105 protein-coding genes and 3 pseudogenes are annotated in these 110222 nt (G+C 70.3%); 52 read left to right on the forward strand and 56 right to left on the reverse strand.

Features of this window, described 5'->3' with window-relative positions; genetic code table 11:
* The 3 genes from EV671_RS05760 to EV671_RS05770 form a co-directional block, all read right to left on the reverse strand.
* Window positions 1–688 (reverse strand): branched-chain amino acid ABC transporter permease (locus EV671_RS05760; RefSeq protein WP_132570345.1); only part of this gene is annotated, 688 nt, incomplete at its 3' end.
* Window positions 689–821: 133 nt separating this feature from the next.
* Window positions 822–1607 carry an ABC transporter ATP-binding protein gene (locus EV671_RS05765; protein WP_132570346.1) on the reverse strand — a complete coding sequence of 262 codons (786 nt, stop codon included), beginning with the start codon at window positions 1605–1607 and terminating at the stop codon, window positions 822–824.
* Window positions 1604–3550: an AMP-dependent synthetase/ligase gene (locus tag EV671_RS05770; RefSeq protein WP_132570347.1), complete on the reverse strand. Its 1947-nt coding sequence runs from the start codon at window positions 3548–3550 to the stop codon at window positions 1604–1606. The genes EV671_RS05765 and EV671_RS05770 overlap by 4 nt, the downstream gene beginning before the upstream one ends.
* Before the next feature lie 124 nt (window positions 3551–3674).
* Here EV671_RS05770 and EV671_RS05775 point away from each other — a divergent pair, with 124 nt between their 5' ends.
* A complete protein-coding gene (locus tag EV671_RS05775) occupies window positions 3675–4385 on the forward strand; it encodes a Crp/Fnr family transcriptional regulator (RefSeq protein ID WP_132570348.1) in 711 nt (236 codons plus the stop codon).
* Here the strand turns inward: EV671_RS05775 and EV671_RS05780 are convergent, their stop codons facing one another.
* The 13 genes from EV671_RS05780 to EV671_RS05840 all read right to left on the reverse strand — a co-directional run bounded on the left by EV671_RS05780 (window position 4386) and on the right by EV671_RS05840 (window position 20891).
* Window positions 4386–4946, reverse strand: a complete 561-nt coding sequence (locus tag EV671_RS05780; RefSeq protein ID WP_165917480.1) for a GNAT family N-acetyltransferase — start codon at window positions 4944–4946, stop codon at window positions 4386–4388.
* Between the two features lie 162 nt (window positions 4947–5108).
* Entirely contained in the window at window positions 5109–5345 is a 237-nt protein-coding gene (locus tag EV671_RS05785) for a DUF167 domain-containing protein (RefSeq protein ID WP_132570350.1), read from the reverse strand.
* Window positions 5346–5418: 73 nt separating this feature from the next.
* On the reverse strand, window positions 5419–7299 hold the full coding sequence (gene htpG / locus EV671_RS05790; protein WP_132570351.1) for a molecular chaperone HtpG: 1881 nt from the start codon (window positions 7297–7299) through the stop codon (window positions 5419–5421).
* 64 nt (window positions 7300–7363) lie between these two features.
* Window positions 7364–7675 carry a hypothetical protein gene (locus EV671_RS05795; protein ID WP_132570352.1) on the reverse strand — a complete coding sequence of 104 codons (312 nt, stop codon included), beginning with the start codon at window positions 7673–7675 and terminating at the stop codon, window positions 7364–7366.
* 13 nt (window positions 7676–7688) lie between these two features.
* Window positions 7689–8819, reverse strand: coding sequence for a 3-deoxy-7-phosphoheptulonate synthase (locus EV671_RS05800; RefSeq protein WP_132570353.1), 1131 nt, complete (start codon window positions 8817–8819; stop codon window positions 7689–7691).
* Window positions 8820–9049: 230 nt separating this feature from the next.
* A complete protein-coding gene (locus EV671_RS05805; protein ID WP_243655596.1) occupies window positions 9050–10243 on the reverse strand; it encodes an acetate/propionate family kinase in 1194 nt (397 codons plus the stop codon).
* Window positions 10240–11649, reverse strand: coding sequence for a bifunctional enoyl-CoA hydratase/phosphate acetyltransferase (locus EV671_RS05810; RefSeq protein ID WP_132570354.1), 1410 nt, complete (start codon window positions 11647–11649; stop codon window positions 10240–10242). Before EV671_RS05810 ends, EV671_RS05805 begins: the two co-directional genes overlap by 4 nt.
* 19 nt (window positions 11650–11668) lie before the next feature.
* Entirely contained in the window at window positions 11669–12799 is a 1131-nt protein-coding gene (locus tag EV671_RS05815; RefSeq protein WP_132570355.1) for an ABC transporter permease, read from the reverse strand.
* Window positions 12800–13196: 397 nt separating this feature from the next.
* Window positions 13197–15905, reverse strand: coding sequence for a ribosome-associated ATPase/putative transporter RbbA (gene rbbA, locus EV671_RS05820; protein ID WP_132570356.1), 2709 nt, complete (start codon window positions 15903–15905; stop codon window positions 13197–13199).
* Window positions 15905–16978 carry an HlyD family secretion protein gene (locus EV671_RS05825; RefSeq protein WP_132570357.1) on the reverse strand — a complete coding sequence of 358 codons (1074 nt, stop codon included), beginning with the start codon at window positions 16976–16978 and terminating at the stop codon, window positions 15905–15907. The genes rbbA and EV671_RS05825 overlap by 1 nt, the downstream gene beginning before the upstream one ends.
* Window positions 16975–18375, reverse strand: a complete 1401-nt coding sequence (locus EV671_RS05830) for an efflux transporter outer membrane subunit (RefSeq protein WP_132570358.1) — start codon at window positions 18373–18375, stop codon at window positions 16975–16977. Before EV671_RS05830 ends, EV671_RS05825 begins: the two co-directional genes overlap by 4 nt.
* Before the next feature lie 4 nt (window positions 18376–18379).
* Window positions 18380–19147: an enoyl-ACP reductase FabI gene (gene fabI, locus EV671_RS05835; protein WP_132570359.1), complete on the reverse strand. Its 768-nt coding sequence runs from the start codon at window positions 19145–19147 to the stop codon at window positions 18380–18382.
* A 1-nt stretch (window position 19148) separates the two neighbouring features.
* On the reverse strand, window positions 19149–20891 hold the full coding sequence (locus EV671_RS05840) for a PHA/PHB synthase family protein (protein WP_132570360.1): 1743 nt from the start codon (window positions 20889–20891) through the stop codon (window positions 19149–19151).
* Between the two features lie 144 nt (window positions 20892–21035).
* Here EV671_RS05840 and EV671_RS05845 point away from each other — a divergent pair, with 144 nt between their 5' ends.
* Entirely contained in the window at window positions 21036–21677 is a 642-nt protein-coding gene (locus EV671_RS05845) for a TetR/AcrR family transcriptional regulator (RefSeq protein ID WP_132570361.1), read from the forward strand.
* A gap of 133 nt (window positions 21678–21810) precedes the next feature.
* On the opposite strand, the gene tldD is transcribed toward EV671_RS05845, so the two are convergent.
* Window positions 21811–23274 (reverse strand): metalloprotease TldD, encoded by a 1464-nt coding sequence (gene tldD, locus EV671_RS05850; RefSeq protein WP_132570362.1) that lies wholly within the window; start codon window positions 23272–23274, stop codon window positions 21811–21813.
* Window positions 23275–23288: 14 nt separating this feature from the next.
* Window positions 23289–24161, reverse strand: a complete 873-nt coding sequence (locus EV671_RS05855) for a LysR family transcriptional regulator (protein ID WP_132570363.1) — start codon at window positions 24159–24161, stop codon at window positions 23289–23291.
* A gap of 91 nt (window positions 24162–24252) precedes the next feature.
* Here EV671_RS05855 and EV671_RS05860 point away from each other — a divergent pair, with 91 nt between their 5' ends.
* Window positions 24253–25224: an NAD(P)H-binding protein gene (locus EV671_RS05860; protein ID WP_132570364.1), complete on the forward strand. Its 972-nt coding sequence runs from the start codon at window positions 24253–24255 to the stop codon at window positions 25222–25224.
* Here EV671_RS05860 and rsmI read toward each other — a convergent pair.
* Window positions 25188–26100: pseudogene (gene rsmI, locus EV671_RS05865) on the reverse strand (16S rRNA (cytidine(1402)-2'-O)-methyltransferase). The gene EV671_RS05860 and the pseudogene rsmI sit on opposite strands and share 37 nt — an antisense overlap.
* On the opposite strand from rsmI, the pseudogene EV671_RS05870 reads away from it, so the two are divergent.
* The 3 genes and pseudogenes from EV671_RS05870 to EV671_RS05880 all read left to right on the forward strand — a co-directional run bounded on the left by EV671_RS05870 (window position 26093) and on the right by EV671_RS05880 (window position 27726).
* Window positions 26093–26492 (forward strand): annotated as a pseudogene (locus EV671_RS05870) (YraN family protein). The pseudogenes rsmI and EV671_RS05870 overlap by 8 nt on opposite strands.
* An 18-nt stretch (window positions 26493–26510) precedes the next feature.
* Complete coding sequence (locus tag EV671_RS05875; protein WP_132570365.1) at window positions 26511–27089, forward strand: SIS domain-containing protein; 579 nt, start codon at window positions 26511–26513, stop codon at window positions 27087–27089.
* Window positions 27090–27108: 19 nt separating this feature from the next.
* Window positions 27109–27726 (forward strand): BON domain-containing protein, encoded by a 618-nt coding sequence (locus EV671_RS05880; protein WP_132570366.1) that lies wholly within the window; start codon window positions 27109–27111, stop codon window positions 27724–27726.
* A 107-nt stretch (window positions 27727–27833) separates the two neighbouring features.
* Here the strand turns inward: EV671_RS05880 and EV671_RS05885 are convergent, their stop codons facing one another.
* The 3 genes from EV671_RS05885 to EV671_RS05895 all read right to left on the reverse strand — a co-directional run bounded on the left by EV671_RS05885 (window position 27834) and on the right by EV671_RS05895 (window position 30985).
* The gene (locus EV671_RS05885) at window positions 27834–28724 is read right to left on the reverse strand and encodes an NAD(P)-dependent oxidoreductase (RefSeq protein ID WP_207911097.1); all 891 of its coding nucleotides are present in this window, start codon (window positions 28722–28724) and stop codon (window positions 27834–27836) included.
* A 5-nt stretch (window positions 28725–28729) separates the two neighbouring features.
* Window positions 28730–29866, reverse strand: a complete 1137-nt coding sequence (locus EV671_RS05890) for a PilT/PilU family type 4a pilus ATPase (RefSeq protein ID WP_132570368.1) — start codon at window positions 29864–29866, stop codon at window positions 28730–28732.
* Window positions 29867–29941: 75 nt separating this feature from the next.
* Window positions 29942–30985, reverse strand: a complete 1044-nt coding sequence (locus EV671_RS05895) for a type IV pilus twitching motility protein PilT (RefSeq protein ID WP_132570369.1) — start codon at window positions 30983–30985, stop codon at window positions 29942–29944.
* A 27-nt stretch (window positions 30986–31012) separates the two neighbouring features.
* On the opposite strand from EV671_RS05895, the gene EV671_RS05900 reads away from it, so the two are divergent.
* The 5 genes from EV671_RS05900 to EV671_RS05920 all read left to right on the forward strand — a co-directional run bounded on the left by EV671_RS05900 (window position 31013) and on the right by EV671_RS05920 (window position 35877).
* Entirely contained in the window at window positions 31013–31687 is a 675-nt protein-coding gene (locus tag EV671_RS05900) for a YggS family pyridoxal phosphate-dependent enzyme (protein WP_207911098.1), read from the forward strand.
* 84 nt (window positions 31688–31771) lie between these two features.
* Complete coding sequence (locus tag EV671_RS05905) at window positions 31772–32488, forward strand: c-type cytochrome (RefSeq protein ID WP_132570370.1); 717 nt, start codon at window positions 31772–31774, stop codon at window positions 32486–32488.
* A complete protein-coding gene (locus EV671_RS05910) occupies window positions 32485–33765 on the forward strand; it encodes a c-type cytochrome (protein ID WP_132570371.1) in 1281 nt (426 codons plus the stop codon). The genes EV671_RS05905 and EV671_RS05910 overlap by 4 nt, the downstream gene beginning before the upstream one ends.
* Before the next feature lie 217 nt (window positions 33766–33982).
* The gene (locus tag EV671_RS05915) at window positions 33983–35530 is read left to right on the forward strand and encodes a methyl-accepting chemotaxis protein (RefSeq protein WP_132570372.1); all 1548 of its coding nucleotides are present in this window, start codon (window positions 33983–33985) and stop codon (window positions 35528–35530) included.
* 29 nt (window positions 35531–35559) lie between these two features.
* The gene (locus EV671_RS05920) at window positions 35560–35877 is read left to right on the forward strand and encodes an energy transducer TonB (protein ID WP_132570373.1); all 318 of its coding nucleotides are present in this window, start codon (window positions 35560–35562) and stop codon (window positions 35875–35877) included.
* A 184-nt stretch (window positions 35878–36061) separates the two neighbouring features.
* On the opposite strand, the gene EV671_RS05925 is transcribed toward EV671_RS05920, so the two are convergent.
* Window positions 36062–36457, reverse strand: a complete 396-nt coding sequence (locus EV671_RS05925) for a cold-shock protein (protein ID WP_132570374.1) — start codon at window positions 36455–36457, stop codon at window positions 36062–36064.
* A 108-nt stretch (window positions 36458–36565) separates the two neighbouring features.
* Between EV671_RS05925 and ylqF the strand changes: the two genes are divergently transcribed.
* From ylqF to EV671_RS05940, 3 genes are all read left to right on the forward strand, one after another.
* Window positions 36566–37519, forward strand: coding sequence for a ribosome biogenesis GTPase YlqF (gene ylqF / locus EV671_RS05930; RefSeq protein WP_132570375.1), 954 nt, complete (start codon window positions 36566–36568; stop codon window positions 37517–37519).
* Between the two features lie 66 nt (window positions 37520–37585).
* Window positions 37586–38974, forward strand: coding sequence for a wax ester/triacylglycerol synthase domain-containing protein (locus EV671_RS05935; RefSeq protein WP_132570376.1), 1389 nt, complete (start codon window positions 37586–37588; stop codon window positions 38972–38974).
* Between the two features lie 4 nt (window positions 38975–38978).
* Window positions 38979–39530, forward strand: a complete 552-nt coding sequence (locus EV671_RS05940; RefSeq protein WP_132570377.1) for a HutD/Ves family protein — start codon at window positions 38979–38981, stop codon at window positions 39528–39530.
* On the opposite strand, the gene EV671_RS05945 is transcribed toward EV671_RS05940, so the two are convergent.
* Window positions 39517–39936 (reverse strand): DUF3592 domain-containing protein, encoded by a 420-nt coding sequence (locus tag EV671_RS05945; RefSeq protein WP_132570378.1) that lies wholly within the window; start codon window positions 39934–39936, stop codon window positions 39517–39519. The two genes, EV671_RS05940 and EV671_RS05945, sit on opposite strands and share 14 nt — an antisense overlap.
* A gap of 74 nt (window positions 39937–40010) precedes the next feature.
* On the opposite strand from EV671_RS05945, the gene EV671_RS05950 reads away from it, so the two are divergent.
* Together EV671_RS05950 and EV671_RS05955 are read left to right on the forward strand one after the other, a co-directional pair.
* Complete coding sequence (locus EV671_RS05950; RefSeq protein ID WP_132570379.1) at window positions 40011–41177, forward strand: acyl-CoA dehydrogenase family protein; 1167 nt, start codon at window positions 40011–40013, stop codon at window positions 41175–41177.
* A gap of 103 nt (window positions 41178–41280) precedes the next feature.
* Window positions 41281–42486: an acetyl-CoA C-acetyltransferase gene (locus EV671_RS05955; RefSeq protein WP_132570380.1), complete on the forward strand. Its 1206-nt coding sequence runs from the start codon at window positions 41281–41283 to the stop codon at window positions 42484–42486.
* 11 nt (window positions 42487–42497) lie between these two features.
* Here the strand turns inward: EV671_RS05955 and EV671_RS05960 are convergent, their stop codons facing one another.
* The 3 genes from EV671_RS05960 to EV671_RS05965 all read right to left on the reverse strand — a co-directional run bounded on the left by EV671_RS05960 (window position 42498) and on the right by EV671_RS05965 (window position 45188).
* Entirely contained in the window at window positions 42498–42839 is a 342-nt protein-coding gene (locus EV671_RS05960) for a YXWGXW repeat-containing protein (RefSeq protein ID WP_132570381.1), read from the reverse strand.
* Window positions 42840–42919: 80 nt separating this feature from the next.
* Window positions 42920–43069: a hypothetical protein gene (locus EV671_RS26675; RefSeq protein WP_165917481.1), complete on the reverse strand. Its 150-nt coding sequence runs from the start codon at window positions 43067–43069 to the stop codon at window positions 42920–42922.
* 82 nt (window positions 43070–43151) lie between these two features.
* Complete coding sequence (locus tag EV671_RS05965; RefSeq protein ID WP_165917482.1) at window positions 43152–45188, reverse strand: S9 family peptidase; 2037 nt, start codon at window positions 45186–45188, stop codon at window positions 43152–43154.
* Window positions 45189–45252: 64 nt separating this feature from the next.
* Here EV671_RS05965 and EV671_RS26680 point away from each other — a divergent pair, with 64 nt between their 5' ends.
* Complete coding sequence (locus EV671_RS26680; protein WP_165917483.1) at window positions 45253–45516, forward strand: hypothetical protein; 264 nt, start codon at window positions 45253–45255, stop codon at window positions 45514–45516.
* On the opposite strand, the gene EV671_RS05970 is transcribed toward EV671_RS26680, so the two are convergent.
* Entirely contained in the window at window positions 45517–46692 is a 1176-nt protein-coding gene (locus EV671_RS05970; RefSeq protein WP_132570383.1) for a YbfB/YjiJ family MFS transporter, read from the reverse strand.
* A 97-nt stretch (window positions 46693–46789) separates the two neighbouring features.
* On the opposite strand from EV671_RS05970, the gene EV671_RS05975 reads away from it, so the two are divergent.
* Complete coding sequence (locus EV671_RS05975) at window positions 46790–47611, forward strand: M90 family metallopeptidase (protein WP_132570384.1); 822 nt, start codon at window positions 46790–46792, stop codon at window positions 47609–47611.
* Window positions 47612–47665: 54 nt separating this feature from the next.
* Here EV671_RS05975 and EV671_RS05980 read toward each other — a convergent pair whose 3' ends face one another.
* The 7 genes from EV671_RS05980 to tyrS all read right to left on the reverse strand — a co-directional run bounded on the left by EV671_RS05980 (window position 47666) and on the right by tyrS (window position 54448).
* The gene (locus EV671_RS05980; RefSeq protein WP_132570385.1) at window positions 47666–48220 is read right to left on the reverse strand and encodes a protein phosphatase CheZ; all 555 of its coding nucleotides are present in this window, start codon (window positions 48218–48220) and stop codon (window positions 47666–47668) included.
* Window positions 48221–48347: 127 nt separating this feature from the next.
* A complete protein-coding gene (locus EV671_RS05985) occupies window positions 48348–49160 on the reverse strand; it encodes a DUF2520 domain-containing protein (protein WP_132570386.1) in 813 nt (270 codons plus the stop codon).
* Window positions 49160–49927, reverse strand: coding sequence for a class I SAM-dependent methyltransferase (locus EV671_RS05990; RefSeq protein ID WP_132570387.1), 768 nt, complete (start codon window positions 49925–49927; stop codon window positions 49160–49162). Before EV671_RS05990 ends, EV671_RS05985 begins: the two co-directional genes overlap by 1 nt.
* Before the next feature lie 69 nt (window positions 49928–49996).
* Window positions 49997–50542, reverse strand: a complete 546-nt coding sequence (locus EV671_RS05995) for a TVP38/TMEM64 family protein (protein WP_243655597.1) — start codon at window positions 50540–50542, stop codon at window positions 49997–49999.
* A 56-nt stretch (window positions 50543–50598) separates the two neighbouring features.
* Window positions 50599–52626, reverse strand: coding sequence for an alkaline phosphatase (locus EV671_RS06000; protein ID WP_132570389.1), 2028 nt, complete (start codon window positions 52624–52626; stop codon window positions 50599–50601).
* 10 nt (window positions 52627–52636) lie between these two features.
* Window positions 52637–53104, reverse strand: coding sequence for a hypothetical protein (locus EV671_RS06005; RefSeq protein WP_132570390.1), 468 nt, complete (start codon window positions 53102–53104; stop codon window positions 52637–52639).
* 117 nt (window positions 53105–53221) lie between these two features.
* A complete protein-coding gene (gene tyrS / locus EV671_RS06010) occupies window positions 53222–54448 on the reverse strand; it encodes a tyrosine--tRNA ligase (protein ID WP_132570391.1) in 1227 nt (408 codons plus the stop codon).
* A gap of 266 nt (window positions 54449–54714) precedes the next feature.
* Between tyrS and EV671_RS06015 the strand changes: the two genes are divergently transcribed.
* Window positions 54715–56061: a M23 family metallopeptidase gene (locus EV671_RS06015; RefSeq protein WP_243655598.1), complete on the forward strand. Its 1347-nt coding sequence runs from the start codon at window positions 54715–54717 to the stop codon at window positions 56059–56061.
* A 4-nt stretch (window positions 56062–56065) separates the two neighbouring features.
* Window positions 56066–57160, forward strand: a complete 1095-nt coding sequence (locus EV671_RS06020) for an anhydro-N-acetylmuramic acid kinase (RefSeq protein ID WP_277592437.1) — start codon at window positions 56066–56068, stop codon at window positions 57158–57160.
* Here EV671_RS06020 and mdtD read toward each other — a convergent pair.
* From mdtD to rplM, 4 genes are all read right to left on the reverse strand, one after another.
* Window positions 57157–58590, reverse strand: a complete 1434-nt coding sequence (mdtD, locus tag EV671_RS06025) for a multidrug transporter subunit MdtD (RefSeq protein ID WP_132570393.1) — start codon at window positions 58588–58590, stop codon at window positions 57157–57159. The genes EV671_RS06020 and mdtD overlap by 4 nt on opposite strands.
* A gap of 58 nt (window positions 58591–58648) precedes the next feature.
* Window positions 58649–59014 carry an iron-sulfur cluster insertion protein ErpA gene (gene erpA / locus EV671_RS06030; RefSeq protein ID WP_132570394.1) on the reverse strand — a complete coding sequence of 122 codons (366 nt, stop codon included), beginning with the start codon at window positions 59012–59014 and terminating at the stop codon, window positions 58649–58651.
* 91 nt (window positions 59015–59105) lie between these two features.
* A complete protein-coding gene (rpsI, locus tag EV671_RS06035; protein WP_132570395.1) occupies window positions 59106–59498 on the reverse strand; it encodes a 30S ribosomal protein S9 in 393 nt (130 codons plus the stop codon).
* Window positions 59499–59507: 9 nt separating this feature from the next.
* Complete coding sequence (gene rplM / locus EV671_RS06040) at window positions 59508–59936, reverse strand: 50S ribosomal protein L13 (protein WP_088482271.1); 429 nt, start codon at window positions 59934–59936, stop codon at window positions 59508–59510.
* Between the two features lie 206 nt (window positions 59937–60142).
* On the opposite strand from rplM, the gene EV671_RS06045 reads away from it, so the two are divergent.
* The 3 genes from EV671_RS06045 to EV671_RS06055 all read left to right on the forward strand — a co-directional run bounded on the left by EV671_RS06045 (window position 60143) and on the right by EV671_RS06055 (window position 63050).
* Window positions 60143–60937, forward strand: coding sequence for a GNAT family N-acetyltransferase (locus EV671_RS06045; RefSeq protein ID WP_132570396.1), 795 nt, complete (start codon window positions 60143–60145; stop codon window positions 60935–60937).
* A 164-nt stretch (window positions 60938–61101) separates the two neighbouring features.
* Window positions 61102–61968: a DUF2726 domain-containing protein gene (locus EV671_RS06050; RefSeq protein WP_132570397.1), complete on the forward strand. Its 867-nt coding sequence runs from the start codon at window positions 61102–61104 to the stop codon at window positions 61966–61968.
* 23 nt (window positions 61969–61991) lie between these two features.
* The gene (locus EV671_RS06055; RefSeq protein ID WP_132570398.1) at window positions 61992–63050 is read left to right on the forward strand and encodes a serine/threonine protein kinase; all 1059 of its coding nucleotides are present in this window, start codon (window positions 61992–61994) and stop codon (window positions 63048–63050) included.
* 24 nt (window positions 63051–63074) lie between these two features.
* On the opposite strand, the gene EV671_RS06060 is transcribed toward EV671_RS06055, so the two are convergent.
* Window positions 63075–63365, reverse strand: a complete 291-nt coding sequence (locus tag EV671_RS06060; protein WP_132570399.1) for a hypothetical protein — start codon at window positions 63363–63365, stop codon at window positions 63075–63077.
* Between the two features lie 223 nt (window positions 63366–63588).
* Between EV671_RS06060 and imuA the strand changes: the two genes are divergently transcribed.
* From imuA to EV671_RS06110, 11 genes and pseudogenes are all read left to right on the forward strand, one after another.
* Window positions 63589–64440 (forward strand): translesion DNA synthesis-associated protein ImuA, encoded by an 852-nt coding sequence (gene imuA, locus EV671_RS06065; RefSeq protein WP_132570400.1) that lies wholly within the window; start codon window positions 63589–63591, stop codon window positions 64438–64440.
* Window positions 64409–65713: a DNA polymerase Y subunit UmuC family protein gene (locus EV671_RS06070; protein WP_132570401.1), complete on the forward strand. Its 1305-nt coding sequence runs from the start codon at window positions 64409–64411 to the stop codon at window positions 65711–65713. The genes imuA and EV671_RS06070 overlap by 32 nt, the downstream gene beginning before the upstream one ends.
* Window positions 65710–68958, forward strand: a complete 3249-nt coding sequence (locus tag EV671_RS06075; protein WP_132570402.1) for an error-prone DNA polymerase — start codon at window positions 65710–65712, stop codon at window positions 68956–68958. The genes EV671_RS06070 and EV671_RS06075 overlap by 4 nt, the downstream gene beginning before the upstream one ends.
* Before the next feature lie 312 nt (window positions 68959–69270).
* Window positions 69271–70242, forward strand: coding sequence for a protein-methionine-sulfoxide reductase catalytic subunit MsrP (gene msrP, locus EV671_RS06080; RefSeq protein WP_132570403.1), 972 nt, complete (start codon window positions 69271–69273; stop codon window positions 70240–70242).
* A 2-nt stretch (window positions 70243–70244) separates the two neighbouring features.
* Window positions 70245–70937, forward strand: a complete 693-nt coding sequence (locus EV671_RS06085; protein ID WP_132570404.1) for a protein-methionine-sulfoxide reductase heme-binding subunit MsrQ — start codon at window positions 70245–70247, stop codon at window positions 70935–70937.
* A 41-nt stretch (window positions 70938–70978) separates the two neighbouring features.
* Window positions 70979–71530, forward strand: a pseudogene (locus tag EV671_RS27220) (FAD-dependent oxidoreductase); the annotation flags it as partial.
* A gap of 312 nt (window positions 71531–71842) precedes the next feature.
* Window positions 71843–72241: a dihydroneopterin aldolase gene (locus EV671_RS27225; RefSeq protein WP_243655610.1), complete on the forward strand. Its 399-nt coding sequence runs from the start codon at window positions 71843–71845 to the stop codon at window positions 72239–72241.
* A gap of 6 nt (window positions 72242–72247) precedes the next feature.
* The gene (gene ttcA / locus EV671_RS06095; protein ID WP_132570406.1) at window positions 72248–73165 is read left to right on the forward strand and encodes a tRNA 2-thiocytidine(32) synthetase TtcA; all 918 of its coding nucleotides are present in this window, start codon (window positions 72248–72250) and stop codon (window positions 73163–73165) included.
* Window positions 73166–73273: 108 nt separating this feature from the next.
* The gene (locus EV671_RS06100) at window positions 73274–73894 is read left to right on the forward strand and encodes a DUF4136 domain-containing protein (protein WP_243655599.1); all 621 of its coding nucleotides are present in this window, start codon (window positions 73274–73276) and stop codon (window positions 73892–73894) included.
* Window positions 73895–73955: 61 nt separating this feature from the next.
* Window positions 73956–75338: a bifunctional UDP-N-acetylglucosamine diphosphorylase/glucosamine-1-phosphate N-acetyltransferase GlmU gene (gene glmU, locus EV671_RS06105; RefSeq protein WP_132570407.1), complete on the forward strand. Its 1383-nt coding sequence runs from the start codon at window positions 73956–73958 to the stop codon at window positions 75336–75338.
* 115 nt (window positions 75339–75453) lie between these two features.
* The gene (locus EV671_RS06110; protein ID WP_132570408.1) at window positions 75454–75882 is read left to right on the forward strand and encodes a hypothetical protein; all 429 of its coding nucleotides are present in this window, start codon (window positions 75454–75456) and stop codon (window positions 75880–75882) included.
* A gap of 63 nt (window positions 75883–75945) precedes the next feature.
* Here the strand turns inward: EV671_RS06110 and EV671_RS06115 are convergent, their stop codons facing one another.
* Window positions 75946–76860, reverse strand: coding sequence for a BON domain-containing protein (locus EV671_RS06115; protein ID WP_132570409.1), 915 nt, complete (start codon window positions 76858–76860; stop codon window positions 75946–75948).
* Window positions 76861–77149: 289 nt separating this feature from the next.
* Between EV671_RS06115 and EV671_RS06120 the strand changes: the two genes are divergently transcribed.
* Entirely contained in the window at window positions 77150–79918 is a 2769-nt protein-coding gene (locus tag EV671_RS06120) for a TonB-dependent receptor plug domain-containing protein (RefSeq protein ID WP_165917484.1), read from the forward strand.
* The gene (locus tag EV671_RS06125; RefSeq protein WP_243655600.1) at window positions 79918–82065 is read left to right on the forward strand and encodes a prolyl oligopeptidase family serine peptidase; all 2148 of its coding nucleotides are present in this window, start codon (window positions 79918–79920) and stop codon (window positions 82063–82065) included. The genes EV671_RS06120 and EV671_RS06125 overlap by 1 nt, the downstream gene beginning before the upstream one ends.
* A 6-nt stretch (window positions 82066–82071) precedes the next feature.
* Here EV671_RS06125 and EV671_RS06130 read toward each other — a convergent pair whose 3' ends face one another.
* Window positions 82072–82926, reverse strand: a complete 855-nt coding sequence (locus EV671_RS06130) for a phytanoyl-CoA dioxygenase family protein (RefSeq protein ID WP_132570411.1) — start codon at window positions 82924–82926, stop codon at window positions 82072–82074.
* 16 nt (window positions 82927–82942) lie between these two features.
* Window positions 82943–83782, reverse strand: coding sequence for an SDR family oxidoreductase (locus EV671_RS06135; RefSeq protein WP_132570412.1), 840 nt, complete (start codon window positions 83780–83782; stop codon window positions 82943–82945).
* 102 nt (window positions 83783–83884) lie between these two features.
* Here EV671_RS06135 and EV671_RS06140 point away from each other — a divergent pair, with 102 nt between their 5' ends.
* Together EV671_RS06140 and EV671_RS06145 are read left to right on the forward strand one after the other, a co-directional pair.
* A complete protein-coding gene (locus tag EV671_RS06140) occupies window positions 83885–84823 on the forward strand; it encodes a LysR family transcriptional regulator (RefSeq protein ID WP_132570413.1) in 939 nt (312 codons plus the stop codon).
* Between the two features lie 63 nt (window positions 84824–84886).
* On the forward strand, window positions 84887–85417 hold the full coding sequence (locus EV671_RS06145; RefSeq protein ID WP_132570414.1) for an SRPBCC family protein: 531 nt from the start codon (window positions 84887–84889) through the stop codon (window positions 85415–85417).
* Here EV671_RS06145 and EV671_RS06150 read toward each other — a convergent pair whose 3' ends face one another.
* Window positions 85418–86095 carry a hypothetical protein gene (locus tag EV671_RS06150; RefSeq protein ID WP_132570415.1) on the reverse strand — a complete coding sequence of 226 codons (678 nt, stop codon included), beginning with the start codon at window positions 86093–86095 and terminating at the stop codon, window positions 85418–85420. It abuts the gene before it with no gap.
* Between the two features lie 226 nt (window positions 86096–86321).
* Here EV671_RS06150 and EV671_RS06155 point away from each other — a divergent pair, with 226 nt between their 5' ends.
* From EV671_RS06155 to EV671_RS06165, 3 genes are read left to right on the forward strand one after another with little or no spacing between them, the layout of a single operon-like run.
* On the forward strand, window positions 86322–86828 hold the full coding sequence (locus EV671_RS06155) for a hypothetical protein (RefSeq protein WP_132570416.1): 507 nt from the start codon (window positions 86322–86324) through the stop codon (window positions 86826–86828).
* A 49-nt stretch (window positions 86829–86877) separates the two neighbouring features.
* Window positions 86878–87243, forward strand: a complete 366-nt coding sequence (locus tag EV671_RS06160) for a VOC family protein (protein ID WP_132570417.1) — start codon at window positions 86878–86880, stop codon at window positions 87241–87243.
* Between the two features lie 58 nt (window positions 87244–87301).
* On the forward strand, window positions 87302–88573 hold the full coding sequence (locus tag EV671_RS06165) for a glutamate carboxypeptidase (protein WP_132570418.1): 1272 nt from the start codon (window positions 87302–87304) through the stop codon (window positions 88571–88573).
* On the opposite strand, the gene EV671_RS06170 is transcribed toward EV671_RS06165, so the two are convergent.
* A complete protein-coding gene (locus tag EV671_RS06170) occupies window positions 88570–90789 on the reverse strand; it encodes a penicillin-binding protein 1A (protein WP_165917485.1) in 2220 nt (739 codons plus the stop codon). The two genes, EV671_RS06165 and EV671_RS06170, sit on opposite strands and share 4 nt — an antisense overlap.
* Before the next feature lie 142 nt (window positions 90790–90931).
* Between EV671_RS06170 and EV671_RS06175 the strand changes: the two genes are divergently transcribed.
* The 6 genes from EV671_RS06175 (at window position 90932) to EV671_RS06200 (ending at window position 95675) form a co-directional block, all read left to right on the forward strand.
* Window positions 90932–91969: a M4 family metallopeptidase gene (locus tag EV671_RS06175; protein ID WP_207911099.1), complete on the forward strand. Its 1038-nt coding sequence runs from the start codon at window positions 90932–90934 to the stop codon at window positions 91967–91969.
* 6 nt (window positions 91970–91975) lie between these two features.
* Complete coding sequence (locus EV671_RS06180) at window positions 91976–92284, forward strand: protealysin inhibitor emfourin (RefSeq protein WP_132570420.1); 309 nt, start codon at window positions 91976–91978, stop codon at window positions 92282–92284.
* A gap of 168 nt (window positions 92285–92452) precedes the next feature.
* Entirely contained in the window at window positions 92453–92830 is a 378-nt protein-coding gene (locus tag EV671_RS06185) for a hypothetical protein (protein ID WP_132570421.1), read from the forward strand.
* Between the two features lie 9 nt (window positions 92831–92839).
* On the forward strand, window positions 92840–93931 hold the full coding sequence (locus tag EV671_RS06190) for a sensor histidine kinase (RefSeq protein WP_132570422.1): 1092 nt from the start codon (window positions 92840–92842) through the stop codon (window positions 93929–93931).
* Complete coding sequence (locus EV671_RS06195) at window positions 93928–94938, forward strand: hypothetical protein (protein ID WP_132570423.1); 1011 nt, start codon at window positions 93928–93930, stop codon at window positions 94936–94938. Before EV671_RS06190 ends, EV671_RS06195 begins: the two co-directional genes overlap by 4 nt.
* The gene (locus EV671_RS06200) at window positions 94935–95675 is read left to right on the forward strand and encodes a LytR/AlgR family response regulator transcription factor (RefSeq protein WP_132570424.1); all 741 of its coding nucleotides are present in this window, start codon (window positions 94935–94937) and stop codon (window positions 95673–95675) included. Before EV671_RS06195 ends, EV671_RS06200 begins: the two co-directional genes overlap by 4 nt.
* Here EV671_RS06200 and EV671_RS06205 read toward each other — a convergent pair whose 3' ends face one another.
* Window positions 95676–96521, reverse strand: a complete 846-nt coding sequence (locus tag EV671_RS06205; protein WP_132570425.1) for a transposase — start codon at window positions 96519–96521, stop codon at window positions 95676–95678.
* Window positions 96522–96586: 65 nt separating this feature from the next.
* On the opposite strand from EV671_RS06205, the gene EV671_RS06210 reads away from it, so the two are divergent.
* Genes EV671_RS06210 through EV671_RS06220 form a run of 3 tightly spaced genes read left to right on the forward strand, consistent with a single transcriptional unit; the run spans window position 96587 to window position 97831 of the window.
* Window positions 96587–96826, forward strand: coding sequence for a hypothetical protein (locus EV671_RS06210; protein ID WP_132570426.1), 240 nt, complete (start codon window positions 96587–96589; stop codon window positions 96824–96826).
* A 15-nt stretch (window positions 96827–96841) separates the two neighbouring features.
* Window positions 96842–97477: a UPF0149 family protein gene (locus EV671_RS06215; protein WP_132570427.1), complete on the forward strand. Its 636-nt coding sequence runs from the start codon at window positions 96842–96844 to the stop codon at window positions 97475–97477.
* A gap of 33 nt (window positions 97478–97510) precedes the next feature.
* Window positions 97511–97831 (forward strand): hypothetical protein, encoded by a 321-nt coding sequence (locus tag EV671_RS06220; RefSeq protein WP_132570428.1) that lies wholly within the window; start codon window positions 97511–97513, stop codon window positions 97829–97831.
* A 12-nt stretch (window positions 97832–97843) separates the two neighbouring features.
* Here EV671_RS06220 and EV671_RS06225 read toward each other — a convergent pair whose 3' ends face one another.
* A complete protein-coding gene (locus EV671_RS06225; RefSeq protein ID WP_132570429.1) occupies window positions 97844–99625 on the reverse strand; it encodes an ABCB family ABC transporter ATP-binding protein/permease in 1782 nt (593 codons plus the stop codon).
* 79 nt (window positions 99626–99704) lie between these two features.
* Between EV671_RS06225 and EV671_RS06230 the strand changes: the two genes are divergently transcribed.
* Window positions 99705–100109 (forward strand): acyl-CoA thioesterase, encoded by a 405-nt coding sequence (locus tag EV671_RS06230; RefSeq protein WP_132570430.1) that lies wholly within the window; start codon window positions 99705–99707, stop codon window positions 100107–100109.
* Here EV671_RS06230 and EV671_RS06235 read toward each other — a convergent pair.
* From EV671_RS06235 to EV671_RS06275, 9 genes are read right to left on the reverse strand one after another with little or no spacing between them, the layout of a single operon-like run.
* A complete protein-coding gene (locus EV671_RS06235; RefSeq protein WP_132570431.1) occupies window positions 100061–100786 on the reverse strand; it encodes an SGNH/GDSL hydrolase family protein in 726 nt (241 codons plus the stop codon). The genes EV671_RS06230 and EV671_RS06235 overlap by 49 nt on opposite strands.
* Complete coding sequence (locus EV671_RS06240; protein ID WP_132570432.1) at window positions 100783–101547, reverse strand: enoyl-CoA hydratase; 765 nt, start codon at window positions 101545–101547, stop codon at window positions 100783–100785. Before EV671_RS06240 ends, EV671_RS06235 begins: the two co-directional genes overlap by 4 nt.
* Before the next feature lie 13 nt (window positions 101548–101560).
* Window positions 101561–102091, reverse strand: a complete 531-nt coding sequence (locus tag EV671_RS06245; RefSeq protein ID WP_132570433.1) for a DUF1569 domain-containing protein — start codon at window positions 102089–102091, stop codon at window positions 101561–101563.
* A gap of 2 nt (window positions 102092–102093) precedes the next feature.
* The gene (locus EV671_RS06250) at window positions 102094–103308 is read right to left on the reverse strand and encodes an acetyl-CoA C-acyltransferase (protein WP_132570434.1); all 1215 of its coding nucleotides are present in this window, start codon (window positions 103306–103308) and stop codon (window positions 102094–102096) included.
* A 13-nt stretch (window positions 103309–103321) separates the two neighbouring features.
* Window positions 103322–103816 (reverse strand): DUF4442 domain-containing protein, encoded by a 495-nt coding sequence (locus tag EV671_RS06255; RefSeq protein WP_132570435.1) that lies wholly within the window; start codon window positions 103814–103816, stop codon window positions 103322–103324.
* Window positions 103817–103824: 8 nt separating this feature from the next.
* Window positions 103825–106221, reverse strand: a complete 2397-nt coding sequence (locus EV671_RS06260; protein ID WP_132570436.1) for a 3-hydroxyacyl-CoA dehydrogenase/enoyl-CoA hydratase family protein — start codon at window positions 106219–106221, stop codon at window positions 103825–103827.
* Window positions 106222–106254: 33 nt separating this feature from the next.
* On the reverse strand, window positions 106255–106686 hold the full coding sequence (locus EV671_RS06265) for a DUF2147 domain-containing protein (RefSeq protein ID WP_132570437.1): 432 nt from the start codon (window positions 106684–106686) through the stop codon (window positions 106255–106257).
* 32 nt (window positions 106687–106718) lie between these two features.
* On the reverse strand, window positions 106719–108509 hold the full coding sequence (locus EV671_RS06270) for an acyl-CoA dehydrogenase C-terminal domain-containing protein (protein WP_132570438.1): 1791 nt from the start codon (window positions 108507–108509) through the stop codon (window positions 106719–106721).
* Between the two features lie 37 nt (window positions 108510–108546).
* Window positions 108547–109260 carry a TetR/AcrR family transcriptional regulator gene (locus EV671_RS06275; protein WP_277592395.1) on the reverse strand — a complete coding sequence of 238 codons (714 nt, stop codon included), beginning with the start codon at window positions 109258–109260 and terminating at the stop codon, window positions 108547–108549.
* Window positions 109261–109476: 216 nt separating this feature from the next.
* Between EV671_RS06275 and EV671_RS06280 the strand changes: the two genes are divergently transcribed.
* Complete coding sequence (locus EV671_RS06280) at window positions 109477–110034, forward strand: HNH endonuclease (protein WP_132570440.1); 558 nt, start codon at window positions 109477–109479, stop codon at window positions 110032–110034.
* Window positions 110035–110222 lie beyond the last annotated feature (188 nt).

The following is a 110222-nucleotide window of genomic DNA, read 5'->3' on the forward strand; positions in this document are numbered from 1 at the left end:
CCTCAAGCGCCGTGCCGCTGCCCTGGGCTACCAGATCAATCCGATGGAGGCAGTCGCATGAACGACCGTCCTCAGTTCTGTTTCTTGTGAGCGGGATGCCGATGCTCTGCGCGGCCTGGTGGTCGTCGGCCACGGCGCGCAGCGCGCGGCCGGTGGCGGTCTTCTGGAAGAACAGGCTCAACCCGGCCACCAGGGCCGCCGCAATCAACGCCGCGTAGAGATCTTCCTTGCTGACGAGGATGCCGCCCTCGAAGGTCTGTTCGAACAGGAACATCGGGTCCTTGGGCAGGCCGATGTCGATCTTGTAGATGTCGTTGCCGAACAGCATCTGGCCCGCACCTTCGAGCAGATAGGCGATGCCGAGCGTCGCCATCAGCAGCGTGATGCCTTCCTGGTTGACGAGCTTGGATAGCGCCAGCCGCTCGACCAGCCAGGCGACAACGACCATCACGGCCAGCGCGCCGGCGAAGGCCAGCAGGTTGACGATCAGCCTGCCGTCCAGACCCGTGGTCTTCGGGATCCATTCGGCCAGGCGCGCCATCGCCAGCGCCGCGAACAGCACCATGGCACCCTGCGCGAAGTTGAAGACGCCGCTGGCCTTGAAGATCAGCACGAAGCCGAGAGCGATCAGCGAATACAGCATGCCCGACATCAGGCCGCCAATGAGGGTTTCGAGAAACGGTCCCATCACAGCGCCCCCCCGAAGCGCCTGCGGCGCCTCCCCCCAGGGGGCGCAACCAGCGGCCCGGCAAAGCCGGTTCCGCGGCTGCCACTGGGTCCAGGCACTATGCGGTTCGAGATTCGGTCAGTAGCCATGCTGTTCAGTGCCCCGCGCCCAGATAGGCCTTGATGACGTCTTCGTTGCTGCGGACTTCCTCCGGCGCGCCATCGCCGATCTTCTTGCCGTAGTCCAGCACGACGACGCGGTCCGAGATGTCCATGACGACGCCCATGTCGTGCTCGATCAGCACGATGGTCGTGCCGAACTCGTCGTTCACGTCGAGGATGAAGCGGCACATGTCCTGCTTCTCCTCGACGTTCATGCCGGCCATGGGCTCGTCCAGCAGCAGCAGGCTGGGCTCCATTGCCAGCGCGCGGCCGAGGTCGACGCGCTTTTGCAGGCCGTAGGGCAGGCGGCCGACCGGCGTCTTGCGGTGCGCCTGGATCTCGAGGAAGTCGATGATGCGCTCCACCACCTCGCGCTGTTCGGTCTCCTCGCGCCGCGCCGGGCCGAGGTGCAGGGCCTGCCAGAACAGGCCGCGCCGCATGCGCAGATTGCGGCCGGTCATGATGTTGTCCAGCACGCTCATGCCCTTGAACAGGGCCAGGTTCTGGAAGGTGCGCGCCACGCCCATCTCGGCGACCTGGCGCGGCTTCATGTGGTGGTAGTGGCGGCCGCGCAGCGTGATCTCGCCCTGCTGCGGCTGGTAGACGCCGTTGATGCAGTTCAGCATCGAACTCTTGCCCGCGCCATTGGGGCCGATGATGGCGCGGATCTCGTGCTCGCGGACGTTGAAGCTGATGTCGGTCAGCGCCTTCACGCCGCCGAAGGCCAGCGAGATGTTCTTCACGTCGAGGATGACGTCGCCGATCTTCTTGCTGCTCATGCTGCCGCACCCTTCACGGCCGGGAAGGTACGGGCTTCCATGATGCGCAGGTCTGCCGCGACCATGGACGTGCGGCCGTCCTCGAACTTCACCTGGGTCTCGATGTGCTGCACCACGCGGCCGTCATAGAGCGCGTCGATCAGCACGCCGTACTTCTCGGCGATGGCGCCGCGGCGCACCTTGCGCGTGCGGGTCAGCTCGCCGTCGTCCGCGTCCAGCTCCTTGTGCAGCACGAGGAAGCGGCTGATCTGGCTGCCGGCCAGCAACTCGTCCTGGGCGAGGTCGGCGTTGACCTTCTCGACGCAGTCGAGGATGAGCTCGTAGACCTCGGCACGGCCGGCCAGGTCGGTGTAGCCGGCATAGGGCAGGTTGCGGCGCTCGGCCCAGTTGCCGACAGCCTCGAAATCGATGTTGATGAAGGCGCAGACCTTCTCGCGCCGGTCGCCGAAGCAGACCGCCTCCTTGATGTGCGGGAAGAACTTCAGCTTGTTCTCGACGTATTTGGGCGCAAACATCGCGCCGTCGAAGGCACCGCCCGCAAGCCGCCCCACGTCCTTGGCGCGGTCGATGATCTTCAGATGGCCGCCGGGCGTCAGGAAGCCGGCGTCGCCGGTGTGGAACCAGCCGTCCGCCGTCAGCGCCTCGGCCGTCGCGGCGTCGTTCTTGTAATAGCCCTTGAGCAGGCCCGGCGAGCGCACCAGCAGCTCGCCGCTGTCGGCCAATCTGATCTCCACGCCCTCGATGGGCACGCCTACCGTGTCCGCACGGGCCTCGTGGTCGGGCTGCAGGCAGACGAAGACGGCGGTCTCGGTCGAGCCGTAGAGCTGCTTCAGGTTGATGCCGATGGCGCGGTAGAAGCTGAACAGGTCGGGCCCGATCGCCTCGCCGGCCGTGTAGGCGACGCGCACACACGAGAAGCCCAGCGTGTTGCGCAGCGGGCCGTAGATCAGCACGTCGCCCACGGCATAAGCCAGACGGTCCAGCAGGCTCACGGGCTGGCCGTCCATCAGCTTCGTGCCGACGCGCCGCGCCAGCCTCATGCAACGCTCGAACAGCCAGCGCTTGGGCGCGGCGGCATCCTCCATGCGGATCATCACCGTCGTCAGCAGGCCCTCGAAGACGCGCGGCGGCGCGAAGTAATAGGTCGGGCCGATCTCCTTCAGGTCGATGCTGACCGTGGAGGCCGACTCCGGGCAGTTGACGACATAGCCCACGGCCAGCCACTGCGCGAAGCTGAAGATGTTCTGGCCGATCCAGGCCGGCGGCAGATAGGCCAGCACCTCCTCGTCGGGCGTCAGCTTGTCGAAGCGCTGGCCCGCGCGGGCGCGGTCGATCAGCGTCGCATGGGTGTGGATGACCCCCTTGGGGTTGCCCGTCGTGCCGGACGTGAAGAACAGCGCCGCGACATCGCCCGCCTGGCCGGCGGCCACCTCGGCGGCGAAGAAGTCCGGCCGCTCGGCCTGCGCGGCGCGGCCCTGGGCGGCCAGTTCGTCCAGCGAGGCCAGACCGGCCTCGTCGTAGTTGCGCAGGCCGCGCGGGTCGTCGTACCAGATGCGCTTGAGCTGCGGGCACTGCTCGCGCAGCTCCAGTAGCTTGTCGACCTGCTCCTGGTCCTCGACGACGGCGAGCGCGATCTCGGCGTTGTTCAGCGGGAAGACGAACTCGGCCGCGACGGCGTCCTGGTAGAGCGGCACGGGCACGGCGCCGAGGGACTGGGCGGCCAGCATCGTCGCGTAAAGCCGCGGCCGGTTCTCGCCGACGACGACGAGGTGCTCGCCGCGGCGCAGGCCGGCCGCCGCCAGGCCCAGGGCCAGCTCCTGCGCCAGGGTCGCAAGCTGCGCCCAGGTCAGCGTCTGCCAGACGCCGAACGCCTTCTCGCGCAGCGCGGGTGCCTGGGGCCGCCGCGCAGCGTGGTCGAGCAAGAGCTGAGGGAAGGTGGTCAAGCCTGTCTCCAACGCGAGGGCTCAGGCCCCCGTCTGTGCAGGCATTCTGGACAGGACTTTGACGCCCATCTGTCGGTGCGACGACAATTTACGGGCTTTCACGGCCCAGACTTTCCCGCATGCCATGGCCGATCTGCCCCTGACCCTGCGCCAGCGCGCGCGCAAGCCCACTGCCGCCGAACTGGACGCCATCCCCTGGCTGAAGCTGCTGGACGGCAGCCAGCGCGCCCGCGCCATCGTCACGCTGGAGGTGGCCGATGCCGAGCCCGGCGAGAGGATGTGCCGCATCGGCCGGCCGGCCAATTTCTGGTTCGGCGTGGTGGACGGCCTCTTGAAAATGAACAACGACGACTCGCTCGGCCAGGCCGTCACCTTCACCGGCATCCCGCCCGGCGGCTGGTTCGGCGAGGGCACGCTGATCAAGCGCGAGGTCTACCGCTACAACGTGCAGGCGCTGCGGCCCAGCGTCGTGGCCGGCCTGCCCATCGACAGCTTCCATGCCCTGCTGGACGGCAGCATCGCCTTCAACCGCTTCGTCCTGAACCAGCTCAACGAGAGGCTGGGCCAGTTCATCGCCGCGCGCGAGACCGATCGCATCCACGACCCCGACGTGCGCGTCGCGCGCAATCTCGCCGCCCTCTTCCACCCGCAGCTCTACCCTGGCGTGGGCAACTGGCTGCGCATCACGCAGCAGGAACTCGGCTATCTGGTGGGGCTGTCGCGCCAGCGGGTGAACCAGGCGCTGCACCGGCTGGGCGGCGCCGGACTGATCCGCATCGAATACGGCGGCCTGAGGGTGCTGGACCTTGCCGGCCTGAAGGGCTTTGCGGCCTGATCAGGCCGCGAAGGCGACGGCCTCGGGCTCGCTGCGCGGCAGCGTGGCCCAACGGTCGGCACCCAGTTCGTAGAGCAGGGCCGTCGAGATGCCCGGGCCATCGGACAACGAACCCTTCAGGCGCAGGCCCAGGCTCTCCAGCGTCTTTCGGGTGGGTGCGTTGTTGGGCAGCACGGCGGCCACGACACTGGCCTCCTGGCGCTGCTCGAAGGCCTGCCCGAACGCGTACTGCGCCATCTCGGACGCCAGGCCGCGGCCCCAGGCCTGGGGCGTGATGCGGTAGTAGAGGAAGAGCCCGGCATGGCCGGCGACGCTGCGGTGCATCAGGCCGCCGAAACCGATCAGCTCGTCGGGTTGCTCGCGTTCGGCGATGGCCCAGTGGCCGAAGCCGCGGACCTGCCAATGATCCATCCAGGTCCGGAGCTGGTTGCGCGTCGCATCGCGGCCATGTGGCGTCGCGGCGGCGCAGAAGCGCGTGACGGCCGGGTCGGCATAGAGGGTCACCAGCGTGTCCAGATCGGCGTCGCGGGGCGGGCGCAGCTTCAGGCGGCGAGTGACCATGGCTGCCGGCACAGCGGCGAGGGACTCGCGGGACTCACTCAAGGCCATGGAACGACGCAAACTCGGTAAAAACCCTAGGTTAACGACGAGATGAGCCCAAGGGAAGCCCGCGGTGACGGGGATTGTCGCATTCCCGTCACAAATGCACACAATCGGCGCCGATCAGTCGCGCATTTCCACCCGCACCCGCTTGAACCGCGAGCCGCCGCCGCTGTGGATGCTGACCGAGGACTTGGCGCAGCCGAAGTGCTTGGCCACCAGCGCGATCAGCTCGGCATTGGCCTTGCCATCCACCGGAGGCGACTTCAGCCAGGCGGTCCAGGTGCCGTCGGCCTCCTGGACCAGCTCGGACCGCGACGATCCGGGCTTGGCCTTGAGCTGCAGCGTGGTGGTGCTCATTGCTACCCCCTTCGCGCTGCGCGCTGCCGCCCACAGCGGGAGCACGCTTGCTTGGGGCGGCCCGGCGCGGCGCTCAACCGATCAGCAGCGCGTTGACGCGCTTCACATAGGCGGCCGGGTCTTCCAGGTGACCGCCCTCGGCCAGCACGGCCTGGTCGAACAGCACCTGGGCCAGGTCGTCGAAATGCGCACTGCCGTCCAGCTTCTTGACCAGCGCGTGTTCGGCATTGATCTCCAGCGTCGGCTTGCTCTCGGGCGCGCTCTGGCCGGCCTGCTTCAGCAGGCGCGCCAGATGGCCGCTGACATCGCCTTCCTCGACGACGATGCAGGCCGGCGAGTCGACCAGGCGGGTCGTCACACGCACATCCCTGGCGCGGTCCTTGAGCGACTCCTTCAGCTTGTCCAGCAGGGGCTTCATGGCCTCGGACGTTGCCTCGGCCTTCTTCTTCTCGGCCTCGTCCTGCAGCTTGCCCAGATCGACGGAGCCCTTGGCGACGGACTGCAGCGGCTTGCCCTCGAACTCGTAGAGGTGGCTGAGCATCCACTCGTCGACGCGGTCCACCAGCAGCAGCACCTCGATGCCCTTCTTGCGGAAGATCTCCAGCTGCGGGCTGTGCTTGGCGGCGGCGAGGCTGTCGGCGGTGATGTAGTAGACGGCCTCCTGGCCTTCCTTCATGCGGGCCACATAGTCCGCCAGGCTGACGTTGGCGTCGGCCTGCGTGGACGCGAAGCGGAACAGCTTGGCCAGGCGCTCCTGGTTGGCATGGTCCTCGCCGATGCCTTCCTTCAGCACCTGGCCAAAGTCCTTCCAGAAGTCGGCGTACTTCTGCTTCTCGGCGGCGTCCTCGCTGTTGGCCAGCGACTCCAGCATGCCCAGCACGCGCTTGGTCGAGCCCTCGCGGATGGCCTTCACGTCGCGGCTTTCCTGCAGCAGCTCGCGGCTCACGTTCAGCGGCAGGTCGGCCGAGTCGATGACGCCCTTGACGAAGCGCAGGTAGACCGGCATCAGCGCCTCGGCGTCGTCCATGATGAAGACGCGCTTCACGTACAGCTTCACGCCGCCGCGCTTGTCGCGGTTCCACAGGTCGAAGGGCGCCTTGGCCGGGATATAGAGCAGCTGCGTGTACTCGCTGCGGCCCTCGACGCGGTTGTGCGTGTAGGCCAGCGGCGCCTCGCTGTCGTGGCTGATCTGCTTGTAGAACTCCTGGTACTGCTCGGGCGTGATCTCGCTCTTGCTGCGGCTCCACAGTGCCGAGGCCTTGTTGACCGGCTCCCACTCGTCGGTGACGACCTGCTTGGCCGCTTCGGCGTCCCAGGTCTCCTTCTTCATCAGGATGGGCAGGGAGATGTGGTCGCTGTACTTGGCGACCGTGGACTTGACGCGCCAGGTCTTCAGGAACTCATCCTCGCCCTCGCGCAGATGCAGGATGACGTCGGTGCCGCGGCCGGGCTTGTTGATGTTCTCGATCTCGTACTCGCCCGTGCCCTCGCTGCTCCAGCGCACGCCCTGGTCCGCGGCCAGGCCGGCGCGGCGGGTTTCGACGGTGATGCGGTCGGCGACGATGAAGCCGGAATAGAAGCCCACGCCGAACTGGCCGATCAGCTGGGCGTCCTTCTTCTGGTCGCCCTCCAGCCTGGCCATGAACTCGCGCGTGCCGCTCTTGGCAATAGTGCCCAGGTGGGCCGCCGCTTCCTCGGCGCTCATGCCGATGCCGTTGTCGCTGATGGTCAGCGTCCTGGCGGCCTCGTCGAAGCTGATGCGCACTTCCAGGTTGGGTGCGTCCTCGAACAGCGCCGCGTTGTCCAGCGCCTCGAAGCGCAGCTTGTCGCAGGCATCGCTGGCGTTGCTCACCAGCTCGCGCAGGAAGATCTCCTTGTTGGAGTACAGCGAGTGGGTGACGAGGTGCAGGATCTGCTTGACTTCGGCCTGGAAGGCGTGGGTTTGCTTGGTCATGGCGAATGGGTCTGGAAAGCGAAACGCGGCCCAGATGGGGCCGCGCGGGAGGGGTTTCAAGAGGTCAGTAGGACACGGCCTGGCGCGCCACATCGACCTTGATGAGCGCCTTGGACAGCGCCCCGGCCGCGGCGCGGGCGTAGTCCAGCGCCCAGGCCGCGTCGGCGAAGCCCGCGAGGCCGGCGCCGGCCGCCACCTGGACGAGCTTGTCGGCCAGCAGCACCTTGCCGGAACCGCGCAGCGGCTCGCACTCCAGCCGCACGTACTGCTCGTCCAGCCAGCGCCGGGCGGCCTCGAAGCTCAACACTTCGGCGCTGTCGAGGCTGAGCTCGACCGGTGCGCCGGTCTCGAAGATGACGGTGATGCGGGCGTCCATGCGTCGGATTGTGTCAGCCCCGGCGCGCCTTGACAGCCCCGGCGAGCACGTCCAGAACGGCCAGCGAGTCGTCCCAGCCCAGGCAGGCATCGGTGATGCTCTTGCCGTATTCCAGCTTGGAGGCATCGTCCTTGCCGGGCGTGAACTTTTGGGCGCCGTCGTGCAGATGGCTCTCGACCATCACGCCGAAGATGCTCTTGCTGCCTTCGCGCATCTGCCCGGAGATGTCCCGGGCCACGTCGAGCTGGCGCTGGTGCTGCTTGCTGGAGTTGGCGTGCGAGCAGTCCACCATCAGGCGCTGCGGCAGCTTGGCCTTCTCCAGGTCGGCACAGGCCGCGGCCACGCTTGCCGAATCGTAGTTGGGCGCCTTGCCGCCGCGCAGGATGACGTGGCAGTCCTCGTTGCCGCGCGTCTCGACGATGGCGACCTGGCCGTTCTTGTGCACCGACAGGAAATGGTGGCCGCGCGCCGCGGCCTGGATGGCGTCGGTGGCGATCTTGATGTTGCCGTCGGTGCCGTTCTTGAAGCCGATGGGCGCCGACAGGCCCGAGGCGAGTTCGCGGTGCACCTGGCTCTCGGTCGTGCGCGCGCCGATGGCGCCCCAGGCGATCAGGTCGCCGATGTACTGCGGCGAGATCACGTCCAGGAACTCGGAGCCGGCCGGCACGCCCAGGCGGTTGATCTCCAGCAGCAGCTGGCGCGCGATGCGCAGGCCCTCGTCGATGCGGTAGCTCTCGTCGAGGTAGGGGTCGTTGATCAGGCCCTTCCAGCCGACGGTGGTGCGCGGCTTCTCGAAGTAGACGCGCATGACGATCTCCAGCGTGTCGGCGTACTTCTCGCGCTGCTGCTTCAGCTTGCGGGCGTACTCGATGGCGGCCGTCGGGTCGTGGATGGAGCAGGGGCCGATGACGACGAGCAGGCGGTCGTCCTTGCCATTCATGATGCGGCGGATGCGCTGGCGGGTCTGGCTGATGAGGCCTTCCATCGCCGTGCCGCGGATCGGAAAGAAGCGGATCAGGTGCTCCGGCGGCGGCAGCGGCGTGATGTCGAGGATGCGCTCGTCATCGGTGGCGCTGGTCTTGTCGTCCTGGGAGTACCAGCGCTGGGCTTCGGGTTCGACGGACTGGAGCTTGGTCGCATTCATCTTTCGGGCACCTCAAAAACAAAAAACCGCCGGGCTTTGCGGGCCCGGCGGTTCGTAGGGAGTTCTCTGTTCAGCGCGCGCGCTCAGGACTCTCCACCGCCGGGGCGGGGATAGAACCAAAAGCTAAAAAACACAGCGCGGGACATGGGCGAAATCTAGCATGCCGGCCCGCGGGCCGCTTCGGCGGCTTGCAAATGAGCCGTCGCGCGGCGCGATGGCAATGCCGCGTTTCATGACAGCAGCTGCAGGGCCTGGCGCGCGGCGACCCATTCCTCGTTGGTCGGCTCCACCGCCACCCGCACCGCGCTGGCCGGCGCCGAGATGACGGCCTCGTTGCGCGCGTTCGCGCCCTCGTCCAGCGCCAGGCCAAGAAAGCCCAGGCCGGCGACGATGCGGCTGCGCACCTCGGCCTGGTGCTCGCCGATGCCGGCCGTGAAGACCAGCAGGTCAAGCCCGCCGAGCACGGCCACCAGCGCGCCGATCTCACGCACGATGCGCCGCACGAACAGGGCCAGCGCCGCCGCGCAGCGCGGGTCCTCGGCCTCGATGGCCAGCAGTTCGCGCGGCTCGGCCGAGCGGCCCGACACGCCGAGCAGGCCGCTCTGGTGGTAGAGCATCTGGCCGACCTCGTGCACGTCCAGGCCCTCGATCTCCATCAGGTAGAGCAGCGCGCCAGGGTCCAGCGCGCCGCAGCGCGTGCCCATCATCAGCCCGTCCAGCGCCGAGAAGCCCATCGTCGTCGCGACGCTGCGCCCGCCCTGCATGGCGCACAGGCTGGCACCGCTGCCCAGGTGGGCGACGAGGCAGCGGCCCCGCGCCAGCTCGCCATGCCGCTCCGGCAGCACGATGGACTGGTACTCGTAGGACAGGCCATGGAAGCCATAGCGGCGCAGGCCGCGCTCCCAGGCCGACCAGGGCAGCGGCAGCATTTGCTCGACCTGCGGCAGCGTGTGATGGAAGGCGGTGTCGAAGCAGGCCACCTGGGGCAGGTCGGGCCGCTGCTGCAGCAGCACTTCCATGGCTTCCAGCGCGAAGGGCTGGTGCAGCGGCGCGAGCGGGATGAAGCCGCGCAGCTCGGCCAGCGCCGCGGCGTCCACGCGCAGCGGCGCCGCGTGATGGGCGCCGCCGTGCACGACGCGGTGGGCCACAGCACGCACCGGCACCGCGCCGAGGCGGGCGGCTATGGCCTCGCGGATGACGGCGAGCGCGTCGTGATAGGGCTGGGCCTCGCCCAGCGTCAGCACGCGGTCCAGGCCGTCGGCGGTCTGCAGGCGCGGCCGGGCGCTGCCTATGCCCTCCACCTTGCCGCCCCACCAGGGCTGGCGCGGCAGCTCCGCGGCAGCGGCGTCGAAGAGGGCGAACTTGATGCTGGACGAGCCGCAGTTCAGCACGGCGATGACGGCTTGCGGTGCGGCGAGGCTCACGGCGGCGTGCTCCGGTAGTGGTGGGCCAGCAGCACGGCCAGCGCGCAGGAGGCGATGCGCGACTCGGCACCGTCGGCCCGGCTGGTCAGCACGATGGGCACGCGGGCGCCGAGCACGATGCCGGCACTGGCCGCGCCGCCGAGGTATTCGAGCTGCTTGGCCAGCATGTTGCCGCTCTCCAGGTCCGGCACGACCAGCACGTCGGCCTGGCCGGCCACGCCGGACTGGATGCCCTTGATGCGCGCGGCGGCGATGGAGACGGCGTTGTCGAAGGCCAGCGGTCCGTCCAACTCGGCGCCGGCGATCTGGCCGCGGTCGGCCATCTTGCACAGCGCGGCGGCGTCCAGCGTGGCGGGCATCTGCGCATTGACCGTCTCGACGGCGGCCAGGATGGCCACCTTGGGCCGCTCGACGCCGATGGCCTGGGCCAGCTCGATGGCATTGCGCACGATGTCGGCCTTCTGTTCGAGCGTGGGCGCGATGTTGAGGGCCGCGTCCGTGATGATGAAGGGCCGCGGGTAGGCCGGCGTCTGCATCAAAAAGCAGTGGCTGGCGCGGCGCTTGGTGCGCAGGCCGGCGCCGGCGTCCAGCACCGCGGCCATCAGCTCGTCGGTGTGCAGGCTGCCCTTCATCAGCGCCTGCACCTCGCCCTGGCCGGCCAGGGCCGCGGCGCGCGCGGCAGCGGCGTGGCTGTGCGGCACGTCGTCGATGGCGATGCCGGCGAGGTCCCAGCCCTGCTCGGCGGCGACGGCCAGCAGCCTGGCGCGCGGCGCGACCAGCACCGGCTCGATGAGGCCGGCGGCGCGAGCCTCCAGCGCGGCGCCCAGGCTGACCGCGTCGCAGGGGTGGGCGACGGCCACCTTGATCGCGCCCAGCGGCCGCACCGCCGCCAGCAGCCGCGCCAGCCCGGCGCCGCCCTCGCTCAGTCTCACCTCGGGCAGCTGGCCGGCCTGCCACTCGATGCGCTCCAGCGGCGCGATGACCTCGGCTTCGCCCTCGATGACGCGCTCGCCACGCTGGTTCAGGCACTGGCAGTCCAGCGTCAGCCGGCGGCTTTCGGCCTCCCTGGCCTTGACGCTCACACGCACCTGCAGCACGTCGCCGATGCGCACGGGGGCCAGGAACTTCAGCGTCTGGCCGAGGTAGATGGTGCCGGGGCCGGGCAGGCGGGTGCCGAGCACGGCCGAGATCAGCGCGCCGCCGAACATGCCGTGGGCGATGACGCCGTGAAAGCGCGTGGCCTCGGCGAAGCCGGCGTCCAGGTGCTGGGGGTTGATGTCGCCCGACAGCACGGCGAAGAGCTGCAGGTCGGCCGCCGTGACGGTGCGCTCCAGCGCAGCGCTGTCGCCGATGGCGATCTCGTCGAAGCTGCGGTTGTGCAGCTTGTGCAGGACGGGGGGATTCATGAAGCTCCTTGGACTGGGTTCAAGTCATCAAAGCGATGGTCTTGCGAAAGCGTGACAGGGCCGCGGCGAACAGCGCGCTACCGATGGCGGCCACCGTGAGCAGCTGGGGCCAGACGACGTCCAGGCCCGCGCCACGGTAGAGGATGGCCTGGCCGGCAGCCACGAAGTGTGTGGTCGGCGCGGCCGTCATGATCCAGCGCACGGCCTCGGGCAGGCTCTCGCGCGGCGTGACGCCGCCGGACAGCATCTGCAGCGGCAGCAGCACGAGGACGAGCAGCATGCCGAACTGCGGCATGGAGCGCGCCAGCGTCGCGAGGAAGATGCCCATGGATGTCGTCGCGAACAGGTGCAGGGCCGCGGCCAAGCCGAACAGGGCCACCGAACCCTGCACCGGCACATGCAGCGCGCCCTGCACGACCAAGGCCAGTGAGGCCATGGCCGCGACGAGCACCACGAGGCCCATGGACCAGACCTTGGCCAGCATGATCTCAGCCGGCGTGACCGGCATGACGAGCAGGTGCTCGACGGTGCCATGCTCGCGCTCGCGGATCAGCGCCGCGCCGGTGAGGATGATGGACAGCATGGTCACGTTGTTGATGATCTCCATCAGCGAGCCGAACCAGGCATGCTCGAGGTTGGGATTGAAGCGCATGCGCAGCGCCAGCTCCACCGGCATAGCCGCGCCACCGGCCTGGCGCTGCACGAAGGCATTGACCTCGCCGGCGACGATCTGCTGGATATAGCCGCCGCCGGTGAAGGCCTGGCTCATGCGCGTGGCGTCGATATTGAGCTGCAGGGCCGGCTGGCGGCCGGCCAGCACGTCGCGCTGGAAGCCGGGCGGGATGACGAGCACGAAGGTGTAGTCGCCGCGGTCCATGCCGGGGTCGATGTCGCGGGCCGGGATCAGGTCGGGGCTGCGGAACTGTGGCGGGTAGAAGCTCGCCGCCAGCCGCGCGGACAGCGGCGAGGCGTCCTCGTCGACGATGGCGATGGCCGCGTGGCGCAGGCTCTCGGGCATGGCGGTGGCGGCGACGTAGATGGAGATGCTGAAGGTGTAGACGATCAGCACCAGCATCATGGGGTCGCGCCACAGGCTCCAGAGTTCCTTGATGCCGAGGCGGTAGACATGGGCGAGGTTGAGGCGGTGCATCAGCGGGCTCCTCCTCTTGCTTGTTCGAAGGGTTGGTCAGTGGCCGGTGTGGTGCGGGGATTTCGCCCCCGCGGGCGACTCACTTTCTTGTGCGCACAAGAAAGTAAGCAAAGAAAGCGCCCCCGAACCGCCCGGCCCTTAGCTGCGCAGTGGGCTGCCCTGCGCTGCTCAGAGGGGGGAAGACAAATACCTCGTGCCAAACGGTTTTCGGGTTTGGCTGTTGGCTGTTTCCACCGACCCCTTCGGCCAGAACGTAGATCGCCCGCAGGGACTGAGCCCGGACACAGGGCAGCCCACTGCGGGCTGGCCTGTGCCTGGCGAAGGGCTTGGCGAATGCAAGCGCCAAGCCAGAACTCCCGGCTGGGCCTGGCCGGAAAACCGAAGCAGCGAACAAGCATCACCGCTCCTGCTTCCTCAACAACACCATCGCCGTGCCAAGGATCACCGGCACCGCAATGGCCAACGGCCACAAGCTGCTCCACAGATCCGGCAACGCCAGCGCCTTGCTGAACGCCCCCCGGCTGATGGTCAGGAAATGCGCCGCCGGATAGACCCGACCAACAACGGCCCCCACGCCCTCCAGCGACGACACCGGATCGATCAACCCAGCAAATTGCACGCAGGGAATCAGCGTGCCGATCATCGTGACGAACAGCGCCGCGATCTGGCTGCGCGTGAAGGTGGAGGCCAGCAGCCCCAGGCCCGTCGCGGCCACGACGTAGAGCAGCGCCGCCAACGACAGCGCCGCGAGGCTGCCCTTCAGCGGCACGCCGAACACCGTCACCGCCAGCGCCACCAGCAGGAAGAAATTCAGCATCGCCAGCAGCACATAGGGCAGCTGCTTGCCGAGCAGGAACTCGCTGCGCCGCACCGGCGTCACATAGAGGTTGAGGATGGAACCCAGCTCCTTCTCGCGCACCACGGACAGCGCCGTCAGCATCGCCGGGATCATCATCAGCAGCATCGGGATGACGGCCGGCACCATGGCCGGCAGGCTTTTCACGTCGGGGTTGTAGCGATAGCGCAGCTCGACATGGCTGGGCGCGGCCAGCGCCACGCCGAGGCGCTCGCGCGCCATCTCCACGAGCCAGAGCTGGTGCATGGCCTGCACATAGCCGCGCGAGGTTTCGCCGCGCGTCGGCATCGCGCCGTCCACCCAGACGCCGATCTGCGCAGCGTGGCCGCGCGCCACGTCGCGCGCGAAGCCGTGCGGAATCTCGATGGCCATGGCCAGCTCGCCGGCGCGCATGCGGCGGTCCAGGTCGGCGTGGTCGCGCAGCGGCGCCTGCTCCAGGAAATAGCGCGAACCGGCCAGGCGCTGGGCGTAGTTCTGGCTCAGGCCGGTCTGGTCCTGGTCCAGCACGGCGAAGCGCAGGTTCTCGACGTCCAGGCTGATGCCGTAGCCGATGATGAACATCAGGATGGCCGTGCCCAGCAGCGCCAGCGTCGCGCGCACCGGGTCGCGCCGCAGTTCCAGCGCCTCGCGCAGGCTGTAGCTCCAGGCCCGTGTGAGGCTGAAGCGCCGGCTCGGCGGCGGCGGCGTCGAGGCCGCGGGCGCCGCTTCGACGGCATCGGCCACCGCCGCTTCGCCGGTGGCCTCCTGCAGATAGGCGATGAAGGCCTGCTCCAGGCTGGCCGCACCGCGCGCGGCCTGGATGGCGGCCGGCGTGTCGCTGACCAGCACCTTGCCCGCATGCATCAGCGAGATGCGGTCGCAGCGCAGGGCCTCGTTCATGAAATGGGTGGAGATGAAGATGGTCACGCCGTCGCGCCGGGCCAGCTCCACCATCAGCTGCCAGAACATGTCGCGCGCAACCGGGTCCACGCCCGAGGTCGGCTCGTCGAGGATGAGCAGCTCGGGGCGGTGCACCATGGCCACGGCCAGCGACAGGCGCTGGCGCATGCCCAGCGGCAGGGCCTCGGGCAGGCTGTGCTGCACGGCCTCCAGCCCGAAGCGCTGCAGCATCTCGTCGACGCGCACCTCCAGCCCCGCCGCGGGCACGGCGAACAGGCGCGCATGCAGCACCAGGTTCTGGCGCACGCTGAGCTCGCCGTAGAGCGAGAAGGCCTGGGTCATGTAGCCGACGCGCTGGCGGGTCTGCAGGTCGCGCGGGTCCACCTCGCGGCCGAACAGCCAGGCCCGGCCCTCGCTGGCGCTGAGCAGGCCGGTCAGCATCTTCATCGTCGTCGACTTGCCGCAGCCGTTGGAGCCGAGGAAGCCGAAGATCTCGCCGCGGCGGATGCGGAAGTCGACATGGTCCACCGCCGTGAAATCGCCGAAGCGCATCGTCAGGCCCTGCGCCTCGATGGCGGGCGCCTCGTCCGCGCCCGCGGCCAGCAGCGGCACGATGACCTCGCGGTGGCCGCGCCGCTTCTCCTCGGGCAGCAGCGCGATGAAGGCCTGCTCCAGCGAGGCGTGGGCGCCGCGCAGCTCGGCCGGCGTGCCGGTGGCCAGCACGCGGCCGGCGTCCATCGCGACCAGCCAATCGAAAGCCTCGGCCTCCTCCATGTAGGCCGTCGCGACGATAACGCTCATGCCGGACCGCTGCGCGCGGATGCGGCCGATCAGCTGCCAGAACTGCGCGCGCGACAGCGGGTCCACGCCGGTGGTGGGTTCGTCGAGGATGAGGAGGTCGGGGTCGTGGATCAGCGCGCAGCACAGGCCGAGCTTCTGCTTCATGCCGCCCGACAGCTTGCCCGCCGGCCGCGCCAGGAAGGGCAGCAGGCCTGTGCTGCCGCAGAGCTCGTCGATGCGGCGCCGCCGCTCGGCCGCGCCATGGCCGAACAGGCGGCCGAAGAACTGGAGGTTCTCCTCCACCGACAGCGTCGGGTAGAGGTTGCGGCCCAGGCCCTGCGGCATGTAGGCGATGCGCGGGCAGACCCGCTCGCGGTGGGCGCGCGCGGCCATGTCGCCGCCCAGCACCTCCAGCCGCCCGTGCTGCAGCGCACGCGCGCCGGCGATCAGCGACAGCAGGCTGGACTTGCCCACGCCGTCCGGCCCGATCAGGCCCAGCATGCGGCCGGCCGGCAGCTCCAGCGTGACGTCGGCCAGCGCCTGCGTCGCGCCGTAGCGCAGGCTCAAGCCCTGCAGGCGTGCCAGCGTCATCAGTCGACCACCTTGGCCAGCGTGGCGGGCCAGGGCTGCTGAGCGTCCAGCCGCACCCAGGCCACGCCAGGCAGGCCGGTCTTGACCTGCTCGGCATGCTTGCGCAGCAGCTCGGGCGCGATCTGGGCGCGCACGCGGAACATCAGCTTCTGGCGCTCGCTGGCCGTCTCCACCGTCTTGGGCGTGAACTGGGCCGTGCTGGCGACGAAGGACACCTTGGCCGGGATGACCAGGCCGGGCGCAGCGTCCAGCACCAGACGCACCTCGCTGCCCAGGGCCAGCCGGCCGGCCACGGCCTCGGGCAGGAAGAAGCTCATGTAGACGTCGCTGAGGTCGACGAGGTTGAGCACCTTGCCGCCGGCGCCCAGCACCTCGCCGGCCTCGGCGATGCGGTATTGCACGCGGCCGGCGCGCGGCGCCGTCAGCACCGCGTCGTCGAGGTCGGCCTTGACGCGGTCCACCGTCGCGCTGCCGGCCTTGACCGTGGCCTGCATGCCGGTGGCCTGGGTGCGCGCAGCCTCCACCGCCGCCGTGGCTGCTGCCACCTGGGCCTTGGCCGCCGCCAGCGCGGCCTCCACGCTGCGCACGCGGGCGCGGTCGTCGTCCAGCTCCTGCTCGGACGACGCGCCCTCCTGGGCCAGCGCCTGCGAGCGCGCCAGGCGCCGGCTCGCCGCGTCCAGCTCGGCCTCGCGCTGGGCCACGACGGCCTGGGCGGCGCGGCGGTCGCTCTCGCGCACGGCGATCTGGGCCTGGGCGCTGTCGACGCCGGACTCGGCCTGCTTGAGCCGCGCCTGGGCCTCAGCGTACTGGGCCTCCAGGCTCTGCACCTGCAGGCGTGCCAACGGCTGGCCGGCGGCGACGAAGTCGCCCTCCCCCGCCATCACGGCCTGCAGGCGGCCGGGCAGCTTGGTGGCGATGTCGATCTCGGTGGCCTCGATGCGGCCATTGCCCTGCACGAAGGCCTCGCCCGGGCCCTGCGGGCGCAGCCGGGTCCAGCCCCAGCCGGCCAGGGCCAGCACGACCAGGCCGACCGCGGCAGGCAGCAGGAGCTTCTTCACGGAGGGGGCGGTCATGGCAGGTTTCCCTTGGGTTCTTCGTTGGCCGGGTTGACGAGATCGCCGCCGCCGAGGGCGGCATAGAGGCTGGCCTGGCTGGCCAGCAGTGCGCGCCTGGCCTGCACCTGCTGCTGCTCGGCGGCAAGCAGGTCGCGCTGCGCGTCCAGCACCTCGAGGAAGGCAGCGGCGCCGGTGTCATAGCGGCGCAGCGCCAGGCGGGCGCGCTCGGCCTGGGCGGCCAGGGTCTGGCCGGCGATGGCCAGTTGCTCGGCGTAGCGCTGGCGGGCCGACAGCGCATCGTTGACGTCGCGCAGTGCCTGCTGGGCTGTGCGTTCATAGGCCAGCAGGGCCTGGCGGCGGCGTGCCTGCTGCACGGCCAGGGCCTGCTCGCGGCGGCCGCCGTCGAGCAGCGGCAGGGCCACGTCGGGCGTCACGGTCCAGGCGCTGCTGCCGGCCTTGAGCAGGCCCGACAGCTCGGCGCTGGCGCTGCCGAAGGCGGCTGTCAGGCTGATGCGCGGCAGATAGGCGGCGCGGGCTGCTTCCACATTGGCGTCGGCCGCGCGCAGCTGGTGCTCGGCGGTGATCAGGTCGGGGCGCTGGCGCAGCAGCCCGGCCGGCAGGCCGGCACGCAGCGGCGGCAATTCGGCGAGGCGCGGCTCGCCCGGTGCGGGCGCGCCGCCGATCAGCAGGGTCAGGGCCTGCCACTGCGCCTCGCGCTGCTGCTGCAGCTGCGACACGAGGGCCGCCGCCTGGGTCTGCAACAGCTGCACTTGCGTGAGGGCCAGGCGCGAGGTGGCGCCGAGCTCGACGCGGCGCGTGAAGATGCGCAGGCTCTCCTCGCGGCTGTCCAGCGCGCGGCGGGCCAGGCGCAGGCGTTCGTCCAGCTCGGCCAGCTGCAGCCAGGTCTGCGCGACCTGGTGGATCAGCGACAGCGTGACGGCTTGCGCCGCCGCGTCGCTGGCCAGCCAGGCCTGGCGGGCGGCTGTGTCGAGGCTGGCCAAGCGGCCCCACAGGTCCAGCTCCCAGCTGGCCAGGCCAAGACCGAACTGGAACTGGTCGCCCAGCAGCGGCCGGCGCGTCAGATTGAGGTCGGCCGGCACACGGGCGCGCTGGCCCTGCAGGTCGAGGGCGATCTGCGGCGCGCGCTGGCTGGCCTGCAGGCCGGCGAGGGCACGGGCCTCATCCAGCCGCGCCAGCGCCAGCGCGCGGTCGCGGTTGTGGGCCAGGGCCTGCTCGATCTGGGCCTGCAGGGCCGGGTCGGCGAAGTAGTCGCGCCAGGCCGGCGGCGCGACGGCGGCGTCGCCCGCGTCGCTCGCGTAGCGCGCCGGCAGGCCGGGGTCCGCAGCGGGCTGCGGCGTCAGCGGCGCGCAGCCAGCAAGGAGCGCGGCCAGGGCGGCCGGAAGGATCAGTCGCATGGCTTCATCCAAGAATGTGCAGGCCACCGTCGACGTAGAGCACGTTGCCGGTCAGCGCCCGGCCCGGCGGGCTGACGAGGAAGCGGCACAGCGCGCCGACCTCGGCGGCATCGACCAGGCGGCGCAGCGGCGCGCGCTCGCGCGCGCTTTCCAGCAGCTCGTCGAAGCGCGGCAGGCCCGAGGCCGCGCGCGTGGCGATGGGGCCCGGCGACACCGCATTGACGCTGATGCCGCGCGGGCCCAGCTCGGCGGCCAGATAGCGCACGCTGGACTCCAGCGCGGCCTTGACCGGCCCCATCAGCCCGTAGTTGGCGACGACCTCCTCGGCGCCGAGGTAGCTCATCGTGACGATGCTGCCGCCACCCGCCATCAGCGGCTCGGCCAGCCGGGCCATGCGCAGCAGCGAGTGGCAGGACACATCCATCGCGCGTGCGAAGCCGGCGGCGCTGCTGTCGACGACGCGGCCTTGCAGATCGTCACGCGGCGCGAAGGCGATGGAATGGACGAGAAAGTCCAGCCCGCCCCAGTGCTGGGCGATGGCCTCGAAGACGGCCTCCAGCTGGCCGGGCTGCTCGACATCCAGCGGCAGGCGCAGCGGCGCGGCGATCCTTTCGGCCAGCGGCTCGACGAAGGGCCGGGCCTTGTCGTTCAGCCAGGTCAGGGCCAGCTCGGCGCCGGCCTCGTGGCAGGCCTGGGCGCAACCCCAGGCGATGCTGTGCTCGTTGGCCACGCCGACGACGAGGCCGCGCAGGCCCCTCAGCTCATCGGTCATGTCAGCGCTCCAGCACGTACTGACCGGGCGCGTCGCCGAGCACCGGCGCGGCCTTGGCGCCCATGCGCGGCGGCTTCACACGCGGCCCGCCGCGTTCGTCGGCCAGCCATTGGCCCCAGGCCGGCCACCAGGAGCCCTCGGTGACGGGCGTGCCGTCAAACCAGTCCTGCGGCGCGACATAGGGCTGGCCCGGCGCGGCCGTCGCGGCGCGGAAGTGGCGATGGCCCTGGCCCGGCGGGCTGACGATGCCGGCGTTGTGGCCGCCGCTGGTCAGCACGAAGCGGATCTCGGCCGGGCAGAGGTGGTGCAGCTTGTAGACCGAGCGCCAGGGCGCGACATGGTCGGTCTCGGTGCCGACGACGAACATCGGCAGCTGCAGGTCGCTCAATGCCACGGCACGGCCGCCGGCGAGGTAGCGGCCCTCGGCCAAGTCGTTGCGCAGGAAGAGCTGGCGCAGGTAGTCGCCGTGCATGCGCGCCGGCATGCGCGTGGCGTCGGCGTTCCAGGCCATCAGCGCGTTCAGCGCCGGGCGCTCGCCGAGCAGGTATTCCTGCACCATGCGCGACCACAGCAGGTCGTAGGAGCGCAGCATCTGGAAGGCGCCGGCCATCTGGTCGGCGCGCAGATAGCCGCGCTGCTGCATCTGCGCCTCCAGCAGGCTGAGCTGGCTCTCGTCGATGAAAAGGCCGAGCTCGCCGGGCTCGCTGAAGTCGGTCTGGGCCGCGAACAGGGTCAGCGAGGCCAGGCGCTCGTCGCCGTCGCGCGCCATCGCGGCAGCGGCGATGGAGAGCAGCGTGCCGCCCAGGCAATAGCCCACGCCATGCACCTTGCGGCCCGGCAGGATGGCGTTGACGGCGCGCAGCGCATCGGCGATGCCCAGGCGCAGATAGTCGTCCATGCCCAGCTCGCGCTGCTCGGCGCCGGGGTTCTTCCAGGAGATGGCGAACACCGTGTGGCCCTGCTGCACAAGGTATTCGATCAGCGAGCTGCCGGGCGCCAGGTCGAGGATGTAGTACTTCATGATCCAGGCCGGCACGATGAGCAGGGGTTCGGCCTGCACGCTGGCGGTCTGCGGTGCGTACTGGATCAGCTCCATCAGCTCGTTGCGCCAGACCACCTTGCCCGGCGTCAGGGCCAGGTTGCGGCCGACGGCGAAGTCCTCGCTGCCGGCCGGCGGCGCGCCTGTCAGCAGGCGCTGCACGTCGTCCACCCAGTCCTGGGCGCCGCGCAGGAAGTTCATGCCGCCCTCGGCCAGCGTGCGGCGCAACACCTCGGGGTTGCTCCAAGGCAGGTTGGCCGGCGAGCCCATGTCCAGCAGCTGGCGGGCCCAGAAGGCAACCAACTCGCCATGGTGCTTGTCGACGCCCCAGACATCGCGCGTGGCCTCGGCCCACCAGGCCTCCTGCAGCACGAAGGCCTGCTGCATCACGCTGAAGGGCCATTGCTGCCAGCCGGGCGCGGCGAAGCGGCGGTCGGGCAGCGGCGGCTGCGGCGTGCCGGCCAGGGCCAAGCCGCTGGCCTGCAGCCAGCCGTCGCGGGCATAGGCGGCCAGCTCCGCCGCCTGCTGCTGGGCCAGCGCGGCCAGCTCCTGGCGCCGGCCCGGCGACAGGCCCAGGTGCGCGGCCCAGTCCACCAGGGCCAGGGCCGGCGACACGACGGACAGCGAGCGCGTCCAGCGCGCCAGCGCGGCATGGAATTGCTCGTCCAGCCGCTGGCTCGGGCTGTCTGTTTCGGGGCTGCGCATCGGTCCTCCCTGGGTTCATCGGCCGGGTCGAAGCAACCCGCTCGACGGCCAATGTAGGCAGATGCGCACGACTCAAGCTTGACCCAGGTCAAGCTAACGACCGGCCAGTCGGTATCTACTGATCGTCATCAAGGAGACATCGACATGGACGCACAGATTGCCGCGCCGGCACGGCGCGAAGGCACGCGTCTGCGCCTGCCGCCGGCCGTGCGCAGCCAGCAGATCCTGGACGCGGCGCTGGCCGTGTTCGCCGAGCGCGGCTATGCGGCCGCGCGCATGGACGACATCGCGTTGCGCGCCGGCCTGTCCAAGGGCGGGCTGTACGCGCATTTCGCGAGCAAGGACGAGGTCTTCGAGGCGTTGCTGTCACGCGTGCTGGTGGCGCCCGAACTGGGCGAGCCGCCGGCCGCGGCCCTGGGCAGCGAGGCGCTGGTCGACTGGCTGCTCGACGAGCTCGACGCCAGCCTGGGCCGCCCCGAGCTGCGCGCCGTGCTGCGCCTGCTGGTGTCCGAGGCCGAGCGCGTGCCGGCCATGGTGGCGCGCTGGCGCAGCACCGTCATCGAGCCCTTTCTCAGCGCCGTGGGCGAGCTGCTGGCCCGGCATCTGGGCGGCCAGCGGCCGGGCGCAGCGCCGCCGCTGCTGGCGCGCGAGCCCTGGCTGGCACTGTCACCGGCCGTGCATGCGCTGCTGATGCAGCTGGTGCTGCCCCAGGACCTGCTCTACCCGCCGCAGCGCGTCCGGCAGGCGCACCGCGAGCTGTTGCTGCTCATGCTGGCGCAGGGTTGAGGATGTTTCCGGGCCGAGCGCCGGGCCGCCCCAAGCCGGCCCGCGTCGGCGATGTGCCTGGCGGTCGAACCGCCTGGCATCGCCGCCCCCTCATGGGGCGGACCAGCGTACCCGCTGGGCCGGGGGCTTCAGTTCAAGCCGTACCGCCGACGGTCAGGCCGTCGATGCGCAGCGTCGGCTGGCCGACGCCGACCGGCACGCTCTGGCCTTCCTTGCCGCAGACGCCGACGCCGGTGTCCAACTGCATGTCGTTGCCGATCATGCTGACGCGGGTCAGCGCGTCCGGGCCGTTGCCGATGATGGTGGCACCCTTGACGGGGTACTGGATCCTGCCGTTCTCGACCCAGTAGGCCTCGCTGGCAGAGAACACGAACTTGCCGCTCGTGATGTCGACCTGGCCGCCGCCGAAATTGGTCGCGTACAGGCCCTTCTTGATCGACGCGACGATTTCCTTGGGGTCGTCCTTGCCGCCGAGCATGTAGGTGTTGGTCATGCGTGGCATCGGCACATGGGCATAGCTCTCGCGGCGGCCGTTGCCGGTGGGGGCGACCTTCATCAGCCGCGCGTTCATCGCGTCCTGGATATAGCCCTTCAGGATGCCGTCCTCGATCAGCACATTGCGCTGGCTGGCACAGCCCTCGTCGTCGACGTTCAGCGAGCCGCGGCGGTCGGGGAGGGTGCCGTCGTCCAGCACCGTGACGCCCCTGGCGGCCACGCGCTGGCCGATGCGGCCGGCGAAGGCACTGGAGCCCTTGCGGTTGAAATCACCTTCCAGGCCGTGGCCGACGGCCTCGTGCAGCAGCACGCCGGGCCAGCCGGGACCGACGACGACGGTCATCTCGCCGGCCGGCGCGGGGCGGCTGTCGAGGTTGGTCAGCGCGGCATGCACGGCATGCTCGACATAGCTGGCGATCATCTCGTCGGTGAAATAGGCCAGGCCGAAGCGGCCGCCCCCGCCGCCCGAGCCGATCTCGCGGCGGCCGTTGCTCTCGGCGATGACGGTGATGGACAGGCGCACCAGCGGGCGCACGTCGGCGGCCAGTGTGCCGTCGGCGCGCGCGATCAGCACCACCTCGTGCTCGGCGGCCAGGCCGGCCATGACCTGCGCGACGCGCGGGTCCTTGGCACGGGCCATCTTCTCGGCGCGCTCCAGCAGGGCCACCTTGGCGGCGCTGTCCAGGCTGGCGATGGGGTCGGCCACGCCATACAGCTCGCGGCTGCCGGCCACGCGGCCCTGCGACGGCACCTTGACCTTGCGGCTCTGGCCGGCCGCGGCGATGGTGCGCACGGTGCGGGCAGCATCCAGCAGGGAGTCCAGCGAGATGTCGTCGGAGTAGGCGAAGGCGGTCTTTTCGCCGGCCACGGCGCGCACGCCCACGCCCTGGTCGATGCTGAAGCTGCCGCTCTTGACGATGCCCTCCTCCAGGCTCCAGCCCTCGGCGCGGGTGGTCTGGAAATAGAGGTCGGCGTCGTCGACCCGATGCTCGGTGATGAGGCGCAGCGCCTGCGCGAGCGAGGCCTCGGTCAGGCCGGAGGGCTCCAGCAGCGCGGTGCGGGCAGTGGCAAGACGGGCAAGGGTGGGTTCGACGGCGATCATGGGCGAATTCTGCGTCAAGGCGGGGCGAAGGCCGCCGCCAGGGCATCGAAGACCCGGCGCAGCCGCTGGGTGTCGCGCAGTTCGCGGTGCGCGGTCAGCCACATCGGCAGCGGCGGGATAGCCACCTCGGCGAGCACGCGCTCCAGGCCCGGGTCGCGCGCCGCCAGCGCCTCCATGCCGACGCAGATGCCGGCCCCGGCGCGGCAGGCCTCCCAGTTGACGAGGGGCTGGTCGCAGCGCCAGGCGAAGAAGCCCGCATCGACGGCGAAGCCCGCGGCCCGAAAGCCGTCCATCAGCTGGGTGCCGCGGTCCTGCCCGAGCCAGACATGCCCGGCCATCGTCTCGCGCGTGGGCCGCCCGCGGCGGGCCAGGTAGTCGCGGTGGGCGAACAGGCCGAGCGGCCAGTCGCGCAGGCGGCGCGCGATCAGCGTCCCACCCTCGGGGCGGGCCATGCGCAGCGCGATGTCGGCATTGCGGGCCACCAGGTCCTGCACGGAATCGGTCGCGACAAGCTCGATCTGCACCTCGGGATGCCGGGCCTGGAAGGCCGCCAGCACCGGTGGCAGGAAATGGGCGCTGATGACCTCGCTGGCCGTCAGGCGCACGGTGCCGGCGAGGGCCTCGTCCTGCGCGGCCAGCACGAGGCTCAACCCCTGGGCCGCATCGCGCATCTGGCGCGCCGCTGGCAGCAGGACCTCGCCGCGGGCGGTCAGGCGCAGGCCACGCGCATGACGTTCGAACAACGCCACGCCAACTGCGGCTTCCAGCGCCGCCAGCTGGCGCGAGAGCGTCGGCTGGGTCTGGCCCAGGCGGCGCGCGGCGGCCGCAGTCGAGCCGCCCTCGGCCAGCGCAAGAAACAGCTGCCATTGATCCCAGCTCGGCTCCATCGATGCAATTTTGCATTGCAACTATTCACGATAAAACATTTTCGAATTCGTTGCCGCTGGGCACAGTGAGCCCACACGACAGGAGAACCTCATGCCTACCGTCCTCATCCTCGGCGCCGCCGGCCGCATCGGGCGCAGCCTCGCTCTCGCCTTCGCCCGCGCCGGCTGGCGCACCCTCGCAGTGGCGCGCCGGCCGCTGCCGCAGGAGCTCGCAGGCGTCGAAGCGCTGCGGCTGGACGCCTTGCAGGTCGACGAACTGGTGGCCGCCGCAGCGGGGGCGAGCGTGGTCGTCAACGCGCTGAACGCGCCCTACCACCGCTGGGACGAGCTGGCCCTGCCCCTGGCCCGCGCGGCCCAGGCCGTGGCGCTGCGCCTGGGCGCGCTGCTGATGCTGCCGGGCAATGTCTACAGCTTCGGCCGCGAGCTGCCGGCCGTGCTGAAGCCCGACACGCCCGAAGCCGGTAACACGCCCAAGGCCCGGCTGCGCATCGAGATGGAGGCCGGGATGGCGGCCACGCCTGGGCTGGACTCGGTGGTGATCCGGGCCGGCGACTTCTTCGGCGGCAGCGGCACCGGGTCCTGGTTCGACCTTGCCGTCACCAGCCGCCTGCACCGTGGCCGCGTCGTCTACCCCGGCCGCACGGATGTGGCCCACGCCTGGGCCTATCTGCCCGACCTGGCCCAGGCCTTCGTCGCCGTCGCCGGGCGGCGCGCGCAGCTGAAAGGACACCGCCGCCTGCACTTCGAAGGCCACACGCTGACCGGCGCCCAGCTCACCGAAGCGCTCGCCACGGCCTGCCGGCGTCCGCTGCGTACGGCCGGCCTGCCCTGGGGTCTGATCCGCCTGGCCTCACCCCTGGTGCCCAGCTGGCGCGCCATCCTCGAGATGCGCTATCTGTGGGAGCGCCCGCACCGGCTCGACGGCCTGGCGCTCCAAGCCCTCGCCGGCCCCTTGCCCGCGACACCGCTGCACGAGGCGCTGGCCGCGGCTCTCGCCCCGGCGGGGCAGCCGCCCGGCGCCAAGGCTCAGCCTTCGCGCTTCAGCAGCAGGCCGGCGTCGTAAAGCGCATTGCGCGGTGCGCCGCTGATCTGCGCGGCCAGGGCCACGGCCTGCTTCAGCGGCAGCTCGGCCACCAGCAGGCCCAGCACGCGCAGCGCCTCGGCGGGCAGCCCGCCCTCGGCCGCGGCGGCCGGCGCGCGGGCATGCAGCACAAGGACGAACTCGCCGCGCTGGCGCTGAGCGTCCGCCGCCAGCCAGGCCGGCAGCGTGGCGGCCTCGGCCGTGTGGATGCTCTCGAACTGCTTAGTCAGCTCGCGGCAGACGCTGACGCGGCGCTCGGGCGCCAGCTCGGCCAGCAGCGCGATCAGGTCCAGGATGCGATGCGGCGCCTCGAAGACGACCTGGCTCTGGCCCTCGACGGCCAGCAGCGCCTGCAACGCCGTGCGGCGCTCGCCGGCCTTGGTCGGCAAAAAGCCCGCGAACGCTCAGCGTGGCCGCCGTGTCGCCCGCCACGCTGAGCGCCGTGACGGCGCTGCTCGGCCCCGGCAGCGGCAGCACGCGGTAGCCGGCCGCCACGGCCTGCTGGACCAGTACGGCGCCGGGGTCTGAGATGGCCGGTGTGCCGGCGTCCGACGCATAGGCCACGCGCTCGCCGGCGGCCAACCGCGCGAGCACCGCGGCGCTGGCCTCGCGCTCGTTGTGCTGGTGCAGCGCGATCAGCGGCTTGTGCAGGCCGAGGTGGCGCAGCAGCGCGCCACCCTGGCGGGTGTCCTCGCAGGCCAGCGCGTCGGCCAACCCGAGCAGGTGGATGGCGCGCAGGCTCAGGTCGGCCAGGTTGCCGATGGGCGTCGCGACGAGATAGAGGGTGGCGGCCGGATACTGCTGGCCGCCGGCCGCGGCCGCGGCGGCCTGGCGGATCAGGGAGGCGTCAATGTTCAACTGGGGCTCTCGTTCAAAACCGGCGACCAAGGTGTCAGGCGATGCGGCCGAGGACGCCGCGCTGGCCCATCTGCAGCGCGCGGGGCTGCGCCTGCTGGAGAGGAATTATCGAGTCGCCGCCGGCCCCAGCCGCCGCGCCGGCGAGGTGGACCTGATCCTGCGGGACCGCGACGGCACCCTGGTCTTCGTCGAGGTGCGCGCGCGGGGCCGATGCCACGCACGGCGGCGCCGCGGCCAGCGTGACGCCCGCCAAGCAGCAGCGCCTGATCTACGCGGCCCGGCACCATCTGCAGCGCCATGCCAGCCCGCCGCCCTGCCGCTTCGACGTGGTGGCCATAGACGGGGCCGAACTCACCTGGTTGCAAGCTGCCTTCGATGCGCCTACGGGCTGACCCTATGATTCCGCTCCAATGATCGAGCAACGCATCCAGCAACAGTTCTTCGAAAGCGCCGACCTGCTCTACCAGGCCGCCGAACAACTGGCCCGCCCCCTGGCAATGGCCGCGCAGATGGTGGTGGACGCCATCACCGGCGGCAACCGCATCCTCTGCGCCGCACATGGCCTCGCGGCGCTGGACGCCGACTACCTCGCCGCCCGCCTGGCCGGCCGCTTCGAGCAGGAGCGCCCCGGCCTGGCCGCCTGGAGTCTGGCCGCCCAGGCGCGCGAGGCTGCCGGCCTGGACATCGCCCGGCTGCTGCAGGCCCACGGCCACCCGGGCGACGTGCTCGTGATGATCGAGCCGCTGCGCGAGCAGCGCGACGCCTGGCAGCCGGCCCTGGCCGTGGCCCATGCGCAGGAGATGAGCATCATCGCCCTCACCGCCCAGCCGCCCGGGGCCGCCGACGAGTGGCGCGGCCTGCTGCAGGACACCGACATCCAGATCCGTGTCAGCCACGGCCGCGAGCCGCGCGTTGTAGAGGCCCAGCGCGTGCTGCTGCATGCATTGGCCGACGCCGTCGACCTGCAACTGCTCGGCAGCGACGAATAACCCCTTGCATGGAATCCAGATGAAGAAGCTCTCCCTGACCCTGACCGCCGCCGTCCTCGCCAGCACCCTGGCCACCGGCTGCGCCCCGCTGATCATCGGCGGCGCCATGGTGGGCGGCGTCTCCGTCGCCACTGACCGCCGCACCTCGGGTACCCAACTCGAGGACGAGACCATCGAGGTCAAGGCCGGGGCCCGCATCCGCGAGCGGCTGGGCGAGAAGGTCCACGCCACGGTCAACAGCTACAACCGCGTCGCCCTGGTCACCGGCGAGGCCACCACCGAGGAAGCCCGCGCCGCGCTGGACGGCATCGTCGGCGGCGTCGAGAACGTCAGCAAGGTGCTGAACGAGGTGGCCATCGGCCCGGCCAGCTCGCTGAGCAGCCGTTCCAACGATGTCGTCATCCAGGGCAAGGTCAAGGCCAAGCTGATCGATGCGCGCGACCTGCTGAGCAATGCCTTCTACATCGTCGTCGAGCGCGGCAATGTCTATCTGATGGGCCGCGTGACCGAACGCGAGGCCGACCGCGCCACCGAGATCGCGCGCCAGATCAGCGGCGTGAACAAGGTCGTGAAGGCGTTCGAGATCATCAGCGAGGACGAGCTCGCGCGATATAGCAAGCCCCCCGTCCAGCGCTGAAGCGCTGACCGGCCCCCCGAAGGGGCGCGGATGCTCGCGGGCGTGGCCCGCTCGCACATCCGCTCAAACCGACCTTGGGGCGGCCCGGCGGCCGGTTTGAGTTCGGGTCAGAGTCGCTTGATCAGCGAAGAGGTGTCCCAGCGGTTGCCGCCCAGCGCCTGCACGTCGGCATAGAACTGGTCCACCAGCGCCGTCAGCGGCAGGCGCGAGCCGTTGCGGCGCGCCTCGTCGAGCACGAGGCCCAGGTCCTTGCGCATCCAGTCCACGGCGAAGCCGAAGTCGAACTGGTCGGCCACCATGGTCTTGCCACGGTTGTCCATCTGCCAGCTCTGGGCCGCACCCTTGCCGATGACGTCCAGCACCTGGACCATGTCCAGGCCGGCGTTCTGCCCGAAGCGCACGGCCTCGGCCAGGCCCTGCACGACGCCGGCGATGCAGATCTGGTTGACCATCTTGGCCAGCTGGCCCGAACCCGGGCCACCGAGCAAGGTCACGGCCTTCGCGAAGCACATCGCCAGGGGCTTCATCGCCTCGAAGGCCGCCGCGTCGCCGCCGCACATCACCGTCAGCGCGCCATTGACCGCGCCAGCCTGGCCACCGGAGACCGGCGCATCGACGAAGGCCACGCCACGCCGGGCCGCCTCGGCATGCAACTCGCGCGCCACGGCCGCCGACGCGGTGGTGTGATCCACGAACACGGCGCCCGAGGCCATGCCGGCCAGCGCGCCGGCGTCGCCCAGCACCACCGAGCGCAAGTCGTCGTCATTGCCGACGCAGCAGAACACGAACTCCGCGCCCTGTGCCGCCTCGGCCGGCGTGGCAGCGAAGCCGCCACCGTATTCGTCCACCCAGGCCCGCGCCTTGGCGGCCGTGCGGTTGTAGACGGTGACCTGGTGGCCGGCGCGCGCCAGATGGCCGGCCATCGGATGGCCCATGACGCCGAGGCCGAGGAAGGCGACGCGGCGGGCGGAAGCGGGTTCGTAGGTGCGGGTGCTCATGGGGTTCAGACAATCGTCAAGTGCTCGGTGCCGGAGGACAGGTCGCCGCTACGGGCACGCTCGCTGTTGAGCTTGATCTGCAGGCGCAGGTCGTTGACCGAGTCGGCGTTGCGCAGCGCGTCTTCGTAGGTGACCTTGCCGGCCTCGTAGAGGTCGAACAGGGCCTGGTCGAAGGTCTGCATGCCCTGCTCGCGCGAGCGCTTCATCAGCTCCTTGATCTCGCTGATCTCGCCCTTGAAGATCAGGTCGGAGATCAGCGGCGTGTTCAGCATGATCTCGACGGCCGCGACGCGGCCCTTGCCCTCGCGGCGCGGCAGCAGGCGCTGGCTGATGAGGGCGCGCATGTTCAGCGACAGGTCCATCAGCAGCTGCTGGCGGCGGTCTTCCGGGAAGAAGTTGATGATGCGGTCCAGCGCCTGGTTGGCGCTGTTGGCATGCAGCGTGGCCATGCACAGATGGCCGGTCTCGGCGAAGGCGATGGCGTGGTCCATGGTCTCGCGGTCGCGCAGTTCGCCCATCAGGATGACGTCGGGCGCTTGGCGCAGCGAGTTCTTCAGCGCGGCCTCCCAGCTGTCGGTGTCCAGGCCCAGCTCGCGCTGGGTGACGATGCAGTTCTTGTGCGGGTGCACGAACTCGATCGGGTCCTCGATGGTCACAATGTGGCCATAGGTCGTCTCGTTGCGTTCGTCGATCATCGCGGCCAGCGAGGTGCTCTTGCCCGAGCCGGTGGCGCCGACGACGATGACCAGGCCGCGCTTGTTCTGCACGATCTCGCGCAGCACCGGTGGCAGGTCCAGCGACTGGATGGTGGGCAGCGTGGACGGGATGGTCCGCAGCACCAGGCCGACCTGGCCCTGCTGCAGGAAGGCGTTCACGCGAAAGCGTCCGACGCCATGCGGCGAGATCGCGAAGTTGCACTCCTTGCTGCGCTCGAAGTCGGCCGCCTGTTTGTCGTTCATGATGGCCCGCGCGAGTTGCAGCGTGTGCTGGCCCGACAGCGGCTGGGGCGAGACCTTGGTCACCTTGCCGTCCACCTTGATGGCGGGCGGGAACTCGGCCGTCAGGAAGAGGTCCGAACCCTTGCGCGACAGCATCAGCCGCAGCAGGTCGTTGATGAATTTCGAGGCCTGGTCGCGTTCCATGAGCGGTCTTTCAATACGAGGGTTTTGCCGTCACTGACGTGGCAAGCCACATGAGTGCCGTCAAACCTTCCTGGCTTAGCCAGGAAAGTTTTCAGGGAACTTGGCTTTGGATCGAGCCTCGGCCGGCGAAATGATGTTGCGGCGGACGAGATCGGTCAGGTTCTGGTCCAGCGTCTGCATGCCCTGCGAGTTGCCGGTCTGGATGGACGAGTACATCTGCGCCACCTTGTTCTCGCGGATCAGGTTGCGGATGGCCGAGGTGCCCAGCATGATCTCGTGGGCCGCGACGCGGCCCGTGCCGTCCTTCAACTTGCACAGGCTCTGCGAGATGACGGCCTGCAACGACTCGGACACCATCGCCCGCACCATTTCCTTCTCGGCGGCGGGGAAGACGTCGACGATGCGGTCCACCGTCTTGGCGGCCGACGAGGTGTGCAGCGTGCCGAACACCAGGTGGCCCGTCTCGGCCGCGGTCAGCGCGAGGCGGATGGTTTCCAGGTCGCGCATTTCACCGACCAGCACGCAGTCCGGGTCCTCGCGCAGCGCCGAACGCAGCGCGTTGGCGAACGAGTGCGTGTGCGGACCGACCTCGCGCTGGTTGATCAGGCTCTTCTTGGACTCGTGCACGAACTCGATCGGGTCCTCGATGGTCAGGATGTGGCCGTACTCGTTCTCGTTGAGGTGATTGACCATGGCCGCCAGCGTTGTGCTCTTGCCCGAGCCGGTCGGGCCGGTCACCAGCACCAGGCCTCGGGGCTTGAGCGCCAGGTCGGCGAAGACCTTGGGCGCGGCCAGCTGCTCCAGGCTCAGGATCTTGCTCGGAATGGTCCGGAACACGGCGCCGGCGCCGCGGTTCTGGTTGAAGGCGTTGACGCGGAAGCGCGCCAGGCCCTGGATCTCGAAGGAGAAGTCGACCTCCAGCGTCTCCTCGTACACCTTGCGCTGGGAGTCGTTCATGATGTCGTAGACCATGTCGTGGACCGCACGGTGGTCCAGGGCCTCGACATTGATGCGGCGCACATCGCCATGGACGCGGATCATCGGCGGCAGGCCGGCAGAAAGGTGCAGGTCCGATGCCTTGTTCTTGACCGAAAATGCCAGCAGCTGAGTGATGTCCATGATGTCCCGTGGAGTGCTCGGATCATTATGGCGATCTCCGACTCCCTGAAATCCGTCAAAAGCCGCATCGCTGCGGCATGTGTCGCAGCCGGCCGTCCCCCCGACGCGGTACAGCTGCTCGTCGTCAGCAAGACCTTCCCCGGTTCGGCCGTGCGCGAGGCCTTCGCCGCGGGCGCCCGCGCCTTCGGCGAGAACTATGTGCAGGAGGGCCTGGCCAAGGTGGGCGAGCTGATCGACCTGCGCGGCCAGCTCGAATGGCATCTGATCGGCCCGCTGCAGTCCAACAAGACGCGGCCGGTGGCCGAACAGTTCGACTGGGTGCATTCGGTGGACCGGCTCAAGATCGCCGAGCGCCTGTCCGAGCAGCGGCCGCCCGAGCTGCCGCCGCTCAATATCTGCCTGCAAGTCAATATCAGTGCCGAGGCGAGCAAGAGCGGCCTGCTGCCGGGCGAGGTCGCGCCGCTGGCCGCCCAAGTCGCCACCCTGCCCCGGCTGAGGCTGCGCGGCCTGATGGCCATCCCCGAGCCCGGCCCCGGCGCGCTGGCCCAGCACCGGGCCATGGCCGCGCTGTTCGAGGCGCTGAAGGCCGAGGGCCTGGCGCTGGACACGCTGTCCCTGGGCATGAGCGCCGACCTGGAGGACGCCGTCGCCGCGGGCTCGACGCTGGTGCGCGTCGGCACCGCCATCTTCGGCGCCCGCTGAACCCGGCCCGGCGAACTGATACGGTCCCGGATGGCCGGATCTGAGCCTTACCCGCGCCCGGCCGCCCGGGCAAGATGAGGGGCCATGCCCTCGCTCCTCGCCCGCCTGCTGATCGCCCTGTGCTGGGCGCCCGCCGCCCTGGCCCAGCCCGCTCCCGACGCGCTCGCGCAGCGCACGGTCGCTGACACGCTCGCGCAGCGGGCTTTGGCCTGCACCGGCTGCCACGGCAAGCAGGGCCGCGCCACGCCGGACGGCTACTACCCGCGGCTGGCCGGCAAGCCGGCCGGCTATCTCTACAACCAGCTGCTGAACTTCCGCGACGGCCGGCGCGACTACGGCCTGATGAGCGAGCTGATCACGCCGCTGTCCGACGCCTATCTGAAGGAGCTGGCCGGCCATTTCGCGTCGCTGGACCTGCCCTATCCGCCGCCGCAGCGGCCCACGCTGGCGGCGCCCGAGCTGGCGCGCGCCGAAGCACTGATCCGCCACGGCGACGCCGGCCGCCGGCTGCCCGCCTGCGTCGCCTGCCACGGTGAGCGCCTGACCGGCACCCAGCCCGGTGTGCCGGGGCTGCTGGGCCTGTCGCGCGACTACCTGAACGGCCAGCTCGGCGCCTGGCGCAGCGGCCAGCGCCGCGCACTGGCGCCCGACTGCATGGCCCGCATCGCCAAGGCCCTGACCGATGCCGACATCAACGCGCTGACGCAGTTCCTGGCCGGCCAGCCGATGCCGGCCGACCCGCATCCGGCGCCCGCGCTGACCGCGCCGGCACCGCTGCGCTGCGGGGGGCTGCAGCCATGAGGCGGCTGTCCATCGCCCTGGCCCTGCTGGCCGCCCTGGGCTCGGCAGCCGGCCTTGCGTTGCTGGCCTGGCAGCGCGGCCTGAACGACGCGACGCCGCAGTCCAGCGCGCCCGCCAGCCTGGCGCGCGGCGCCTATCTCGCCGCGGTGGGCAACTGCGCCGGCTGCCACACGGCCCGCGGCGGCGCTCGCCTGGCCGGCGGGCGGCCCATCCCGACGCCCTTCGGCACCGTCTTCTCGACCAATCTGACGCCCGACCCGACCGGCCTGGCCGGCTGGAGCGCCAACGAGTTCTGGCGCGCTCTGCATCTGGGCATCAGCCGCGACGGCCGGCTGCTGGTGCCGGCCCATCCCATCGTCAACACGACCCTGGTCAGCCGCGAGGACGCCGACGCGCTGCATGCCTGGCTGCAGGCGCAGGGCCCGGTCGTTGCACCGCGCCGCGCCCACCAGCTGCGCTGGCCCTATGGGAGCCAGCTGGCCATCGCCGCCTGGCGGGCGCTGTACTTCAGGCCCGGCGTCTACCAGCCCAACCCGGCCCGCGATGCCGCCTGGAACCGCGGCGCCTATCTGAGCCAGGGCCTGGCCCATTGCAGCGCCTGCCATGCCGGGCGCGGCGTGCTGGGCGGCGACCAGGGCGCGGCCGATTTCCGCGGCGGCCTGCTCGCCGGCCTGGGCTGGGTGGCGCCCTCCCTGCACGACCCCGCCGAGGCCGGCGTGCAGCGCTGGACGGCCGAGGCCCTGCAGCGCTGGCTGCGCGACGGCCACGCCGACGGCCATGCGGCGCTCGGGCCGATGGCCGAGGTCGTGCTCGGCAGCACCGCGGCGCTGGACGAAGCCGACCTCGCCGCCATGAGCGCCTATCTGCGCGCGCTGCCCGAACGAGCGGTGCCGCGGCCCGGGCCCGCCGAGCCCGACCGGCGCCGCCGCGAGCGCGGCGCCGGCCTCTACCGCGAGCATTGCGCCGCCTGCCATGGCGGCCAGGGCGAGGGCCGCCGCGACACTGGCGGCGCCCCGGCCTACCCGGCCCTGGCCGGCAGCCGCGTCGTCACCCAGGCCAGCGCGGCCAACCTGCTGCGCGTCATCGAGCGCGGCGGCTTCGCGCCGGCCACGCCTGGCCACCCGCGCCCCTATGGCATGCCGCCGTTCGCCGGTGTGCTCGGCGCCGAGGACCTGGCCGCGCTGGCCAGCCATCTGCGCCAGTCCTTCGGCCATCAGGCCGGCGAGATCGACGCGGTCGAAGTGCTGCGTTTGCGGGCAGCGGCTGCTGCGCATTGACACAGCAAGCTCCCGGGCGGGGGAGCGACGTGAACGACTTCACGCGAGGACCACGGACCCTTGAAGCAAATCGTCACAGGTCGCGACACACTGCGCGGCGGCCTCCGGGTATGGCCGCAAAAGAAGGGCCGAGGGCCCTAAAGTCAGTCATCGTTGGAATCAAGATCGGCCGGCTGGCGCCGATACCCGTGGATCACCGGACAAGGACCTGAACCGCATGAACTTCCTGACCCAATTGCGCATCGGCCAGCGGCTGGCCGTGAGCTTCGGCCTCCTGATCCTGCTGCTGGTGGCCATCGGCATCTACGGCGCATCGAACGCCAACAGCCTGGCCAAGGACCTGGACCGCACCGCGAACTCCAGCCTCGTGAAGATCGCTGCGGCCAATGGCCTGGACGGCCAGGTCAACATCATCTCGCGCGCCGTGCGCGACCTGCTGCTGCTGGATACCGCCGGTGCGATCAAGAAGCAGAAGAAGGCCATCGCCGATGCGCTGGAAGAGGGCGAGAAGCAGCTCGCCAGCCTCGATGCAGCCGTCTCCGACGATGCCGAGAAGGCCGCCGTCTCCGAGGTGCGCGAACGCAAGACCAAATTCCTCGGCGCGCTGGAGAAGTTCCAGAAGGTGCAGACGGACGGCAGCCCCGACGAAGCCCGCGAGAGCCTGATCACCGACCTGCGCCCCGCCCAGGCGGCGCTGCAGGAAGGCTTGAAGAAGCTGGTCGACATGCAGTTCGACAGCGGCAAGACGCTGGCCAATGCCGGCAACGAGCGCGCGCGCTCCTCGGTCGTGCTGACCTTCGTGCTGGTTGCCGTGGCCGTGGCCCTGGGCGTCGGTGGCTTCCTGGTGATCTCGCGCTCCATCGTCGGCCCGGCCCGCAAGGCCCAGGCCGCCGCTGAAGCCATCCGCGCCGGTGACCTGACCCAGGACATCCAGGTCGAAGGCCGCGACGAGCTGAGCCAGATGCTGCAGGCCATGAAGGACATGCAGACGGCGCTGTCCGGCGTCGTGCGCGACGTGTCCACCGCCGCCAGCGAGGTGGCCTCGAACTCCGGCTCCATCGCCGACAGCAATTCCAACCTGGCCGAGCGCACGACGCGCTCCGCCGCCAGCCTGCAGAACACCGCCGCCTCGGTGGAGCAGATCGCCTCGACGCTCAAGGGCGCCAGCGACCTGACCCGCCGCGCCGCCGGCATCGCCGTGACGGCCCGCCAGGCGGCCAGCAACGGCGGCGCCGTCGTCTCCAAGGTCGTCGAGACCATGGAAGAGATCAGCGCCAGCTCCAAGAAGATCGGCGACATCATCGGTGTCATCGACGGCATCGCCTTCCAGACCAACATCCTGGCCCTGAACGCCGCGGTGGAAGCCGCGCGTGCCGGCGAGCATGGCCGCGGCTTCGCCGTCGTGGCCGCCGAGGTGCGCGCCCTGGCCCAGCGCTCGGCCGGCGCCGCCAAGGAGATCAAGGTGCTGATCCAGGAATCGACCGTCAAGGTCGAGAACGGCACCACGCTGGTCAACAACGCCGGCGTCACCATCCGCAGCGTCGTGGACGAAGTGAACAACATGGGTCAGCTGATCGAGGAGATCTCGCACTCGGCGCAGGAGCAGGCCACCGGCGTCGGCGTCGTCAACGGCGCGATGAACGAACTCGACAAGGCCACGCAGCAGAACACCAGCCTGGTGGGCGAGCTCAGCCGTTCGGCCGACGCGCTGCGCGACAGCTCCACCCGCCTGATCGAGGCGGTCGGCTTCTTCCGCGCGGCCTGAACCCCAACAACCACTCGTCAAGGCCTGCCATGTCCATCCTGCGCTCCGCCACCGTGCTCGCCGCCAGCCTGATGCTGGCCCTGGCCGCCCACGCCACGCCCAAGGTCATCAAGAAGGTGCCGCCCGACTTCCCGCGCGAGGCCGTGCAGAAGGGCATCTCCACCGGCGTCGTCAAGGCCAAGCTGACCATCGAGGCCGATGGCAAGGTCAGCGACGTCGAGATCGTCGAGGCCGAACCCAAGCGCGTCTTCGACCGCGCCGTGAAGCAGGCCCTGATGGACTGGAAGTTCGAGCCGGGCGAGAAGGCGACGCACGAGGTCAAACTCGTCTTCAAGAACGAGGACTGAGTGAGCGCCGAGGACAGGCCCTGCGGCCTGTCCGACGGCTCACGAAGGCCATGCGCCATGCTGGGCGCATGGCATGAGTAGAGACCGAGAACAGCGCCTGCGCGCTGTTCGACGCGTTACGAAGGACAGACGGCATGCAGGCCGTCTGGCATGACACCGGACAGCGATTGCTGCGCCTCCAGCTTCAACGACCTGCGCGGACCGGGTTGTCCGACGCGGCATGGGGCCACCAATGCGCCCCGCCCACCGCCACCAGCAGCACCGCGACGACGGCGCCGGCCGCAAGACTCAGGCGCCGTTTTCTTCTGGCCTGGCGCACGCGCAGGCTGCCGACCCCGGCGGCCTCGCGCATCGCGGAGTGCTGCTGGAGCCGGGGCAGGCGCTTGAGGCTCACGGCCTGCTTGCGGCCGTCACGGCCGGTCACAATTTCGAAGCTGAGCGGCTCGTCCAGCCGCGGGCCCTCGCCATCGGTGGGAAAGGCCGCCAGTGCCACGAACACCTCTTCGCCCCCACCCAGCGGGCGGATCGTGCCGTAGCCGGCATCGTGGTTCCACGCGCTCAATACACCTTCGAATCTCATACTTCCCTCAGACGCTAGGCTGGAATGCTGCGGGCTGTCGGAGCAGCGCCGGCAACCGGATGTAAGCCCGACAATCCGCCCTCCGCAAGCCCCCAATCTCGTCAGCGCATGCCCATCAACTGGTTCCCCGGCCACATGAACTCCACCCGTCAGGCGATCAAGGATCGCGTGAAGGCGGGGCTGGACGTGGTCATCGAGCTGCTCGACGCGCGCCTGCCCGGCTCCAGCAGCAATCCGCTGCTGGCTGCGCTCACCACCGGCCGGCCGTCGCTGAAGGTGCTGAACAAGCAGGATCTGGCCGACCCGGCCGTGACGGCCGACTGGCTGGCCTTCTACAACGCCCAGCCGCACACGCGCGCCATCCCGCTGGACGCCGGCGACAAATCCCCCGCCCGCGCCCTGGTCAAGGCCTGCCGCGAACTGGCGCCGTTGCGCGGCGACATGCACAAGCCGCTGCGCGTGCTGATCTGCGGCATCCCCAACGTCGGCAAGAGCACGCTGATCAACACGCTGGTCGGCCGCAAGGCCACCAAAACGGGCGACGAGCCGGGCATCACCAAGATCGAGCAGAAGATCGTGCTGGAGAAAGGCTTCTACCTGTTCGACACGCCGGGCATGTTGTGGCCGCGCATCGCCATCGAGCAGAGCGGCTACCACCTGGCCGCCAGCGGCGCCATCGGCCGCAATGCCTTCGACGAGGCCGAGGTGGCGCTGGAGCTGATCGCCGTGCTCAAGCGCCGCTACCCCGAGCGTCTGCAGGAGCGCTACGGTCTGGCCGAGCTGGGCGCCGACGATGCCGTGCTGGAGGCCATCGGCACCAAGCGCGGCGCCAAGATCCGTGGCGGCGCGGTGCAGATGCACAAGGCCGCCGAGGCGCTGCTGGTGGACTACCGCCAGGGGTTGCTGGGCCGCATCACGCTGGAGACGCCCGAGGAGATGGCCGCCTGGCGCCGCGCCGCGGCCGACGAGGAGGCCCGCCAGGCCGCTGCGCGCGAGGCCGAGAAGGCCGCCGACAAGGCACGCCGCAGCGGGCGCCGCGCCGCAGCCAGCGGCGACGCGTGATTCCCCGGCCTTGACCACACTCCTGCGGCACCTATGCTGGGCCGCACCGGAACGACAAGAGACACCATGAGCCGCCTGTCCCTGCTCGACCTCGCCTTCTTCATCGCCGAGAGCGAGGCCAGCCCCAAGCATGTCGCCGGCCTGCACATCCACCAGATCCCCAAGGGCGCCAAGGCCAGCTTCGCGAAGCAGCTCTACGAGGAATTCCTCGAGCACACCGACGTCCAGCCGCCCTTCGACCAGGTCATCAACTTCCTATCGCCGACGCTGATGCCGAGTTGGGGCACGGCCGAGGCTGTGGACCTGTCTGAGCACGTCTTCTTCCACCGGCTCAAGGCCGGCGCCAACGACCGCGCGGCACTCTACGCGCTGACCGCCCGGCTGCACGAGCCGGTGCTGGACCGCAGCCGCCCGCTGTGGGAGGTGCATGTCATCGCCGGGCTGTGGGACCGCCAGTTCGCCGTCTACTACAAGATGCACCACGCGATGGCCGACGGCATCACGATGACGCGCTGGGGCGTGGACTCGCTGCGCACGACGCCCGAGGACCTGACGGTCACGCCGGTCTGGACCTTCGACCACACTCGCCGCGGCGGCCTCGGGCGCAAGAAGCGGCTGGACCAGGCCGTGGCCGGCACCGTGTGGAAGCAACTCACGGCCAACAGCAAGCGCGCCGTCGGCATCGGGCGGCTGACGGCCATGCTGGCGCTGGAGGCCGTGAAGCTGACGAAGAACGCCATCGCCCTGCCCTTCATGGCCAGCGGCGGCACGCCCTTCACGGGCAACGCGACGCCGGGCCGCCAGTTCGCGACCGCCGCCGTGCCCATGGCCCGCATCGACGCCATCCGCAAGCTGGCGCGCGCCACGCTGAACCATGTCGCGCTGACCTGCCTGGACGGGGCCATGCACCGCTACCTCGCCGACGAAGGCATCGCACTGGACCGGCCGATCACGATCCAGATGCCGGTGAACCTGCGCCGCGATGGTGAAAAGGGGGCGGGCAACAAGATCGGCATCATCCTCGTCGACCTGTCGGCGCCCACCGACGACGCCTATGTGCGCCTGCGCAACATCGGCTACTCGCTGCGCAATGTGCGGGCCATGATCGACTCGGTCGCGCCCGAGGCCGTCGAGACCTACACCCTCCTGACCGGGCTGCTCGGCCAGATCGCCGGCATGCTCAAGCTGGCCGACGTCATCACGCCGATGGGCAACACGCTGGTGTCCAACGTGCCCGGCCCGGCGGAGCGCCTCTACCTGAAGGGCGCGCCGCTGCTGGAGATGCACCCGGTCTCGACGCTGCCGGCCACCCATCTGCTCAACATCACGCTGTTCAGCTACGCCGGCACGCTCTACTTCGGCCTCATCGCGACCGACGCTCTGCCCAACCTCGGCCGGCTGTCGGCCTACATCGAGGAAGAGATCGCGACGCTGGAGAAGGCAGTCGGGATCTGAACCGGTGGAGATCATCCACGCCCCTCAGGTCGCGTCGACACCCTGGAAGAACGGCGGCGGCCGCACGCGGACCCTGCTGGTGCTGCCGCGCGCGGACGACTGGCAGCTGCGCATCTCCATGGCCGACGTCGATCAGGACGGCCCCTTCTCGCCCTACCCCGGCGTCGAGCGCTGGCTCGCCCTCGTCGAGGGCCAGGGGATGCGGCTCGAGTTCGAAGACCGGCGAGCGACACTGACGACCCTCGACCCGCCGCTGCGCTTCGACGGCGCCAGCGCGCCCTTTGGCCGCCTGCTGAAGGGCCCCGTGCGCGACCTGAACCTGATGAACAAGGGCGGGCAGGCGGCGATGCACCCGGCGCTGCCGGGCGTTCCCTGGCGTGCCCGGCAACGCTCCTGCGGCCTGTTCGCGTCGCAGCCAGGCAATTGGTCCTGCGGGGATGGCCGCCGGGCCGCGCTGCCCGCGCACACGCTGCTCTGGCTCGACCTGGCACCCCAGAAGGAGATGGTTTTCGACCAGCCCGGGCTGTGGCTGGAGTTCAGCGCTACAGATCCTTGAACAGGCCGATGGCCACCAGCGCCACGCCCATCAGCACCGCGGCGATCCAGGCCCGCGACGGCGAGCGCTCCAGCACCGCGCGGCCGGGGTCGGCCGGGTCGTAATAGACCCTGACCTCGAGGCCGACCGGGTAGCGGGCCACCAGGGCCGCCTTGTCGGCGGACTGCGACGGCCCGCCGGCATAGCCGACCTTGGAGCCGCGGCGGGCCTGGCCGGCCACCTGGTAGTCGTACTCGATGCGCACGCTGTCGTTGTCGCCGTCGGGGGCCTGACGGTGTTCCGAGTGCACGATGACGCCGCGCGTGTCAGGCCAATCGGCGGCCCTGGCGTTCATCGTGGCCGACCACCAGGCCGCGCCGACAAGCAGCAGCCCGCACACGATGAAGGCCAGCTTGATCAGGGTCATCCATGCATCTCCGGGTCGCCCCGAGGGGCGGGTTGCGCCATCATGCCGTCTCCCCAACCGTTCCCCGCCCGGCCATGCCTCTGCCCCTGTTTCCCTCGCCGTGGATGCGCGAGGAACACCACCTGCTGCAGCAGGGCTGTGCACGCTTCTTCGCCGAACGCTGGCTGCCGCGCGCAGCCGGCTGGCGCGAGCGCGGCCAGATGGAGCGCGACACCTGGCGCGAGGCCGGTGCGCAGGGCCTGCTTTGCGCGGCCATGCCCGAGGAGTTCGGCGGCAGCAGCGGGGACTTCGGCCATGAGGCCGTCATCGTCATGGAGGCCGCGCGGGCCAACCTCGGCGGCTTCGGCGGCAGCGTGCACTCGGCCATCGTCGCGCCCTATTTGCTGCACCATGGCAGTGACGAGCAGCGCCGGCGCTGGCTGCCCGCGCTGGCCAGCGGCGAGCGCGTGGGCGCCATCGCGATGACCGAGCCGGGCACGGGCTCGGACCTGCAGGCCATCCGCACGCGCGCCCGGCATGTCACCGACGAACACGGCGACCACTACGTCATCAGCGGCCAGAAGACCTTCATCACCAACGGCCAGAACGCCGACCTCATCGTCATCGTCTGCCGCACCGGCGACGCACCGGGCGCCAGGGGCCTGTCGCTGATCGTGGCCGAGGTCGATGCCGGCACGCCCGGCCTGTCGCGCCGGCGCCTGGACAAGATCGGCATGAAGGCCCAGGACACCAGCGAGCTGTTCTTCGACGAGCTGCGCGTACCGGCCGCGAACCTGCTGGGCGCGAGCGAAGGCCTGGCCTTCGGCCAGCTGATGCAGGAGCTGCCGCAGGAGCGTCTCGTCATCGCGGCCCAGGCCGTTGCGATGATGGAGCGCGCGCTGGACGACACCATCGCCTACGCGAAGCAGCGCGAGGCCTTCGGCCAGCCGATCTGGAATTTCCAGAACACCCGCTTCGTGCTGGCCCAGGCGCAGAGCGACGTGCTGGCCGCGCGTGCGCTGCTGGACGCTGCCATCTCCGCCCACCTGAGGCAGGAGCTCGACGCCGCCCGCGCCGCCCTCGTGAAGGCCTGGTGCAGCGACCTCGCATCGCGGCTGACCGACGCCTGCCTGCAGCTCTTCGGTGGCTATGGCTACATGCTGGAGACTCCCATCGCCGAGCTGTGGGCCGACGCGCGCGTGACGCGCATCTACGGCGGCACCAACGAGATCATGAAAGAGCTGGCTTCGCGCCAGATGTGAAGCACCCCCTACCGGCTTGGCCGGCCCCCTCGAGGGGGCACTGCCAGTGGCCCGGCAAAGCCGGTTCCACGGCAGTCGCTGGGTAAAACCAACTGGAGATCCCATGAGTTTTGACGCCTACCTGTACGAGCACTGCCGCACGCCACGCGGCAAGGGCAAGCCCGAGGGTTCGCTGCACGCGGCGACGCCGATCTGGCTCGTTCGCACGCTGCTGCAGTCTCTACAACGGCGCACGCAACTGGACACGGCCCTGGTTGACGACGTCGTGCTGGGCTGCGTGACGCCGATCGGCGAACAGGGCGGCGACATCGCCCGCACCGCGGTGCTGGACGCCGGCTGGGCCGAGACCGTGGGTGGCATCACGCAGTCGCGCTTCTGCGCGTCGGGGCTGGAGAGCGTCAACCTGGCCGCGGCCAAGGTCGCCAGCGGCTTCGAGCAATTGGTGGTGGCCGGCGGCGTGGAGAGCATGAGCCGCGTGCCCATGGGCAGCGATGGCGGCGCCTGGCTGCAGGACCCGCGCGTCATCGAGGCCGTCGGCTTCGTGCCCCAGGGCATCAGCGCCGACCTGATCGCGACGCTGGAGGGCTTCTCACGCGCCGAGCTGGACGCCTGGGCTGCGCGCTCCCACCAGCGCGCCGCCGCGGCACGCGCCGAAGGGCGCTTCGCGCGCGCCCTGGTGCCCGTGCACGACGAGGCCGGCACGCTGCTGCTGGCCGAGGACGAGACCATCCGCCCGCAGACGACGGCCGAGACCCTGGCCGCGCTGACCCCCTCGTTCGCCAAGCTCGGTGCGAAGTTCGACCCGCTCGCGCTGCGCAAATACCCGCAGGCCGCCGCCATCGAGCACCGCCACCACGCCGGCAACTCCTCGGGCATCGTCGACGGCGCGGCCCTGGTGCTGGTCGGCTCCCGTGCCGGCGGCGCGGCGGCCGGGCTCAGGCCCCGCGCCCGCATCCGCGCCGCGGCGGTGACGGGCAGCGAGCCCACCATCATGCTGACCGGCACGACGCCGGCCTGCCTGAAGGCGCTGAAGCAGGCCGGCATGCAGGCCAAGGACGTCGACCTGTGGGAGATCAACGAGGCCTTCGCCGCCGTGCCGATGAAGACGGCGCGCGACCTCGGCCTGGACCTGGCGCGCGTCAATGTCAACGGCGGCGGCATCGCGCTGGGCCACCCGTTGGGCGCGACGGGCGCGATGCTGCTGGGCACGCTGCTCGATGAGCTCGAGCGGCGCGATCTTCAGACGGGATGCGTGACGCTGTGCGTCGGCGGCGGCATGGGCATCGCCACCGTCATCGAGCGCGTTTGACTGGCGGCGAATCAGAGGCGCATCCAGCCGCCCACGCGCAGATGCCAGCGCCCGCCGCTGCTCTCCCAGCGATGCGGCTCGTAGCGGTAGCCGGGGCGCGGCCGGTCGTAGTAGCCGGGCACCCACTGGTGGCGGCCGCCGCTCCAACCCCAGTAGCCATTGATCCAGACGGCCCCCGGGTAGGGCATCACGGGCACCACCTCAGCATAGGGCGCCGGCGGCGGCACGTCGACGACGACGGCCGGCGCTGCGGCGTAGCCGCCGTCGTAATAGCCGCGATGCGCGGGCACCACCACGCAGGCCGACAGCAGCGCGGATGAGGCCAGCGCGAGGGCCAGGGTCGTTTTTTGCATGTTCGGTCTCCAGGCCGCGGGCTGCGGCCACCCCCCTCTAACTGCCGCCCTGCCCGGGCGGATGACGGCTTCACACAGAATTACCGGGGGCCGCGGCCATAGCCGTAGTCACGGCCGTAATAGCCATCATGGTCATGGTAGTAACCGTCGTGCCGGTGCACCGGCACGATGATGCAGCCGGACAGCAGCGCGGCGGAAATCAGTGCAAGGGCCAGGGCCAGTCGTTTCATGAGGGTCTCCGGGGCCGCCGGGAGGGCGGCCCTGACCCACTAACAGCCGGGCGGCCCCGGCGGATGACGGCGTCACCAGGTGTTACTTCGTGGCGGAAGATTGCTGGGGCTTCAGGTAGCGGTCCATCCAGGCGACGAAGCGCGTCTCCCAGTCGCGCTGGTAGCTGGGCAGGGACAGGCCGTGGAACTGGCCGGGGTAGATGACCAGCTGCGTCGGCACGCCCAGGATCCTGAGCGCCTGGTACATCTGTTCGCCGCCGGCGATGGGCACGTTGAAGTCCTTCTCGCCACCGAGGAAGAGGGTCGGCGTCTTGATGCGGTCGGCCTTGAAGAAGGGGTAGGACGCCTTGAGCCAACGCTCGCGCTGCGCCCAGGGCGGGCCCATCTCGCGCTCGTACTGCACGGCGTACTGGTCCACGCCGAACATGCTGAGCTGGTTGCCGCTGCCGGCGCCGCTGACCGCGGCCTTGAAGCGCGTGTCGCTGGCGATCAGGTAGTCAGTCAGCAGGCCGCCATAGCTCCAGCCGCCCACACCCAGCCGCGCCGGGTCGACGATGCCCTGCTTGACGGCCCAGTCGACCGCCGCATGCAGGTCCTGCACCTCCAGATGGCCCCAGTCGGCGAAGATCGCACGCTGGAAGGCTTGGCCGCGGCCGCTGCTGCCGCGGTAGTTGACGAGCAGCACCGCATAGCCGGCGGCCGCCAGCCGCTCGCGCAGCGCGGTGCGCATCGACAGCTCCTGGGCGTCCTGCCCGTTGGGGCCGCCGTGGATCAGCAGCACGGTCGGCAAAGGCAGCCGGGCCTCGCGCGGCAGGGCCAGCAGGCCATGGACCTCGGTGCCGTCGGCACTGCTCGCGCTGAACTCGCGCAGCATGGACAGCGCGACGCCGCGGCGCCAGTCCTCGTGATGCGCCGTCAAGGTACGCGCCGACGCGGCGCCGGGCTCGAGCAACTGCAGCTCGGCCGGACTGGCCCAGTCGCCGGCCAGGAAGGCGATGCGCCCGTCGCCCGCAACGCTGGCCTGGCCCGCCACGCCGGCCCCACTCAGGCGCTGGACCGCACCGTCGGCCAGTGCGATGCGGGCGAGCTGGCTGTGGCCGTCGTCATCGACGGTGCCGACCAGGGCCGCACCGTCCGGCGTCCATGCGATCTGCGGCTGCCAGCCGCGATCCAGGCCCGCGCCGAGCAGTCGCGCCGCACCGCCGGCAGCGTCGTAGAGGCCGACCCGCCACTGCTGGTAGGCGCTCCACTTCGCGTCGTCACCGGTCGGCAGCGCGATCAGGCGGCCATCGGGGCTCCAGGCCGGACGCGCTTCGTCGTCGGTCGTCAAGGTGGCCAGCGCACGCGCCGCCGCGCCGGGTTCGGCGGGCATCACGAACAGGCCGGTCGCCTCGGTGCGGTCGCGCTCGGGCGCGCGGTTGCCGAGGAAGGCCAGTTGCCGGCCGTCGGGGCTCCAGGCCGGTGCCGCCTCGCTGAACTCGCCGCTCGTCAGCGCGGTGATCTTGCGGCTGGCCAGGTCCAGCAGCTGCAGATGCTTGCGGCGGCCGTCGAGATAACCTTCGCGGTCCTGCTTGAAATGGAAGCGCTCGATGACGATGGGCAGGGGCGTCTTGCGCTTCCAGCCCGCAGCCTGCTCGGGGTCGGGCTCCTCGTCCATGACGACCAGCGCGGCGCGGCGGCCATCGGGCGACAGCGCATAGTCCTCGACGCCGCCCTTGATGTCGGTCAGCTTCTCGGCCTCGCCGCCGGCCAGAGGCAGGCGCCACAGCTGCGCCCCCTTCTTTTGCTCCTCGTCGCCGCCGCGCGCGGCTAGGAAGAAAACGGCCTCCGAGCCCTGCCAGCGCGGCTTGCCGGCGATGTCGCCGGTGAAGCTCAGCCGCCGCGGCCCGGCAGCACCGATGCTCGGAGCCAGCCAGAGATCGGTCAGATATTTGTCCTTGCCCGTATCGGCCACCCGCAGGCCGTAGACCACCCAGCGGCCGTCGGGCGAGATCTCAGGCTCGACGAGGCGTTGCAGACCGTTGGCGGCGTCCGCGTCGAAGGCCTTCGGCGCGGGCTGGGCCAACGCGGGCAGCCGCATCATCCAGATGAGGAATAGGGTTGTCAGCAGGTGTCTCATGTCATGTGGTTGAGGCGTCAGGCAGGCGGTATTCTGCGGCGCTTCCAACCTGATCACTGCTGCCATGAAACGACCTCTGCTGCTGTTTCTACCCCTGCTGCTCGCCGCCTGTGCGTCCGCACCGAGCGAGCCCAAGCAGGCGGCCGCCGTGGTGTCCAACGACAAGGACACCATCTGCGAACGTGAGACCCGCACGGGCACGATGTTGCCGACCGTGCGCTGCCGAACCGCCGCCCAGCGCGAGGCGGAAAAGCGTGAGGTGGAAGCCGTCAGCGATGGCATGCGCCACAGCAACCCGATCAACACTTCGCAGAAGGCTGGGCCCTGATCAGCCCACCTCGCGCCGCACGGCCAGCAGCACCAGCATGCCCGCGGCCAGCACGGCCGCCGTCAGCCACAGCGCCGCGTCGAAGCTGCCGCTGGCCTCGACCATGCGCCCCGTCAGCGCCGGCGCGCTGACCTGGGCCACGCCATAGCTCAGCGTCAGCCGGGCCATCGCCTTGCCCGGGTTGGCGGGCGAGCGCCGTCCCACCAGGGCCAGCGTCAGGCTGACGATGCCGATGAAAGTCGCGCCATACAGCAGCGCGCCCAGCAGGGCCGCCGCGAGGCCGTCGGCCAGCGCCGGCAGCAGCACGCCGACGATCTGCAGGCCGAAGGCGATCAGCAGCGCACCGACGTCGCCAGTGCGACGCGCGACCCGGTCCCAGACGAAGACGGCCGGCGTCGCCGCCAGGCCGACGAGCAGCCAGGCCCAGGGGCCCTGGCCGGCCAGCAACGGCTGCTTCTCGACGATGGCGACGGTGAAGGTCGCATTGATGACGAAGCCCCAGCCAGCGCAGAAATAGGCCGCCACCATCAGCGCCATCCAGCGCCGGTTCGGCGCCGCGCCGGCGGCCGGCTTCAGGGCCATGGGTGGCGCCGGTGGGCGCCACAACCAGGCCGGCAGCAGGAAGGCAAGCCCGATCAGCGCGAAGCCCTGCCACTGGCCGGCCCAGCCGAGGCCGGCGTGCGTCATGCCCATTGCACCCAGGGCCGACACGACGATGCCCAGGCCCAGGCCGATGAAATACAGGCCCAGCTCCGGTCGGTGCCCCGAGCGCATCAGCCAGCCCTGCACCAGGCCCGAGCCGAGCAGCATGCCGGCCGCGCCGCACAGGCCGCCGACATAGCGCGACAGCGCCCAGGCAGCAAAGCTCGTGCTCCAGCCCATCAGCGCCGTGATGAGCAGGGCCAGCGGCAGGCCCCAGCTGTACAGGCGCTGGCGCCAAGTCGGGCTTTCGATCCAGGCGGCAAGCAACGCGCCGCTCATATAGCCGGCGTAGTTGATGGCCGCCAGCAGGCCACCGTCGGCGACGCCCAGGCCGGCCTGGGCATGCATCTGCGGCAGCAGCGGCGTGTAGGCGAAGCGCGCCAGGCCGATGGTCAGCACCAGGGCGCAGATGCCGCCCAGCAACACCTGCCAGGCCTGGAGAGGGGTCGATGGCGGCGCGTCGGGTTCGGGCATGGGCGCAGAGGTTACGCGAGCCGCGCCGGTCCGGCGGGCCGCGGGGCTTGCAAGCCGGCCCGCCAGCCCCAGTTGCAAGGGCTACCCAAGGTCGCCAATGCCGCTGCTGATCTGCTTCTGCCTCGCCCTGCTCGCCGCCGCCGCCATCGCGCTATGGCCGCTGTGGGTGCGCCGGCGCCGCACGCGCATTGCCGGCCGCCCCTTCCCGCAGGCCTGGCGGCGACTGCTGCGCCGCCATGTGCCGCTGGTGGCGCGGCTGCCGGCGCGCCAGCAACTGCGACTCAAGGGCCTGATGCAGGTCTTCCTGGCCGAGAAGCCCATCATCGGCTGCCGCGGCCTGCGCGTGACCGACGAGATGCGCGTGACCATCGCGGCGCTGGCCTGCCTGCCGCTGCTTGGCGCGGCACGCGGCGTCTACCCCGAACTGCGCCAGGTGCTGCTCTACCCCGGCGCCTTCGTCGTCGAGCGGCCGGTGGCCGAGCCTGGCGGCCTGCAGTCGGAGCAACGCCGCGTGCTGGCCGGCGAGAGCTGGAGCCAGGGCCAGGTGCTGCTGGCCTGGGACGAGGTGCGGCACGGCGCAGCCACGCCGGGCGATGGCCACAACGTCGTCATCCACGAGTTCGCCCACCAGCTCGACCAGGCCGGCGGCCCGGCCAACGGCGCGCCCGCGCTGCCGACGGCCGAGGCCTACCGGCGCTGGTCCACCGTGATGCAGAACGAGTTCGACGCGCTGCGCTGGCGCTTGGCGCAGGGTGAATCGGGCCTGATCGACGCCTATGCGGCGACCGAACCGGCGGAGTTCTTCGCGGTGGTCAGCGAGCTGTTCTTCGAGCGGCCCGGCGAGCTGGCGGCCGGCCACCCGGCGCTGTATGCCGAGCTGAGCGGCTACTACCGGCTCGACCCGGCCGGCTGGATCTGATGGGCTTACGGGACAGCCCGATCAAGCGCAGCGAGTAGCCCTGCCCTCAACTGACTAGAAACCGAGGCTGGCCAGCAGGTCGTCCACGTCGTCCTGCTTGAGCGCCTTGTCGGGCGTCTGCACGCCACCGAGTTCCTCGGGCTCGACGGTCCCGGCCGGCTCGGGCAGGGACTGGAGCAGGTCCTTGAGCGGCGGCTCGACGCGCTCCAGCATCCTGCTGACCTTGTTGATGACCTGGCCGGAGAGATCCTGGAAGTCCTGCGACATCATGATCTCGGTGTGCAGCGACTTCTCGCGCGCGGCGAAGCTGGCCGCATCGGCGGCATAGGCGGCGCAGAGCTTCATCAGCGCGCGGGCGCGCTCCTGGCTGATGTTGGTCGACAGGGCCAGGCGGTTCAGCGCATCGGATAGCTCGCGGCCCTTCTTGCGCACGGCCTCGGCATCCTCCTGCGCCGCCTCGACGAGATTGAGCACCTTGGTAGCCGCCTGCTCCGTCATGCTGCGCACATAGGCCAGGCGCTCGCGTGCGTCAGGCAGTTCGTCGACGACGTTGTGCAGGATCTGGGCCGCATCGGCCCTGATCAGGGTCTGGATGGACGCGTCGGACATGAGTAACCCCCAGGGCTGCCCCCCGGCAACATCGTCGGGAGCTCTGGGCAGTTTAGGACCCGCACCCCGCGCCGTACACAGCCCGGAGGGCCCGAGCGCGGCCTTTGTCACGCAGTTGCAAACGTGCTCAGGCGGATGCCGCCAGCAGCGCGCGCAGCGCCGTGACCTGCGCCAGGTCCAGCCGCCCCGCCGCCTGCGCCAGGGCCAGTTGGCGCAGGCCCAGCGCCCGCAGCAGATCGCCGTCCAGCCCGGCGCCGGCCAGCGCCTCCAGATGGCGGGCCAGCACGCCGGCGTCGCCACGGGCGATGGGGCCGGAGACGGCGCCGGCCAGGCCACGCGCTGCGGCCGTGTCCAGCGCACCGCGGGCCAGGGGCAGCAGGGCCGCCAGGGACTGCCCGCCGTCCAGGCCGGCGGCCGACCACAGCGCCCCGGCCTCGGCCAGCACCGCCAGCACGCCGCTGGCGGCCAGATTGGCTGCGGCGTGATAGGCCGCCCGGGCCTGGGCCGACATCGGCGACGGCAGGCTCAGCGGCACCAGGCCCAGCGCGTGAGCCAGCGCTTCCAGCGCCGGCCGGTGCGCCGCGTCGGCCTCGATGCCGACATGGGCTCCGGCCAGCCCGGCGTCGCCGGCCAGCAGCTTCAGCGGGTGAAAGCCGGCCACGGCCGGCGCGGGCGCCAGCGCGGCGAGCGGCGTCGCGCCGCTGCAGTGCAGCGCGAGCTGGCCGGCCCGCCACGGCAGGGCCGCTGCCGTCGCGGCGATGTGGTCGTCGGGCACCGTCAGCCAGGCCCAGTCGGCGGCCTGCGTCGCGGCCTCGGGACTGAACTCTCCCGGTCCTGGCCCGCGCCGGCCGATGACCACCGTGTCGCCCGTCGCCTGCAACGCCGGCACCAGCGCCCGCGCAAGCCGGCCGTAGCCGATGACGGCGTGCCGGCGGCCCATCAGGGCTTGACGAACTTCAAGGTCATGCGGTCGCTCTCGCCGATGGCCTGGTATTTGGCGCGGTCCTTGTCCTTCAGCGCATAGGTGGGCGGCAGCGTCCAGACGCCGTCCGGGTGGTCGGCCGTGTCCCTGGGGTTGGCATTGACCTCGCTGCGGCCCGCCAGCCTGAAGCCGGCCGCCTCGGCGAAGCCGATGACGGTGGCCTCGTGCACATAGCCTGTTGGCGCCTTGGCGTCCTGCTCGCGCGAGGCCGGCAGGCGATGCTCCTCCACACCCAGCGTGCCGCCGGATTTGAGCGCCTTGAAGGCGGCGTTGAAGACATCCTGCGCCTTGCCGGCGGCCATCCAGTTGTGCACGTTGCGGAAGGTCAGCACCGCGTCGGCGCTGCCGGGCGGGGCGATGTCCAGCAGGCCCTTGGCCGGGTCGAAGCTGGTGATCCTGACCTTGCCGAAGACCGCCATCGAATCCATCTTGGCCTTGAAGCGCAAACTGCCGCCATCGGCGGCATAGAGCTGCCCTTGCTCGCGCAGATAGGGCGCGAGGATCTCGGTGTACCAGCCCCCACCCGGCGCGAGCTCGACGACGGTGTCCGTGGGCTTGATGCCGAAGAAGCCCAGCGTCTCGTAGGGATGGCGCCAGGCGTCGCGCGCGACGTTGCCGACGCTGCGGTGCTCGGCCGCGACGGCGGTCTTCAGCGGGTCGGTGCCTTGTGCTTGGGCCAGGGCGGCGGTGGCGGTCAGCACGGCGGCGGTGAGCCAGGTCTTCATGCGGGGTCTCCTTGGGTTCTGCCGGGGCGGCGCAGTATGAGCGGCGCCTCGCCCCCTGCCGAAGGTCAGTCAATGCAGCTGCCAGCCCATCAGGCCGGCCAACGTGTCGAAGAAGGCGGCGTACACGACCAGCGGCAGCGGCAGGCCGATCAGCGTGCCCAGCATGTAGTCGCGAAAACGCAGGCCCGACAGCGCCAGCGCGTAGTTCAGCGCCGGCACGGTCTGGAAGAACAGGCGCAACAGGGCCACGCTGCGGACGGGGTGGGCGTCCAGGCGCGAGAACAGGCGCCGCGCCAGCGGCCCCGGCAGCTCGCGCAGCGCATTGGCCCCGAAGGCCCGCACGATGACAAAGGTGACGGCGCAGGAAACCAGCGCGGCACTGAAGGTGGCGCCCGCGCCCCAGGCAGGCCCCAGGGCAAGCACCGCGGAAGCCAGGAAGATCCAGCCGGGCAGCTGGATCAGGTTACCCAGCGCGAACAGCGCGGTGAACGCGACGAAGCCCCAGACGCTGTGCGCCGCGAAGCCGTCGCGCAGGGCCTGCGGGTTGATGCGGGCGCGCAGGCCGGTGAACTGGAACACCGCCCACAACGCCCCCAGCAGCAGCAACACTGCCACGAGCCGGCGCCACGGCCTGGCCGTGGGCGCGGGGGATGGCGAGTTGTCGGCAGGGTTCAACGCTTGGGCTTGGGCGGCTTCTTCGAGCCCGAAGTATCGGCCGGCGCGACGACGCCCTTCACGGCCGCCTGGGCCAGCTTGAAGAACACGTCGGTGTTGTCGATGACGCCGGTGAAGGCCAGCGCGCCGGGGCCGTAGGCCGACAGCGGCACGTCGGTGGCCGTGTGCACGGCCGATTCGCCCGGCACCTGGCCGGTGACGAGGTAGTCGCCCACGGCATCGTCGCGCTCCTGGGCATTGGCCGGGTACCACTTCAGCGGCGCCTCGCTGGCGAAGGGCTGCTGGCCGTCGCGCTGCGGCGTCTTCTTCGTGCGCCAGTCCTCGTAGCGGTCGGCATTGGCGCCGTAGCCCACCAGCAGGCGGAAGTCGATGTCCGTCGTCTCAGGGTAGCCGTCGGCGGCAATCTTGTAGTGCGGGAAGCCGGCCTTCTCGTAGACACCGACGACGCTGTTGCGCAGGTTGGCCACGCCCTTCTTGGCGGCCAGCTCGGCGAGCCTGGCGTCCGTCACGACGGAGCCGCCGATCAGTGCGGCGCCCGAGCACTCGTGGTCGGCCGTCACGATGACCAGGGTGTCGCCCTGCTCGGCCGCGAAGTCCTGGGCCACGCGCACGGCGCGGTCGAACTCCAGCGTGTCCAGCATCCAGCGCTCGGTGTCCATGTTGTGGGCCTGCTTGTCGATGGACGCGCCCTCGATCATCAGCACGAAGCCCTTGGGCGAATGCTTGAGCACGCCGATGGCCTTGGCGGCCATCTCGTCGAGCATGGGCTGGTCGGGCAGGCCGAAGTCGTCGACGACGCTGCCCCCCTGCAGGCCGTTCTTGTCGGTGCCGCGGCGGCCGTTGATCTTGTCCAGCGCCACGTTCATGTTGGAGAACGCGAACAGGCCCAGCAGCGGCCTGGCGGCGTCGACCTTGTCGAGGTCGGTCTTGGTCGCCGCATAGCTGTAGCCGGCGGACTGGAATTCCCTGATGAGGTCGCGGCCCTTGTCCATCGCACCGGCGGACACGCCCCAGCGCCTGACGATCTCGGCCGTGTGCGGGTCGGTCGCGGAGAAGGCGTAGTCGCTCGTGTCGGTGCGGCCCGAGCCCGGCGTGCCGGCCGGCAGGAACCACTTGCGACCTCCGCCCATCAGCACGGTCAGGCCGGTGTGGGCACGGTCGTCGAAGAACTGGTCGACGATGCCGGTGCCGGCGCCGCGGTTGCTGGTGTGCACGGCATTGCCGGCGGGCGTCGCGTCGAACACGTCAGCCGTCGTCACGATGCCGAGCTGCTTGCCCTGGGTGCGGTGCAGGTATTCGCTGAGGTATTCGATGCGCGGGTTGTCGAAGGCGTCGACGGTGTCGTCGGGGAAGACGCCCTCCTCGTTGTTGTTGTTCTTGTTGCCGCTCACATAGCTCGTCATGCCGGGCGACGAGTCCGTCACGATGGAGTTCAGCGACGAGGTCTTGACCATGGCCGTTGCCGTGAAGCTGTCCATCGCCAGCGGCTGCAGCGCCTTGCCCTGGGCATAGCCGTGCACGATGCGCGCGGCCGTGCGCTGCGAGGCGCCCATACCGTCGCCGAGCAGGATGATGATGTTCTTCACCTTCGGGCCCAACGCGGCCGTGAAGGGCAAAACCTCGAAATTGCCGGTGGCCACGACCCTCTGGCCGTCGGCCTGCGTGGCCTCGACGCTGAACTCGTGCACGCCGGCCTTGTCGCTGCTGACGGCGCGCACGGTGGCGATGGCCGTCTCGGCGGCCAGGCCCTTCACGCAGCCGACGGCGCAGTCGCGCAGCGCGACGTTGGCGTTGACCGGCTTGCCATCGACGAGGAAACGCGCGGCAGTGATCTTCTGGCCCGCATCGGGCCGGATCGTCGCCTGCAGGTCGAAGCGCTGGCCGGGCAGGAAGCGCGCGATGACAGGGGCGGCTCGGTGACTGGAGAAGAGTTCGCTGGGCGGCGTGAGCCGGGTCACGGTCGGCGCGGCCAGGGCGGAGCCAGCCGCCAGTGCAATCAGGAGCAGGGCGTGGTGTTTTTTCATCGGAGAACGCTCAGTGCGATTGAGGGGTGGCAGCCAGCGCGTCGGGCGCGAGATGCAGACGGACCCAGCTGACGCGGCCACTGGCGTCCTCGGCCGGGCCGTACTCGAGACGGCCGGTCAGGGCCAGCGGCCCCGGCCGGTGGGCCACGAGGCGCTCGCGCTGCGCGTCGGGCAGCAGCACGGTGACGGTGGATGCCGGCAGGTCGTCGGCCTCGCCATCGGCGTCCTCGGCCATCGACACGGGCCGCGGCGTCAGCAGGAACTGACCGGCCTGCGGCTGTTCTCGCTGCACCATGAAGCCGACCAGGCGCACCTCATGGCCGCTGGCGCTCTTCAGCCGGGCCGTGGGCTCAAGGCCGCGCGGGCCGATGGGCTGGGCGAAGAAGTCGGAGAAGCTCAGCGCCAGCGGCGCTTCGGCCCGCGCCGCGGCGGGCAGCGCGACCAGCCCGGCCAGCGCCAACAGGGAAAAGAATCTCATGCGGTCCACCGCCAGGAAAACCGGCGATGGTGGCGCGCGCCTGTGTCAGGGCCGTGACGACCGTGGCCCGATGCCCGGCTCGGCTTGCATTCGGGCCGAGCGCCGGGCCCGGGGGGCTCAGCTCAGCACAACGCGCGCGAACTTGCGCTTGCCCACCTGCAGCACATGCTCGCCGGCATCGAGCTTCAGGCCCTTGTCCGACAGCACCTCGCCCGAGCGGCGCACGCCGCCCTGCTCGATCATGCGCAGGCCTTCGCTGGTGGAAGCCACCAGGCTGGCCGCCTTCAGCACCTGAGCCAGGCCCAGAGGCGCGCCGCTCAGCTGCACCTCGGGGATGTCGTCCGGGATGCCGCCCTTGGCGCGGTTGTTGAAATCGGCCTCGGCCGCATCCGCCGCCGCGGCACTGTGGAAGCGCGCGGTGATCTCCTTGGCCAGCGCGACCTTGGCGTCCTTGGGATTGCGGCCGGCCTCGATCTCGGCCTTCAGCGCGGCGATCTCGGCCATGGACCTGAAGGACAGCAGCTCGTACCACTTCCACATCTGCAGGTCGCTGATCGACAGGATCTTGGCGAACATGGTGTTGGCCGGCTCAGTGATGCCGATGTAGTTGTTCTTGGACTTGGACATCTTCTCGATGCCGTCCAGGCCCTCCAGCAGCGGCATGGTCAGGATGCACTGCGGCTCCTGGCCGTATTCCTGCTGCAGGTGGCGGCCCATCAGCAGGTTGAACTTCTGGTCGGTGCCGCCCAGCTCCAGGTCGCTCTTCAGCGCCACCGAGTCGTAGCCCTGCATCAGCGGGTAGAGGAACTCGTGCACCGAGATCGGCGTCTGGCTCTGGAAGCGCTTCGTGAAGTCGTCGCGCTCCAGCATGCGGGCCACGGTGTACTTGCTGGCCAGCTGGATCATGCCGGCCGCGCCCAGCGGGTCGCTCCACTCGGAGTTGTAGCGGATCTCGGTACGCGCCGGGTCCAGCACCAGCTTGGCCTGGGCGTAATAGGTCTCGGCGTTGGCCTGGATCTGCTCCTTGGTCAGCGGCGGGCGGGTGGCGTTGCGGCCCGAGGGGTCGCCGATCATGGAGGTGAAGTCGCCGATCAGGAAGATGACCTGATGGCCCAGGTCCTGGAGCTGGCGCATCTTGTTCAGCACCACGGTGTGGCCGACGTGGATGTCGGGCGCCGTCGGGTCCAGGCCCAGCTTGATGCGCAGCGGCACGCCCGTTGCGGCCGAGCGCGCCAGCTTCTTCGTCCACTCGGCCTCGGGCAGCAGCTCATGGACGCCGCGGCGGGTGACGGCGAGGGCCTCCAGCACGGCATCGGTGATCGGGAATTGGGCGGCGTCGGACATGGCGGGTCAGCGCCCGGCGGTGGGCCGGGCGCAATTGTTAAGTTGTTGATCCATCGGGGTAAACCGGCATGCCGGCCGTCACACAGACGTTAGAATTCACCCTTCGAACCGGGGGTGTTGCTTCAACACAACCGACATGGATTTTAGGGCCGTCGCCGTACGGCCCCTTCGCGTGGAACCGGCCCGGCCGGGATTGCCCCAGCGACAACCCCGGGATGCCGAGCGTGAGCGCAGTTCAGAAACGTCTCCATCAGCTTCAAACAGCGTTGAAAAGCGCTGAAAGCTTTGCCGCCAGGCATCCGCGCGCGCTGACCGCCTCTGTCGTCGGCATCCTGAGCGGCTTCGCCGTGACGGCCTTCGGCATCGCCCCGCTGGCGCCCGACGCCGCCGAACTGCCCCGCCGCACGCTGGTCGAGGCCGTGCCGACGCCCGATATCTCGGCCCAGCTCGACGAACTCTCCGCCCACGCCATCGGCCTGACCCGCGCCGAGGCCACCCGCTCCAGCGACACGCCCGACAGCCTGCTCAAGCGCGCCGGCGCCTTCGACCCGGCCGCCGCCGCCTTCCTGCGCAACGACCCGCTGGGCCGCCGCGTGCTGCAGGGCCGCGCCGGCAAGATGGTCCACCTGACGGCCGATGCCTCGGGCCAGGTACAGAAGATCGTCGTGCGCTCGCCCGCAGAGAAGGTCGAGCAGCAGGGCACGCACTTCACCCGCCTGACCATCGAGCGCAGCGGCGCCGCGTTCAGCGCCCGCACCGAGACCGCAGCGCTGCAGACCCAGGTGGCCCTGGGCAGCGGCACGATCCGCACCTCGCTGTTCGCCGCGACGGACGACGCCAACATCCCCGACGCCATCGCCTCGCAGATGGCCGACATGTTCTCCGGCGACATCGACTTCCATCGCGAACTGCGCAAGGGCGACCGCTTCAGCATCGTCTACGAGACGCTGACGGCCGACGGCGAACCGGTGAGCTGGGACGGCGGCGTCGGCCGCCTGGTGGCCGGCGAGTTCACGAACAACGGCCGCACCTACAGCGCCGTCTGGTTCAAGGACAGCGCCACCGGCAAGGGCAGCTTCTACGGCTTCGACGGCCAGAGCAAGCGCCGCGCCTTCCTGGCCAGCCCGATGGAGTTTTCGCGCATCACCAGCGGCTTCGCGATGCGCTTCCACCCCATCCTGCAGACCTGGCGCCAGCACAACGGCGTGGACTATGGCGCGCCCACGGGCACGGCCGTGCGCTCGGTGGGCGACGGTACGGTCGAGATGGCCGGCTGGCAGAACGGCTTCGGCAACGTCGTCAAGGTCCGACATGGCGGTGACCGCGAAACCGTCTACGCCCACCTCAGCAAGATCGACGTGAAGAAGGGCCAGCGCATCGAGCAGGGCCAGCGCGTCGGTGCCGTCGGCATGACGGGCTGGGCCACCGGCCCGCACCTGCACTTCGAGTTCCACGCCGGCGGCCGGCTGATGGACCCGCGCACCATCGCGCGCGCCTCCGAGGCGGTGACGCTGCCCAACTACGCCAAGGCCCAGTTCCAGGCCACCGTCGCCAGCGTGAAGACCCAACTGTCCGTCGCCGAAACCATGGACGGCGTCTCGGCCGCCGAATAAGGCCTTGGCCGCCGGCCTCTACATCGGGCTGATGTCGGGCACCTCGCTCGACGGCATCGATGGCGTGCTCTTCGATGCGGAGGCCATGGCCGTCATCGGCCATGTGCATGCCCCCTTCGCCCCGGCCCTGCGGGACGAACTGCTGGCGCTGAACACCCCCGGTGACAACGAACTGCACCGCGCCGCGCTGGCGGCCAATGCCGTCGCCCGCGGCTATGCAGACGTCGTCTCCCAACTGCTGGAAGCGACCGGCACGCCGCGCGCGCAGGTCCGCGCCCTCGGCGCCCACGGGCAGACGGTGCGCCACCAGCCGGGCGGCCCGGAGGCCTACACGACGCAGTTGCTAAATGGCGCCCTGCTGGCCGAGCAGGCCGGCATCGCCGTGATCTGCGACCTGCGCAGCCGCGACGTCGCCGCCGGCGGCCAGGGTGCGCCGCTGGTGCCGGCCTTCCACCGTGCGGTGTTCAGTGCCGCGGGCGAGGACGTGGCCGTGCTGAACCTCGGCGGCATCGCCAACCTCAGCCTGCTGTTCGCCGACGGCCACACCGGTGGCTTCGACTGCGGGCCGGCCAACTGCCTGATGGACGGCTGGATCGCCCGCCACCGCGGCCTGGCCTACGACGCCGATGGCGCTTGGGCCGCGAGCGGCCGGGTGCAGCCCGCGCTGCTGGCGGCGCTGCTCGCCGAGCCCTGGTTCGCGCTGCCGCCGCCCAAGAGCACCGGTCGCGACCTCTTCCATCTGCGCTGGCTGGATTCACGGCTCGCGCCCGGTCTCGCGGCCGAGGATGTGCAGGCGACGCTGCTGGAGCTCAGCGCCCGCTGCGTCGCCGATGCGTTGCGGGCGCAGATGCCCGGCGCGGCGACGCTGATCGCCTGCGGCGGCGGCGCCCTCAACGGCACGCTGATGCGCCGCCTGGCCGCCCTGCTGCCTGGCGTGGCCACACAGACCAGCGCCGAACACGGCCTGCCGGTGGACCAGGTCGAGGCCGCTGCCTTCGCCTGGCTGGCCCATCGCTTCGTCGAAGGGCTGCAGGGCAATCTGCCCGCCGTCACCGGCGCGGCCGGCCCGCGGCTGCTGGGCGCGCTCTACCCGGCCTAGGCTTGCGCCTCCGGCTCGCGGCGCGCGACCCCGGCGCGGCTGTCCTGCGGCGCCAGCTGCCAGAAGATCCCCGCCGAGGCGATGGTGATCAAGGCCATGCAGCCGAAGGTGGCGCGAAACGCGTCCAGCGTCTGCGCGCCACCACCGCCGAAGAAGTCCGTGAACGCCGCCAGCACCGCGCCGGCCGCGGCCACGCCCATGCCCATGGCCAGCATCTGCACCATGGACAGCAGGCTGTTGCCGCTGCTGGCCGTCTCGGGCCCGAGATCCTTCAGCGTCAGCGTGTTCATCGCCGTGAACTGCATCGAGTTGACGGCACCGAACAGGGCCAGTTGCAGGATGCGCAGCAACAGCGGCTGACCCGGTGATGCGAACACGAAGCTCGCCATCATCAGGCCGACGAGACCCGTGTTGACGACCAGCACACGGCGGTAGCCGTGGCGGGTGATCAGGGGCGTCGTCATGCGCTTCATGGACATGCTGGCGATGGCGACGGGCAGCATCATCATGCCGGCCTGGGCGGGCGAGTAACCCATCGCCACCTGCAGCAGCAGCGGGATCAGGAAGGGCATGCAGGAACTGCCCAGGCGTGAGAACAGATTGCCCAGCAGGCCGATGCGCAGCGAGCCGACGCGGAACAGCTGCGGCGAGAACAGCGGGTCGGGCCGGCGCAGCGCATGCAGCCAGTAGGCCGTCAGGCTGGACAGGCCGAAGATCATCAGCACCAGGACCGAGGCCTGGTGCAGGCCCAGGCCCGACAGGCCGTCCAGGGCCAGCGAGATCGCGACCATGCCGAAAGCCAGCAGCAGATAGCCCGCAGCGTCGAAGCGCGCGACGGCGGCCGAAGGCGGCGTGGGCATGTAGCGCAGCGTGGCCAGCGCGCCGACGATGCCGACCGGCAGGTTGATCAGGAAGATCCAGTGCCAGGACATCACTTCGACGAGCCAGCCGCCCAGCGTCGGGCCGATCAGCGGGCCGATCAGGCCCGGAATGGCGACGAAGCTCATCGCATGCAGGAAGCGCTCGCGCGGGAAGGTCTTCAGCACGACGAGGCGGCCGACCGGCAGCAGCAGCGCGCCGCCCGCGCCCTGCACGACGCGCGCGGCCACCAGCATGCTCAGACTGGGCGACAGCGCGCACAGCAGCGAGCCGATGACGAAGAGCACGATGGCGCCGACATAGACCCGCCGCGTGCCGAAGCGGTCGGCCATCCAGCCCGAGGCCGGGATCAGCATGGCCATCGTCAGCGAGTAGGCGACGATGACCGACTGCATGCGCAGCGGGCTCTCGCCCAGGCTGCGCGCCATCGCCGGCAGTGCCGTGTTGACGATGGTGGCATCCAGCGTCTGCATGAAGAAGCCGACGGCCACCAGCCACAGCAGCACGCGCAGCGACTGCTCCTGCCGGGGATCGGTCACGGTCGCCGTCATGGCTCAGAAAGCAGAAAACCGCCCGGAGGCGGCTTTCTGCGCGGATGCCAACACCCGCTCAGGCCGAGAAGCTCGAGCCGCAGCCACAGGTGGTCGTCGCATTGGGGTTCTTGATGACGAACTGGGCGCCCTGCAGGTCTTCCTTGTAGTCGATCTCGGCGCCCATCAGGTACTGCAGGCTCATCGAGTCGATCAGCAGCGTGACGCCGTTCTTGACCATCTGCGTGTCGTCGTCGTTGACGGCCTCGTCGAAGGTGAAGCCGTACTGGAAGCCGGAGCAGCCGCCGCCCTGCACGAAGACGCGCAGCTTCAGCTCGGGGTTGCCCTCCTCGGCGACGAGGTCGCGCACCTTGTCGGCGGCGCTGTCGGTGAACACCAGCGGGGCGGGGATGTCGGTCACGGGGGTTTCGAGAACGGCGCTCATCGAAGTTCCTGGAATCTGGGAGATGCCTGATTGTCGGCGGAAATGAAAAAGGCCGCACGATCGTGCGGCCTCTTCGAACGCGAAGCGTCGATCAGCGCTTGCTGAACTGCTTGCGACGACGGGCGCCGTGCAGACCGACCTTCTTACGCTCGACTTCACGCGCGTCACGCGTGACGAAGCCGGCGCGGCTCAGTTCGGGCTTCAGGGTCGCGTCGTAGTCGATCAGCGCGCGGGTGATGCCCAGGCGCAGCGCGCCGGCCTGGCCGGACTCGCCGCCACCGTGCACGTTCACCTTGATGTCGAAGGCCTCGCCGTTGTTCGTCAGCAGCAGGGGCTGCTTGGCGATCATGATCGAGGTCTGGCGACCGAAGTAGCTGTCGATGGACTTGCCGTTGACGACGATCTGGCCCGTGCCCTTCTTGATGAAGACGCGAGCAACCGACGACTTGCGGCGACCAGTACCGTAATTCCAATTTCCGATCATGGCCGTTCCTTAAATCTCGAGAGCCTTGGGCTGCTGAGCGGTGTGCGGGTGCGTGGGACCTGCGTAGACCTTCAGCTTCTTGACCATGGCATAACCCAGCGGGCCCTTGGGCAGCATGCCCTTGACGGCCTTTTCCAGCGCGCGGCCGGGGTGCTTGGCTTGCATGTCCTTGAACTTCGTGGCGTAGATGCCGCCGGGGAAGCCGCTGTGACGGTAGTACACCTTGTCGGTGGCCTTGTTGCCGGTCACACGGAGCTTGTCGGCATTGACGATGACGATGAAATCACCGGTGTCGACGTGAGGCGTGTAGATGGCCTTGTGCTTGCCGCGCAAACGGAGTGCCACTTCGCTGGCAACACGTCCGAGCACCTTGTCGGTGGCGTCAATCACAAACCACTCGTGCGTCACCTCGGCCGGCTTGGCGCTGAAGGTCTTCATGAGTTACTTTCGATTGGCCGGCTCTTGAGGGAACCGGCAATGGATGGCTGAACTTCGACCGGCCTCGGTGCTGTGTCTGTTGCACAGCCTCTCGGCACAGTCTCTTTCCCGCAGCCTTTTGACGGAAAAGCCCACGAGTGTACCAGCGCATCCGATGGATTGGAAATACCCGACGCGGTAATCTCACCGTATCCGCAGGCCCGGCCATGCCCAGAACCCCTCCCGCCGCCCCAGCCCCCCCGTCCGAAGCCCCGGCGGACTGGGACCATGAGCTGGCGGCCTTCGGCCCCGACCCCAAGGCTGCGGCGCCGGCGGAGCCGGGTGCCGGCCCGCTGTCCAGCGCCCGCGCGGCCCTGGAGCGGCTGTCGACCTGGGTGCCCATCCGGGCGCTGGCCCGGCGCCACCGCCATCGCATCGTCGAGCACCTGCTGGCCCTGGACCCTCAGGACCGCTATCTGCGCTTCGGCTATCCGGCCTCGGACGATCAGATCCGCAAATACGCCCTCGGCATCGACTTCGGCCGCGACGAGGTGTTGGGCATCTTCAACCGCCGCCTGCAGCTGGTCGCGCTGGCCCACCTCGCCTACGAGCCGCCGCCGCTGAGCCCGTCGCAGCGCTCGATGGCCGAGTTCGGCGTGTCGGTGCTGCGCCAGTCGCGAGGCCGCGGCCTGGGCCGGCGGCTTTTCGACGCCGCCGCCCTGCACGCCCGCAACCGCGGCATCGACACCCTCTTCATCCACGCCCTCAGCGAAAACCGCCCCATGCTGCGCATCGCCGCCGCGGCGGGCGCCGTCGTCGAGCGCGATGGCGGCGAGTCCGCCGCCTGGCTGCGCCTGCCGCCGGACACCGTGGGCTCGCAGGTCGAGCAGGCGCTGGACCGCCATCTCGGCGAACTGGACTTCCAGTTCAAGCGCCAGGCCCATGTGCTGAGCGGCTTCGTCGACAGCGTGGCCGAGGTCAAGGCCCATTTCGACGCATCGGGCCGTGCCGACAAGGAATAAATGACGGCGAATGGTGGCGCTAACGGCACCGTCAAGACCACCTACCCCCTCAGCCCGGGGGAATACGGACTAGCGAGTAATGTGTTTTAGGGACATTGAGCTACATTGCCCGACCATTGCGCCGCAGGAACAGTCGGCGTTGTCGCCGAACTCCCCCAAGGGACATGCCGTACGCCATCTATTGGATCGCCGCACTGGCTGTTTGCGTGCTGGGCCTGGCCATCGGCCTGGTCTGGGCACTGCGGCGCCCTGCCTATGCCAATAGGGGCCTGCCGGCGGAGTGGTCGCTCACCGCACGACCCGTGTTCACGACCGACGAGCGACGTGTCTTCCGCCTGCTGCGCGAGGCACTGCCCCACCACGTCGTGCTGTCCAAGCTGCCGCTGGTGCGCTTCTGCCAACCGACCGAGGCCAAGGAAGTGCGCTACTGGTTCGACCTGCTCGGCGCCTCGCATGTGACCTTCGCCGTCTGCAGCCCCAACGGCCGGGTACTGGCCGCCATCGACCTCGAGGGCGAGCGGGGCGTCACGCCGCGCAGCCTGCAGATCAAGCATGCCGTGCTGTCGGCCTGCCGCGTGCGCTACCTGCGCTGCACGGTGGACCATCTGCCCAGCGTCGCCGAACTGCAGCTCCTCGTGCCCCAGGGCAGCAACCCGCGCGGGCCGCTGCCGGCACCCGGCGCAAGCGCCACCCCCAGCCTTCCGCGCCGCCGCACCGGCGGCATGGGCGAGGACGAATTCGGCAGCGATTGGGGCCAGTTCTCCCAACCCCTGCCGCTGTGGCAGGACGCCAACGTCTTCAACAGCAACGACATCTTCGGCGAACCCCGCCCGCGCATGCCGGCCCAGACCCTGCAGCAGCCGATGCCGCAACGCCGCAGCATGCAGCAGCGCAGCCTCGACACCACGCGCTACAACCCGCGCACCCTGCCCGTGCTGGACGATGCAGATGAGGAGGCCATGATGGACGACATCGTCGGCGTCGTCGTCGATGCGCCGCGCTACGCGACCCAGAGGCCCCGCCGGGGTTGAAGCACACCGGCGACACTCGCCGGATGCACCACGCGATCCCTGACCTCAGCTTCGGCGACCTGACGCCGGAGTTCATGCTCGATGCGCTCGACGCCGCCGGCCTGCGCGCCGACGGCCGCATGCTGCAGCTCAACTCCTTCGAGAACCGCGTGCTGATGGTGCACCTGGAGGACGCTCAATTCGGCAGCTCGGCGGCCGTGGCCAAGTTCTACCGCCCGGGGCGCTGGAGCGACGCGCAGATCCTGGAGGAGCACGGCTTTGCCGCCGAACTGGCCGCCGCCGAGGTGCCGGTGGCCGCGCCGTGGACGCTGGCGGGCGGCTGCACCCTCTTCCACTACCAGGGCCAGCGTCTGGCCGTCACGCCGCGCCAGGGCGGGCGCGGACCGGAGCTGGAAGACCCCGAGGTGCTGCGCTGGATAGGCCGGCTGCTGGCCCGGCTGCACGGCGTCGGGCGGCAGAAGCCCTTCGCCGAACGCCTCGCCTGGGCCAGCGCCGCGCCGGCCCGGACGGCGCGCGACTGGCTGATCGGGCACGAGGCCATCCCGCCCGAGATCGCTCCCGCCTGGGACGACGCCGCCCAGCGCTGCATCGACGCCATCCAGGCCGCCTTCGGCAGCCTGCCCGGCCTGCAGCTCACGCGCCTGCACGGCGACTGCCATCCCGGCAACATCCTGTGGACGCCCGATCGCGGCCCGCATTTCGTCGACCTCGACGACGCCGTCACCGGCCCTACGGTGCAGGACCTGTGGATGCTGCTGCCCGGCGATCCGGACGCTGCGCGCCTGCAGCTCAATGCCGTCCTCGACGGCTACGAGCAGATCGCCGAGTTCGACGACCGCGAGCTGCGACTCATCGAGCCGCTGCGCACGATGCGCATGATCCACCACAGCGCCTGGCTGGCGCGCCGCTGGGGCGACCCGGCCTTCCCCATCGCCTTCCCCTGGTTCGGCACGCCCAGCTACTGGCTGGACCAGGTGGCCAAGCTCAGGGAGCAGCTGGAAGCGATGAAACCCAGGGAAGCACCGCCGCTTCTGGCGCGGGACGAGGACGCCGTGGACTTCGACGGCGACGGGTTTGCCTGAACTCGGCTGACCGGCTCGGGGCCTTCAGAGGTCCAGCACGTAGACGACGGCGCTCGCGCGCTCGTCGGCGCTGTGCCCCACCAGCCCACGATCCCACTCCGGCCCCATGGCGCCCGTCGTGGCCGCCGCGCCCGCGGTCATCACCGCAACCTCTTCGGTACCGGCATCGATCTCGGCCACCGGCTCACGGCTGTGCGTGAAGAGGCGGGCGACGGGAACGGCTCCCGCCGAGATGACGATCAGATACCGCGTGACCTGCCGGAGTTCCCGAGGCGCATGCCGCGCCGGCACCTCATGACCGAAACCGTGGTTCATCTCGCCTCCTCGCCTTCCTCAGGCCGCAGGCTGCGCTAACGGTAGCCTGCGCAAGCCAAGCCATTGTGCGCCTGCGCGGGCGGGCAAAACCGGGGCTGGCCACGCCCCTGAGGCCCGGCGCGGCCAGCCGCGAAACATTTGCAAAATACTGGATATAACAACAGTATTGTGGTCTCATCCAAGCTCCCGCCACTTCCTCTGCCGCCACCTGCGTTGACCGGCCATGTTGCCCGCCCCCGTCGCCCCACCCGCAACCGCCCTGCCTCCTGCCAACCCCGTGCCGCCAGCCCGGCACGGGCGACTGATGCTGGAGGACGCCGCTGGCCTGCAAGGCCGGCTGTGGCGCGGCAGCAGCCTGGGCCAGACGGCAGACCCGACGCTGCCCAGCGGCTTTGCCGCGCTGGATGCCCAGCTGCCGGGCGGCGGCTGGCCGCTGCGCGCCGTCACCGAGCTGCTGACGCCCCAGCCCGGCGTGCTGGAGTGGCGGCTGCTCGCGCCGGCCCTGGGCGGCGGGTGGGCCGGCCACCGCCAGCGGATCGCCGCGCCGGCCGCCCGCACGCTGCTGCTTATCAACCCGCCCCACACCCCCCATCTGCCCGGCCTCCAGGCCCTGGGCCTGCCGCCGTCGGCACTGGTCTGGGTGGCCACGACGACGCCCGCCGAAACGCTCTGGGCCACCGAGCAGGCCATCAAGTCGCACGTGGCCGTGCTGGCCTGGCTGCCCGAGGCGCGGCCGGAGCAGGTTCGGCGCCTGCAGGTCAACGCGCTGGGCTCGGAAGCCCCCGTCTTCCTGGTGCGCCCGGAGCATGCCCGCCGGCAATCCTCGGCCGCGCCGCTGCGCCTCGTCGTGCAACCGGGCGAAGGCTGGACGTTGGCCGTGCACCTGCTCAAGCGCCGCGGCCCCGCCCACGAAGGCTGGCTGGCGCTGCCGGCCACACCCGGCGCGGTCGAGCCCCTGCTGACCGCGGCCAAGCGCAGGGGGCAGCCCGCACCCGCACCGGCGCCCGCCCCCACGCCGGCCAGCCCTCCGACGGAGCGCCACGATGCGCTGGCTCGCCCTGTGCTGCAGGCCTGATGCGCCCGCCGGCGACAGCGACGCCCTGGCCTGGCTGGCGCTGAGCTTTACGCCGCGCGTCGCCCGGCTGGAGGAGGCCGTCGTCGCCGAGGTGGCGGCCAGCCTGCGCCTGTTCGGCGGCGCGCGGGCGCTGCGCCAGCGCCTGCAGGCCGAGGCGGCGCGGGTTGGCCTCGGCCTGGGCGCGCAGGCCTGGGGCCCCACCGCACTGGCCGCGCTGGCGCTGGCGCGCTGCCCGGAGCCAGCGCGCCAGGGCCGGCTCGCCGAACGACTGGATGCGCTGCCCCTCGCAGCCCTGAGCGCCGCCCAGGCCCACCACGCGATGCTGGCCCGCCTGGGCTGCCGCCAGCTCGGCGAACTGCGCCGCCTGCCGCGTGCCGCGCTGGCCAGGCGCTTCGGCCCTGCACTGCTGAGCGCGCTGGACCAGGCCTATGGCGACCTGCCCGAGGCCCACGACTGGCTGACCCTGCCCGAGCGCTTCGACGCGCGGCTGGAGCTGCCCTACCGTGTGGAGCACGCCCCCGTGCTGCTGCATTTCGCCGAAACGCTGCTGCGCCAGCTCTGCGCCTTCCTGGCTGCCCGCCACGCGGGCGTGCGCACGCTGCGTCTGGCCTGGCAGCACGATGCGATGCGCCCGCGCGACGTGGCCGGCAGCGGCGCGCTGACCGTGGCCACGGCCGACACGACGCGCGACCTGCAACGCCTGTCGCGCCTGCTGGCCGAGCACCTGGCCCGCACGACTCTGGCCGCGCCGGCCGGCGAGATCCAACTCGGCGCCGACACGCTGCTGCCGCTGGAGGAGCAGAGTGCCGGCCTGCTGCCCGGCCGCACCGCCCCGCAGGAGCGCACGACGACCAACGCGCTGCTGGAGCGCCTGTCCGTGCGCCTGGGTGCCGGCCGGGTGCGCGAGGGTCGGCTGCACGAGGACCACCGGCTGGCCGAGATGCAGCGCTGGCAGCCCTGGCCCGCACCGCCGATGCCCCCCAACTCGGCGCCCGTGCGCCGGCCGCCCGGGCCACAGCCCACCTGGCTCGTCGAGCCGCCCCAGCCGCTGCGCTGCGATGCGCAGGAGCAGCCCCTCTACGCCGGGCCGCTCGTACGCGTCAGCGGCCCGCACCGCATCGAGGCCGGCTGGTGGCAGAGCGGCGGCCTGCAGGCGCGCGACTACTTCGTCTACCGCAGCCCCGCGCGCGGGCTGCTGTGGGTCTATCACGAGCGATTTCCAGACGCGGCATCAACGGCATCGGGCTGGTTTCTTCACGGGGTGTTCGCATGAGGCGCGAACCGCCACCCCGGGGCGAGGGGCTTCGTTATGCCGAGCTGCACTGCCTCAGCGCATTCAGCTTCCTGCGCGGCGCCTCGGAACCGGCCGAGCTGGTGGAGCGGGCCTGCACGCTGGGCTACACGGCGCTGGCCATCACCGACGAATGCTCGCTGGCCGGGGTCGTGCGCGCACACAAGCAGCTGCGCGAGATGCGCGAAGCGGCTCATCACGAAGCCCGGCAGGCCGCGCGGCTGGCCGGCGAACCCGAAGCCAACGTCGAGCAGCCCCGGCTGATGCAGCTGCTGATCGGCAGCGAGTTCCTCGTCCGCGACGACGCCGGCACGCCGCGCTTCAAGCTCGTGCTGATCGCGCAGAACCTCAACGGCTACGGCAACCTCAGCCAGTTCATCACGCGGCTGCGCCGCGCCAGCCCGGTCAAGGGCGAGTACACACTGCACTGGCGCAGCATCGCGCCCGAGAAGCTCACCGACTGCCTGGCCCTGCTCGTGCTGCCGCGCGAGGCCGGCCAGGCCGATGGCAGCGAACTGGCCGCACCCGCGCACTGGGCGCTGCGCCACTTCGCCGGCCGCGCATGGGTCGCCGTCGAACTGCTGCGCGAAGCCGGCGACGCGCTGTGGCTGCAACGCCTGCAGCAGCTGTCCGAAGACACTGCCCTGCCCCTCGTCGCCGCGGGCGATGTGCACTTCCACGTGCGCTCGCGCAAGGCCCTGCAGGACGTGATGACCGCCACGCGGCTCGGCCGCACGGTGGCCGGCTGCGGCTTCGACCTGCAGCCCAACGCCGAGCGGCATCTGCGCAGCCGCCAGCGCATCGCCCAGATCTGCCCGGCCGAGCTGCTGGCCGAGACGCTGAACGTGGCGGCGCGCTGCACGTTCAGCCTCGACGAGATCAGCTACCGCTACCCGAGTGAGGTCGTGCCCGCCGGCCGCACCCCACGCCAGCACCTGCGCGACCTCACCTATGCCGGGGCCTGCAAGCGCTGGCCTCAGCACGAAGGCGGCGTACCGGACAAGTTCAAGCGTCGCATCGAGGACGAACTCGAACTCATCGAGGAGCTGGGCTATGAGCACTACTTCCTCACCGTCGCCGACGTCGTGGAGTTCGCCCGCAGCATCAAGATCCTCTGCCAGGGCCGTGGCTCGGCGGCCAACAGCGTCGTCTGCTACTGCCTGCACGTCACGTCCGTGGACCCGGACCGCAGCACGCTGCTGTTCGAACGCTTCATCAGCCGCGAGCGCGGCGAGCCGCCGGACATCGACGTCGACTTCGAGCACGAGCGCCGCGAAGAGGTCATCCAGCACCTGTACAAGAAATACGGCCGCGACCGCGCCGCGCTGACCGCCGTCGTCATCTGCTACCGCCCCAAGAGCGCCATCCGCGACGTCGGCAAGGCCCTGGGCTTCAGCGAAGAACAGCTGGTCATCATGAGCAAGGACCACAGTGGCTGGCCCGGCCAGGTGCTGCCCGAGAACCACCGCGCCGCACTGCTGCAGCAGCTGGGCATGGCCGACGACGACCCGCGCCTGCAGCAGCTCATCACGCTCGCGCGCCAGCTCAACGGCCTGCCGCGCCACCTCTCCCAGCACGTCGGCGGCTTTGTGCTGACCGAAGGCGTGCTGGAACGCCTGGTGCCCATCGAAAACGCGACGATGAAGGACCGCAGCGTCATCGAATGGGACAAGGACGACATCGACGAGCTGAAGATGATGAAGGTCGACGTGCTGGCCCTGGGCATGCTCAGCGCGATCCGGCGCTGCTTCGACCTCGTCAACCCGATGCGCGGCACGGCCATCGACCTGACCATCCCCGACGACGACTGCGCCACCTACGACATGATCTGCAAGGCCGACACCATCGGCGTCTTCCAGATCGAATCGCGCGCGCAGATGTCGATGCTGCCGCGGCTGCAGCCGCGCACGTATTACGACCTGGTGGTCGAGGTCGCCATCGTGCGGCCGGGGCCCATCGAGGGCGGCATGGTGCACCCCTACCTGAAGAACCGCGCGCTGCCGGAAGATCAGGTGGAGTACCCCAGCGAAGCGCTGAAGGAAGCACTCTGGCGCACCCGTGGCGTGCCGATCTTCCAGGAGCAAGTCATGCAGGTAGCCATGATCGCGGCAGGCTTCTCGGCCGGAGAGGCCGACGAATTGCGCCGCGCCATGGCCGCCTGGAAACGCCCTGGCGTACTGGAAAAATACTATGACAAGGTCGTCGACGGCATGCGTGATCGGGGTTATACCGACGACTTCGCCAAGCGCATCTTCGACCAGATCAAGGGCTTCTCCAGCTACGGCTTCCCCGAGTCACACGCCGCCAGCTTCGCGCTGCTGACCTACGTCAGCGCCTGGCTCAAATGCCACGAGCCCGCGGCCTTCCTGTGCGCGCTGCTGAACTCCCAGCCGCTGGGCTTCTACACGCCCAGCCAACTGGTGCAGGACGCGCGGCGGCACCAGGTCGAGGTGCGGTCCATCGACGTCAACCACAGTGGTTACAACAGCACGCTAGAACCCCGTGACGGCGAACATCAACCCGCCGTGCGCCTGGGCCTGCGCCTCGTCAGCGGACTGGGCAAGGAGGCTGCACAGCGCATCGAGGCTGCCCACGCCCAGAGCCCTTTCGATCACCCGCAAGACCTCGCTGCGCGCGCCCGCCTCACGCAAGCCGACATGCAGCACCTCGCCGCCGCCGATGCGCTGACCTCACTCGCCGGCCACCGCCGCCAGCAGGTCTGGCAGGCCTCGGCCCTGCACGCGATGCCGGCCTTATTGCAGGGCAGCCTGCTGCCCGAGGACGAACTCGAACTGCCCGCCGCCGCCGAAGGCGAGGAGGTGCTGTGGGACTACGCCGCCACCGGCCTCACGCTGCGCCGCCACCCGCTCGCGCTGCTGCGCCCGCGCCTGGCCCGCGAGGGCTGGCTGACGGCGCGCCAGCTCGACGCCATGAAGAGCGGCCGCCGCGCCCGCGCCTGCGGCATCGTCACCGGCCGCCAGAAGCCGCAGACGGCCAAGGGCACGCTCTTCGTCACTCTGGAAGACGAGACCGGCAACGTGCAGGTCATCGTCTGGAACCAGGTCTACGAAGAACACCGCAGCACCATCCTCGGCGCGCGGCTGCTGGCGGTCGAGGGCGTCTGGCAGCGTGGCGACGGCGACGTGCGGCATCTGCTGGCCAAGGGCTTCAGGAACCTGAACCCGCTGCTGGGGAGGCTGCCGACGGAGAGCCGGGATTTCCGCTGAGGCTGCTGCAGCCGAGCTGCCGGAAAGACGAAGGCCGCGCGTCTTGCGACTTCGCGGCCTTCCATTTGGTGCATCTTTCAGCTTGTTGGCGTCCAAAACGTCCTGGTCTTGTAAAGCTCCATGAAGCGCTTGCGCAGTCCGCCGGCCCGGCCCCACCGCCGGCAGTGTGAAAACCCATGCACGGCGCCCACTTGGGCGCATCGACGACGCGGGTCGGGATTTCCGGTGACCTCGGGCATGTCCCCCGCCGAGGGTGTAAGTTGCCGCCATCCCCGGCCGACCGACAGCCCAGCCCCGACCCCGAAAGCCCCCATGCTGATCCGAACCCCCACCACCCACGAGCCCCTGCCCAGCGAGATCACGCCCCGCTCGGCCTATCTGAACCGTCGCGCCGCACTGGCCGGCCTGGGCCTTGCGGCCACGTCGCCGCTGGCCCTGGCCCAGCCTGCTGCCCCCGGCGGCGGCAAACTGGCTAAGCTGCCCGGCGTGCGCTCGGCCTTGGCCGGCGCCTCCGTGATGGACAAGCCGACGAGCTATGCCGACGCGACCTCGTACAACAACTTCTACGAGTTCGGCACCGACAAGGCCGACCCCGCGCAATACGCCCACACGCTGAAGACTCGGCCCTGGACGGTTGCCATCGAGGGCGAATGCGCTAGGCCCGGCCGCTTCGACATCGAGGCCCTGCTCAAGCTCAGCACCGTGGAGGAGCGCCTCTACCGGCTGCGCTGCGTGGAAGGCTGGAGCATGGTCATCCCATGGACCGGCTATTCGCTGTCCGAGCTGCTCAAGCAGGCCCAGCCGACATCGAAGGCGAAATACGTCGAGTTCACCAGCCTCGCCGACAAGGCCCAGATGCCCGGCGTGCGCTCGGGCGTGCTGGACTGGCCCTATGTCGAGGGCCTGCGCATCGACGAGGCCATGCACCCGCTGGCGCTGCTGGTGTTCGGCATGTACGGCGAGATCCTGCCCAACCAGAACGGCGCGCCGCTGCGCCTGGCCCTGCCCTGGAAGTACGGCTTCAAATCGGCCAAGAGCATCGTCAGGATCCGCTTCACCGAAAAGGAGCCCCTGTCCAGCTGGACCAAGGCGGCCCAGCAGGAGTACGGCTTCTATTCCAACGTGAACCCCGGCGTGCCCCACCCGCGCTGGAGCCAGGCGGCCGAGCGCCGCATTGGCGAGGACGGCCTGTTCTCGAAGAAGCGCCCGACGCTGATGTTCAACGGCTACGAGGCCCAGGTCGGCCAGCTCTATGCCGGCATGGACCTGAAGAAGTTCTACTGACGATGAAACCGCTGCTCTCGACGGCTCCTCAGGGCCAGCCCCAGGGCGCCTCCGGCCGATCTGCCCCCCTCGGCGGGCGGACGGCGCGAAGCGCCATCCAGGGCGCGCTGCTGAATGGCACCGCCAAGCCCATGCTGTTCCTGCTCTGCCTGCTGCCCCTGGCCTGGCTGGTCTATGGCGCCGCCACCGACCAGCTCGGCGCCAACCCGGCCGAGGCGCTGATCCGCCGCCTGGGCGACTGGACGCTGCGCGGCCTGTGGCTGACGCTGGCGATCACGCCGCTGCGCGAGCTGGCGGGCCTGGCGGCGCTGGTCCGCTTTCGCCGCATGCTGGGCGTGTTCACGTTCAGCTATGCCTGCCTGCACCTGCTGGCCTACGGCTGGCTGGACATGGGCCTGGACTTTGGCGACATCGGCCGCGACATCGCCAAGCGCCCCTTCATCCTGATGGGCTTCACGGCCTGGGCGCTACTGCTGCCTCTGGCCGCCACCAGCTTCAACAAGGCCATCAAGGCCCTCGGCGCCCCGCGCTGGCGGGCTCTGCACAAGGCCGTCTACGCGATCTCGGTCATCGCGCTGCTGCACTTCATCTGGATGCGCGCCGGCAAGCACAACTTCGCCGAGCCAGCCGTCTACGGCGTGATCCTTGCCGCGCTGCTGGGGTGGCGGCTCTGGAAGCGGGCCACCCGGAAATAGCCCCGGCTGGGATAATCCGCGGCTTTGCCCCGGCCGCGCCCATGCCCGACTCCACCTCCATCGACGTTGCCATCCTCGGCGGCGGCCCCGCGGGCTGCAGCGCCGCGTCGTGGCTGGCGCAGCTGGGGCTGTCGACGCTGCTGGTCGAGCGCGAGCCGCAGCTGTGCGCCGCGCTGCGCGGGCTGGAATTCCGCCAGGACTGGGTGCTGGGCCAGCCCGCCAGCGCGCTGGCCGACCTGGCCCTGCATTACGCCCGCCAGGTTGAGACCACGCCCGGCCTGGCGCTGCGCCTGGGCACGCGGGCCGAGTCGGCCCGCCACTCGGCCCACGACTCGGCCGGCGCCTGGACGCTGCAGCTGGCCACCGGCGAGCATGTGCACGCCCGCGCGCTGCTGATCGCCACGGGCCTGCGGCTGCTGCGGCCGGCACGCTATTTCGCCGTGCCCCACCCGCGCGTGCTGGACGCCACCGCGCTGACCGCCCGCCGCGAGGCCCTGCCGCCCGGCCGCGTGCTGCTGCTGGGCGCGGGCGACAACGCGGCCGAGAACGCGCTCTTCCTGGCCGACCGCGGCTGCGACGTGACGCTGTGGGCCCGGGGCAGCTGGCGCGCCCAGGCCCATCTTGCGTCACGCGCCGAGTCGCACCCGCGCATCCAGCTACGCCTGGCCACGCCGCTGCCCGACACGCTGCGGCCCGATGCCAGCGGCGTGAGCGTCGGCGGCGAGCGTTTCGACCTCGTCGCGGCCCTGCTGGGCTTCGAGCCCGAACCCTCGGCCTTCGCCCTGCTCAGCGAGCATGACCGGCCGCATGCCTTCGTCGCGGGCGACGCCAGCGGCCGCTGGCACCCCTGCGTGCAGACAGCGCTGGCCGACGGCGTGCAGGCCGCCAAGCTCATCGAGCAGGCGCTGCGCCCCGAGGCGGCCGCGGCCGCGCCGCAGCGCTTCAACAACCGTCAGGTCATCCATCTGCAGGGCCTGCGCTTCAAGGCCAACCTGGGCATCCTGGACTTAGAGCGCAGCGGCCCGCAGCCCATCCAGGTGGATGCCGAGGTCAACCTCGGTGCCCTGCCCATCGTCGCCCGCGACGCCGACATCGGCCGCGTGCTGGACTACCGCCGCATTCGCGCGGCCATCATCGACGAGTGCACGGTCGAGCACACCGACCTCGTCGAGGCCCTGGTGGGCAAACTCAGCAACCGCCTGATGAGCCTGACCGGCGTCGTCGGCGTGCGTGTGAAGCTGACCAAGCTCGAAATCTTCCCGGACTGCGAAGTCGCAGTCAGCTCCGAAACTGGAATCTGGTGACCAACGATGTCCGACGTCCTCGACCTCGAAGAACAAGCCGCCGCCGAAAAGAAGGCCGCGTTTGAGATCAACAAGCTGTCCAAGCGCCTGCACCGTCAGGTCGGCCAGGCCATCACCGACTTCAACATGATCGAAGACGGTGACAAGGTCATGGTCTGCCTGTCCGGCGGCAAGGACAGCTACGCGATGCTGGACATCCTGCTGAACCTGCAGCAGCGTGCGCCCATCAAGTTCAGCCTCGTCGCCGTCAATCTCGACCAGAAGCAGCCCGGCTTCCCCGCGGACGTGCTGCCCAACTACCTGCGTTCGCGCGGCGTGGACTTCCACATCGAGAACCAGGACACCTACTCCATCGTCAAGAAGCTCATCCCCGAGGGCAAGACGACCTGCAGCCTGTGCTCGCGCCTGCGCCGCGGCATCCTCTACCGCGTGGCCGGCGACCTGGGCGCCACCAAGATCGCGCTGGGCCATCACCGCGACGACATCGTCACGACGCTGTTCCTGAACATGTTCTTCGGCAGCCGCATCAAGGGCATGCCGCCCAAGCTGGTCAGCGACGACGGCAGGAACGTCGTCATCCGCCCGCTGGCCTATGTGAAGGAGCCCGACCTCGTGCGCTGGGCCGAGCACCGCGAGTTCCCCATCATCCCGTGCAACCTCTGCGGCAGCCAGGAGAACCTGCAGCGCGTGCAGGTCAAGGCCATGATCAACGAGTGGGAGAAGCACTACCCCGGCCGCATCGACAACATCTTCACGGCCATGGGCAGCATCGTGCCCTCGCACATGATGGACAAGAAGCTCTTCCCCTTCGAGACCATCAAGGCCACGGGCGTCGCCGACGCGGGCGGCGACATCGCCTTCGACGACGACGAGTCCTGCGCGACACCGTCGTCAACGAGCTCGGTGATCACGCTGCAACGCTGAGGCGGCGCCAGGCAGGCCGCTCACGCGACGGCCTGTTTTGCTTCACCTTTACACAGGGGCAATCTGGCGCGTTCAAAATCCCTCCATCGCAACGATGAAGGTGCCGTCATGAACCGCCGCCTGATCCTCTCCACTGCCACGGCCCTGGCCGTGGCCGCTCTGTCGGCCTGCACCGGCCCCTATATGGTCTCCGCCGACGTGTCCAGTTATGGCAACTGGCCGGCCGAGCGCAAGCCGGGCAGCTATGCCTTCGAGCGCCTGCCCTCCCAGCAGCACAACGAGGAGGCCAGCAAGCGCGAGACCACGCTGGAAGACGCCGCCAGGGCCGCGCTCGAAAAGGCCGGCTTCAAGCCCGCGGCCGATGCCAAGAACGCCGACGTGCTGGTCACGCTGGGCGCCCGCATCACCGCCTACGACCCCGTGCCCTGGGACGACCCGCTGTGGTGGCGCTGGCGCGGCCGCCTGGTCTCGCCGCGCTACGGCTATGCCGGCTGGGGTGGCTGGGGCTGGCGCAACGACCCCTTCTTCGACCGCCGCTACGACCGCGCCGTGGCCGTGCTGATGCGCGACCGCGCCAGCGGCGAGCCGCTGTTCGAGGCGCATGCCAGCAATGAAGGCAGCACCGCGGGCGGCGAGCCCATGATCGGCGCCCTGTTCGACGCCGCGCTGGCGGACTTCCCCAAGGTGGACGCCAAATCCCATCGCGTGAGCGTGCAAGTGGCCCGCTGACGACAGTCACACCGGCCTGCCCATAATCGCGACTTCGTTAAAACGCAGTCGCAAGGCAGGCATGGCGCTCAATATCGTGATCATGGCGGCGGGCAAGGGCACCCGCATGAAGTCCGCAACGCCCAAGGTGCTGCACAAGCTCGCCGGGCGCTCGCTGCTGGCCCATGTGCTGAAGAGCTGCGAGCCGCTGGACGCCGCCGCCCGCATCGTCATCACCGGCCATGGCGCCGAGCAGGTCGAGGCCGCCGTCGCCACGCCGGCGCTGAGCTTCGTGCGCCAGATACCCCAGCTCGGCACCGGCCACGCCATCCAGCAGGTCGTGCCGGCCCTGCTGGGCGAAGGCACGACGCTGATCCTGAACGGCGACGTGCCGCTGATCGAGACGGCCACGGCCAAGGCTCTGGTCGACGCCTGCGCCGGCGCCGCACTGGTGCTGCTGACCGTCGACCTCTTCGACCCCACCGGCTACGGCCGCATCATCCGCGACGCGGACGACGACGGCGTGCTCGCCATCGTCGAACACAAGGACGCCACGCCCGAGCAGCGCCTCATCCACGAAGGCTACAGCGGCATGATGGCCGCGCCCACGGCCGCGCTGAAGCGCTGGGTCGGCCAGCTCAGCAACAACAACGCCCAGGGCGAGTACTACCTGACCGACATCGTCGCGATGGCCGTGGCCGAAGGCCTGCCCGTGCTGGGCATCAAGGCCTCCAGCGAGACCGAGGTGCTGGGCGTCAACGACCCGGTGCAGCTCGCGCAGCTGGAGCGCGCCTTCCAGGTCAGCCAGGCCGAGGACCTGATGCGCGCCGGCGTGCGCCTGGCCGACCCGGCCCGCTTCGACCTGCGCGGCACGTTGAGCCACGGCCAGGATGTCGAGATCGACGTGAACTGCGTGTTCGAGGGCGAGGTCGAGCTGGGCGACGGTGTGCGCATCGGCGCCAACTGCGTGATCCGCAACGCGAAGATCGCCGCCGGGGCGCGCATCCACGAGTTCAGCCACATCGACGGCGAGAAGGCCGGCGGTGCCAGCGTCGGCGAAGGCGCGCTGATCGGCCCCTTCGCCCGCCTGCGCCCCGGCGCCCAGCTCGGTGCCGAGGTCCACATCGGCAACTTCGTCGAGGTCAAGAACTCGACGCTGGCCAGGGGCGCCAAGGCCAACCACCTGGCCTACCTCGGCGACGCGACCGTGGGCGAGCGCGTCAACTACGGCGCCGGCTCAATCACGGCCAACTACGACGGCGCCAACAAGCACCGCACCACGATCGGCAACGACGTGCATGTGGGCTCCAACTGCGTGCTGGTGGCCCCCGTCACGCTGGGCGATGGCGCGACGATCGGCGGCGGATCGACGATCACCAAGGACGTCAAGCCCGGCGAGCTCGCCGTGGCGCGCGGCAAACAGGTCGCACTGAGCGGCTGGACCCGCCCTGTCAAGAAGCGTTGAATAGGCCTCCTCGCGTGACTTTGTTCCGGCGTTTGCGTCGCGACGCCCGGGATGTGGGGCCGGTCACCCGACCGGCCAACCGTTAGGATGGCCCTGCCCACGAACCGCTGTACCCATGGCCCACGAACTCGACTTTGCCGCGCTCTCGCTTGACGATGCCGTCCCGGCCGACCTTGGCGCCTACGAGGCCGCCCAGGCACGCCGCCAGTATGAAGAGGCCGACGCCCGCAACCGCGCCCTGGAGTTCAAGGCCCAGGCCTGCGACAACGCCGCCGAGGCCTGCTGGTATCTGGCCCGCAGCCTGGGTGCCGCGCGCGACCTGCCCCAGGACGGCGAAGCTAGCCTGGAACTGCTGTTCCAGCTGATCGGCGCCCTGGCCGACCTGCCCGCCGACATCGCCACCGCGCCCCTGCCCGAGGTCGTCGGCGGCCGTAACGACGGCATCACCGAACTCTGCCAGCAGCTCGAGGCCGCCCGCGAGGTGACCGAGGAGGTGCTGATCGGCGCCGAGCTGGCACCGGCCCGCGCCCAGTTCTGCCACTGAGTCGAGCCTGCCCCAGCAATAAGAAAGGCGCCCGACGGGCGCCTTTGTCGTTTCGGGCCGGCCTCAGCCGCCGTTGCCGGCCAGCCCCAAGCTGGCAACGGGCGGCAGCGTCAGGCGGTTGTCCACGCCCTTGACGCCCAGGGTTGCCGCAGCCACGACGGTGGCGCGCTCGCGCGCCTGCGCGTCGGGGGCCTGGCCTTCGAGCTTGACGACGCCATGCTCGGTGCTGACGGCGATGGGCACGGCGGCCAGCACCGCATCGGTGGCCAAGGCCATCCTGACCTTGGCCGTGATGCCGCTGTCCTCCGGCTCGGCCGGCGCCTGCGCGAGAGCCGGCGCAGAGGGCGTCGGCGTGGCGGCCGGCTGGACCGGCTGCGCCGACTCCAGCGGCATGGCCGGCGCCGGGGCGGCCTGGGCCAGGGTCTCGGATGCCGGGTTCGGCGTCCGGGCGGCGGGCAGCCCGGCAGGCTTGGGCGTCTCGGTCGCGGTGGCCTTGGTCGCCTTGGCGACGGGCGCCGCGGCCACGCTCAGGGCCGGCTGGGCGGCGGGTGCCATGGCCGGCGCGGGCTGGGCTTCGTCGGGGCCGGGCGCGGCCGGGCCGGCGGCGGCAGGTGCGGCTGCCAGCTGCGCGTCCTCGGGCGAAGCCGGCGACGGCGCCGCGGGCTGCACCTGGCCGGTCACCGTGGGCGGCAGGGCTGGCTCGTCGGTGGGCAAGAGGTTGCGCGACATCGACACCGCCAGCACGATCAGCGCAGCACCGGCGCCTGCGCCGATCAGCCAGGGGCTGACCGTGGGGCGGGACTGCACCGCCGCGATGGCCACTGCCTCGCCCGCCACCTCGGGTACGGAGACACCGAGGCGGTCATCCGGCCGCGTGCGGTTGTCGGCACGGGCCGGCGCAGTCGCTTGCTGGTCAGGCGCGGCCGCCTCGATGTGATCGAGCCAGCCCTCGGCATGCACGGACTTGGGGAACTTCATCACGGCCTCCTGTCGTCGGAATCGACGGTTGCGATGAAGTCATTCTTGGGACCGGCCCGCGCCGGCGGTGCCGGCCAAGGCTTTTTCCTCCTGTAGGACAAGAGGCCGGGGGCGTGAGCAGCTGTGAGCGCCGTGAGAAGACCTTCAGCCCCCGCCGCGCCCCGGGTTGACCCGCAGGCGCGGCGGCACTGTGCCGAAATCGGCGCGCGCGGCGGCGGCCGCCATCAATACGGACCGACGCCCAATTCCTACGCTCGCGGCTCCCATAACCAAAGAGCCGAGGAGACCCGTGAGCAAACACTTTCCCACCCCGACCGCCGTCGCCGCCGCACTGCTGCTGGCCAGCCTGGGCGCCCAGGCGCAGGAGCAGGCCGCCAGCGAGACCGACAAATCGCTGGAGCGCGTCGTCGTCACCGGCTCCAACATCAAGCGCACGCAGGCCGAGACCTCGCAGCCGCTGCTGGTGATCTCGCGCAGCGAGATCAAGGCCATGGGGGCGATGACCGTCACCGACATCCTGGGCAACCTGACCGACAACGATCACAGCGCCCTCAGCGACCTGGGCGGCGCGAACTCCTGGGCCAGCGGCGCCTCGGGCGTGTCGCTGCGCAACCTTGGCCTGGGCGGCACGCTGACGCTGCTGAACGGCCGCCGCCTGACGAGCTACGGCTTCGCCGACGGCCTGCAGATGAACTTCTCCAACATCGACGCCATCCCGTCCGAGCTGATCGAGCGCATCGAGGTGCTGAAGGACGGCGCCTCGGCCATCTACGGCTCGGACGCCATCGGCGGCGTCATCAACATCATCACCAAGCAGGACTACACGGGCGTGGGCCTGGCCGTCAGCGCGCAGCAGTCGCTGCGCCAGAGCTTCCTGTCGCGCGACAAGACCGGCTCGGTGACGCTGGGCAAGGGCAGCCTGGAAGCCGACGGCTACAACGTCTACGGCCACCTGGAGATGTACCAACGCGGCGCCTACAAGAACAGCGACATCCGCCCGTTGCTGCCGACCTGGTACACCGATCTGAACCCGAGCCGCCTGCAGAAGTCGTCCGGCTCCTTCCCGGGCAACTACACGGGCTCGGTGCCGACGACGGCGGCCCCCGGTTGCGCGAAGGAGAACCTGGTCAACGGCATCTGCATGTACGACTACTGGAAGGACAGCGACGCCCGCCCCGGCACCGACCGCATCACCGGCATGGCCGGCGCGCGCTTCAAGCTGAACAACGACCTGACCGCCTTCACCGAGCTGCAGTTCGCCGACATCCGGGCCACCTACCACACGGCCGTCACGCGCAGCCAGGCGGCCGGGCTGACCAGCACCTGGTACGACTCGCTGAAGGGCGAGCTGCAGTCCTGGAGCTGGCCCGCGCTGCCGGTGGGCCACCCGAACAACCCCTACAACTTCCCGGTCACGCTGGCCTACCGCTACGTGGACAACCCCGACATGTTCAAGAACGTCGGCTCGTCCTTCGACCACCGCCTGATCTTCGGCGTGCAGGGCACGCTGGCGGGCTGGGACATCGACGCGGCCATCGGCGACATGGGCTCGCGCGCCTCGCAGCGCCAGCAGGGCCTGCCCGACCGCTTCGGCTACACCGACGCCGTCGTCAGCGGCGAGTACAAGTTCGGCCAGGCCAACCCGCAGTCCGTGCTGGACAAGATGTTCCCGGTGTTCGGCTCCGACGGCCACTACAAGGAGCAGTTCGCCGACTTCAAGGGCTCGCGCCAGATCGGCACCCTGCCCGGCGGCCCGCTGATGGTGGCCGTGGGCGCGGAGCTGCGCCACCAGGACTTCAGCCACCGCAGCATGGACGACGTGCTGCAGGCCCGCATCGTCGGCTTCTCGGGCGTGGCCATCGACGGCAGGCGCGACCTGGGCGCGGTGTTCACCGAACTGTCGGCCCCCATCACCAAGACGCTCGAGGCCACGCTGGCACTGCGCGGCGACCAGGTGTTCAACGGCTTCGGCGCCATCACGCCCAAGCTGCAGCTGGCCTGGCGGCCCACGCAATCGCTGCTGCTGCGCGGCACGCTGACCCAGGGCTTCCGCGCACCCAGCCTGCCCGAAACGGGTAATGGCGGCGCCTCGTGGTTCAACAACGGCATTCGCGACCCCAAGCGCTGCGACACCGCCACCGCGCTGCGCGACGCGCTGCGCACCGGCAACACGGCCGACCAGAGCGACGCCGAGGTCGCCTATGCCTCGGGCTGCAGCGTAAGCTTCCCGTCCGCCGTCACGCCCAACCCCAGCCTGCAGCCCGAGCGCTCCAACAACGCCTCGCTCGGCCTCGTGGTGCAGGTGACCGACAACGTCAGCGCGACCGTCGACTACTACGCCATCCAGCGCCGCAACGAGATCGGCGTGCTCGACATCGACCAGGTGCTGGCCAACGAAGGCGCCAGCTCCCCCCTCGTCCCGCGCGACCCCGTCAGCGTGCAGGACCAGCTCTGGTCGCAGCGCGCCAAGCAGCTGACCGGTCAGGACATCGCCTTCGCGACCGGCCCGATCCGCACGATGAAGCTGCAATACCGCAACCTCTACAAGACGCGGGTCGCCGGCTTCGACGTCGACGTGCAAAGCAAATGGGGCCTGGGCAACTGGGGCAAGCTGAACGTGGGCCTCGAGGCCAACATCCAGACCAAGCTGCAGTACTGGGATATCTACGCCAATGCCTATGGCCAGAACCGGGTCGACTACAGCGGCGTGCCGCGCACCAATGCCATCCTGAAGACCAACTGGAGCCGCGGCGACTGGTCGGTGGGCGGGCGCGTCAACTACACCGCCAGCACCAAGCTGGCGGGCAGCGAATGGGATGACCCCAACTACCAGGAATCGGGCTGCGTGACGCGCGGCGTGTCGGTCGACCAGTGCCGGGTCGCCTCGTGGACCAGCACCGATCTGTGGCTGCAATACACCGGCCTGAAGAACTGGACGCTGTCGGGCAATCTGTTCAATGCCTTCAACGAACAGCCGGCCATCTACCACCGCCCCGGCTCCGGCGTACCCTATCTGGACGGCCGCATCCTGAAGGTCAGCGCGGAGGTGAAGTTCTGATGCGGGGGCCACTGCTGCAGAGGCTGCTGGTGGCCGCGGCCGCCGGCATGCTGGCCGGCCTGGCGCCGGCGGCCGAAACCAACGACGCCGCCGACCCCTACCGCTGGCTGGAAGACGTCACCGGCGAACGCGCCCTCGCCTGGGTGAGTGCCCAGCAGCCCACGCTCGACCCGGTACTGAAGGCGCCGGGCTTCGGCAAGCTGGAGGCCGGCATCGCCGAGGTGCTGGCCTCGCCCGCGCGGCTGGCGCCCGCCGAGCAGCTGGGCGAAGGCGCGGCCGGCCAGGTCTACAACTTCTGGCGCGACGCCGAGCACCCGCGCGGCATCTGGCGCCGCAGCGCGCCCGAGGCCTATCTGCAGGGCAAACCGCGTTGGGAGACCGTGCTGGACCTGGACCGGCTTGCCCAGGACGAAGGCGAACGCTGGGTCTGGGCCGGGGCGACCTGCCTGGAGCCCGCCGCCCGTCGCTGCCTCGTCTCCCTGAGCCGCGGCGGCGGCGATGCCCATGTGCTGCGCGAGTTCGACACGGTCGACCGCCGCTTCGTGCCCGCCGCCGAGGGCGGCTTCGCGCTGCCCGAGGCCAAGGGCGGCGCGGCCTGGATGGATGCGAACACGCTGGGCGTCTACACCGACTTCGGCTCCGACAGCATGACCCGCTCCGGCTACCCGCGCCAGCTGAAGCTGTGGCGGCGCGGCACGCCGCTGGCCGACGCGCGGCTGCTGCTGGAAGGCGGCGCCGACGAGGTGGGCCTGTGGGCCTGGAGCGAGCGCCTGCAGGGGCAGCAGCAGTTCGTGCTCGAGCGCAGCACCAGCTTCTTCGCCGGCAAGCAATACCTGTGGCGCGATGGCCGCCTCGTCGAGCTGCCCAAGCCCGACGATGCGCGGGCCAGCCTGTTCGGCGCCCAGGCGCTGATCGAGCTGCGCTCCGACTGGGGCCAGGGCGACCAGGTCTATCCGGCCGGCGCCGTGATCGCCACGCCGCTGCAGGCCTGGCTGGGCGGCAAGCCGCAGTTCACGCTGCTGCACGACCCGGCCCGCGACGGCGCGCTGCAGAGCCTGACGCCGCTGCGCGATGCGCTGCTCGTCGTCAGCATGCGGGACGTGCGCCAGCACCTGAGCGAATGGCGCCAGCGGGGCAATGCCTGGCAGCGCCGCGCCGTGCCGACCGGCACACTGGAGAGCCTCTGGGTTGGCGCGCTGGCCGGCCAGGGCTCCAACCGTTATCTGCTGACGCGCAGCGGCTTCCTGCAGCCGCCCAAGCTGGAGGCGGCCGAGGCCGGCCAGGCGCGGCGGCGCACGCTGCAGCAGATGCCCGCCTTCTTCGACGCGAGCGGCCTGGATGTGCGCCAGCTGCATGCCACTTCAGCCGACGGCACGCAGGTGCCCTACTTCATCGTCACGCCGCGCGGGCCGGTGCCCGAGGGCGGCCGGCCCACGCTGCTCTACGGCTATGGCGGCTTCGAGATCTCGATGCGGCCGGGCTACAACGCCATCCTCGGCCGCGCCTGGCTGGCGCGCGGCGGCGTCTATGTGCTGGCCAATCTGCGCGGCGGCGGCGAGTTCGGCCCGCGCTGGCACCAGGCCGCGCTGCGCGAAAACCGCCAGCGCAGCTTCGACGACTTCATCGCCGTCGCCGAGGACCTGCAGCGCCGCGGCATCACGCGGCCCGACAGGCTCGGCATCATGGGCGGCAGCCTGGGCGGGCTGCTGACCTCGGTGGCCCTGGTGCAACGGCCCGAGCTGTTCGGCGCCGTCGTCAGCCAGGTGCCGCTGACCGACATGCGCCGCTACCACGAGCTGCTGGCCGGCGCGTCGTGGATCGAGGAGTACGGCAACCCCGACATCCCCGAGCAGTGGAACTACATCGGCAAATACTCGCCCTACCAGAACGCGAGCGCCGACAGGCCCTACCCGCCGGTGCTCTACACCAGCTCCACGCGCGACGACCGCGTCCATCCCGGCCATGCGCGCAAGATGGTGGCCCGGCTGCAGGCCCAGGGCCACGAGGTGCTGTATTGGGAGAACACCGAGGGCGGCCATGCCGGCGCCGCAACGCCGCAGCAGCAGGCAAGGCTGTGGTCGCTCAGCTACGGCTTCCTGCAGCAGCGCCTGATGGGCGGGCTGACGGCGGGCGAGCCGGCGCGCTGAACCCGCTCAGAAGCCGCGCACCGGCAGCGCTGCGCCACGCTGCAGCCAGTTGCGCGGCGAGTAGGCGCTCGCGGCGTCGGTGACGTGCAGCGTGTAGGCGTGGCGGGACTTGTCCGAGCGGTTGGCGGCCGAGTAGTGCGGCAGCAGGCCATGGAAGACGACCAGCGAGCCGGCCTCGACCTCCAGCGGGATGGCCTGCTGCGAGTCGGCCGCCGGCCAGGGCGTTGCGTCGACCTGCTCCATCCAGGCCTGGCGGCCATGGCGCACGAAGCGCTCGCGCAGCACGCCGCGCGCACCGCGGTGGCCGCCGGGCTCGGCCCACAGGCAGCCGTTGCGCAGCGTGGCATCTTCCAGCGCGAACCAGAAGGTCGTCACGGTGATGGGGTCGCTGTCGAAAAAGCTGGCGTCCTGGTGCCAGCGCACCTCGCCGCCGATGCCGGGCTGCTTGAAGATGAACATGCTCTGCCAGACCTGGGGCCGCGCCAGCCCCAGCGCCGCGGCCACGCCGCGCAGTGCCTCGCCCTTGGAGAAGGCGCTGAACACGGGGTCGAGGTCGTGCATCGCATGGCCGATCTTGTTGATGGCCAGTTCCTTGGGCACGCACAGCTGCCCCTCGGCGTCGAAGGCCTCCTCCTCGAAGAAGCAGCGCACCTGGTCGCCGCTGTCGAGGAAGTAGTCGTCGACATGGCGCTGCTGCTCCTCGGTCGTGAAGACGGGGCGCTGCTCGCCGGGGTCGAAAGCATCGACGATCCGCAGCGCGCGCTCGCGCAGCGCCGCGATGTCGGCGGCCGGCTTGAAGCCGGGGATGACGAGGAAGCCCTCGTCGGCATAGCGGTCCTGCTGAGCGGATGAGAGCTTCATCCGCCCGATTCTGGCTTCACCGCCAGGCGTCGGCGTGCTCGGCCACAAAAGTAGCGAACGTGCGCGGCGCATGGCCCGTCAGACGCTGCACGTCGGGGCTGATGCCGGACGCCCAGCCCTGCTTGTAGATATGGTTCAGGCTCATGAAGTAGCCCACCATCACGTCGGGCAGGCCCCAGCTCTTCAGCTGCGCCTGGGCCTCGGCTTCGGGGATGTCCTCGTAGCGGATGGCCCTGCCGGCAGCCTCGGCGATGGCCGCCACCTGGGCACCGGTGGACAGCGCCTCGCCGCCGGTCAGCGTGTAGGCCTGGCCGGCATGGGCGGCCGGGTCCAGCAGCACGGTGGCGGCAGCTTCGGCGATATCGCGCACGTCCACGACGCTGACGCCCGCCGTGCCGTGCGGCGCGGCGTAGACGCCGGCCTTCAGCTGCGCGGCGTAGAAGTTCACCCAGTTCTGCATGAAGCCGGCCGGGCGCAGCAGCGTGAACGGGATACCGCTCTGCTCGATCAGCGCGTCGATGCGGCCCTGGAGGTCGGCCAGCGCCACGGAGCTGCCGGTCTGGGCTCCGGCGCCGCTGCTGCGCACGATGTGTTTCACGCCTGCCGCCTTGGCAGCCTCGACGGCGTTGCGCGCCAGCTCGAAGCTGTCGGGCGTCAGCGGGAACAGCAGGAACAGCGTCTGCACGCCGGCAAAGGCCTCGCGCAGGCTGGCCGGGTTGGCGAAATCGCCGAGCAGCTTGCCCGACGCGGGCCTGCTGCTCATGACGGCGAATTCCGCGCCGCGTGCCTTCAGCACCTTGACGAGTTCGCTGCCGATGGTGCCGCTGGCACCGGTGACGAGGATGGGGGTGGCCATGATGATTTGCTCCGTTGGGGTGACGATGGGAGGAACTTTAGGAATCGATCGACATTCATTGAAGGCATAGGATCTACAAAGATTCACAACCATCGGTTGAAGATGCGCAACCTCCAGGGCCTGACGTCCTTCCTCGAAGCTGCCAGCGCCGGCAGCTTCACGGCCGCCGCGGCCCGGCTGGACCTGAGCCCGGCGGCGGTCAGCAAGAACGTCATGAAACTGGAGGCCGAGCTGGGCGTGCGGCTGTTCAACCGCCACACGCGGCGCATCCATCTGACGCCCGAGGGCCAGGCATTCGCCGAACAGGCCCGCGCCGCGCTGCGCGCGCTGGACGACGCGCTGGCCGGCGTGCGCGAGTCCCAGGCCGAGCCTTCGGGCCGGGTGCGCATCTCCGTGGGCGTCAGCTTCGGCCGGCTGCACGTGATGCCGGCCCTGCCGGGACTGCTGGCGCGCTTCCCCAGGCTGGAGATCGAGCTGACGCTGGACAACCGCAACATCGACCTCGTCGCCGAGGGCTACGACATCGGTATCCGCGGTGGCCGCGTGCGCGACTCGTCGCTGGTGTCGCGCCGCGTCTGTGCGCTGCCGCTGCTGCTCGTGGCCTCGCCCGACTATCTGGCACGCCGCGGCACACCGCGCGCGGCCGCCGACCTCGCAGCGCACGACTGCATCGGCGTGCGTTTCGCCAGCGGCCAGGCCGCGAGCTGGAAGCTGCGCCCCGCACCGGGCGAGCCGGCCCAGGAGTGGCTGCCGCCCGCGCGGCTGTGGGTCAGCGACCCCGAGGCCCCGCTGGGCCTGGTCCGGGCCGGGGCCGGCATCCTGCAGGTGGGCCTCCACCATGCCGCGGCCGACCTCCAGGCCGGCCGCCTCGTGCCCGTGCTGCCCGGGCTGCTGGCCCCCGACACGCGCGAGATCCATCTGCATTACCCGCACCGGCAGTTCCTGAGCCCGCGTGTGCGGGTCGTCGTCGATGAACTGCTGGCCCACTTCGCCACCATCGAGGCCCTGCACTGGCGCCCTGCCGGCTGGGCCGAGGGTTGAGCCGATTGCGCTGCTCCCGCGCCAAGCCCACAGTGCGGCCACCTCAACCTCGGGAGACTCCCGATGAAAGCGCTCAAGATCCTGCTGATCGCCGTCATCGCGCTGATCGTGCTGCTGTGCGCGGGCGGCCTGCTGCTGTCGCCGAAGTTCTCGGTCAGCCGCACGACGACCATCAACGCCACGCCCGACAAGGTCTACGCCCTCATCGCCGACCCGCAGGCCTGGAAGCAGTGGAGTGCCTGGAACCGGCGCGACCCGGCCATGGCCATCGAGTACAGCGGCGCAACCTCTGGCGCCGGCGCCGTCTGGGCCTGGAAGAGCAAGAGCCAGGGCGACGGCCGCATGACGTTCACGACGGCCGAGGCGCCCAGGCGCCTCGGCTACGAGCTCTATTTCCCGGACTTCGGCACCACGTCGACCGGCGAGTTCCGCCTCGACCCCAATGGCGGCCGCACCCAGCTCACCTGGACCATGGACGGCAACATGGGCCGCAACCCGATGTACCGCTGGATGGGCCTGTTCATGGACAAGATGGTCGGCCCCGACTTCGACGCCGGCCTGGCCAGCCTGAAGGCGCTGGCCGAGAAGGGCTGATCAGCGGCTCGGCTCCCAAGCGAGGGCCAGCGCCAGCGCCGCCTCGGTAACCGCACGGCCCAGCGGCGTGGCCGGATCGGGCCGGCGCAGGCGCGGCTGCGCGCCGCCCAGGTCCAGGCTGCCGACGACGGTGCCCTGGTACAGCATCTCGTAGCCCACCGCCGCGGCCTGGGGCTGGACGCTGCCTTCGCGCAGATGGACGGAGCGCAGCCCCACCGTCAGCTCGCCGCGGCGGTAGGCACCCTCGCGGCCGAGCCGGCCGCGGCGCATCTGGCCCTCGCCGATCTGCAGCATGGCCGCCGGCGCGCTGCCCCAGCGGCAGCTCAGCACCCAGGGCCTGCTGTCGGTCAGGCGGCCGTTCGCGCTTTGCTCGGGCGTCCAGGCCTCGCAGACGGCCGCACTGTCGCCGGCCGGGCCGGCCCAGCTGAAGCGCAGCGGCGTGCGCAGCGCGGCCGGCAGCGGCTCGAACAGCGCCAGCCGCTCCGCGCCGCGCTCGTAGCGCACACGCTGGCCGTTCAGCAGGAACTCGCCCTGCCGCCCCCAGGCGGGCTTGCCGAAGGACTCCTGCGCGACGCCGGCCACCGACGCGGCCTGGGCCATGCGCGTCTCGTGCAGGCTGGCACAGCCGGCCGCGAGCAGGGCGGTCAGTGCGAGGACGATGGCTGAAGATCGCGACATGGCGGGCTTGGGCAGTGGCATGCAGGCGCACTCTAGGACCGGCCGCCGGCGCAATTGCAAGCGGTGGCGACGGGCGAGGCGCTGGCCAACAGGCTGTTACCTTGACGGCCCGTCGCCAGCCACCGCAGCTCATCCCGGCCATGCCGCCGGCAGTCGCGTCCACCTCGCGCGCGGGCCGGTGCCGCAGGCATGCTGCGGCCCTGATCGCAGCACACCGACTCCTGCCATGCCGACATCTCCACCCCGCCTGCAACTCGCCGCCTTCGCACTGCTGGCCGAATGCCTGCACCTCGGCTGGGAGGCGCTGCACGGCGGCATCGCCACCCACCACCTGCTGCAGCGCGCCGACCTGCCGGGCCTGTCCAACCTCTGGGGCCTGCTCGTGCTGCCGGCGCTGGCCGCCTGGGCCGCCGGCCGGCTGCCGCCCGCCACGGCAGGCGACGGCCGGCGCATCGCCGTCGGCTTCGCGCTGCCGCTGCTGCTCGGCGCCGCGCTGTCGCTGGCCTTCACGCTGCAGTTGCAGGCGCTGACCGAGGCCGTCTTCTTCGGCTCGATGCTGCTGGCCCTGCTGCTGCCGGCACATCGCCCGGAGAGCCTGTTCGGCTTCGTGCTGGGCATGAGCTGGACCTTCGGCGCCCTGCTCCCGACGCTGATCGGCGCCGTCATCGCCGGCCTCTCCTGGCTCGTGCGCGGCATCGCCCGCCGCGCCTGGCGGGTCGTGAGGCCTGCATGACTGCGGCCGGCCCGCGCGTGCTGAAATCGCCGCCTCAACAGGAGGCTCCATGGAACGCGTGATCGGCTTCGGCGGCATCTTCTTCAAGTCCCGTGACCCCAAGGCCCTGTCCGAGTGGTACCGCGTACACCTCGGCCTGGACGTCAAGCCCTGGGGCGGTGCCAAGATCCCCGGTAGCGCGGGCATGACGGCGTGGACACCCTTCAAGGCCGACACGGGTTACTTCGCACCGAGCGAGGCCCCCTTCATGGTGAACTTCCGCGTCGCCGACCTGCATGGCCTGCTCGCCGCGCTGCGTGCCGAGGGCTGCCAGGTCGTCGGCGAGCCGCAGGATTCCGAGTACGGCAAGTTCGGCTGGGTGCTGGACCCCGAGGGCAACAAGGTGGAGCTCTGGGAGCCCCCAGCAGGGCAGTAGCGCCAGGCCCGCGGCGTTGATGCACAGTCCGGTGCGTCGCGTTCTCCCTTTCTTCATCATGAACCTCCGAATTCGCGCGCTGCTCAGCGGCGCTGCGCTGCTCGCCGCCGCGCTGGCGACGGCCGCCCCGTCATCCCCGCAGCTGCATCAACTGGCGCAGCAGGAACAACCCGCACTGCTCGACACGCTGCGCGCGCTGGTGGAGGTCGAGTCGGGAAGCAAGGACCTGGACGGCCTGGCCCAGTTGGCCGGCCTGATTGCCGGGAAGCTGAAGGCCCTCGGCGGCGAGGTCTCGGTGATCGAGCCGACCGACCTCTATCGAATGGACGACACGCCGGCACGCGTGGGTTCGATGGTGAAGGCACAGTTCAAGGGCCGTGGCAGCAAGAAAGTGCTGTTCATCGCCCACATGGACACGGTGTACCTGAAGGGCATGCTGAAAGGCCAGCCGTTTCGCATCGACGGCAACAAGGCCTATGGGCTGGCCATCGCCGACGACAAGCAGGGCGTGGCGACCATCCTGCATGCCGTCGCCCTGCTGCAGAAGGCCGGCATCGACGACTACGGCACGCTGACGGTGCTGATCAACGGCGACGAGGAAATCAGCTCGCCCGGTGCGCGCGCCACGATCTCGAGCACCGCCGCAGACCAGGACCTGACGCTGTCCTTCGAAGCCGGCGGCGTGCAGGGCGGCGTGCGCCTGGCCACCAGCGGCATCGGCGCCGCCTATCTGTCGGTGGAAGGCCGGGCCTCGCATGCCGGTGCGCGGCCGGAGGCCGGCATCAATGCGCTGACCGAACTCGCCCACCAGCTGCTCCAGATGCAGGACCTGTCGGCACCGGATGCCGGCGTCAAGCTGAACTGGACGCTGGCACAGGCAGGCACGAACCGGAACGTGATCCCGGCCCAGGCCACGGCCCAGGCGGACGTGCGCGCGCTGCGCGTGGCCGATTTCGAGCGCCTGGAGCAGGAGATGCAGAGGCGCATCCAGCAGCGGCGCCTGCCGGACGCCAAGGTGCAGCTCAAGTTCGAGGTGCGCCGGCCGCCGCTGGAAGCCGCCGCAGCGTCGCGCGCCCTGGCCCGGCGCGCCCAGCAGATCTATGCCGAGATCGGCCTGCCGATGAAGGTGGCCGAGGTGGCCACGGGCGGTGGCACGGACGCCGCCTTCGCAGCCCTGCATGCGCGCGGGCCGGTGATCGAAGGCCTGGGCCTCACCGGCTTCGGCGCGCATTCGAACGATGCCGAATATGTGGACACCGGGACGATCGCCCCGCGGCTCTACCTGATTGCGCGGCTGGTCATGGAATTGAGCGCCGCCACGGCGGATTAGTCCACTGCGTCGGACGCGGCCGAGGCCGCCGGGGCCGCCGCCGGCAGGCCGATGCGCGCGATGGCCAGGTCGCCCGCGAACTCCTCGTAGAACCACTCGCCGTCGCGCTGCACCAGGCCTTCGCTCGGCGGCGTCAGCGTCGCATTGGGCTGGCCGCGCAGCGCCACCGCCATCGTCGCGGCCCAGACCGGCAGGGCCAGGCCGCCACCGCTCTCGCGCTCGCCGAGGGACTTGGGGTTGGGGTAGCCGATCCAGACCGCGCCGGCGCGCGTGGCCTGGAAGCCGCAGAACCAGGCGTCCACCGCGTCATTGGTCGTGCCCGTCTTGCCGTAGAGGTCCCAGCGCCCGAGCATGGCGCTGGCCCGCGCGCCGGTGCCCTCGCGCGTGACGGCGGCCAGCAGCTGCGAGGTCATGAAGGCATTGCGCGCGTTGACGGCCGTGCGCGGCTTGGGCGGATCGGCTTTCCACAGCACGATGCCCTGGGCGTCCTGCACATGGTCGATGAGCCAGGCGGTGGGCAGCTGGCCGGCGTTGGCGAAGGCCGCATAGCCCTGGGCCATCTGCAGCGGCGTGACCGAGCCGGTGCCCAGCGCCAGTGTCAGGTTCAGCGGCTGCTTGGCCTCGTCGAAGCCGAAACGCGACGTCCAGGCGCGGGCGCGCTGCGGGCCGATGGCCTGCACGAGGCGGATGGTGACCATGTTCTTGGACTTGGCCAGGGCCTGGCGCAGCGTCAGCGCCTCCTCGTACTGGCCGTCGGAGTTGCGCGGCGCCCAGTCGCCCTGCTCGAAGGGCTGGTCGCTGACCAGGGTGCCGGCCCAGGCGCCCTGGTCGATCAGCGCCGAGTAGATGAAGGGCTTGAAGGCCGAGCCCGGCTGGCGCCAGGCCTGGGTGGCCGAGTTGAACTGGTTGCGCGCGAAGTCGAAGCCACCCACCAGCGCACGGATCGCGCCGCTGGCCGGGTCCAGCGTGACGACGGCGCCTTCGGCCTGCGGCACCTGGCTCAACGCCCAGTTGCCGGCGCCGGATTCCAGCACGCGCAGCACCGCGCCGCGCCGGGCGTTCTGCAGCGCACGCAGCGCGCTGCCCTTGAGCGTGATCTTCTGGCCATCGGCCAGCACCAGCTCGGCGGCGCTCTTGTTCATGTCGAGCAGCACGGCCGTCTTCAGCTCGCCCAGGTCGGGTTGGGCGTCGAAGGCGGCGTCCAGTGCGTCGTCGAGCTCGTCGCCCCCGTCGGGCAAGGTCAGCGTGGTCTCGGGGCCGCGCCAGGGCTGGCGGCGCTCGAGCTCGAAGAGGGCATGGCGCAGCGCCTCCTGGGCCGCGGCCTGCTCGGCGTAATGCAGCGTGGTGTAGACCGTCAGGCCGCGGGTGTAGGCCTCCTCGCCATAACGCGTGACCATCTCGGCGCGCACCTGCTCGGCCGCATGGTCGGCGACGCCGGACAGGCGCTTGGGCCGACGCACCTCCAGCGGCTTGTCGTGCGCCGCCTTGGCCTGCTCGGGGCTGATCAGCCCCACGGCCTGCAACCGCCCCAGCACCACATGCTGGCGCCGCGTGGCGCGCTCCGGGTAGAGCACGGGGTTGAGCTTGATCGGATCCTTGGGCAGGCCGACGAGCATCGCGATCTCGCCAACGTCCAGCTTGTCCAGCGGCTTGCCGAAGTAGCGCTCGGCCGCAGCGCCAAAGCCGTAGGCCTTGTTGCCCAGCGCGATCTGGTTCATGTAGATCTCGAGGATCTGCTCCTTACCGAGGTTCTTCTCGATCTTGATCGCCAGCAGCGCCTCCTGGGCCTTGCGCCACAGGGTCTGCCGGTTCGTCAGATAGATGTTGCGGGCCAGCTGCTGCGTGATGGTGGATGCGCCCTGCAGCCGCGTCGGGTGCAGCAGGTTGTGGCCGAAGGCGCGCAGGATGCCGCCGAAGTCGATGCCCGAGTGGTTGTAGAAGTCGCTGTCCTCGACGGCCAGCAACGCGTCCTGCAGGGGCTTGGGGATGTCCTTCAGCGGCACGAAGCGGCGCCGCTCGGCGCCGAACTCGCCGATGAGCTGGCCGTCCTCGCTGAGCACGCGCAGCGGCTGGTGCGGCTGGTAGTCGGTCAGTGCGTCGAGCTCGGGCAGCTGGGCCCAGACGAAGGTCGCGACGATGGCGCCCAGCAGCAGCGCCACCAGGGGCAGCGCGACGAGGGCGCCCAGCCAGGGGCGTTGGGCGAAGAGCTTCAGCATGGCGCGCATGGTAGGTGCAGTGGCGCGACAGCTCGGCGCAAGCCCCGCGCTACACCTTGAGGATGCGCCCCAAAGCCTAGGGGCGCCCAGGCGCGGCGAGGCTGTCTAAGCTGCGGGCACCGCCTTCGCCAAGGAGCCCGCCATGCGGATGACCTGCACCTGCCACATCGTGCCCAAGGACGTGCTCGAACGCCTTGCCAGCGACAAGAAGCTGTCCGCCGAGCTGCGCAAGGCCGCGCGCGACAGCGCCCGCATGAGCGACGGCCTGCGCGCCCTGCGCACCCAGGCCGCCGCGCTGACGCAGCTGGCCCACGAGGCCGGCTCCCATCTCGTGCAGCTGGCCATCGCGCCCAAGATCACCGTCTACGACTGCAAGCACACGCAGACGCTGCCGGGAGCGCCTATCGCCAGCCCCGGTGCCTCCAAGGACGCGACCGCCAAGCGCTGCTTCGCCGAGACGACCGACGTCGCCAAGTTCTACAAGACCGTGTTCGGCCGCAATTCCATCGACGATGCCGGCATGACGATGATGTCCAGCATCCACTACGGCCGGAACTACAACAACGCGATGTGGAACGGCTCGCAGATGCTCTATGGCGATGGCGACGGCAAGCTCTTCACCGACTTCACCGGCGGCAACGACGTCATCGGACACGAGCTCACCCATGGCGTCACCCAGCACAGCCTGCAGCTGGCCTACAGCGGCGACGCCGGCGGCCTCAACGAAAGCCTGTCGGACTGCTTCGGATCGATGTTCCGGCAGTGGGAGGCCGGCCAGGACGTCACCGCGGCCGACTGGTTGATCGGCGCCGACATCATGGGACCGGCCGCCAAGGCCAAGGGCTACAAGGCGCTGCGCAACATGGCCAAGCCCGACGACAAGGCCGCGCTGGCGGCCCAGCCCACGCGGTATTCGCAGATCACGCCCGGCATGGACCCGCACTACAGCAGCGGGCCGCCCAACCTCGCCTTCTGCACCGCCTGCAAGACCCTGGGCGGCAAGAGCTGGGAGAAGATAGGCCAGGTCTGGTATGCCGCGCTGACCACCTCGGGCGCCCAGCCCAACATGACCATGCCTCAGTTCGCCGCCCGCACCCGCCAGCTCGCCGCCCAGAACTACGCCGCCCAGCCCACCGTGGCCGCGGCCGTCGATGCCGGCTGGAAGACGGTCGGCCTGTGAGGCGCCATGCAGGCTGAGGACAGGCTCGAGGTCGAGCGCCTGGGCGGCTTCGCCGGCATGGGCGGGCCGGGCTCGCACATCCGCAGCATCGGCAGCCTGCAGGGGCATCAGCTCAGCGCCGCCGAGCGCGGGCACCTGGCCGCGCTGTTCAGCGGCAGCGTCCGGCCCGCGCCGGAGCAACCCGGTGCGGCCGACGGCTTCCGCTACCGCCTCACGCTGCACCGCGCCGGGGTTGCCGCGCCAGCCGTCGTCGAGCTGCCCGAAGCGGCCGTGCCCGAGCGCGTGCGCGCCAGCGTCCACGACGAACTGGCCTAATGACCTGATGCCGCGTCGGCCCCGGGAGGGCCGGAACTCATGGCGCCCTCCGACCGTCGGCCGCAACGTGCGCTTCATCGGATGAATCCCGAGCTTCGTCAGGCGGCGGCTGACCCGGCTCCGTGTGATCTCTAACGTGGCGCCACCGACACACCGATGGAGCCCGCCATGAAGGCCCTTCTGCTGCCTCTCCTGCCTCTGCTGCTGACCACCGCCCGGCCCGCCTTCGCAGCCGACGCCGGGCCCGCCATCTGCCCGCAGATCGGCGAACAACTCACCGAAGACCTCGCCAGCGCCCGCCAGCGCATCGGCCGAGACGGCCATGTGCGCGTCGAGTTCGAGGTCGATGCCCGCGGCCGCGCCCGCCTCGTCGACATGGACGGCACGCGCTCCTACCGCACCCCGGTGCGCATCGCCCTGGACACCCTGGACTGCCGCGCCGGCACGCCGCAGCGCTATGTCCTTGACATCCGCTTCGCCGACCCCGTGCCCCTGGCCGTCGCGGCGGCAGCCTCCGCCACCGTCGCCCGGGCCGAGCCACGCTGACCCCACACGATGCCCCCGACGCCCGACCGCCGCCCTGGCCTGCTGCACTGGCACAGCCTGCTCGAGGCCGGCGGCATCAGCCTGGCGCTGGCCCTCGCGCTGATGCTGCCCGCGGCCATGCGCTGCGCCATCCACGCGCCGGGCGACGGCGGCGAACTAGGCTGCCATCTGCGCGACACCCTGGGCGGCGGCCTGGCCCTGGCCATATTGCTGTGGCTGATGTGGCTGGCGGCGGCCGCAACCCAGCCGCTGCTGCCGCGCGAGCCCTCCGTGCGCAGCGCTGCCCTGGCGCTGCAGATCCTGCTGCTGGCCCTGCTGTTCGCGCTGCTGAACGTCGGCCTGCACTTCATCGGCGGCGACGGCGGGGCTCGGAGCGCCTACACGCTGCAAGGGCTGGCGACCTTTGCCAGCTGCGTCTGCCTGGGCCTGGAATACCGCCAGCGCGGCCGCCGCGGCGAGGCCGATGCCGAGCGCCTGCGCCGCAGTGAGCAGGACCAGGCCCGCCAGCTCGACGCCGCCCGCGCGGCGCTGCTGCAGGCCCAGGTGGAGCCGCATTTCCTGTTCAACACCCTGGCCCACCTGCGCCGCCTGGCCCGCACCGATGCCCGCGCCGCCCACGTCATGATGGGCGAGCTGCGCCGCTACCTGGCGGCGGCCCTGCCCGAGTTGCGCCAGGCCGAGACACCGCTGGCGCGCGAGCTGGAGCTGGTGGCAGCCTTCCTCGCCCTGCATCAGCGCCGCATCGGCCCCGAACGGCTGACGCTGCGCTTCGAGGTCGCGCCGGGGCTGGATGAGGTCGTCGTGCCCTCCACCTGCCTGTTGACGCTGGCCGAGAACGCGGTCAAGCACGGCATCGGCCCGCAGGTCGAGGGTGGCGAGATCTGTGTGCGGGCGGTCCATGACCCCGACGAGGAGGGCCTGCTGCGCATGGAAGTGGCCGACACCGGCACCGGCATGGGCACCAGCAGCGGCAGCGGCACCGGCCTGGCCACGCTGCGCGCCCGTCTCGCCGCGGCCCACGGCGCGCGGGCGCGATTGAGCCTGCACCTGAACCAGCCGCGCGGCCTCGTCGCGCGCGTGCAGCTGCCCTGTCCCGGATGAAAGCCCTGCACTTCAGGCCTTCAGACCCGGGCTGGATGCTGCTCGCCGGCGCCGCCACGCTGGTGGCCAACGGCACGCCGCTGGGCAACACCCTGTCGCCGGGCGAAGCACTGAACGCGCTCGCCTACAACGTCATCCAGTTCGGCATCCCGGCCGTGCTGCTGCTGCGTGTGGCCGACGAGCTCGTCGACGCCGACCGCCTGCCGGCCTGGGCGGCCTATGCCGGCGTCGTGCTGCTGACCGTCATCGGCGGCATCTGGTTCATTGCGCCGCGGCTCTACCCACTGCTCGGCAAGGCCGACTGGTGGACCTGGGAGAACGACTACCGCCTCGCCAGCACGACACTGATCTGGCATGGCCTGGGCGTGGCCGTCTACGCCCAGTTGCGCTTCTCGCGGCGCGCGCAGGCGCGACTGGCGGCGCTGCAGGATGCCGCCGCCCGGCGCGAGCGCCAGCTCGCCGCCGCCCAGTTGCTGGCCCTGCAGGCACGCGTGGACCCAAGCCTGCTGTCCGAGCGCCTGGCCGCCATCGACGACGAGCTGCTGCACCGGCCGCACCGCGCCCAGCTGCGGCTGGCGGCCCTGATCGAGCTGCTGCGCGCGCTGCAGCCCCACATCGAGGCCGAGGTGTCGACGCTGGCGCGCGAGATCGCCGCGCTGCACGCCTATGCCCGCCTCGTCAGCAGCGATGCCGAGCACACCGAGCGCCTGCACCTCGCGGGCCTCGCCGACCCACCCGACTGGCCGCTCGCGCCCATGGTCCTGCTACCGCTGGTTCGCCCGCTGCTGGACGAGGGCGGCGCGCTGTGGAGCCTGTCGCTGCACGCCGGCGACGGCATGGCCGAGCTGCGCCTGCAGGCGCTCGGGCCCGCGCCGCGCGCGGCCGGGATCGTGCCGCTGGCCGAACTGGCCCAGCGCCTGCGCGCGGTGCATGGCGACGCCGCGGGCCTGGTGCTGGTGGCCGGACATCTGCCACTGTTCCGGCTGATCTGGCCGGCCCCGACATGAACCGCATCCTCATTGCCGAAGACGAAGCCCTGCTCGCCGCCGAGGTCCGCGAGGAGCTGCTGCGCCAGTGGCCCGAAGCCCAGGTCGTGGGCATGGCGCGCGACGGCCACGAGGCGCTGCGCCTGGTTGAGCAGCTGGCGCCGCAGGTCTGTTTCCTGGACGTGCAGATGCCGGGGCTCTCCGGCCTGGAGGTGGCCCAGCTGATCGGCCGCCGCGCCCATGTCGTCTTCATCACCGCCCACGAGCGCTACGCGGTGCAGGCCTTCGACGAGGGCGCCGTGGGCTATCTGCTCAAGCCGCTGGACCCGGTACGCATGGCCAAGACGCTGCTGCGCCTGAAGGAGCGCCTGAGCCAGCCCCCGGCCGACCTGGGCGGCCTGACCGCGCGCACGGCCGCCGCCAACGCGGCCGAGCCACTGCGCTGGATCACCGTGCAGCGCGGCCGCGAGCTGCAGCTCATCACCGTCGAGGACGTGGCCTATTTCCGTGCCGACCACAAATACATCGCCGTCGTCACGGCCGACAGCGAGGCCTTGATCTCCGTGCCGCTGAAGGAGCTGGTGCAGCGCCTGGACGGCGAGCATTTCTGGCAGGTGCACCGCTCCACCATCGTCAACGCGCGGGCCATCAAGTCGGTCAGCCGGTCCTTGAGCGGCAAGCTCAGCATCGCGCTGAAGAACCGGGCGGAGACGCTGGAGGTCAGCCCCGCCTATGCGCACAGATTCAAGCAGTTGTAGTCAGACCGCCCGTTCGGCCGCAGCGATCAGGCGGCTGACCCGCGACACGGACAGGCCGAGCTGGCCGGCCAGGGCCGTCATCGCGACGCCGCCCTCGGTATGGGCCAGCCACAGCGCCTGCTCGCGGATGCCGCTGGCGCGCTTCAGCCATTCGGCCCAGCTCCTGCGCGCGGTGCGACGGGGCGCCACGGCGAGCGCGCGCATGCGTGCCGCGAAGCCCGCGTCGCCGAGGAAGATCTGCTCGCGCAGCCGCCCCGGCCAGAGCTCGAAGCCCGGCTCCGATGCGACCAGGCGCGCGTAGCGTTCGCCGGCCTGGCGGCGCTGGGCCGCCGTGCTGGCCTGGCGGCCCAGCAGGTGGGCATGCAGGCCGTCCACCTCCAGCCACTCGGGCGCCGCTTCCAGGCCGGCCAGCGCCCGGAAGCTCGACCCCGCCCAGTCCGCCGCGCCGCGCGCCAGGCCCAGGCGCACCGGCTCGAGATCGACAAAGCGGCAGGCATCCAGCAGATGGCGCTCGCGGTCGACGAGCACCGCATGGAAGCGGCCCTGGAACAGCGGCCCGCTGCAGGCCCAGCGGCGCTGGTGATGCTGGGTGTAGACGCCGTTCACATGCCGCATCAGCTGCGACAGGTTGGCGCGCCGCGTGAACAGCAGCAACCGGTAATGCTCGGGCAGCAGCGCATAGGCCAGGGCCTGGGCATCGAAGCGGTGCAGGGCCTGGGCCAGCAGTCCGCGCATCTCGGCGCGATCTGCCTCGTCGGCAAAGGCCGGCCGCCTGCTCTCGAACGGGCAGTGGGCGCTGATCAGATAGACCGCGCCGGCGATCTCGAGTCGAGCAGGCCGGGCCATGTGCCACCTTAAGGCGCACCGCCCGGAATGGCAAGATGGCGATCTGCCGGCCACCAGATCGCCCCATGAAGACCCATCAAATCGAAATCCAGAAGTTCAAGGCCGCCGCCAACAACCTGCACGGCCAGGTCGTGTTCAAGGTCGATGCCCTCGTGTCGAACCGCGAACCCATCGACGGCATCGAGCCCAGCAGCCTGCTTGTCATGACCGAGCAGAACGCGCGCGTGCTGATGGCCCTGCTGAAGACCCAGATCGCCGAGTTCGACAGCAAGAAACCCAAGAGCCGCCACGGCCGCCACGGCTGAACCCAGGAGTCGCCCATGCAGTACCCCCACTACAACCCCGCCTCCGACAACCGCCCGCTGTCAGACGAGGAGCTCAACGACCTCGACGAGTTGCTGGCCGCCCTGCCCACCGATGCGGCCATGAACGTCGAGGCGCTGGACGGCTACCTCGCCGGCCTGCTGCTGACGCCCGGCCGCCAGCTCGCCGAGCTGCCCGGCGAGGCCTGGCTGCCCCTGGTCTGGGGCGGTGACGGCCAACCCGACCCGGCCCCCTTCGCCAGCGGCAAGCAGCGCAAGAAGGTCGTCATGGGCGTGCTGCGCCATCTGCAGTCCATCGCGCTGGCCTGGACTCACCAGCCCAAGGCCTGGGAGCCCATCTTCAGCTTCGCCGACGGCGAGGACGAGGACGAGGGCGCCGAATACGCCGACGCCGAGGACTGGGCCGCCGGCTTCCTGATGGCGGTGGACCTGGCGCCCGAGGCCTGGGCGCCGCTGTTCGACGGCGCCGACACGGCCGCCCTGCTGGCGCCCATCGCAGCCCTGGGCGGCGAGGACGGCGCGCTGGCCGAAGCCACGGCCGAGGCCCGCGATGCGGCAAGCCGGACCATCCCTGACGCCATGCTGGCGTTGTGGGAACGGCAGCGCCAGGCCCGACCCCCTCAAATCGGCTGACCGCCGCGCGGCGGTTTGCGTCAAACTCAGGCCATGCTCCACGACCTGCTCGCCGCCGCCGGCCTGGCCCTGTGCATCGCGCTGGCGATCCACATGGCCCTGCCCTACCGCGCCCAGGCCCGCGTGGATGCCGGGCTGCGCCGCCTGGGCGGCTGGCTGCAGTCGCAGATGGACCGTCTGACCGGCTGGCGCCGTCGCCAGCGCCAGACCCGCGCCGCCGCGCTGGAGGCCGAACGCGTCATCCGCCGCGCCCGCGAGACCGCGTTGCGCGAGCAGGGGGCGCGGCCCGAGGGCGAGTGGGACGGCAATGTCTACCGGCCCAAGAGCTTCGAAAAGCCCAAGAAGCCCCACTAGGGGCTTGAGCGCTCAGTCCGCGGCCTGCTGCAGCCGCCACATCTCCGCATAGCGCCCATCACGGGCCAGCAACTCGTCATGCCGGCCGCGCTCGACGATGCGGCCCTGCTCCAGCACGATGATCTCGTGCGCGTCCACCACCGTGGACAGCCGGTGCGCGATGACGAGCACGGTCTTGTTCTGGCCGACCGATTCCAGCTCGGCCTGGATGGCGCGCTCGTTGGTCGAGTCCAGCGCCGAGGTGGCCTCGTCGAAGATCAGCAGCGGCGGGTTCTTCAGCAGCGTGCGCGCGATGGCCACGCGCTGCTTCTCGCCGCCCGACAGCTTCAGACCGCGCTCGCCGACCATGGTCTCGTAGCCGCCCGGCGTGGCCGCGATGAAGGCGTGGATGTGGGCAGCGCGCGCGGCGGCCTCGACCTCGGCCTGGCTCGCGCCGGGGCGGCCGTAGGCGATGTTGTAGGCCACCGTGTCGTTGAACAGCACCGTGTCCTGCGGCACGATGCCGATGGCCCGGCGCAGGCTGGCCTGCGTGACGGTGCGGATGTCCTGGCCGTCGATGCGGATCGCGCCGGCATCGATGTCGTAGAAGCGATAGAGCAGCCGCGCCAGCGTGCTCTTGCCCGAGCCGCTCGGGCCGACGACTGCCACCTTCTTGCCGGCCGGGATCTCGAAGCTGACGCCGTGCAGGATGGGCCGCGCCGGGTCGTAGGCGAAGCGCACGTTGTCGAACACCACCTGCGCCCCATGCACCTGCAGCCCGGGCGCACCGGGCGTGTCGGCCACCTCGCGTTCGCGATCCAGCAGCCGGAACATCTTCTCGATGTCGGTCAGGCTCTGCTTGATCTCGCGGTAGATCACGCCGAGGAAGTTCAGCGGAATGTAGAGCTGGATCATGAAGGCGTTGACCATCACGAGGTCGCCCAGGCTCATGCGGCCGGCGACGACGCCCTGCGTGGCCCGCCACAGCATCAGCACCAGGGCCGCCGCGATGATGAGCTGCTGGCCGCTGTTCAGCAGCGACAGCGTGGTCTGGCTCTTCAGCTGGGCGCGGCGCAGCTTCTCCAGGCTGTCGTCGTAGCGGCGGGCCTCGAAGTCCTCGTTGTTGAAGTACTTGACCGTCTCGTAGTTCAGCAGCGAGTCGATGGCCTTCGAATGCGCCACCGAGTCCAGCTCGTTGAGCATGCGGCGGAACTTGGTGCGCCATTCGGTGACGACGACGGTGAAGGCGATGTAGACGACCAGGGCCGCGACGGTGATGCCGGCGAACCAGACGTCGAACTTCACGCCCAGCAGCGTCAGCACCAGCACCACCTCGATCAGCGTCGGCACGATGCTGTAGAGCGAGTAGCTGATGAGGGAGTGCACGGCCCGCGTGCCGCGCTCGATGTCGCGCGTCATGCCGCCGGTCTGGCGCTCCAGATGGAAGCGCAGCGACAGATCGTGCAGATGCCGGAACACCTGCAGCGAGATGCTGCGCGCCGTGCCCTCGGTGGCCTTGGCGAAGATCAGTTCGCGCAACTCGGTGAACAGCGACGTGGACAGCCGCAGCGCACCATAGGCCAGCAGCAGTCCCAGCGGCACGACGAGCAGGGTCTGCGGCGAGCCCGGCTTCAGGTCGAGCGCGTCGATCAGGTGCTTGAGCAGGATGGGCACGCCGACATTGCACAGCTTGGCCCCGACCATGAAGGCCAGGGCCAGGCCGACGCGCCAGCGGTAGCGCCAGAGATAGGGCAGCAGGCGGCCGACGGTGCCCCAGTCGCCGCGTGGCGCAGGCGTCGCGGTGGCCGATGGCATGGATGATGCAAAAGAAGAGGATCGCAACGCTGCAGGCCCGAAAATGGTGTTCGACGACCCATTGTCACAAGTGACCGCCATGACCCAGGAATCAAGCCCCGTTCAACCCCACGCCGGCCAGCGCGAGCTGGTGCTGCGGGTGATGCCCATGCCCGCCGATTCCAACCACAACGGCGATGTTTTCGGCGGCTGGATCATGGCCCAGGTGGACATCGCCGGCTCCATCCTGCCGGCGCGCCTGTCCCGCGGCCGGATCGCGACGGTGGCCGTCAACGAGTTCGTCTTCAAGCAGCCGGTGTCCGTCGGCGACCTGCTGAGCTTCTACGCGACGGTCACGCGCGTCGGCCGCACGTCCGTCACGGTGCATGTCGAGGTGATGGCCGAGCGCGACCCGGAGAACCTGCACGTGGTCAAGGTGACCGAGGCCAACCTGACCTATGTCGCCATCGACCGCGAGGGCAAGCCCAGGCCGATCACGATCTGATCGGCAAGCGCGTCCGCCCACAGCGCATAGCCGCGCGGGCCGGGGTGGAAGCCATCCTCGGCCATCAATTCGGCCGCATTGCTCTGCATGGCCTCGGGCAGCTGCAGCACGCAGCGCGAAGCCTGGCCCGACACGGCCGCGCTGAGGGCCGCATTGAAGCGCGCCGCCTGGCGGCCGAAGAACCAGCGCAGCGGCTGGGGCAGCAGCGGGAACTGCTGCATGGGCGGCGCGGCGCAGTGCACGCTCAGGCGCACGCCGGCACGCTCGGTAGCGAGCGCATGAATGCGGTCCAGCGCCGCCAAGGCCTTTGACGGCGCGACCTGGTCCACCACGTCGTTCACGCCCAGGGATGTGATCAGCACGTCGGCCGGCGCCAGTTCGGCAGCGGCCAGCGATGCGAGCGCCTGCTCGCTGCGGTGGCCGCTGGTCGCGACGAGCTGCCAGCCGACCGGCTGGCCCAGCCGCACGGCCAGCGCCTGCGCGAGGCGGCCGGCAAGTGCCTCGCCCTGGTGCGCCGCGCCGACGCCGGCGGCGGAGGAATCCCCCACGATGAGCAGCCTCAGCGCCGAGCCCTCGGCCGCACGCGGGCCGGCCGCCTCGGGCAGGCGCAGCGCCGTCGCGCGCACGCGCCGCCCCTGCCAGAGCAGCAGCGGCCCCAGCAGGATCTTGGCGATCACTGGAACTTGGAGAAGTCCGGCGCGCGCTTCTGGAAGAAGGCCTGGAAGGCTTCCATCGCCTCTGGGCTGCGCAGGCGGGCACCGAAGACCCCGGCCTCGCGCGTGATGGCGGCCTTGACGGCCTCGCGCTGCGCGCCGCGGATCAGCTGCTTGCTGTCGCGCACGGCGCCCGGGGCCAGCGTGTTGAAGCGCTCGGCGATGCGGCGGGCATGGTTCAGCACCTCGCTGCCCGGCAGCACGCGGTTGGCGATGCCGCATTCCACGGCCTGTTCGCCGGTGAAGGGGTCGCCCAGCAGCAGCTTCTCGGCCGCGCGGCGATTGCCCATCAGCTGGGGCAGCACGACGCTGGACGCGAACTCGGGCACCAGGCCCAGGGCCACGAAGGGCATGGCCAGGCGGGCCTCGTCGGCGACGAAGACGAAATCGCAGTGCAGCAGCATCGTCGTGCCGATGCCGATGGCCGCGCCGGTGACGGCCGCGACCACGGGCTTGCCGCAGTCCACCAGCGCATGCATGAACTGGAAGGTCGGCGCGTCTTCGCCGCGCACCGGGCCAGCCATGAAGTCCTCGAGGTCGTTGCCCGACGTGAAGATGCCGGGCTGACCGGTGATCAGCACGGCGCGCACGGCCGGATCGGCATCGGCCGCGCGCAGCGCGTCGGCCATGGCCTGGTACATCGCCTGGGTGATGGCGTTCTTTTTCTCGGGGCGGGCGATCTCGATCGTCGCGACGCCGTTGAGCGTGTAGCTCTTGATGGTCATCGGGGTCTCCGGTTCAGGCCGTGGCCGTCTTAGCCTGGAACTGGGTCCAGTGGTTGGCCAGGTGCATCAGATGGGCTCGCTCGTACTGCGGCTTGGTCAGCTCACCGTAGGCGAAGTGGGGTCGCAGTGTGCCCTGGAAATTCGCAAAGGCGTCCATCGCGTCCAGCAGGCGCTGGACCGAGGTCTTCAGCGTCTGCGACGCATCGAGCGCCGGCGCGCCGGGGATGGGCTCGTCCAGGCTGTGGCTCATCGCGCCACGTGCATTGAAGACGGCGAAGGCCGCCGAGCCGAGGGTGGAGCGAAACCAGGTGCCCTTGAGCACCGGAAAGCCCTGCATCGAGAACTCGATGCTCTGGGCCAGATGCTGCAGCACCTGGCTGAGGTTCCAGGGGCTGCCCTGCACGAGCTTCTCCGAGAACAGCAGCTCCAGCACGGCCTGCTGGCCGGCCTTCCAGCTCGAGAAGGTCTGCAGCTCGCCGGAACAACCGGCGAGAGGCGCCGCGAGCAACACCGAGGAAGCCTGGAGCACGCGACGCCTGTTCATGGTCAGAGCCTTTCGAAGATGCCCGCGGCACCCTGGCCGGCGCCGACGCACATCGTGACCATGCCATATTTCCCGCCGGTGCGACGCAGGCCATGGATGACCGAGGCCGATCGGATGGCGCCGGTGGCGCCCAGCGGGTGACCCAGCGCGATCGCACCGCCGTTGGGGTTGACCTTGGCGCGGTCCAGCTCGAAGCCCTTGCTGTCCAGGTCGTTCAGCACGGCCAGCGACTGCGCGGCGAAGGCTTCGTTCAGCTCGACCCAGTCCATGTCCTTGGCGCTCAGGCCGGCGGCCTTCAGCGCGGCCGGGATGGCTTCGATCGGGCCGATGCCCATGATCTCGGGCGGCACGCCGCGCACGGCGAAGGACACGAAGCGAGCCAGCGGCGTCAGGTTGTAGCGCTTCAGCGCGGCTTCGCTGACGAGCAGCAGGCCACCGCAGCCATCGGAGGTCTGGGAGCTGTTGCCGGCGGTCACGCTGCCCTTGGCGGCGAACACGGGCTTGAGCCTGGCCAGACCTTCCAGCGACGTGTCGGGGCGGGCGCCTTCGTCGAGCCTGACGGTGCGGGTCTTGGTGTTGATCGTGCCGTCGGCCAGGTTGGGCGTGCGCTCGACGATGTCGAAGGGCGTCATCTCGGCATCGAACCAGCCCGCCCGCATGGCGGCCACGGCGCGACGGTGCGATTCCAGCGAGAAGACGTCCTGGGCCTCGCGGCCGATCTTCCACTGCGCGGCGACCTTCTCGGCCGTCAGGCCCATGCCGTAGGCGATGCCGATGTTCTCGTCCTTCTCGAAGATCAGCGGGCTCAGGCTGGGCTTGTTGCCGCCCATCGGGATCATGGACATGGACTCGACGCCGCCGGCGAACATCACGTCGGCCTCGCCGACGCGGATGCGGTCCGCGGCCATCTGCACGGCGGTGACGCCGGAGGCGCAGTAGCGGTTGATCGTCACGCCGCCTACCGTCGGGCCGAAGCCGGCCAGCACCGAGGCCACGCGGGCGATGTTCATGCCCTGCTCACCCTCGGGGAAGGAGCAGCCGACGATGGCGTCTTCAATCGCCTTGGCTTCCAGGCCGGGGGCCTGCGCCAGCGCGGCCTGCATGACCTTGACGAGCATCTCGTCGGGGCGGGTGTTCTTGAAGTAGCCACGGCCGCTCTTGCCGATGGGCAGACGGGTGGCGGCAACGACGTAGGCGTCCTGGACTTGCTTGCTCATGATGTTTCCTTTCTTAAGCCTGGGGCTTTTTCTCTTTGGGCACCCAGGCCCAGACAAATTCACACTCGATCGGCTCGATGCCGGCTTCGTCGGTCACGGTCACGGCGACCTTGACCTCACCCTTGGTTTCGTTCGCCATCGCATGGCGCTGCGCGGCGGTCAGGTGCGCCTTGGCGACGAGGCCGCCGGTGGCGCGCTTCCTGAAGTTCACCTGCAGCGACTTGCACAGCGGCAGGCAGTCGTCACGCACATTCATGCCCACCACCATGCCGGTGGCGGTCTCGGCGAGCAGCGACATCGCGGCCGCATGCACACCCTTGATGTGGTTCTGCACCGGGCGCTTGTTGGCGACGCGGATCTCGCTGCGCTCGGGGGTGAGCGCCACGAAATCGAGCGACGCCGTGCCCGTGAAAGGCACGGCGCGGCGCAGCGCGAAGTTGCGCGCTGCACCCCGCAACGGCCCGGGCAGACCGTCCAGCTTGGCGAGGGTGCGTTGAAGCCGGTTCACGGTGGACCTTAGTTGCGGACGGGCTTGCCGGTCTGCAGCATGCCCATGATGCGTTCCTGCGTCTTGGGGTTGTCGAGCAGCGCGCAGAAGTGCTTGCGCTCCAGCGCCATCAGGTATTCCTCGCTGACGAGGGAACCCGCCTCGACCTCGCCGCCGCAGACCACGTCGGCAATCGCTGCGGCCAGGTCGAAGTCGTGCTGGCTGACGAAGCCGCCGTCGCGCATGTTGGCAACCTGGCCCTTGATCGTCGCGATGCCACTGCGGCCGGCGACCGGGAACAGGGCCTTGTGCGGCGGACGGTAGCCGGCCTCGCTCATGCCGAGCGCGGTGGCGGTGGCCACGTGCAGCAGCTCGTCCTTGTGCGGCACGATGATGTCGCTGTCGAGCAGGAAGCCGTTCTTCTTCGCCTCGTGCGCCGAGGTCGCGACCTTGGCCGTCGCGGCGGTCAGGAAGCCGTCCTTCAGGAAGGCCAGGATGTCGGCACCGGCATTGCCGGCGGCGGCCATCTCGGCGGCGCGGCGGGCGACATAGGTCAGGCCGCCGCCGCCGGGCACCAGGCCCACGCCGACTTCCACGAGGCCCACATAGCTCTCGACATGGGCGACGCGGCGCGCGCAGTGCACGGCCAGCTCGGCGCCGCCGCCCAGGGCCAGGCCGCGCATCGCGGCGACGACCGGCACATTGGCGTAGCGCAGGCGCAGCATCATGTCCTGCAGCTTCTTCTCTTCCGGCGCGATGCCCTTGCTGCCCATCTTCATGAAGACGGGCATCAGGCTTTCGAGGTTGGCGCCGGCCGAGAACACGTCGTCCGGGCTCCAGATGACCAGGCCCTTGTAGTCGGCCTCGGCGATCTCGACCGCCTTGAGCAGGCCCTCGGTGACGGCCGGGCTGATCAGGTGCAGCTTGGCGGTGATGGAGGCGACGACGACCTCGCCGTCCAACGTCCAGACGCGCACTTCCTCGTTCCTGAACAGCTCGGTGCCCGACTTCAGCGGGTCGGCAGCGCCGGTACCCAGCAGCGATTCGCGGAAGGCTTGGCGCTTGTAGACAGGCAGCTCGCTGCGCGGCTTGAACTTGGCCTCAAGAGCGCTCCACGAGCCCGCGGGCGTGTGCACGCCACCGGCTTCGGCCACGGGGCCTTCGGTGACCCAGGCGGGCAGCGGCGCGCTGGACAGGGTCTTGCCTTCGGCGATGTCAGCCGAGATCCACTCGGCGACCTGCTTCCAGCCGGCGGCCTGCCACAGCTCGAACGGACCTTGCTGGCTGCCGAAGCCCCAGCGCATCGCGAAGTCGATCTCGCGCGCCGTGTCGGCCACGGTGTCGAGGTGCACGGCGGCGTAGTGGAAGCTGTCGCGCAGGATGGCCCACAGGAACTGGGCCTGAGGGTTGGTCGATTCGCGCAGCAGCTTCAGGCGGTCGGCCGGTGCTTTCTTCAGCATGCGGGCGACGATCTCGTCGGCCTTCTTGCCGCCGGCGACGTATTCACCGGTCGCGAAGTCCAGGCGCTGGATGTCCTTGCCGACCTTCTTGTAAAAGCCGGCACCGGTCTTCTGGCCCAGCGCGCCCTTCTCGATCAGGCCGGCCAGCACCTTGGGCGTGGCGTACGTCGAGTAGAAGGGGTCGTCCTTCAGGTTGTCCTGCATCGTCTTGACGACGTGGGCCATGGTGTCCAGGCCGACGACGTCCGCGGTGCGGAAGGTGCCCGACGACGCGCGGCCCAGCTTCTTGCCGGTCAGGTCGTCGACGACGTCCACCGACAGGCCGAACTTCTCTGCCTCGATCATCGTGGCCATCATGCCGGCGATGCCGACGCGGTTGGCGACGAAGTTGGGCGTGTCGTGGGCGCGCACGACGCTCTTGCCCAGCGACGTGGTCACGAAGGCTTCGAGCTGGTCGAGGATTTCCGGCCGGGTGGTCGGCGTGTTGATCAGCTCCACCAGGGCCATATAGCGCGGCGGGTTGAAGAAGTGGATGCCGCAGAAGCGCGGCTTGATTTCTTCGGGCAGCACTTCGCTGAGCTTGGTGATCGACAGGCCCGAGGTGTTCGAGGCCACGATGGCGTGCGCGGCGACGAAGGGCGCGATCTTGGTATAGAGGTCGAGCTTCCAGTCCATGCGCTCGGCGATGGCCTCGATGATGAGGTCGCAGCCGCGCAGCACCTCCAGGTGCTCCTCGTAGTTGGCCTGCTGGATCAGCGCGGCCTCGGCGCTGTCGCCCAGCGGCGCCGGCTTGAGCTTCTTCAGGCCGTCGACGGCCTTGGTAACGATGCCGTTCTTGGCACCTTCCTTGGCGGGCAGGTCGAACAGCACGACCGGCACCTTGCAGTTGACGAGGTGGGCCGCGATCTGCGCGCCCATCACGCCGGCGCCGAGCACGGCGACCTTGCGGACTTGGAATCGACTCATGGGTTTATCTCCTGGGAATCTTGAAAGGGCCGGTCACTCGACGCGAATCCACGTCTGCGTGCGGCCGAACAGAGGGGCACCGATGTAGCCGCGCACCTCCAGCTTCTTGCCCCCGTCCACCGGCTTCAGCCGGGTGCGGTAGGTCTTGCCGTTGTTGGGGTCGAGGATCTCGCCGTGGCCCCAGACGCCTTCGCCGTCGGCCTTCACGCCGCGGATGATCTGCAGGCCGACGACGGGCTTGTCCTTGCGGTCGTCACTGCACTTGTCGCACTTGCCGTCGGCAGGGTCCTTGGGGTCGAGCAGCTTGTCGATGCTGCCGACCAGGGTGCCCGCCTGTTCGCTGATGCGGACCAGCGACTTCGCGGTTTTGCCGTCGTCGTCGATGGTCTTCCACAGGCCCACGGGTGTGGTTTGCGCGAACGCAAACACGGGCAGCAGCAGGGCAGCAGCGAACAGGGATTTCATCGGGCGTAGTCCTTGTCAGTGAGCAGGTCGGGTTAGAAGAGAGCTTCTTCCATTTCCATCAGCGGCGCCAGGCCCGCACGGCAGGTGCGGATCAGGCTGGCCGTCTCGGGCAGCAGCTTGGCGAAGTAGAAGCGCGCCGTGGCCAGCTTGGCGGTGTAGAACGGGTCGCCGCTGTCCTTCTTGGCCAGCGCGATCTTGGCGGCCCGGGCGAAGAAATAGGCGAAGGTCATGTGGCCGACCACGCGCAGATAGTCCACGGCCGCGGCGCCGACTTCGTCGGCATTGCCCATGGCCTTCATGCCGATTTCCTGCGTCAGCTTGTTGACCTTGTCGCCCAGGTCGGCCAGCGGGTTCACGAACTCCTGCATGGCTTCGTTGGTGCCCTCTTCCTCGATGAAGGCGGCGATCTTCTTGCCGAACTTCTTCAGCGTGGCGCCGTTGTTGCCCAGCACCTTGCGGCCGAGCAGGTCCAGCGACTGGATGGTGTTGGTGCCCTCGTAGATCATGTTGATGCGCGCATCGCGCACGAACTGCTCCATGCCCCATTCATGGATGAAGCCGTGGCCACCGTAGACCTGCATGCAGTGCGAGGTGGCGAGCCAGCCGTTGTCGGTGATGAAGGCCTTGATGATGGGCGTCAGCAGCGCGACTTCGGCGTCGGCCTCCTTGCGCTCGTCCTCGTCGTCGCTTTTCAGCGCCTTGTCGAGCTGCAGCACGGTGTAGCCCTGCAGCATGCGGCCGCCTTCGGCGAAGGCGCGGGCCGTCAGCAGCATCTTGCGCACGTCGGGGTGGACGATGATGGGGTCGGCCGGCTTGTCCGGAGCCTTGGGGCCGGAAAGGGCGCGCATCTGGATGCGGTCCTTCGCATAGGCCACGGCGTTCTGGTAGGCCACTTCGGTCAGGCCGAGGGACTGGTTGCCCACGCCCAGGCGGGCGGCGTTCATCATGACGAACATCGCGGCCAGGCCCTTGTTGGGCTCGCCGACCAGCGTGCCGACGGCGCCTTCCAGCACGATCTGCGCGGTGGCGTTGCCGTGGATGCCCATCTTGTGCTCCAGGCCGGCGCAGAAGATGTCGTTGCGCGAGCCCAGCGAGCCGTCGGCGTTCACGTTGAACTTGGGCACCAGGAAGAGCGAGATGCCCTTGCTGCCCTGCGGCGCGTCCGGCAGGCGGGCCAGCACCAGGTGGACGATGTTCTCGGCCATGTCGTGCTCGCCGGCCGAGATGAAGATCTTGGCGCCGGTGATCTTGTACGTGCCGTCGGCCTGCGGTTCGGCCTTGGTGCGCAGCAAGCCCAGGTCCGTGCCGCAGTGCGGCTCGGTCAGGCACATCGTGCCGGTCCACTCGCCGCTGGTCAGCTTGGGCAGGTAGGTGGCCTGCTGCTCGGGCGTGCCGTGGGCGTGCAGGGCCTCGTAGGCGCCGTGGCTCAGGCCGGGGTACATCGTCCAGGCCTGGTTGGCCGAGTTCAGCATCTCGTAGAAGAACTGGTTCACCAGATGCGGCAGGCCCTGGCCGCCGAAAGCGGGGTCGCAGCTCAGAGCCGGCCAGCCGCCTTCGACGTACTGCTTGTAGGCCTCCTTGAAGCCCTTGGGCGCAGTCACCTCGTGGCTGGCCTTGTCGAGGGTGCAGCCCTCGGCATCGCCGCTGAGGTTGATCGGGGCGATGACCTCGGCGGCGAACTTGCCGCCCTCCTCGAGCACCGCGTTGATCGTGTCGGCATCGATGTCCTCGTGGCCGGGCAGCATCTTCAGCTCGTCGACGACGTTCAGCAGCTCGTGCATGACGAACTGCATGTCACGCATGGGCGGGGTGTACTGGGGCATCGGATACTCCTGGAACAGTCTGGGGTGGTGATTCGGTTCAGCGCCGCGCGGCGCCGATCTTGGGGGACTTGCGCGCGCCGTCGACCTGCAGGCCGGCGGGCGTGGCGTAGAACTGGATGGCCCGGTCGAAACCGCGGCCGGCACGCTCGAGCGCGCCGGGGATGCACATGAAGCGCGCATCGTGGTGCAGGGACAGGATCAGGCCGTGCAGCTCGAAGACGATCTGGTCGACATCGGCATCGGCCTGCAGGTGGCCTTCGTCGCGCGCCAGCACGATGGCCTTGTGCAGCGCCGCATGCCAGGCCTTGACCATGCCCACCAGCGCGTCGCGCACCGGGCCGGGCCGGTCGTCGAACTCGACGGCGCCGGAGATGTAGATGCAACCCGAGTCCATCTCGACCGACACGCGGCGCACCCAGCGCTCGAACATCGCGCGCAGGCGCGGCAGGCCGCGCGGCTCGCGGATGGCGGTGAAGAAGACTTCCTCTTCGAATTTCGCGTGATACTCGGTGACGACCGCGATCTGCAGCTCCTCGCGCGAGCCGAAGTGGGCGAAGACGCCCGACTTGCTCATCTGCGTCACGTCCGCCAGCGCACCGATGGACAGGCCTTCCAGGCCCATGTGGGACGCCAGGCCCAGCGCGGCCTCGAGGATGGCGGCACGGGTCTGCTGGCCCTTCTGCAGCGAGCGCGCGACGCGCACGGGCTTGGCCACGCGGAGCGGGGCGGCTTTCTTGGCGGGGGCGGGCAGCGTGGACACGGCGCGGACGGGCAAGGAATAAAACGAACGATCGTTCTATTTTGCAGGTCACACGCGTAACGGCGCCAGCTTGCCCCGGCGATTTCTAGGGTGATGCGCCTAATACTGCGGCAAACCTAGGGATGACCCTGGGGCCCCGGCTGTCACGGTGCCGCGCTTGAGCGCTGGCGCAGTTCTCGCTAGGCTCGCGGTCGGAGGTGAAGCCCAGTGGATGTTCTCCAGCTCGATGTCTCTGGCCGACCGCAAGCCTGGATCACGACGCGCGAAGCGGCCGTGATCTACGCCAGCGATGGCATCGCCTGGACGCTGGGCGACCCCTGCCAGGTGCTGCGCGGCGGCTGGCAGCGCGTCAGCGGGCGGCAGTCGCGCATCGAGGTCCATCCCATCATCGCCGTGCGCGGCGCGGTGCCCAGCCGGGCCTGGCGCCAGGCGCCGGCGCTGACGAACAGCAAGCTCTTCGTGCGCGACCGCTTCGTCTGCGCCTATTGCGGCCACCATGGCCTGCCCGAGGACCTGACGCGCGAGCACATCCAGCCCACGTCGCGCGGCGGCCAGGACAGCTGGATGAATTGCATCACCGCCTGCCGCCCCTGCAACGGCCGCAAGGGCAGCCGCCTGCCGGAGGAGGCGCATATGAGCCTGCTCTACCTGCCCTATGTGCCCAGCCTGCACGAGGACATGATCCTGCGCGGGCGCCGCATCCTGGCCGACCAGATGGAGTTCCTGCTCGCCAGCGTGCCCCGCTCCAGCCGCCTGCACGGCTGACAAGCCCTCCCCCTACGCGCTTCGCGCGCCCCCTCAAGGGGGCTGAGCCCGGACACAAACAGTCCTGAGGACTGTCTGTGCCTGGCGAAGGACAAGGCCTCCGGCCTTGGCAACTGCCAATGCCCTGGCAAAGCCAGATCCATGGCAGTCGCTGGGCAACACACCACACCATGCTGACGGCGTAAAGA

The organism is Roseateles saccharophilus, from assembly GCF_004342485.1.
In the GTDB taxonomy this organism is placed as follows: domain Bacteria; phylum Pseudomonadota; class Gammaproteobacteria; order Burkholderiales; family Burkholderiaceae_C; genus Pelomonas; species Pelomonas saccharophila.

What these genes read in the sequence shown, in the direction of transcription:
- EV671_RS06045 (WP_132570396.1), top strand. Translation starts at nt 60,143, where the DNA reads ATGCCCAGAACCCCTCCCGCCGCCCCAGCCCCCCCGTCCGAAGCCCCG.
- EV671_RS05945 (WP_132570378.1), bottom strand. Translation starts at nt 39,936, where the DNA reads ATGACCCTGATCAAGCTGGCCTTCATCGTGTGCGGGCTGCTGCTTGTC.
- EV671_RS06220 (WP_132570428.1), top strand. Translation starts at nt 97,511, where the DNA reads ATGCTCCACGACCTGCTCGCCGCCGCCGGCCTGGCCCTGTGCATCGCG.
- EV671_RS06260 (WP_132570436.1), bottom strand. Translation starts at nt 106,221, where the DNA reads ATGAGTCGATTCCAAGTCCGCAAGGTCGCCGTGCTCGGCGCCGGCGTG.
- EV671_RS05780 (WP_165917480.1), bottom strand. Translation starts at nt 4,946, where the DNA reads ATGGTCACTCGCCGCCTGAAGCTGCGCCCGCCCCGCGACGCCGATCTG.
- EV671_RS06205 (WP_132570425.1), bottom strand. Translation starts at nt 96,521, where the DNA reads ATGGCCCGGCCTGCTCGACTCGAGATCGCCGGCGCGGTCTATCTGATC.
- EV671_RS06215 (WP_132570427.1), top strand. Translation starts at nt 96,842, where the DNA reads ATGCAGTACCCCCACTACAACCCCGCCTCCGACAACCGCCCGCTGTCA.
- EV671_RS05960 (WP_132570381.1), bottom strand. Translation starts at nt 42,839, where the DNA reads ATGCAAAAAACGACCCTGGCCCTCGCGCTGGCCTCATCCGCGCTGCTG.
- EV671_RS05920 (WP_132570373.1), top strand. Translation starts at nt 35,560, where the DNA reads ATGTCCATCCTGCGCTCCGCCACCGTGCTCGCCGCCAGCCTGATGCTG.
- EV671_RS05765 (WP_132570346.1), bottom strand. Translation starts at nt 1,607, where the DNA reads ATGAGCAGCAAGAAGATCGGCGACGTCATCCTCGACGTGAAGAACATC.
- EV671_RS05855 (WP_132570363.1), bottom strand. Translation starts at nt 24,161, where the DNA reads ATGGAGCCGAGCTGGGATCAATGGCAGCTGTTTCTTGCGCTGGCCGAG.
- EV671_RS06160 (WP_132570417.1), top strand. Translation starts at nt 86,878, where the DNA reads ATGGAACGCGTGATCGGCTTCGGCGGCATCTTCTTCAAGTCCCGTGAC.
- EV671_RS05905 (WP_132570370.1), top strand. Translation starts at nt 31,772, where the DNA reads ATGCCCTCGCTCCTCGCCCGCCTGCTGATCGCCCTGTGCTGGGCGCCC.
- EV671_RS05860 (WP_132570364.1), top strand. Translation starts at nt 24,253, where the DNA reads ATGCCTACCGTCCTCATCCTCGGCGCCGCCGGCCGCATCGGGCGCAGC.
- EV671_RS05890 (WP_132570368.1), bottom strand. Translation starts at nt 29,866, where the DNA reads ATGGAACGCGACCAGGCCTCGAAATTCATCAACGACCTGCTGCGGCTG.
- EV671_RS06085 (WP_132570404.1), top strand. Translation starts at nt 70,245, where the DNA reads ATGAAACCGCTGCTCTCGACGGCTCCTCAGGGCCAGCCCCAGGGCGCC.
- fabI (WP_132570359.1), bottom strand. Translation starts at nt 19,147, where the DNA reads ATGACCGATGAGCTGAGGGGCCTGCGCGGCCTCGTCGTCGGCGTGGCC.
- mdtD (WP_132570393.1), bottom strand. Translation starts at nt 58,590, where the DNA reads ATGACGGCGACCGTGACCGATCCCCGGCAGGAGCAGTCGCTGCGCGTG.
- EV671_RS06155 (WP_132570416.1), top strand. Translation starts at nt 86,322, where the DNA reads ATGCCGACATCTCCACCCCGCCTGCAACTCGCCGCCTTCGCACTGCTG.
- EV671_RS05785 (WP_132570350.1), bottom strand. Translation starts at nt 5,345, where the DNA reads ATGAGCACCACCACGCTGCAGCTCAAGGCCAAGCCCGGATCGTCGCGG.
- EV671_RS06270 (WP_132570438.1), bottom strand. Translation starts at nt 108,509, where the DNA reads ATGCCCCAGTACACCCCGCCCATGCGTGACATGCAGTTCGTCATGCAC.
- EV671_RS05830 (WP_132570358.1), bottom strand. Translation starts at nt 18,375, where the DNA reads ATGCGACTGATCCTTCCGGCCGCCCTGGCCGCGCTCCTTGCTGGCTGC.
- EV671_RS05895 (WP_132570369.1), bottom strand. Translation starts at nt 30,985, where the DNA reads ATGGACATCACTCAGCTGCTGGCATTTTCGGTCAAGAACAAGGCATCG.
- EV671_RS06175 (WP_207911099.1), top strand. Translation starts at nt 90,932, where the DNA reads ATGCGGATGACCTGCACCTGCCACATCGTGCCCAAGGACGTGCTCGAA.
- EV671_RS06115 (WP_132570409.1), bottom strand. Translation starts at nt 76,860, where the DNA reads ATGAAGTTCCCCAAGTCCGTGCATGCCGAGGGCTGGCTCGATCACATC.
- EV671_RS06165 (WP_132570418.1), top strand. Translation starts at nt 87,302, where the DNA reads ATGAACCTCCGAATTCGCGCGCTGCTCAGCGGCGCTGCGCTGCTCGCC.
- EV671_RS06250 (WP_132570434.1), bottom strand. Translation starts at nt 103,308, where the DNA reads ATGAGCAAGCAAGTCCAGGACGCCTACGTCGTTGCCGCCACCCGTCTG.
- EV671_RS05965 (WP_165917482.1), bottom strand. Translation starts at nt 45,188, where the DNA reads ATGAGACACCTGCTGACAACCCTATTCCTCATCTGGATGATGCGGCTG.
- EV671_RS05955 (WP_132570380.1), top strand. Translation starts at nt 41,281, where the DNA reads ATGAGTTTTGACGCCTACCTGTACGAGCACTGCCGCACGCCACGCGGC.
- htpG (WP_132570351.1), bottom strand. Translation starts at nt 7,299, where the DNA reads ATGACCAAGCAAACCCACGCCTTCCAGGCCGAAGTCAAGCAGATCCTG.
- EV671_RS06135 (WP_132570412.1), bottom strand. Translation starts at nt 83,782, where the DNA reads ATGGCCACCCCCATCCTCGTCACCGGTGCCAGCGGCACCATCGGCAGC.
- EV671_RS26680 (WP_165917483.1), top strand. Translation starts at nt 45,253, where the DNA reads ATGAAACGACCTCTGCTGCTGTTTCTACCCCTGCTGCTCGCCGCCTGT.
- EV671_RS05910 (WP_132570371.1), top strand. Translation starts at nt 32,485, where the DNA reads ATGAGGCGGCTGTCCATCGCCCTGGCCCTGCTGGCCGCCCTGGGCTCG.
- rplM (WP_088482271.1), bottom strand. Translation starts at nt 59,936, where the DNA reads ATGAAGACCTTCAGCGCCAAGCCGGCCGAGGTGACGCACGAGTGGTTT.
- EV671_RS06125 (WP_243655600.1), top strand. Translation starts at nt 79,918, where the DNA reads ATGCGGGGGCCACTGCTGCAGAGGCTGCTGGTGGCCGCGGCCGCCGGC.
- EV671_RS06210 (WP_132570426.1), top strand. Translation starts at nt 96,587, where the DNA reads ATGAAGACCCATCAAATCGAAATCCAGAAGTTCAAGGCCGCCGCCAAC.
- ylqF (WP_132570375.1), top strand. Translation starts at nt 36,566, where the DNA reads ATGCCCATCAACTGGTTCCCCGGCCACATGAACTCCACCCGTCAGGCG.
- EV671_RS05775 (WP_132570348.1), top strand. Translation starts at nt 3,675, where the DNA reads ATGGCCGATCTGCCCCTGACCCTGCGCCAGCGCGCGCGCAAGCCCACT.
- EV671_RS05800 (WP_132570353.1), bottom strand. Translation starts at nt 8,819, where the DNA reads ATGAATGCGACCAAGCTCCAGTCCGTCGAACCCGAAGCCCAGCGCTGG.
- EV671_RS05925 (WP_132570374.1), bottom strand. Translation starts at nt 36,457, where the DNA reads ATGAGATTCGAAGGTGTATTGAGCGCGTGGAACCACGATGCCGGCTAC.
- EV671_RS05935 (WP_132570376.1), top strand. Translation starts at nt 37,586, where the DNA reads ATGAGCCGCCTGTCCCTGCTCGACCTCGCCTTCTTCATCGCCGAGAGC.
- EV671_RS05900 (WP_207911098.1), top strand. Translation starts at nt 31,013, where the DNA reads ATGGCGATCTCCGACTCCCTGAAATCCGTCAAAAGCCGCATCGCTGCG.
- EV671_RS26675 (WP_165917481.1), bottom strand. Translation starts at nt 43,069, where the DNA reads ATGAAACGACTGGCCCTGGCCCTTGCACTGATTTCCGCCGCGCTGCTG.
- EV671_RS05825 (WP_132570357.1), bottom strand. Translation starts at nt 16,978, where the DNA reads ATGACCGCCCCCTCCGTGAAGAAGCTCCTGCTGCCTGCCGCGGTCGGC.
- EV671_RS06150 (WP_132570415.1), bottom strand. Translation starts at nt 86,095, where the DNA reads ATGTCGCGATCTTCAGCCATCGTCCTCGCACTGACCGCCCTGCTCGCG.
- tyrS (WP_132570391.1), bottom strand. Translation starts at nt 54,448, where the DNA reads ATGTCCGACGCCGCCCAATTCCCGATCACCGATGCCGTGCTGGAGGCC.
- EV671_RS05915 (WP_132570372.1), top strand. Translation starts at nt 33,983, where the DNA reads ATGAACTTCCTGACCCAATTGCGCATCGGCCAGCGGCTGGCCGTGAGC.
- EV671_RS06130 (WP_132570411.1), bottom strand. Translation starts at nt 82,926, where the DNA reads ATGAAGCTCTCATCCGCTCAGCAGGACCGCTATGCCGACGAGGGCTTC.
- EV671_RS05980 (WP_132570385.1), bottom strand. Translation starts at nt 48,220, where the DNA reads ATGTCCGACGCGTCCATCCAGACCCTGATCAGGGCCGATGCGGCCCAG.
- EV671_RS06075 (WP_132570402.1), top strand. Translation starts at nt 65,710, where the DNA reads ATGAGGCGCGAACCGCCACCCCGGGGCGAGGGGCTTCGTTATGCCGAG.
- EV671_RS06245 (WP_132570433.1), bottom strand. Translation starts at nt 102,091, where the DNA reads ATGAACAGGCGTCGCGTGCTCCAGGCTTCCTCGGTGTTGCTCGCGGCG.
- EV671_RS05845 (WP_132570361.1), top strand. Translation starts at nt 21,036, where the DNA reads ATGGACGCACAGATTGCCGCGCCGGCACGGCGCGAAGGCACGCGTCTG.
- EV671_RS06050 (WP_132570397.1), top strand. Translation starts at nt 61,102, where the DNA reads ATGCCGTACGCCATCTATTGGATCGCCGCACTGGCTGTTTGCGTGCTG.
- erpA (WP_132570394.1), bottom strand. Translation starts at nt 59,014, where the DNA reads ATGAGCGCCGTTCTCGAAACCCCCGTGACCGACATCCCCGCCCCGCTG.
- EV671_RS06180 (WP_132570420.1), top strand. Translation starts at nt 91,976, where the DNA reads ATGCAGGCTGAGGACAGGCTCGAGGTCGAGCGCCTGGGCGGCTTCGCC.
- EV671_RS05875 (WP_132570365.1), top strand. Translation starts at nt 26,511, where the DNA reads ATGATCGAGCAACGCATCCAGCAACAGTTCTTCGAAAGCGCCGACCTG.
- EV671_RS06195 (WP_132570423.1), top strand. Translation starts at nt 93,928, where the DNA reads ATGAAAGCCCTGCACTTCAGGCCTTCAGACCCGGGCTGGATGCTGCTC.
- rpsI (WP_132570395.1), bottom strand. Translation starts at nt 59,498, where the DNA reads ATGATCGGAAATTGGAATTACGGTACTGGTCGCCGCAAGTCGTCGGTT.
- EV671_RS05795 (WP_132570352.1), bottom strand. Translation starts at nt 7,675, where the DNA reads ATGGACGCCCGCATCACCGTCATCTTCGAGACCGGCGCACCGGTCGAG.
- EV671_RS06070 (WP_132570401.1), top strand. Translation starts at nt 64,409, where the DNA reads ATGCGCTGGCTCGCCCTGTGCTGCAGGCCTGATGCGCCCGCCGGCGAC.
- EV671_RS06005 (WP_132570390.1), bottom strand. Translation starts at nt 53,104, where the DNA reads ATGAGATTCTTTTCCCTGTTGGCGCTGGCCGGGCTGGTCGCGCTGCCC.
- EV671_RS06170 (WP_165917485.1), bottom strand. Translation starts at nt 90,789, where the DNA reads ATGCTGAAGCTCTTCGCCCAACGCCCCTGGCTGGGCGCCCTCGTCGCG.
- EV671_RS05815 (WP_132570355.1), bottom strand. Translation starts at nt 12,799, where the DNA reads ATGCACCGCCTCAACCTCGCCCATGTCTACCGCCTCGGCATCAAGGAA.
- EV671_RS05985 (WP_132570386.1), bottom strand. Translation starts at nt 49,160, where the DNA reads ATGGGCCGCCGGCACGCCGTCATCGGCTACGGCCGGCTTGCGCGGGCG.
- EV671_RS05950 (WP_132570379.1), top strand. Translation starts at nt 40,011, where the DNA reads ATGCCTCTGCCCCTGTTTCCCTCGCCGTGGATGCGCGAGGAACACCAC.
- EV671_RS05990 (WP_132570387.1), bottom strand. Translation starts at nt 49,927, where the DNA reads ATGAAGACCTGGCTCACCGCCGCCGTGCTGACCGCCACCGCCGCCCTG.
- msrP (WP_132570403.1), top strand. Translation starts at nt 69,271, where the DNA reads ATGCTGATCCGAACCCCCACCACCCACGAGCCCCTGCCCAGCGAGATC.
- EV671_RS05810 (WP_132570354.1), bottom strand. Translation starts at nt 11,649, where the DNA reads ATGAATCCCCCCGTCCTGCACAAGCTGCACAACCGCAGCTTCGACGAG.
- rbbA (WP_132570356.1), bottom strand. Translation starts at nt 15,905, where the DNA reads ATGACGCTGGCACGCCTGCAGGGCTTGAGCCTGCGCTACGGCGCGACG.
- EV671_RS06110 (WP_132570408.1), top strand. Translation starts at nt 75,454, where the DNA reads ATGGCCCACGAACTCGACTTTGCCGCGCTCTCGCTTGACGATGCCGTC.
- EV671_RS06185 (WP_132570421.1), top strand. Translation starts at nt 92,453, where the DNA reads ATGAAGGCCCTTCTGCTGCCTCTCCTGCCTCTGCTGCTGACCACCGCC.
- EV671_RS05975 (WP_132570384.1), top strand. Translation starts at nt 46,790, where the DNA reads ATGCCGCTGCTGATCTGCTTCTGCCTCGCCCTGCTCGCCGCCGCCGCC.
- EV671_RS06230 (WP_132570430.1), top strand. Translation starts at nt 99,705, where the DNA reads ATGACCCAGGAATCAAGCCCCGTTCAACCCCACGCCGGCCAGCGCGAG.
- tldD (WP_132570362.1), bottom strand. Translation starts at nt 23,274, where the DNA reads ATGATCGCCGTCGAACCCACCCTTGCCCGTCTTGCCACTGCCCGCACC.
- EV671_RS05880 (WP_132570366.1), top strand. Translation starts at nt 27,109, where the DNA reads ATGAAGAAGCTCTCCCTGACCCTGACCGCCGCCGTCCTCGCCAGCACC.
- glmU (WP_132570407.1), top strand. Translation starts at nt 73,956, where the DNA reads ATGGCGCTCAATATCGTGATCATGGCGGCGGGCAAGGGCACCCGCATG.
- EV671_RS05840 (WP_132570360.1), bottom strand. Translation starts at nt 20,891, where the DNA reads ATGCGCAGCCCCGAAACAGACAGCCCGAGCCAGCGGCTGGACGAGCAA.
- EV671_RS06200 (WP_132570424.1), top strand. Translation starts at nt 94,935, where the DNA reads ATGAACCGCATCCTCATTGCCGAAGACGAAGCCCTGCTCGCCGCCGAG.
- EV671_RS06225 (WP_132570429.1), bottom strand. Translation starts at nt 99,625, where the DNA reads ATGCCATCGGCCACCGCGACGCCTGCGCCACGCGGCGACTGGGGCACC.
- EV671_RS06240 (WP_132570432.1), bottom strand. Translation starts at nt 101,547, where the DNA reads ATGACCATCAAGAGCTACACGCTCAACGGCGTCGCGACGATCGAGATC.
- EV671_RS05970 (WP_132570383.1), bottom strand. Translation starts at nt 46,692, where the DNA reads ATGCCCGAACCCGACGCGCCGCCATCGACCCCTCTCCAGGCCTGGCAG.
- EV671_RS06000 (WP_132570389.1), bottom strand. Translation starts at nt 52,626, where the DNA reads ATGAAAAAACACCACGCCCTGCTCCTGATTGCACTGGCGGCTGGCTCC.
- EV671_RS06190 (WP_132570422.1), top strand. Translation starts at nt 92,840, where the DNA reads ATGCCCCCGACGCCCGACCGCCGCCCTGGCCTGCTGCACTGGCACAGC.
- ttcA (WP_132570406.1), top strand. Translation starts at nt 72,248, where the DNA reads ATGTCCGACGTCCTCGACCTCGAAGAACAAGCCGCCGCCGAAAAGAAG.
- EV671_RS06100 (WP_243655599.1), top strand. Translation starts at nt 73,274, where the DNA reads ATGAACCGCCGCCTGATCCTCTCCACTGCCACGGCCCTGGCCGTGGCC.
- imuA (WP_132570400.1), top strand. Translation starts at nt 63,589, where the DNA reads ATGTTGCCCGCCCCCGTCGCCCCACCCGCAACCGCCCTGCCTCCTGCC.
- EV671_RS06055 (WP_132570398.1), top strand. Translation starts at nt 61,992, where the DNA reads ATGCACCACGCGATCCCTGACCTCAGCTTCGGCGACCTGACGCCGGAG.
- EV671_RS06145 (WP_132570414.1), top strand. Translation starts at nt 84,887, where the DNA reads ATGAAAGCGCTCAAGATCCTGCTGATCGCCGTCATCGCGCTGATCGTG.
- EV671_RS06060 (WP_132570399.1), bottom strand. Translation starts at nt 63,365, where the DNA reads ATGAACCACGGTTTCGGTCATGAGGTGCCGGCGCGGCATGCGCCTCGG.
- EV671_RS06140 (WP_132570413.1), top strand. Translation starts at nt 83,885, where the DNA reads ATGCGCAACCTCCAGGGCCTGACGTCCTTCCTCGAAGCTGCCAGCGCC.
- EV671_RS06265 (WP_132570437.1), bottom strand. Translation starts at nt 106,686, where the DNA reads ATGAAATCCCTGTTCGCTGCTGCCCTGCTGCTGCCCGTGTTTGCGTTC.
- EV671_RS05885 (WP_207911097.1), bottom strand. Translation starts at nt 28,724, where the DNA reads ATGAGCACCCGCACCTACGAACCCGCTTCCGCCCGCCGCGTCGCCTTC.